Origin of the sequence: Enterobacter cloacae complex sp. 402C9 (assembly GCF_050030745.1) — a bacterium.
Classification (GTDB): Bacteria; Pseudomonadota; Gammaproteobacteria; order Enterobacterales; family Enterobacteriaceae; genus Enterobacter; species Enterobacter intestinihominis.
Genome location: NZ_JBLGUW010000001.1, coordinates 2463496 through 2577965, shown reverse-complemented (window position 1 = coordinate 2577965; position 114470 = coordinate 2463496). Strand labels below are relative to the sequence as shown.

Genomic DNA, 114470 nt, shown 5'->3' with positions numbered 1-114470 from the left:
TATTCAATCAGTTTCGTAAGATAATGCCCCTCGCTGACTTCAGCCACTGCCAAATGCCTTTCGGCGCCGTTGCAACCAACCTCAGTACGGGCAGGGAGTTATGGCTCACCGAAGGGGATATTCATCTCGCCGTTCGCGCATCCTGTAGCATGCCTGGGTTAATGGCGCCTGTGCCTCATAATGGCTACTGGCTCGTTGATGGTGGCGTGGTGAATCCTGTCCCCATCTCTCTGACGCGCGCCATGGGGGCAGATATCGTCATTGCAGTGGATTTACAGCACGACGCTCACCTTATGCAGCAGGATTTGATGCCGGTTAATCTTCAGAGCGATGATGCGGAAGAAGAGAAACTTGCCTGGCATGAGCGTTTACGCGGCAGAATAGGGCGCCTGACTGCCCGTCGCACGGTGACCGCGCCGAACGCCATTGAAATCATGACGACCTCCATTCAAATTCTTGAGAATCGCCTGAAGCGAAACCGTATGGCTGGCGATCCTCCGGATATTCTTATTCAGCCCTATTGTCCACAAATCTCTACCCTTGATTTCCACCGGGCTGAGGCCGCCATAGCAGCGGGCTCGTTAGCCGTCGAAAAGAAAATAGATGAACTGTTGCCTTTTGTGCGTACAGCACGTTAAGCACTTTTTTGATTACTTCAGCAAAATCTGACAGGCGATAGTACCAATAGCATGCCACTATTGAGTAACTGTCAGCCAGGGGAGGAACCATGACACAGCCATTGGCCGGAAAACATATTTTGATAGTAGAAGACGAGCCCGTTTTCCGATCGCTACTGGATTCGTGGTTATCCTCACTGGGTGCAACCACGTCCCTTGCCGAAGATGGCGTCGAGGCACTGGAAAAAATGGCCAGCATGGCGCCTGATCTGATGATCTGCGATCTCGAGATGCCGCGCATGGACGGATTAATGCTGGTGGAAAACCTGCGTAACGAAGGTTATCAGACACCGATACTGGTGATCTCGGCGACCGAAAATATGGCGGATATTGCTAAGGCGTTGCGTTTGGGTGTGCAGGATATCCTGCTCAAACCGGTTAAAGATTTAAACAGACTGCGTGAAACGGTGTTGGCCTGCCTGTATCCCAATATGTTTAATTCCCGGGTGGAAGAAGAAGAACGTCTTTTCCAGGACTGGGATGCTTTAGTCAGTAATCCGCTCGCGGCCGCGAAGCTGCTTCAGGAACTTCAGCCGCCGGTGCAGCAAAATATCTCTCATTGCAGAGTAAATTATCGCCAGCTGGTAGCGGCTGACCAGCCTGGACTGGTGCTGGATATTGCGCCGCTATCAGATTCCGACCTCGCTTTTTATTGCCTGGATGTTACCCGAGCGGGTGATAACGGCGTTCTGGCGGCCTTATTACTCCGTGCGCTGTTTAATGGATTGCTACAGGAACAATTATCCCATCAGGGGCAACGACTTCCTGAGTTAGGCAGTTTACTAAAACAGGTCAACCAACTTTTTCGCCAGGCCAATTTGCCGGGGCAGTTCCCGCTTCTGGTTGGCTATTATCACAGCGGGTTGAATAACCTTATTCTGGTCTCTGCTGGATTAAATGCCACGCTGAATACCGGCGAACACCATATACAGGTGAGTAACGGTGTGCCGTTGGGAACGTTGGGTAATACTTACCTTAATCAAATTAGCCATCGCTGCACCTCCTGGCAGTGCCAAATTTGGGGTGCCGGTGGGCGGTTACGCTTAATGTTGTCCACGGAGTAAGCAGTCAGGTTTTATTTTTCAGATTGCTTTACCTGTGTTTTTGCTGGCAGTGCTACTATCGCTGCAAGTTTCATGCGTATTTGTCTTAATTGATCGGCAACGCGTTCTTTTCAGACCCGTATTAGTGGCTGAGACTGTATACTCAACGCGTTATTCAATGCATAAAAGTTCAAAACTTGAACAGTTCAGGAGAATTTCAATGGCTGCCCTAAATTCGAAAGTCAGAAAGGCCGTTATCCCGGTGGCGGGATTGGGTACCAGGATGTTGCCAGCGACGAAGGCAATCCCAAAAGAGATGCTGCCTCTGGTTGATAAGCCATTAATCCAGTATGTCGTGAATGAGTGTATTGCGGCAGGTATCACCGAAATTGTACTGGTGACGCATTCATCTAAAAACTCTATCGAAAACCATTTCGATACCAGTTTCGAACTCGAAGCAATGCTGGAAAAACGCGTAAAGCGCCAGCTGCTGGAGGAAGTGCAGTCTATTTGCCCTCCACACGTTACCATTATGCAGGTTCGTCAGGGCCTGGCGAAGGGCCTGGGGCACGCAGTATTGTGTGCACATCCGGTAGTGGGTGATGAGCCGGTCGCGGTTATTCTGCCAGACGTGATCCTTGATGAGTATGAGTCCGATCTTTCCCAGGAAAACCTGGCGGAAATGATTAAACGCTTCGACGAAACCGGCAGCAGCCAGATTATGGTTGAGCCAGTCGACGATGTGACTGCTTACGGTGTGGTTGACTGCAAAGGTGTTGCCCTGCAACCTGGTGAAAGCGTACCAATGGTTGGCGTTGTTGAAAAACCTAAAGCGGACGTCGCGCCGTCTAACCTTGCTGTCGTTGGCCGTTACGTACTGAGTGCTGAAATCTGGGCGCTGCTGGCCAAAACGCCTCCGGGTGCGGGCGATGAAATCCAGCTGACGGATGCTATCGATATGCTGATCGAGAAAGAGACCGTGGAAGCCTACCATATGAAAGGTAAGAGCCATGACTGCGGTAATAAGCTCGGTTATATGCAGGCATTCGTCGAATATGGCATTCGCCATAACAGCCTGGGTGAAGAATTTAAAGCCTGGCTCAAAGGTAGCGTGGGTATTAAGTAATAAACTCACGGACCAGTGAACAAGACCGGTGTGGCGATGCCCACCGGTTTTTTTATGCCTGTCGATCCGTAATTGGCTGGAGATTGTCAAGGACGTTAAATAGTGAGCCAGGCAATATGACAGAATGTAAGGAGATGTTTGGGGAATATTATGGGCATAAAAAATCCCGCATTAAGCGGGATTTTTCAGAATCTTTCCAGATTAATCCTTGATCAGGAAGTCATCCAGTTGTTTACCTTGTTCGTCCATAGCTTTCTTGATTACAGCAGGAGTACGACCCTGGCCGGTCCAGGTTTTCTCTTCGCCGTTCTCGTCGATGTAGCTATATTTAGCAGGACGTGCTGCGCGTTTTGCTTTGGTACCGGTTTTAGCCGCAGCCATGCTGTTCAGCAATTCGTTTGGATCGATACCATCGGCAATCAGCATTTCGCGATACTGTTGCAGTTTACGTGTACGTTCTTCGATTTCAGCCGCTGCTGCGCTTTCTTCTTCACGACGTTCGTTAACGACAACTTCTAATTTTTCGAGCATCTCTTCAAGCGTTTCAAGGGTACATTCTCTTGCCTGCGCACGAAGAGTACGGATGTTGTTCAGAATTTTAAGTGCTTCGCTCATTGTAGTAATCTCAAACTTATAATGGGGGTGGGTTTGTTGTCCTAATAATAGAGCGTTAATTTCACTTGTGCAATAGGTTGGAATGTAAGGAATTCAAAAAATACAAAATTAATGACGCTATTATTAATTACGCTAACTTAAATTTCATTGTTTGCTGGGGCGATGAGATATCGTTTCAAACGGCAAAAGCGCGTCATTTGCATGTTTGTTTTGTGACTTTTACCTCAGGAATTATAGTTGCGGTTGATAAATATCAGCCTTTCGTATTACTCCGGCTAAGCGCAGCGAACAGAAGAATAGTTAATAAATAGTGAATTTTAAAGATTGCAGAAGCCACTATAAAAAGAAGTGTTATCTCCGGTGTCGAGCTCGCCTTATTGTCCGTGCTAAAAGCCTTTACTGTCTGTTTTAACGCATTATTTTGCGCTATCAACGAAGAGTTTATTGGTGCAGAACAGCCTGGAGCACGCAGCCCGCCGCTGATGACAATACAAAATATGGTACAATGATCCATCGGGAATATTACACATTGATTAGGGTTCTTCGGCCAATGGCACAACTTTATTTCTACTATTCGGCAATGAATGCAGGGAAATCGACGGCGTTACTGCAATCCTCATACAATTATCAGGAGCGGGGGATGCGTACCGTTGTTTATACCGCCGAAATCGACGATCGCTTTGGGGCAGGGAAGGTAAGCTCAAGAATAGGGCTCTCGTCGCCTGCAAGGCTGTTTAACCCTGAAACGGACCTGCTTGAGGACATTCGTGCCCAGCATGCCTCTAAGCCTGTCCATTGCGTGCTGGTAGATGAAAGCCAGTTCCTGACCCGCGAGCAGGTCCATGCGCTTTCAGAGGTCGTTGATGAGCTGGATATTCCCGTTCTTTGCTATGGATTACGCACTGACTTTCGCGGTGAGTTATTTGCCGGTAGCCAGTATCTGCTCGCCTGGTCGGATAAGCTGGTTGAGCTGAAAACTATCTGCTTTTGTGGCCGCAAGGCAAGTATGGTTCTTCGCCTGGACCAGTCGGGCAAGCCTTATGCTGATGGCGAGCAGGTGGTGATAGGGGGCAATGAACGTTATGTCTCGGTCTGCCGCAAGCATTATAAAGAGGCGCTGGCTGTAGGCTCGCTGACGGCGTTACAGGGCGACAATCGCAAATAAAAAAAATGTCTTACGGATCCTCAGATATAAAAAAACCCGCCAGCGGCGGGTTTTTTTTCACACTGTCAATCAAGCATTTTTCTTCGCTTTCTTGTCAGCCTTTACAACTGCGGGGATGTCAACTTTTACGGCAGCGACATCGCTTTCAGTGAAGTTACGACCGTAATAGGTATCCAGCAGGATCTGTTTCAGTTCGGAAATCAGTGGGTAGCGCGGGTTAGCACCAGTACACTGGTCATCGAATGCATCTTCAGACAGCTTATCTACGTGAGCGAGGAAGTCAGCTTCCTGAACGCCTGCTTCGCGGATAGATTTAGGAATACCCAGTTCAGCCTTCAGGCTTTCCAGCCATGCCAGCAGTTTCTCGATCTTCGCTGCAGTACGGTCGCCCGGTGCGCTCAGACCCAGGTGGTCTGCGATTTCAGCGTAGCGACGACGAGCTTGCGGACGGTCGTACTGGCTGAATGCAGTCTGCTTGGTTGGGTTGTCGTTGGCGTTATAGCGGATAACGTTGCTGATCAACAGGGCGTTCGCCAGACCGTGAGGAATGTGGAACTGTGAACCCAGCTTGTGCGCCATGGAGTGACAGACACCCAGGAAGGCGTTAGCAAATGCAATGCCCGCGATGGTTGCCGCACTGTGTACACGTTCACGAGCTACAGGGTTTTTCGAACCTTCGTTGTAAGAAGCTGGCAGGTTTTCTTTCAGCAGTTTCAGTGCCTGTAAAGCCTGACCGTCAGAGAACTCAGAAGCCAGTACGGAAACGTAAGCTTCCAGGGCGTGAGTTACCGCATCCAGACCACCGAACGCACACAGTGATTTCGGCATTTCCATGACCAGGTTGGCGTCAACGATAGCCATATCTGGAGTCAGTGCGTAGTCAGCCAGCGGATATTTCTGACCCGTTGCGTCATCAGTCACAACAGCAAATGGCGTCACTTCTGAACCGGTACCGGAAGTGGTGGTGACGGCGATCATTTTCGCTTTCACGCCCATTTTCGGGAACTTGTAGATACGTTTACGGATATCCATAAAGCGCAGCGCCAGTTCTTCGAAGTGGGTTTCCGGATGCTCGTACATGACCCACATAATTTTCGCGGCGTCCATTGGGGAACCGCCACCCAGTGCGATGATCACATCAGGTTTGAAGGAGTTAGCCAGTTCAGCGCCTTTACGTACAACGCTCAGGGTTGGGTCAGCTTCAACTTCAAAGAAGACTTCAGTTTCGACGCCAGACGCTTTCAGAACAGAGGTGATCTGGTCTGCATAGCCATTGTTGAACAGGAAACGGTCAGTCACGATGAGCGCACGTTTGTGGCCATCAGTAATCACTTCGTCCAGCGCGATTGGCAGAGAGCCGCGGCGGAAGTAGATAGATTTCGGAAGTTTGTGCCACAACATGTTTTCAGCTCGCTTAGCAACGGTTTTCTTGTTGATCAGGTGTTTTGGACCAACGTTTTCAGAGATGGAGTTACCACCCCAGGAACCACAACCCAGAGTCAGGGAAGGTGCGAGTTTGAAGTTATACAGGTCACCGATACCACCCTGAGAAGCAGGGGTGTTGATCAGGATACGTGCCGTCTTCATCTTCTGACCGAAGTAAGCAACACGCTCTGGCTGGTTATCCTGGTCGGTGTACAGGCAAGAGGTGTGGCCGATACCGCCCATCGCCACCAGCTTCTCTGCTTTTTCTACCGCGTCATCGAAATCTTTCGCACGGTACATTGCCAGTGTCGGGGATAGTTTTTCGTGAGCAAACGGCTCACTTTCATCAACGACTTTCACTTCACCAATCAGAATCTTGGTGGTAGCAGGGACGCTAAAGCCGGCGAGTTCAGCGATTTTATACGCCGGCTGACCTACGATAGCTGCGTTCAGTGCACCATTTTTCAGAATCACGTCCTGAACGGCTTTCAGTTCTTTACCTTGCAACAGGTAGCCGCCGTGGCTGGCGAAACGTTCACGAACGGCGTCGTATACCGAATCAACCACGACAACAGACTGTTCAGATGCACAGATAACGCCGTTATCGAAGGTTTTCGACATCAGCACAGAGGCAACTGCACGCTTGATATCTGCCGTTTCGTCGATCACAACAGGAGTATTACCTGCGCCTACGCCGATGGCTGGTTTACCGGAGCTGTATGCTGCTTTAACCATACCAGGACCGCCGGTCGCCAGGATTAGGTTAATGTCCGGGTGATGCATCAGGGCATTGGACAGTTCAACAGAAGGTTGGTCGATCCAACCGATCAGATCTTTTGGCGCACCCGCAGCAATGGCAGCCTGAAGCACGATATCCGCTGCTTTGTTGGTGGCGTCTTTCGCACGTGGATGCGGGGAGAAAATGATTGCATTACGTGTTTTCAGACTGATAAGAGATTTGAAGATGGCGGTAGAGGTTGGGTTAGTGGTTGGAACGATACCGCAAATAATGCCGATGGGTTCAGCGATAGTGATGGTGCCAAAAGTGTCGTCTTCTGACAGCACACCGCAGGTTTTCTCATCTTTATAGGCGTTGTAGATATACTCTGAAGCAAAGTGGTTTTTGATCACTTTATCTTCAACGATACCCATACCGGATTCGGCAACGGCCATTTTAGCGAGAGGGATTCGAGCATCTGCAGCAGCCAGAGCGGCCGCGCGGAAGATTTTATCAACCTGTTCTTGGGTGAAATTGGCATATTCACGCTGGGCTTTTTTCACGCGCTCGACGAGGGCGTTCAGTTCAGCGATATTGGTAACAGCCATAATGCTCTCCTGATAATGTTTAAACTCTTTTAGTAAACCAGCGCTCGATACGTCTGACAGTATAGTCAGAGCCGATCCCACTTGCGTAACACACAGTAAAACAAAGGATTACTCACTGCTTCCGCTCACTAATTTACTAAAAGAGCCTTACCTTAGCATCATACCTTTTTGATAGGTGATCTCCCTGGCGGCGTAACCAAGATTACTCACTTCTGAGTACGAAAATTATGATCAAGATCAATTTTGTCCTAAGCTGATACCTTTCAGCAGGGTTATTTTGTGCTAATTATTCCAGTGTTAAATAATTAAGTAACTATTGGAAGTGGCGCTATCATTGATTATACAAATGTTTAACATCATGAATTGATAACGTTTTAGAACAGATTTCTGGTGAAGTGTGCGGCTAAAAAGCGTATCTTCAGCGCGGATTTATCATTACACGCTGTCTCTCCCTGACCATGCTCAATTGCGGAGCTTAATGTGATTCAAACGCTCTTTGATTTCCCTACATATTTCAAGTTTTTTATTGGCTTGTTTGCCCTGGTCAACCCGGTAGGGATTATCCCTGTCTTCATCAGTATGACCAGTTATCAGACAGCCGCCGCGCGAAATAAAACCAACCTGACGGCAAACCTGTCGGTGGCGATTATCTTGCTTACGTCTCTTTATCTGGGGGACGCCATTCTTCAGGTCTTCGGCATCTCGATTGATTCGTTCCGAATAGCAGGCGGGATCCTGGTGGTGACGATTGCAATGTCGATGATCAGCGGCAAGCTGGGGGAGGATAAACAGAATAAGCAGGAAAAATCAGAGACAGCTATCCGCGAGAGCATCGGCGTGGTGCCACTGGCACTGCCGCTGATGGCGGGCCCGGGGGCAATCAGCTCTACCATTGTATGGGGAACACGCTATCACAGCCTGATGCACCTGATTGGCTTCTCTGTCGCCATTGCCCTGTTCGCACTTTGCTGCTGGGGCGTATTTCGTATGGCGCCATGGCTGGTTCGTTTGCTGGGACAAACGGGCATCAACGTGATTACCCGTATCATGGGTCTGTTGTTAATGGCGTTAGGCATCGAATTTATCGTTACCGGTATAAAAAGTATATTCCCCGGATTAGTACACTGACTTTCGTTTGAAAGAGCGGAGCCAGCGGCTCCGTTTTTTTACGTGAATATCAGCAAATCATATAAATAAAGTTGAAATACGCACCAGCCATAATAAGTTCTACTAATAACCCTCTTTTGTTGATTTTCAAGAGGTTGTTTATTTTCAGTTTGCTTCTCTGCCCATAAATCCTTCAAACGCTCTGTTATTTTACTCACATGATACTCTGGGGCTTGCTGACAGATAACCGAAATGATATTAGTAATTTCGACGCTGACCCAGACGAATGTGCTAAATAATAACCAGATGTTAAATTTTCGTGAAAAATCGTCCGAATTTGTCATGTCATCGCACCAGTCACGAGAGAACTCTACAACTGAATGTATTGTAAGGGTTTTACTTGTTTTTGGCGTGAAAGGTGGTCGGCGGCATAGCTACGCCTGACTCCGTAAAAGAGAAATGCTTAACAAATTTGCAAAATATATTGGCGAGAGTTGGCACCATTTGGTACTTTCCGACCTTATATTTTGCGGCATTAAACAAGTTGATGAGAACTATTTTCATATAGACCTCACTTAAGCTTTCCAGCACACCTCACTGACAGGGGAGAGGTGTAAAGAATCGACGCAAGATCGCCGTACGAGCGGTCAGTAATAATGAAGTCGATGATAGCAAGAAGTAAAAAAAGAACCTGACAGCAGCAAAAAAACTCCTGCGCTGTACAGGCCCCAACAGGGGATTACACAACTGGCGAAGGCCAGTCATAATAATGAGTGGAGTATCAACACAATGTCCATCATCACAAAAAAAAGTCTGGTAGCGGCGGGGATTTTAACTGCGCTAATCGCGGGCAACGCTGCAATGGCTGCGGACGTTCCTGCTGGTGTTCAGCTGGCTGAGAAGCAAACGCTGGTACGTAATAACGGTGCGGAAGTGCAGTCTCTTGATCCGCACAAAATTGAAGGTGTTCCAGAGTCTAACGTTAACCGCGATCTGTTTGAAGGTCTGCTGGTGACTGACGTAGACGGCCACCCGGCTCCGGGCGTGGCGGAAAAATGGGACAACAAAGATTTTAAAGTCTGGACCTTCCATCTGCGTAAAGATGCCAAATGGTCTGACGGTACGCCGGTTACCGCCGAAGATTTCGTCTATAGCTGGCAGCGTCTGGCGGATCCGAATACCGCCTCCCCGTACGCGAGTTACCTCCAGTATGGCCATATCGCCAATATTGATGACATCATCACGGGTAAAAAGCCAGTAACCGACCTGGGCGTAAAAGCCATCGATGCCAACACTTTTGAAGTGACGTTGAGCGAACCTGTTCCGTACTTCTATAAGTTGCTGGTTCACCCGTCCGTTTCTCCGGTACCAAAATCCGCGGTAGAAAAATTTGGTGAAAAATGGACGCAGCCTGCGAATATCGTGACCAACGGTGCATATAAGCTGAAGGACTGGGTCGTTAACGAGCGTATGGTGCTGGAGCGCAACCCGCAGTATTGGGATAATGCCAAGACGGTTATCAATCAGGTCACCTACCTGCCAATCTCTTCTGAGGTAACGGACGTAAACCGCTACCGCAGCGGCGAAATCGACATGACCTATAACAACATGCCGATTGAACTGTTCCAGAAGCTGAAAAAAGAGATCCCTAAAGAAGTTCACGTCGATCCGTATCTGTGCACCTACTATTATGAAATTAACAACCAGAAAGCACCGTTCACCGACGTACGTGTTCGTACCGCACTGAAGCTGGCTCTGGATCGCGACATTATCGTGAATAAAGTGAAGAATCAGGGCGACCTGCCGGCTTACAGCTACACCCCGCCTTACACCGACGGTATGAAGCTTGTTGAACCTGAATGGTTCAAATGGTCCCAGGAAAAACGTAACGAAGAAGCGAAAAAGCTGCTGGCTGAAGCGGGCTATACCGCCGACAAGCCGCTGACGTTTAGTCTGCTGTACAACACCTCCGATCTGCATAAAAAACTGGCTATTGCCGTCGCGTCAATCTGGAAGAAAAATCTCGGCGTGAACGTGAAGCTGGAAAATCAGGAATGGAAAACCTTCCTCGATACGCGCCATCAGGGAACCTTTGACGTGGCACGAGCAGGATGGTGTGCGGACTATAACGAACCGACCTCATTCCTGAACACCATGCTCAGCGACAGTTCGAACAATACCGCACACTATAAGAGCCCGGCGTTTGATAAGCTGATTGGCGATACCCTGAAAGTGGCAGATGACGCCCAGCGCGCCGATCTGTACGCGAAATCAGAACAACAGCTCGATAAAGACTCTGCGATCGTTCCGGTTTACTACTACGTTAACGCCCGCCTGGTGAAACCATGGGTAGGGGGTTATACCGGTAAAGACCCGTTGGATAATATTTCCGTTAAGAATCTTTATATTATCAAGCATTAATGGCAATACGTGGGGCGAGCGAGCTTGCCCCACTGTGTCTATTTTGTAACATTCATCAGGCACACGCCAGAAGGTACGGGCAATGTTGAAATTTATCCTGCGTCGCTGTCTTGAAGCGATTCCAACGTTATTTATTCTAATTACAATTTCCTTCTTTATGATGCGTCTTGCGCCGGGCAGTCCTTTTACCGGTGAACGCACGCTTCCGCCAGAAGTTATGGCCAACATCGAAGCGAAATACCATTTAAACGATCCTATCACCACGCAGTACTTCAACTATCTGAAGCAACTTGCACACGGTGATTTTGGTCCGTCATTCAAATATAAAGACTATTCCGTTAACGACCTGGTGGCGTCCAGCTTCCCGGTATCGGCTAAATTAGGGGCTGCTGCATTTATCCTGGCCGTTGTTCTCGGTGTCACTGCGGGCGTTATCGCCGCACTAAAACAAAATACCCGATGGGATTACGCCGTAATGGGGGTCGCAATGACCGGGGTGGTTATCCCCAGCTTCGTTGTCGCGCCGTTGCTGGTCATGATATTCGCGATAACCCTTAAATGGCTGCCCGGGGGCGGCTGGAATGGCGGGGCGCTGAAGTTCATGATATTGCCGATGGTGGCATTATCTCTGGCCTACATTGCCAGTATCGCCCGTATTACGCGTGGTTCAATGATTGAAGTCCTGCACTCGAACTTTATCCGTACCGCCCGAGCGAAAGGGTTGCCGATGCGCCGGATTATTTTCCGTCACGCTCTCAAGCCTGCACTGTTACCGGTGCTCTCCTATATGGGTCCTGCATTCGTCGGCATTATTACGGGTTCAATGGTGATTGAAACCATTTATGGCCTGCCGGGCATCGGGCAGTTGTTTGTTAACGGGGCGCTTAACCGTGACTATTCGCTGGTGCTGAGCCTGACGATCCTCGTGGGCGCGCTGACCATTCTGTTTAATGCCGTTGTCGATGTGCTGTATGCCGTTATCGATCCGAAAATCCGTTACTAACTGGAGCACGCCATGATGTTGAGTAAGAAAAACAGCGAGGCGCTGGAAAACTTCAGTGAAAAGCTGGAGGTCGAAGGTCGTAGCCTTTGGCAAGACGCCCGCCGTCGTTTTATGCATAACCGTGCCGCCGTTGCCAGCCTGGTCGTGCTGGTGCTTATCGCGCTGTTCGTAACCCTGGCACCAATGCTCTCTCAGTTCACCTATTTCGATACGGACTGGGGCATGATGTCCAGCGCGCCGGATATGGAATCCGGGCACTATTTCGGTACCGACTCCTCCGGGCGTGATTTGCTGGTGCGTGTGGCGATTGGCGGCCGTATCTCCCTGATGGTTGGCATCGCAGCGGCGCTGGTGGCGGTAATTGTCGGCACGCTTTACGGTTCGCTTTCCGGTTACCTCGGCGGGAAAGTGGACTCCGTGATGATGCGTATGCTTGAAATCCTGAACTCCTTCCCGTTCATGTTCTTCGTCATTCTGCTGGTGACCTTCTTTGGTCAAAATATCCTGCTGATCTTCGTGGCGATCGGGATGGTGTCCTGGCTGGATATGGCGCGTATTGTGCGCGGCCAGACGCTGAGCCTTAAACGTAAGGAGTTTATCGAAGCCGCACAGGTTGGTGGCGTTTCTACCGCCAATATTGTGGTGCGTCATATCGTTCCTAACGTGCTGGGCGTAGTGGTGGTATACGCCTCCCTGCTGGTGCCAAGTATGATCTTGTTTGAATCATTCCTGAGCTTCCTGGGATTAGGTACGCAAGAGCCGTTGAGTAGCTGGGGCGCTCTGTTAAGTGACGGCGCAAACTCCATGGAAGTGTCACCGTGGTTACTGCTGTATCCGGCGGGCTTCCTGGTTGTAACCCTGTTCTGTTTCAACTTTATCGGCGATGGCCTGCGTGATGCCCTCGACCCGAAAGACCGTTAAGGAGCGCCGTCATGACCATTATTGAAACGGCAACCGCGCCACAGGCGCAACAGCGGACCAGCGCACTGCTGGACGTTAAAGACCTCCGCGTGACGTTTAAAACCCCCGACGGTGACGTGACTGCCGTTAACGATCTCAACTTCGACCTGCGTGCCGGTGAAACGCTGGGCATTGTGGGCGAATCCGGTTCCGGTAAATCCCAGACCGCATTCGCGCTGATGGGCCTGCTGGCATCAAACGGCGTGATAGGGGGTTCGGCGACGTTTAACGGGAAAGAGATCCTGAATTTGCCGGAACATGAGCTGAACAAACTGCGCGCCGAGCAGATTTCAATGATTTTCCAGGATCCGATGACCTCCCTGAACCCCTATATGCGGGTGGGTGAACAGCTGATGGAAGTGCTGATGCTCCACAAGGGGCTGGGCAAAGCCGAAGCGTTTGAAGAGTCCGTCAAAATGCTGGATGCGGTGAAAATGCCTGAAGCACGCAAGCGCATGCGCATGTATCCGCACGAGTTCTCCGGCGGTATGCGTCAGCGCGTCATGATCGCGATGGCATTGCTTTGCCGGCCAAAACTGCTGATCGCTGATGAACCAACCACCGCTCTCGACGTGACCGTACAGGCGCAGATCATGACGCTGCTGAACGAGCTGAAGCGTGAGTTCAACACCGCCATCATCATGATCACCCACGATTTAGGCGTCGTTGCCGGGATCTGCGACAAAGTGTTAGTCATGTATGCAGGCCGCACGATGGAATACGGTAATGCCCGCGATGTGTTCTACCAGCCAGCCCACCCGTACTCTATCGGGCTGCTGAATGCCGTACCGCGCCTTGATGCGGAAGGGGAGTCGCTGCTGACTATCCCGGGCAACCCGCCAAACCTGCTGCGTTTGCCAAAAGGCTGCCCGTTCCAGCCACGCTGTCCGCATGCGATGGAAATCTGTAACAGCGCACCGCCGCTGGAAGCGTTTGCCCCAGGCCGTCTACGCGCCTGCTTTAAGCCGCTGGAGGAGCTGGTATGAACGCAATCGACGAAAAAAGAAATGTGCTGCTCGAAATCGCTGACCTGAAGGTCCATTTCGATATCAAAGACGGTAAACAGTGGTTCTGGCAGCCAGCCAAAACCCTGAAAGCGGTGGATGGCGTCACGCTACGCCTGTACGAAGGGGAGACCCTGGGCGTGGTGGGCGAATCCGGCTGCGGCAAGTCGACGTTTGCGCGTGCGATCATCGGCCTGGTGAAAGCCACCGACGGGAAAGTGGCCTGGCTTGGCAAAGATCTGCTGGGGATGAAGCCGGATGAATGGCGCAATGTGCGCAGTGATATCCAGATGATTTTCCAGGATCCTCTGGCGTCCCTGAACCCGCGTATGACCATTGGCGAAATCATTGCCGAGCCGCTGCGCACCTATCATCCGAAGATGCCGCGCCAGGAAGTTCGCGATCGGGTGAAAGCGATGATGCTGAAGGTGGGTCTGTTGCCTAACCTCATCAACCGCTACCCTCACGAGTTTTCCGGCGGTCAGTGCCAGCGTATCGGTATCGCACGCGCGTTGATCCTTGAACCGAAACTGATTATCTGTGATGAGCCGGTTTCGGCGCTGGACGTTTCCATCCAGGCCCAGGTGGTTAACCTGCTACAGAAACTGCAACGGGAAATGGGGCTGTCGCTGATCTTCATCGCCCACGATCTGGCGGTGGTAAAACACATTTCAGACCGTGTGCTGGTCATGTATCTGGGCCACGCCGTGGAACTGGGCACGTATGATGAGGTGTACCATAATCCGCTGCACCCTTATACCAAAGCGCTGATGTCTGCGGTTCCCGTTCCGGATCCCGATCTGGAAAAAAATAAAACCATTCAGCTTCTGGAAGGTGAACTGCCTTCGCCAATCAACCCGCCTTCAGGCTGCGTATTCCGTACGCGATGCCCAATAGCCGGGCCGGAATGTGCAAAAACACGGCCGGTTCTGGAGGGCAGTTTCCGACATGCGGTTTCCTGCCTGAAAGTAGACCCGTTATAATCGCAAGGGCTGACATGATGTCAGCCCTTATTTTTTAGAGGTTAATGTGTCGCGATTATTCACGTCGGCCCGTCAGCGGCTTTATCACCTTTTATTTGATCCAGAAACGGTTTCCGGTCGCCGTTTCGAGGGTCTGTGTGGCTTATTTGCGCTGATTAGCGTCATTATTATCTTTATCGAATCCGGTGCCGGAACGCAGTACCACATGACGTATGAGGAGTGGCACGTTTTTGTCTGGCTGGAATTGATCGTCACGCTGGTGTTTACCGCAGAGTATGTGCTGAGGGTCATTAGCTGGCCAAATCCGGCGAAATACGTTTTCAGCTTCTGGGGATTTATTGATTTAGCCACTATCCTGCCGCTGTATGTCATGTGGCTGTGGCCTGAGATCAGCCTGAATTATGTGTTTGCCTGGCGCGCAATGCGGGCGATTCGTGTGTTACGAATTCTGAAGCTGCTGCGCTTTATGCCGTCGCTGAGGGTTTTTTGGGTCGCCATTGTCAGCGCCCGCCACCAGCTTATTCTCTTCTATTCGTTTATTGCTATCGTGATGATCGTTTTTGGCTCCCTGATGTATTTAATCGAAGGGCCAAAATACGGGTTTACCACGCTTAATGCGTCGGTTTACTGGGCTATCGTCACGGTGACCACCGTGGGCTATGGCGATATTACACCGCATACGCCGCTCGGACGTATTGTGGCATCGGTTCTTATCCTGATCGGTTATTCGGTGATAGCGATACCGACGGGGCTAATTACCACCCATATGAGCAGCGCCTTCCAGAACAGCAAGCAGCAACGCAAATGTCCGAATTGTCAGCAGGGAAATCATGAACCCGGGGCGCGGTTTTGTCACCGCTGTGGAAATGCCTTGCCGGATTAAATAAAAAAGGCTGCGCGGGCAGCCTTTTTTATTATTCGCGCCAGAGAATATGGCACAGCTTATGGTCTTTCTCGCGGCACAGCAGGACGCGGGCAAAGATGTCGTTAATTTCTCCGCCGTCTTCATCTGCCAGGCCAATTACCACCTCAGCGAAGAAGTCCGGGTTGAGATCAAAATCGACGTGTTCGGCCCAGTCTTCAGACGGATCGAACAGCTCAGCACCGCCACGCTCTTCAAATTGCAGGTTGAAAAGAATGACGTCAGCAGGGTCGAGATTATCGACCGCCAGCTCGAGAAAAATATCGTAGGCCTGTTCGAGCGTTTCGTCTTCGGTCAGGCGATTGTTCAGATCCATTTCCATGATGACTACCTGTTAAACATCGTTGGGCACGTTTTACAGCAACGGACTAAAGAAGTAAAACAGTCGTTCGGCAATTCGCTGCCACAGCGGACGTTTCGCCCACAGTCTGGCGTCCAGCAGGCGTGAGCGGGAGATATAATCATCCTGAACCGCCGCCAGATCGCCGCCGAAACCGGCGTCATCAATGACCAGCGTTATTTCAAAATTCAGCCACAGACTGCGCATATCGAGGTTGACGGTACCCACCAGGCTCAGCTCTCCGTCTACCAGCACGCTCTTGGTGTGTAACAGACCGCCTTCGAACTGATAGATTTTAACGCCCGCGGCCAGCAGCTCACTAAAGAACGCGCGACTTGCCCACCCGACCAGCAGCGAATCGTTCTTGCGCGGCATAATAATGCTCACATCCACTCCGCGCTGTGCCGCTGTACAGATGGCGTGCAGAAGGTCGTCGCTGGGGACGAAATAGGGCGTGGTCATGATCAGATATTCCCGCGCTGAGTACGCGGCGGTAAGCAGTGCCTGATGGATCAGATCTTCCGGGAAGCCAGGACCGGAGGCGATAGTGTGGATAGTGTGCCCGCTGGCTTCCTCAAATGGCATGATATTGCCATCCGGCGGCGGGGGAAGAATGCGTTTACCGGTTTCAATTTCCCAGTCGCACGAATAGACGATGCCCATAGAGGTTGCCACCGGGCCTTCCATGCGAGCCATCAAATCGATCCATTGCCCCACGCCGGAATCCTGTTTAAAGAAGCGGGGGTCGACCATGTTCATGCTGCCGGTGTAGGCGATATAGTTATCGATCAGAACCATTTTCCGGTGCTGACGAAGATCCATGCGGCGCAGAAAGACGCGCATAAGATTCACTTTCAGCGCCTCGACCACCTCGATACCGGCGTTGCGCATCATGCCTGCCCACGGGCTACGGAAAAAGGCCACGCTGCCGGCGGAGTCCAGCATCAGGCGGCAGTGGATACCGCGACGTGCAGCGGCCATCAGCGATTCGGCGACCTGGTCCGCCATGCCGCCCGGCTGCCAGATATAAAACACCATCTCGATATTATGCCGGGCGAGCTGGATATCACGGATCAGCGCCTGCATCACGTCATCGGAAGAGGTCATCAGTTGCAGCTGATTGCCTTTTACCCCAGCAATGCCCTGGCGGCGTTCGCACAGCTTGAACAAAGATGCGGCCACGCTGCTGTTCTCTTCGGCGAAGATATGCTTGCAGGCTTTAAGGTCGGCAAGCCATTTTGCCGTGGAGGGCCACATGGCACGGGCGCGTTCGGCCCGGCGTTTACCCAGATGAAGTTCACCGAAAGAGAGATAGGCGATGATGCCCACCAGCGGCAGAATGTAGATAATCAGAAGCCAGGCCATGGCGGAAGGTACCGCTCTGCGTTTCATCAGAATGCGCAACGTCACCCCGGCAATTAATAGCCAGTATCCTAAAATGACCAGCCAACTCACCACGGTGTAGAAGGTTGTCATAAATAAAAAATCCTTTTGAAAGCGTATTGTTATGAGTTTACGCATCAGGATTCATCTGGCAAATAAAAACGGCAGATAAAAGCGCTGGTTTGCCGCCTGCTTAGGCATATAATGGCATCTCTGTTAGAGAAAGAGTTGTAGACATGAAGCGCAGTAGAACTGAAGTAGGGCGCTGGCGCATGTTGCGACAGGTGAGTCGTCGTAAGGCTCGTTGGCTGGAAGCACAATCCCGCCGCAATATGCGTATCCACGCCATCAGAAAATGTGGCCTGAACAGACACCGTAACGCGCTGCTGTTCGCGGTCCAGGATATCTGAAAAGCATGAGGGGCACCGTAAAGGTGCCCATTAAACATCCAGACTATCAATCTTTGCAGTCTCCTCCCGTCTGCTTTCCACGATATACTACGTCCCCATAACGTCATGATATTAAAAGATGAATCCTTATCTCTGGATTTTTATTGCACTTTTGGCGCTGGATGCGCTCAGGGAAGGTTTAGGACTTTCGTCATTTTCCTCATTGGCAGATTATGTTTTTGCGTGGGGAATACATTGGCTTTATTAAAGGAAAAAAGGATGAACGTAAAAGTGATGGCAGCACTCTTCGGGATTGCAGTATTAAGCGGTTGTGCCAGTAGCAAAACCTCACCCGAACGGCACGCGTTTTATTTCGTGTCGCATCAGTCCAGCTTTACTGGCGGCAATTACACCTCCAGCGTGCAGAAAAATTATCACCTGAACGTAGCGCAGTTCCGCGAGCTTTATGCCCGGGGCAAAGCTGACCGTGCGGAAGGGTGGACTCAGGCTGAAGCCAGTGAATACGCGCAAAGCATTCGCGATCAGCTGAAAGAAAATGCGAAGTCGCAGGAATTGTACGCAGGCAACGCGAAGGATAAATGGTCTTCGGACATGGACAGTAAAGACGCCATATTATTTGGTAACGAACTGGCCGCGACTTATCTTGATGGCTATAACGGCGTACAATAGCGCAACTGATTCAGGGGATACCGTTATTACCGGTATCCCCGCTGTTTTTGAGCAAAAGGAGTGAGACGTGTTTGCGGAGTTTGGTGTACTGAATTTCTGGACCTATGTTGTCGGCGCATTTTTTATCGTGCTGGTTCCAGGACCGAACACCTTGTTTGTGCTGAAAACAGGGATTGGCCACGGCGTTAAGAAAGGCTATCTGGCAGCCACCGGTGTGTTTATTGGTGATGCCGTGCTGATGTTTCTGGCCTGGGCGGGCGTTGCCGCGTTGATTCAGACCACTCCGGTATTATTTAATATTGTCCGCTATCTTGGGGCGTTTTATCTGCTGTGGCTCGGCGGAAAAATGCTCTGGTCCGTTATGACACGTCAAAAAAATGCGCACGAAAGTAGCGCCGAACCGGCAAGCGCGATCCTTAAGCGTTCGCTGGTGCTGAGCCTGACGAACCCGAAAGCGATTCTCTTTTACGTATCGTTCTTCGTGCAGTTCATTGATGTCAATGCGAAGAATACCGGCACGTCGTTCCTGATCCTCGCCACAACGCTTGAGCTGATCAGCTTCATGTACATGAGCTTCCTGATTTTCTCAGGCGCGTTTGTCACGCGTTACCTGAAAACCAAAAAGAAACTGGCGAAGCTAGGGAACGGGTTGATAGGCCTGCTGTTTGTTGGATTTGCGGCGAGGCTGGCGTCGCTGCACTGAATGAAGAAAAGGCTCCCGAGGGAGCCTTTTTAATGTCTGGCGTAGTTGGAAAGCCGCGCCAGACAAGGCTTCACGTTTTACTACTAGCAGTCAAAAGCCATAAAAAGCGGCTCTGACGCGCCCGGAGTCCTGTCAATAACTGTGGAAAGCTCACAGGCGGTGGCGATCCAGTTATGACCCCCACACCGTCCGAGCAAGCCGCAGCGGTGTTAAATCTGATTGAGCGCGGGGTTATCGGTTGGAATGAGCCAGACGTTGTGTAGGTGCTTAACGAGGCGTTAAAAGCTCGCGCACCGCGCAAACATCGGCATCAAAGAAGCAATGCGCCGCTCAAAACCAGCGAGCAAGCGCCATCAGCCCGGATGACAAAGTCCGAAAGGGATCGCGTCGCAAAAATTCGTTTCGATTTAGCTCAGGACGGCATTACCCCGGAACGGTGTGAGCTCGACGCGCTGGCGCGTGGGGCACGGTGATTTATGGCAAGAAAAGTTTCAAATATCCGGCTGCTGACGAGTGGCCTGGAAATTCAACTGAAATGGAGTGGACTTTATGAAAGATTATTTATTCAGATGGCTAATTATCGCAAGAGAAAATAACCGCAAATATAGCGAGATCAGCGATACGAAAATTGAGGGGTTTACACCGGTGATAGGTTCGATAATTCCGCCGCCACGTCGACGATAGCAACGCCGCCGGTGCTGAAACTCGCTTTCAGTGTCGGTGGTGTTGAACAACGAGCCCTGAGAGGCGTTAACTTCTAAGCCGATAAAATCAGAATCAGGAAAAGTAGATTGAAGTAAAAACGTCCTTTATGATGACTCAAAGGTTAGCCCAAAAGGAAATCATGACAATGAGCGTTGGATTAATTACAGACCAGCCAGGACGTTTCTACACCTTCCAGTCTACATTGCCAGCCGGTGAATATTTCGAATTTCGCCCACGCAATCCTCCACTGAACTCAAAACCCATCGTTGATGACGAAAGCGGGATGTGTATTGGTTATTCCGTCGCTCAGGCTCCCGGTTTATGGCAGATTTATGATGCAGACGGCATGTTTGTTAGGCTGGAAGAAGCGCCATTAGAAGCCCCCCTGATTGACCCAACAGACCTCGCTCTAATTGCTTTTGGTGCATTTCGTCTTTTACGGGCAGGTCAGTCGTTACTGAAAAGTGGTGTCAAAGCCGCCGTAACTGTGAGGCTCAGTGAGGCTACCATCAGTCTCTTGCGTGGCCGCCTTAAAATGGGCTTATCAGCTCGCGCGCTCAGGATGAGTGAGTCATCTGTAAAACACATGCTGACCCCAGGTCGTTATGTGCCTTTGCAGATTTAGGAAAAGGCCATTCGTTATGGCATAAGAACGCCGGATCCTCTCAAAAAGCCAGGGCTTTTCCGTTACGAGGCTCGTATGTATAAGCTTGTGGAAGACAGGCAAAATAAAGGCACTTATATTTACAAGTCTTACCGTCTTGAGGTTTTGGTCAGGGAAGCTGACTGGACTATCATGCATTTTCAGTACATGCCTTAAGGGGGGATCATGATAGATATCACAAGCGGTGACAGACACCTTAAATTAACACCTTATGAAAGGCTGGCTGAGCCCGAAGAGCCTGCTTATAGCCGTATTATGGTTTGGGTTGAATTCTCAATCCCAGCCTTAAAAACAGAATTTGCTGCAGAGTTTTTTGTCGGTCAGTTGGAGCAGTTCAGGTATGATACACATGATTTCCATCTGGCCTTAAAGACAGGGGCGAAATTTAAGGATATTAATTTAACCTCGGCATTCGAGCAGGTTGTGCTTAAGTTTCATCAGGCACATTTTGCCGGGGCTGTTGGCGTTAGCATGGTACTTAAGCCTGAAAACCATGCTGACAGTATTACCCTTGATGATTCCTTCGATATTGATGAAAGTTACTTTCCCGACCTGCTCTCTGGACTGGACGACATCATTTCATGGCAAAACTGATGCTTGCATCAAGCCACAAGACCGGCACTCAGAATGCCGGTCTTGTCATGCCATTTACTCGCGATTTTCTCGTATTTAAGCTCTACATGCATCAGGTGCATGAGTTTGCATCCGTTTTTTACTCCAGCATTTGCCAGTCAGCGTCAGCGCTGGCACAGCTTTCCGCAACCGCGTTGTCGTGGCAGTTACAGCGACGACTCATGCTGCCTTCCAGACCTTGTGATTTCAGGAACGACTGCCACTCATGGCTCGTGTACTGACTGCCCTGATCAGAGTGAACCGTACCTGCTTTTGAGGATTACGCCTCCACACCGCCATAAGTAATGCGTTCAGGACAATCTCTTTTGTCATGCGGGGTTGCATTGACCAGCCGATAACTTTGCGTGAGAACAGGTCAACCACCACGGCCAGATACAGCCAGCCTTCGTGGATTTCGGCCTGAGCATCTGACTGTTCATTATGAGTGGAAGAATCCGGACCGTACTTCTTTATCCAGGCGTAAAGACTGTGAGTGGTGATATCGAGACGTGTTGCAACACTGGAAACAGAATGACCGCGTTCAACAACCTGTTTGACTGCTTCAATTTTAAACTCTTCAGGATAACGCTTACCGCTCATGGGCACCTCTCTTTAAGTCATCTTAAATGACTCTGAGGTGTCTGTTAAACCCGTGGCGATTCAGAGCTAACAGTGGCATGTTCCTCTCAAGTCAAAATCTGAAATTTAAGTATGGGAACGTAATGCGTGAGCTTGTTAAGTAATCTTGCCGAGAAATCTTTTAAATAGAGAATGATTTAAATGAAACTTCCCGCATGGGCGGGAAGTAATGTGTCAATGTGGTCAATATGTGGACTCGGCCTGTAATAAATCATTTTATTTCATTGTGTTAAGGTGTTTAAAATGGCTCCCGAGGGAGCCTTTCATTTCAGAACACTTTTTTATACGGGCGAACAGTGACTTTCTCGTACACGCCGGCTGCGACGTACGGGTCTGCTTCTGCCCAGGCCTGCGCGGCTTCCAGAGATTCAAACTCGGCAATCACCGTGGAGCCAGTAAAACCCGCCGCGCCCGGATCGTTGCTGTCAACGGCAGGCATCGGGCCTGCGGTCAGCAACCGACCTTCATCCTGTAGCAGCTGTAAACGCGCCAGATGGGCAGGGCGAACGGAAACACGTTTTTCCAGAGAATCAGGTACATCTTCAGCGTAAATCACATAAAGCACGGCAAAGCTCCTTAACCGGTAAAAGTGACATTTACGTTATGTGAAAGCACAAATGACTGCAATGTAAAGATAATAACAATGTTAAAACCCTGATCTGGATGCCCCTTTTTTGCCCTCTTATACGCTTAAATTGCGCCAGGACAAAGTGTCTTATTGAATATGATTGCTATTTGCATTTAAAATCGAGGTTCGGTTTTTTAACGTTGATGATTATGACTTCGATGACCCTTGATTTACCTCGCCGCTTTCCATGGCCGACGCTGCTTTCCGTCGTTATTCACGGTGCTGTCGTGGCGGGTCTGCTCTATACCTCGGTTCATCAGGTTATTGAAATGCCAGCGCCAGCGCAGCCAATTTCTGTGACCATGGTATCGCCCGCGGATCTTGAACCGCCGCAGGTTGCGCCGCCGCCGCCACAGCCCGTTGTTGAACCCGAGCCGGAACCCGAGCCGATTCCTGAACCGCCAAAAGAAGCGCCGGTGGTGATCCATAAGCCAGAGCCGAAACCTAAGCCGAAGCCAAAACCCAAGCCGGTCAAAAAGGTGGAAGAGCGTCCGAAACGCGAAGTGCGTCCGGTTGAGCCACGCACCACGCAGCCGGTTGAAAATGCCGCCCCGTCACGTCCGCTGATGAGTAACACCACGACCGCGACAAAACCGACGGTAACGGCGCCAGCGGGCCCGCGCGCGCTGAGCCGTAACCAGCCGCAGTATCCGGCACGTGCTCAGGCGTTACGTATTGAAGGGCGTGTACGGGTGAAATTCGACGTTACGGCTGATGGACGTGTGGATAACGTGGAAATCCTGTCCGCACAGCCGGCGAATATGTTTGAACGCGAAGTTAAATCGGCCATGCGCAGGTGGCGTTATGAAGCCGGTAAACCCGGCAATGGGTTGATTGTAAATATTGTCTTCCGCCTGAACGGCGGGGCACAGATGGAATAAAAGAAGCCTCCGAAAGGAGGCTTTTTTTTACCTGAGGATCAGTTCCGTGGGAGCTGGCGGGGCTTACCGTCGCTATCCACTGCCACGTAGATGAACAGGGCCTCCGTCGCCTTATAGCGCTGACCAATCGGTTCAGAAGAGACTTTTTTCACCCATACTTCAATGTTAATGGAGATAGACGTATTGCCGCGTTTTACGCAGCGTGCGTAACAGCACACCACGTCCCCCACCGCGACGGGGCGCAGGAAGGTCATGCCATCGACCCGGACGGTTACCACGCGCCCGTGTGCAATCTCTTTTGCCAGGATTGCACCGCCCATATCCATCTGCGACATTAACCAGCCGCCAAAAATATCGCCATTGGCATTCGTATCCGCAGGCATTGCCAGTGTGCGTAAAACCAGTTCGCCCTGTGGGGCGTCATTTGTTGTCATTGTTTTTAAACTCGTAACTGAAGACTTCAGGCGGGATGCTACTATGATTTCTGGCTGGAGAGAATAGGGTTAGCGCCCGCAGCGCGGGCGCCTGAAGGTCAGAAGGACATGGTTACGCCAGCGTAATAGGCGCGGCCCGGTTCGTTATAGGTAGATGCACCGTCATTTTCACGGTAAATCTGCTTGTCAAAGAGGTTGCTGATGCCGGCATTCAGGCGCAGGTTTTTGGTCAGCTGATAGTTACTGCCGATACCCACGATGGAATACGCGCCGATCTCTCTGTTGGACATCGCATTTTCCTCTTTGCGGATTTCAGCGTTTTCTCTGGGCTTCTGGCGGCCGTACATCGTCCAGCTTACGTTGGCTGAAAGCTTGCTGTTAACCTCCCAGTCCAGCATGGTGTTGACGGTATATTTGGGGATAATCGACAACGGATTACCGGTGTCTTTACTTTCAGACTGAATCATATACGTCGCATTAGTACGCCAGGTTAGCGTGTCGCGAATAACAGGGACGGTGAGGTTGCCTTCCAGACCTTCAACAACGGCCTTACCGCCGTTCTCCCATTGCAGGATATTTGCGCCGCTGCTTGTCTGCCCCAGCACGTCCGTTCCTGAAACGATCTTGTTTTTGTAATCATTGCGGAACCAGGTAATTCCAGCCTCGTAGCCTTCCAGGGCAAAGGCCAGGCCGATCTCTTTGTTCACGCTGATTTCCGGATCCAGATCCGGGTTACCTAACAGATAACAGCTTCCTTCGGAAACGTTATTCGGGCAGCCATTACCGCGGGTGGAAAGCAGATAGCCTTCGCTGGATTGATACAAGTTTGGCGCTTTAAATACCCGAGCGATACCCGCTTTAACCTTGAACATGTCACCCAAATCCTGAGAGAGGTTCAGGCTCGGACTCCAGTTGCTGCCAAACTGATTGTGATAATCAAAGCGGAGCCCTGGGATCAGGTTGGTGCCCTGACGCGCTTCAATATTGTCCTCAAGATAGATGCCGGTGAGGTCAGCGCTGTTTTTGCTGTTGCGCTCAGAAGCCGTGCCGGGAACACCGTTAATCACTTCTCCCGACACATTTGTCGACTGCATTGAGGCCGGATCGTTCAGTTCATCACGGTTCCATTCTGCACCCACGGTTAGCGTCTGTTCGACTAGCCAGAAGAAAGGAATGTTCAGTTCACCCGTTGAACGGTATGACTCCAGCCGGCTGGTATCGTATTTATCGCTATTGATCATCCCTTCAACTTTGCCCGTAGAGCCTTCTTCCAGTCGGGTGTTGTTGGTCTTTTCATAATAAACCCCGAACTTTGACTGACCCCAGTCCCAGATGCCGTTGTGCGTAATGCCATAAGACTGGCGGTACATTCGGTTGGTTTCGTGTCCATACAGGGACGACACCAGACCGTCAGGGCTGACGTTGCTGTTGCTGTATTGAGTATCACCCGCGTAGATATTGCCCTGGCGGCTGTAGCTGTAGTCGAAATCGATAATCTGCTGTGGCGTGAGTTTCCAGGAGAGCAGGGCATTAATGTCCTTGTTACGTACGCCCTCTCGCCCGGCGGCGTAAGAGCCGTTTTGCGCGGTGTTGATGTCCTGAGCATCTGCGTCGGTTTTGTTGATGTTCCCGTACAGGCGCATCGTTAACGCATCGCCCGCGAGGGGGCCGCTCAGATCAAAATTAGCGCGTTTCGTCGCCCCCTCTTTATCATTTTCAGGCTGGTTAGTGTACAGGGAGAGGGAGCCGTGCCAGTCGTTGGACGGGCGTTTGGTAATGATGTTGACGACGCCGCCGGCAGCCCCCGAACCATAGCGGGCGGCAGCTGGTCCCCGGAGCACTTCAATACGCTCAACCATCTCTGGCGGAACCCAGTTTGTGTCCCCGCGGGTGTCGCGCTCCCCGCGCCAGCTGTAGCGCACCGAGTTACGTGACGTCACCGGCACACCGTCAATCAGAATCAGCGTGTTCTCTGGCCCCATACCACGGATGTCGATCTGACGGTTGTTACCACGACTGCCTGTCGCGCTGTTTCCGGTGAGGTTAACCCCGGGCATTTTGCGAATAATTTCCGAAAGATCGTTAACCGGTGGATCCTTTTCTATGTCCTTTGCCGTGATGATGGAAACCCCCGGCTGTTGCTTTAGGGCCTCTTCAGCGGTTGCCTGAACGACCATTGTTTCACCATCGGCGAGAGGATCTTCCGCTGCGTGCGCGCTCTGGTATAGCGTTGAAAAAATGGCGAGTGTAAGTGTAGCCGGGGCAAATCTTATTATGTTATTCATCAACTCATTTCCATTTGTTAAAAATGCGATGAAGAATATTAATGATAGTGATTATCATTACAATAAAGCGACAGCAATCTCCATAAAATCTTCATGATTCAGACATTTTCGCAGGAAGATTGTGGAGAAAAGAGAAGGCGGGAAAAGAGGCCAGACCGCGTGACGATCTGGCCAGAAGGATCAGTGCTTGTCATCCTGCGGCATGTGGCGATAAATATAAACGCCGCTGAGCAGGGTGAAGATAAGGGTCAGCGCCGTCAGGCCAAACACCTTGAAGTTGACCCAGATATTCTGCGGCAGCCAGAATGCGATATAGATATTCGCCAGACCACACAGAATAAAAAATAGCGCCCAGGCGATATTCAGACGCCCCCACACAGCCTGCGGCAGCGTCAGTTCTTTCCCCAGCATGCGCTGGATCAGCGGCTTCTTCATCACCCACTGGCTGATGAGCAGCGCGCCCGCAAACAGGCCGTAAATCACTGTGACCTTCCATTTGATAAATTCATCATTGTGGAAGAACAACGTCAGACCACCAAACACCGCCACCATCAGGAAAGTGATGAGCGCCATCTTTTCAACTTTGCGATAGCGAACCCAGCTGTAAATCAGCACCACAGCCGTTGCCACAATCAGCGCCAGCGTGCCGGCATAGATGTCGTACAGCTTATAAAAAGCGAAAAATACGATCAGCGGTAAAAAATCAAGAAACTGCTTCATTCTGCGATCCCGGTTACTGACGAATTAACATGTACAGGCGGAACAAATAGACCAGCAGTACAGCTGAAATCAGATTGCTCAGCGTATTGGCGACAACCGCGCCGACGTTTGGCGTTAATACCGCAAAATTCGGCGCAAACAGCAACAGTAGAGTCTTGGCCAGCAACCAGCTGATAACGGCCGGGGCGACCAGACGCATATTCGCCCACGCGAGCCTTATGCTGCTGCGCATGGCGGTGAAAATACCCATTTTGTCCTGCACAACCATTACTGGCGCAAATGAAAGCACGATAGCCAGCAGCACGCCCGGAACGACAACCAACATTATCCCCACCTGGACCAGCAGCGTGGTCAGGAAGATGAGGATAAACAGTTTCGGCAGCACCGGAGCACTGGCCCCGATGGCACGTAACGCGCTGACGCGTTGGCCGGCAGACACCAGCTGGATCATCAGCAACACGCCACCCGCCAGAATGGCGTTGCCGATCAGCCCCGAGAAGGTAGATGCCGCAGATGCACGCAGCAAGATTTGCTGTTGCTCTGGCGTCATATTCTGCACAAGGTCAAATAACCCTGCGCTGCCTGCAAGATGATCCCCCTGGCTCAGCGAGGCAATCTGTTCATCACTGGGTGAGAACGCATGACCCAGCACCACCGTAATAAAGGCGCACAACAACGCGATCAGTAAAAAAGTAACGAACTGATTGCGGAAAAAATTTCCCGTGTCACGGTAGACAGACTTCGCCGTGATAGACATGCACTCTCCTTGGGTATTGCAGGTGTTAATTAGCCGGCAATTGTACACCGGATAACACGCTGGTGGCAGCATCAAGGCTTGTATGGAAAAGCATATCTTTGTAAAGGGGCGGTAATCCATAGCGGGCGCGGGCGCGATTGCATGCCTCATTGACCTGCCCATCCACTCCCGACATCGCGAAAGTGCGACACGGGCTGGGGCGATCCGCGTAAATGGAACAGCGGGTGGATACCCCAGGTTCACCTTGCAGTGCCACACAGCGGCTCTGTTTTTGGTTGGTGCCGCGCATGCAACGCAGGAAAGGGGTCAAGGGTTCAGTGAGATCAACCGGAACGGTGCCGCCGCCATCGCTGGCTTCAGCCCAGTAGAAAGAGACTCGAAAATACGCACAACAGGCTCCGCACGTCATGCACGGGTTATGATCACTCATGGCACACCTGCAAAAGTAGAACGCATCAAATCAGATTGTGAGAGCGATAAATTATCCAGCCGCTACAGGAAGCGCAAGAGAGGAAAAACAGAAAATTTTTTAACTATGAAATGCCAAAAATTGACGCGGTAACAACTTATTGCTTTATGAGGCGTCACCAAAAATTAACCTAGATCAATGAATGTTAACTTACTGGTTTTAATGTGATCTGTGTTAGATCACTTATTACTCATTTGTGAGTATATTCTCCTCCGCAATTAAAACCACAACGATGGAGCGGATATGAAAAAATTAGCGGTGGCAGCCCTTATCTTAAGCAGTCTCTCTGGCGGCGCGTACGCGCATGAAGCAGGTGAATTCTTTATTCGTGCCGGTTCGGCAACGGTGCGTCCAACGGAAGGTTCCGACAATGTTCTGGGTATGGGCGGGTTTAGCGTCAGCAATAACACCCAGTTAGGCCTGACATTCACGTATATGGCTACGGATAACATTGGCGTTGAGCTTCTGGCCGCCACGCCATTCCGTCACCGCGTCGGTTTAGGGCCGACCGGGGACATTGCTACGGTGCACCATTTACCACCAACCCTGATGGCGCAGTGGTACTTCGGCGATTCCAGCAGCAAGTTACGCCCTTATATTGGTGCAGGCGTTAACTACACCACCTTCTTTGATGAGAAATTTAACGATACCGGTAAAGAGGCTGGGCTATCCGATCTCAGCCTGAAAGACTCATGGGGCATGGCGGGGCAGGTTGGTCTGGATTATCTGATTAACCGTGACTGGCTGATCAACGCCTCGGTCTGGTATATGGACATTGATACAGACGTGCGCTTTAAAGCTGGCGGTGAGCAGCAGAGTATCAGTACCCGTCTGGATCCATGGGTATTTATGTTCTCAGCAGGTTATCGTTTCTGACAGAAGATATATCCCCGGTCAGCCGGGGATTGCTGTATGGTGGTTGTTCCACATACCTGGCTGGAGGGGATATCCCCAACATTAAATTTGAGTGTCCGGTTTGTGCAGGTAAACAGTTTCAGTTCACGACGTTCAGCCCAGCACATAGCCTACCTCACGGTGCTATCTGTTCCGTTTGCGGAACACGTCTCACCACTCATTCATGCCTGCCGAAACTCAGACGACGACGGTGGCCAAAGCCAGTAAACTAGATAAGGCCTCTGAGAGGCCTTTTTCGATCGTGAAATCACTTCTGAATTAAATAACGAATGGTTGGTCCGTCCTGCTGGATATCCAGCACGGTATAGCCGTGATTTTTGGCATCAAGCGGAATGTTATTGATCGACTGGGGGCAATCGCTCACCACTTCCAGAATTTCACCTTTCTTTAGCTGCGGTAGCGCTTCAAGCGTGGCGACGGCCGGGTAAGGGCAAGGTTCACCCACCATATCGAGACGATAATCAGGCACGATCTCTTTCATGCGGCATTCTCCTGAGTTTCAGTTTTGACGGTGACGCGTCGGAAGAAGCGCTTCTCTTGTGCAACAACCAGTAAGAAGGCGATAAGCAGCAGGGCGTAGGTCACCAGGAGTCCCCCGAGTGGACCAAAGGTTTTCAGCAGGTTGACCTTGTCCCAGTTTGTTGCCAGCACCGGAGAGACGTCATCCCAGTAGCAGGCCAGAAGGGTAGAGCCAATCACGTTACCCAGACCCACCCACCAGTAATGCACCTGGCCTTCCACAGCGCGATACATCCAGCCGGTTTCACACCCGCCCGCCAGCACGATGCCAAAACCAAACAGCAGCCCGCCAATGACCGCATTTGGGCCCGCCCACATGATTTTCGGTTCCACGCCGAGCTGAACGTAGCTGAAGATGCCGATCGCGCTCACGGCCATACCGGCAATGATCGCGTTCGCCATCATGGTTCGTCCGGTGATCCACATATCGCGAAACGCGGAGGTAAAGCAGATCTGCGCGCGTTCAATCAGCAGACCAAAGCCGACGCCGAACAGCATGGCCAGACCGAGTTTGGGCTGATTCATCGCCGTGCAAATCGCCCAGGCAACCATAGCAAAAAAGACCAGCATACCGAGGTGGAAGCGACGACGCGCCTGATCGGGTTTTTGCGTTAACGGAGATGCAGCGCTAACTTTCGTCATTTTCACCGGAATGCGGAACAGTGGCAGCAGGGTGAACTTTGCACCGAAATATGAGCCAATGGCGGTGGCGACGGCAAAGAACCAGGCATGCAGCGAGAACTGCGGAATACCGGTAAAGAACGCGGCCAGATTACAGCCCATCGCGAGGCGGGCGCCAAACCCGGCAATGATACCGCCGACCACGGCCTGCATAATGCGGATGCGGCTTTTCGGCATGCGCAACTTAACGTTGTTGGCCCACAGCGCGGCCGCAAAACATCCGCCAAACATGCCAATGATCATCATCCCGTCGATGCGGGTCAGCGGTGTGCCCTCAAGATGGATCAGTTTGAAGTAACCCCACTCTTCGGCATGAACGCCTGCCAGCTGTAATAGCTGCCCACCCCAGCGGGTAAACTCGCCCGTAACAGCCCAGAAGGTGCCGGTAATACCGAAATAATAGGTAGAGAGAATGCCTGCCGCGATAACGGCCGGAACAGGTGACCAGAACTTAACCAGGTAAGTCTGTTTGAAGGAATGCCAGGACATGAATAACCTCTGAACTCAGAAGGGTAACGCTAAAAAGAGCCCAGATCATACGCTTACGCGAACGTTTGAAAAGTCATTCACACCGAAAATATCGACAGGATCAATTTTGACCTGCTTATTTCAGGAAGAGATAAGGGAAAACCGCCTGACGCCGGGGCCAGACGGTGTTAACGGTTACGCCTTGTGTGTGGCCGCTTTCATGGATGTGACGAATGCGTGTAACTCAGCCAGCATCTGCTCTGGCTTATCCACATTCTTCTCGATGATTTTCACGATAGCCGAACCGGAAATGGCCCCGGCGGCTTTCGCGTCAATCGCCGCAGTAACCTGATCCGGAGAGGAAATCCCAAAGCCCTGAAGCGGCGGTGCAGCATGGTATTCTGCCAGCTTCTCCACCAGATGATGCAGCGGAAGCGCGGCTTTGTTTTCCGCACCGGTGACGCCCGCACGGGAGAGCAGGTAAGTGTAACCCCGTCCGTAAGAGGCAATCTGGCGCAACAGATCGTCATCAGCATTCGGTGGACAGATGAAAATCGGCGCGACGTTGTGGCGCATCGCCGCCTGACGGAACGGCGCAGACTCTTCAACGGGCACGTCAGCCACCAGCACGGAGTCAACGCCCACGCGGGCGCACTCTGCGTAAAACGCATCAATACCGCGGCTGAACACCAGGTTGGCGTACATCAGCAGGCCGATCGGAATGGTCGGGTGCTTCTGGCGAATCGCCGCCAGCATTTCGAAGCACTGGCCCGGCGTCACGCCCGCAGCAAACGCGCGAAGCGTCGCGTTCTGGATGGTCGGGCCATCCGCCAGCGGATCGGAGAACGGAATCCCCAACTCCAGCGCGTCGGCACCGGCGTCAATCAGGGTATCGATAATCTTCAGCGACAGCTCCGGACCGGGGTCGCCCAGCGTCACGAAGGGAACGAAAGCGCCTTCCTGGCGGGCTTTCAGTTGTGCAAATGCGTTGTCGTAGCGTTCCATCAGATTTCCCCTCGTGCTTTCAGAATATCGTGAACGGTGAAAATATCTTTGTCACCGCGACCGGAAAGGTTTACCACCAGCAGTTGCTCTTTTTCCGGGTTTTCCTTCATCATTTTCAGCGCGTGTGCCAGCGCGTGGGAAGACTCCAGCGCCGGGATGATCCCTTCATTGCGACACAGCGTTTTGAAGGCCTCCAGCGCTTCGTCATCAGTGATGGAGACATAATCCGCGCGGCCGGTGCTGTTGAGGAACGCGTGCTGCGGCCCTACGGACGGGAAATCCAGCCCGGCTGAAATTGAGTAAGACTCCTCAATCTGCCCTTCATCGGTCTGCATCATCGGGGCCTTCATGCCGAAATAGATCCCCACGCGGCCATGCTTCAGCGGCGCACCGTGCTCACCCGTTTCAATGCCGTGGCCGGCAGGCTCAACGCCAATCAGCCCAACGCTGGTTTCGTCGATAAAATCGGCAAACATGCCGATGGCGTTAGATCCGCCGCCAACGCAGGCGATCACCGCATCCGGCAGGCGACCCTCTTTTTCGAGGATCTGCGCTTTAGTCTCTTCACCGATCATGCGCTGGAATTCACGCACGATGGTCGGGAACGGGTGCGGGCCTGCCGCGGTACCGAGCATGTAGTGGGCGGTTTCGTAGCTGCCAGACCAGTCGCGCAGCGCTTCATTACAGGCATCTTTCAGCGTGGCAGAACCGCTGTGTACAGGGATCACTTCCGCCCCCATCAGACGCATACGGAACACGTTAGGCGACTGGCGTTCAACGTCTTTCGCCCCCATATAGATGCGGCACTTCAGGCCGAGCAGGGCGCTGGCGAGGGCAGAGGCCACGCCGTGCTGGCCCGCGCCGGTTTCGGCGATAATTTCGGTTTTACCCATACGTTTGGCGAGCAGAGCCTGGCCAAGCACCTGATTAGTTTTATGCGCGCCGCCGTGCAGCAGATCTTCACGTTTAAGGTAGAGCGTGGTTCTGGTGCCTTCGGTCAGGTTGCGGCATTTGGTCAGTGCCGTCGGACGACCGGCGTAGTTTTTCAGCAGGTCAGTAAACTCCGCCTGAAACGCCGGATCTTTCTGCGCGCTCACGAACGCTTCTTCCAGCTGGCGCAGCGCGGGCATCAGGATTTGTGGGACGTACATCCCACCAAACTCACCAAAATACGGGTTAAGTAATGTCGTCATCTTCTCTTCCTTAATATGCACGCAGAGTTTTAAATACCGATGCCAGCTTGCTGGCGTCTTTTATGCCCGGTTGGGACTCTACGCCTGAATTGAAATCGAGGCCGCCGCAGCCGGTTTTGGCTGCTTCCACACAGTTATCGGGGCTTAATCCCCCCGCCAGCAGGACATTGTCCAGCACTTCGCCACGCAGCAGTGACCAGTCGAAACGCTGCCCCGTGCCGCCCTGGCCGTTGTCGAGCACGTATTTATCAACATGCGTAAGGTTACGCGCGGGCAGGATGGCGCCAACGCTTTGCGCTTTCCAGATCTGAACCTGAGGTGCCAGAACATGTCGCAGAGCATCGATGTATGTCTGATCTTCATCGCCATGTAGCTGAACCGCGCTCAGGGATAACGCGTCCGCTTTCGCCGCAACGTCGTTAATATCCGCATTGCGGAACACGCCCACGTAGCTCAGTGGCGCAGCCGCAATCACCTTGCGCGCCTGTTCTTCATTAACGGCGCGAGGAGAGGACTCAACAAAGATCAGACCACCATAGATTGCGCCCGCCTCATACGCCGCCTGCGCATCCTGTTCACGGGTCAGGCCGCAAACTTTGTTCTCACCCAGCAGCACGCGGCGCACGGCCGCATTAAGATCGTCGTGTTCCATCATCGCGGAACCGATCAGGAAACCGTTGGCAAAGTGGCTGAGTTCGCGCACCTGAGCGTAGCTGTTGATTCCGGATTCGCTGATCACCGTGACGCCCGCACCCAGACGCGGCGCAAGCTGGCGCGTACGGTTGAGGTCAATCGACAGGTCGCGCAGGTCGCGGTTGTTAATGCCGACCACTTTGGCTTCCAGCGCGATGGCGCGCTCCAGCTCCTCTTCGTTGCTCACTTCGGTAAGCACGCCCATATTCAGGCTGTGCGCGACGGCGGAGAGCTGGCGATACTGTTCGTCATCCAGCACGGAGAGCATCAGCAGGCAGGCATCGGCCTGGTAAAAGCGCGCCAGCCAGATCTGATACGGGTCGATAATAAAGTCTTTGCACAGAATCGGCTGCGGCGCGATGCCGCTGACTACGGGCAGAAAATCGAAGCTGCCCTGGAAATATTTCTCATCCGTCAGCACAGAAATGGCAGACGCATGATGCTTGTAGATACCGGCAATACGCGCCGGGTCGAAATCGTCACGGATCACGCCTTTGGACGGAGACGCTTTTTTACACTCCAGAATAAACGCGGTACGCGCGCCCTGGAGGGCATCATAGAAACGACGGCTGCTCGGAACGACGTCATTCTGAAAACTGGCGAGCGGCTGCTGTTGCTTACGGGCTTCCACCCAGATGGCCTTATCGGCGACGATTTTCGCTAAAACGGTCTGCATTATTTACCCTCTTGCCGCAAGTGCGGTAACGCGATCGTAAGCTGCACCGGAGCGCAGTACGTCCAGAACTTTTTGGGCGTTGGCTTTCAGATCTTCCTCGCCATGTAAACGCATCAGCATGGCTACGTTGGCCGCCACGGCGGCCTCATGGGCGGCCTCACCTTTACCTTGTAATAAGCGCGTGAGAATGTCACGGTTTTCTTCCGGCGTGCCGCCCGCCAGGGCGTCCTGATGGTACGGGGTCAACCCGAAATCAGCGGCCTCAAGCTGATAGTTCAGCACTTCGCCGTTATTCAGTTCGGCCACCAGCGTGGGCGCATGCAGGGAAACTTCATCCATCCCGCCGCTGTGTACCACGGCGGCGCGTTGGTAACCGAGGACGCGCAGCGTCTCCGCAATCGGCAGGACCAGCTCCGGACTGTAAACGCCAATCAGCGCCAGCGGCGGGTGCGCCGGGTTAATGAGTGGACCGAGCACATTAAACAGCGTCCGGGTTTTAAGCTGCTGGCGAACGGGCATCGCGTGGCGGAAACCGGTGTGATACTTCGGCGCAAACAGGAAACAGACGCCCAGGTCATCCAGCGCTTCACGGGAACGCTCGGCGTTCATGTCCAGGTTGATACCGAAAGCCGCCAGCAGGTCGGACGATCCGGAACGGCTGGACACGCTGCGGTTGCCGTGCTTCGCCACTTTCAGTCCGCATGCCGCCGCCACAAAGGCGCTGGCGGTCGAAATATTGATGCTGTTGCTGCCGTCGCCACCGGTCCCAACGATATCGGCAAACGGATAGTCCGGGCGCGGGAACGGGGCGGCATTTTCCAGCAGCGCGGTTGCCGCACCGGCGATCTCCTGCGGGCTTTCGCCGCGCACTTTCATGCTCACCAGCGCAGCGGCCAGCTGCTCAGGCTTCAGCTCGCCGCGCACTACGGCGGAGAAAAGCTGGTGGCTCTCCTGCTGGCTCAGGGTCTGGGCCTGATACAGTTTTTCCAGAATCGGTTGCAGGGTGTTGGTCTGCTCCAGCTTTTGCAGCGCCCAGTTGAGCGTTTGCTCCAGCAGGCGCGCGCCGTTAGACGTCAGGATAGATTCCGGGTGGAACTGCATCCCGCAGACGCGATCCGCATCGTGACGCACCGCCATCACCATCCCTTCAAACGAGGCGTTAATCGTCAGCCCGGCCGGAATATTGCTGCCGACCAGTGAGTGGTAACGCGCCACCGGAAGCGGGTTCGGCAGACCGGCAAACATCGCCTGACCGTCATGTTCAATGCTTGACGCTTTACCATGCAGGATCTCCCCCGCCTGACCCACGTAACCACCGTAGGCTTCGACAATTGCCTGGTGGCCGAGGCAGATGCCGATAATCGGCAGCTTGCCGCGCATACGGGTCAACAGCTCAGGCATACAGCCCGCTTCGCTCGGTGCGCCTGGCCCCGGGGAGAGCATCAGCACCGGGTTTTGCATGGTCGCCAGACGCTCAATCAGCGTCTGGGCCGGAACGTGGTTGCGATAGATAACGACGTTGTGCCCATTCGCACGCAGCTGATCTGCCAGGTTGTAGGTAAAGGAGTCGATATTATCGAGCAGCAGAATGTCAGCCATCAGAAAATCTCCTGTGCATGGTGTGCGGTAGCAATGGCGCGCAGTACCGCGCGCGCTTTACTGCGGGTTTCGTCGGCTTCCGACTGCGGAACAGAATCCAGCACAATCCCGGCCCCGGCCTGGACGGTAGCAATGCCGTCCTCAACGTAGGCGGAGCGAATCACGATGCAGGTATCGAGGTCACCGTGAGCGGTGAAATAGCCCACCGCGCCACCGTAGCTGCCGCGACGGCGGCCTTCAGCTTCGGCAATCAGCTGCATGGCGCGGACTTTCGGCGCGCCGCTCAACGTGCCCATGTTCATGCAGGCGCGGTAGGCGTGCAGGACGTCGAGGTCGTGGCGCAGCTCACCCACCACGCGGGATACCAGGTGCATGACGAAGGAGTAGCGGTCGACTTTGGTCAGGTCTGCCACATATCGGCTGCCCGGCGTACAAATACGCGCCAGGTCGTTACGCGCCAGGTCAACCAGCATCAGGTGTTCGGAGAGCTCTTTGTGGTCGGTACGCATTTCCAGTTCGATGCGGCTGTCGAGATCGCGGTCCAGGGAGCCATCGGCACGACGGCCGCGTGGACGGGTTCCCGCTATCGGGTAGATCTCAATCTGGCGGCTGGTGGCGTCGTACTTTAGGGAGCTTTCCGGTGACGCGCCGAACAGAGTGAAATCATTGTCCTGCATAAAGAACATGTACGGGCTTGGGTTGCTCTTTTTCAGCACATCGTAAGCCGCCAGCGGCGACGGGCAGGGCAGTGAAAAGCGACGGGACGGCACCACCTGGAAAATCTCCCCGGCACGAATCGCTTTTTGCATCTGACGCACCACCGCGCCGTACTGATCGTCGGTCTGACTCACCTCGCAGGTCATCTTTTCAACACGCTGCACCGGGAGCGCGGGCGGTGCTTCTGACATCTGCTGTTGCAGTTGGCCGATGCGCTGCGCGAGGCGATTTTTCTCAGACACAGATGGCGTGAACAGGCTTGCCTGAATGCGGGTGTATTTTTTCTGATGGTCGATCACCAGCAGGGTTTCGGCCAGGTAGAAGCAGTAGTCCGGGCAGCGGTTACCCTGCTCGGTTTCCGGTAAATCTTCAAAGCCAGCAACCAGGTCGTAAGCAAACAGCCCGCCAAAGAACATTGCTTCGCGCTCATCTTCCGGCACAATGACCAGATTTTGCAGCAGGCGGAAGGCGTCGAAAACGGAGAGTGAGCAGAGGCGGGCATCTTCATCCAGCAACTGGCTTACCGGCGGGAAATGCAGAATTCGCAGGTCCGGATGACCCTCATTTTCAATGCCTGAAGGCAGAGCCGCATCCAGCAGCGGCAGCAGCGACGCGCCATTCTCGGATAACGCCTTAATAGTGACAGTGTCACCCGATGCGGTGATGCGCAGCGCGCTGTCAACCAGCAGCAGGCTTTTGAGATCGTCCTTGCTGTCGATATCAGCAGATTCCAGCAGCAGCGTCGCAGGACGTGCACCGCACACCTGATGAAAGAGCGCGGTAGGGTTATGGCGATAGGCCGCCTCGCAGGTCAGCAGTTCGAGGTGGGGTTTGGCTGTTTGCATGTTGTTATTCTCATATTCTGTTCAAAAAAAAGCCCGCTTGGGAGCGGGCCGGGTATCTGTTTGCTTTTCGCAGACGCGTGACACTGCCCGAAGATCAGGAAGTACGCCACCAACCGTGCAGAGCGAAATGTGCTGTCATTTTCAGATACCTTTCTCGTGTGAACTTGCGTACTAGTTAACTAGTTCGATGGCGTGTTGTCAACCCCTGATTTCAGTATTTCGCGGTAAGTCGGTATCATAGGTGCTTCGGATGTCTCCAGACTGTTATGGGAAGTGCTTTGAGCGATACCACCTACGCCGTAATTTATGATTTACACAGCCATACGCAGGCTTCAGATGGCCTGCTGACGCCCGAAGCCCTGGTCCATCGCGCCGTTGAAATGCGTGTCGGCACGCTGGCAATAACCGATCACGACACAACAGACGCCATCCCCGCCGCGCGCGCCGAGATTGCCCGAAGCGGGCTGGCGCTAAATCTGGTGCCCGGGGTCGAGATCTCCACGCTCTGGGAAAACCACGAAATTCATATCGTTGGCCTGAATATTGATACAGAACATCCGGCAATGTGCGCATTTTTGCAAGAACAAAAAGCACGACGCAATCAACGCGCGGAGTTGATAGGCGAACGTCTTGAGAAGGCGCATATCCCCGGTGCGCTGGAAGGCGCGCGCAAGCTGGCGAACGGTGGGGCGGTCACGCGCGGCCATTTCGCCCGTTTTCTGGTTGACGCCGGTAAAGCGACGACCATGGCGAATGTGTTTAAAAAGTATCTGGCGCGCGGGAAAACCGGATACGTTCCTCCCCAGTGGTGTACAATAAAACAAGCTATTGATGTGATTCATCATTCTGGTGGTAAGGCCGTATTGGCCCATCCGGGGCGGTATAATCTTTCTGCTAAATGGCTGAAAAGGCTGCTGGCCCACTTTGCCGAATCCGGCGGTGAGGCGATGGAAGTTGCCCAGTGTCAGCAGGCACCCAATGAGCGTTCGCAGCTCGCGACCTACGCCCGTCAGTTTGGCCTGCTTGGGTCACAGGGTTCAGATTTCCATCAGCCCTGCGCGTGGATTGAACTGGGGCGCAAGCTCTGGTTACCCGCTGGCGTTGAGCCCGTCTGGCAGCTCTGGGAACAGCCACAGCAAATTGAAGAGAGGGAAGTATGAGTCAGTTTTTCTATATCCATCCGGATAACCCACAGCCACGTCTGATTAATCAGGCTGTGGAAATCGTCCGTAAAGGTGGCGTTATTGTCTACCCAACCGATTCTGGCTACGCGCTGGGCTGTAAAATCGAGGATAAAGGGGCGATGGAGCGCATCTGTCGCATCCGCCAGCTGCCGGACGGCCACAACTTTACCCTAATGTGTCGCGATCTCTCTGAGCTGTCGACCTATGCGTATGTCGACAACGTGGCCTTTCGCCTGATCAAAAACAACACGCCGGGAAACTACACCTTCATTCTGAAAGGGACAAAAGAGGTGCCGCGTCGTCTGTTGCAGGAAAAACGTAAAACCATCGGCATGCGCGTGCCGTCGAACCCGATTGCCCAGGCGCTGCTGGAAACCCTCGGCGAGCCGATGCTGTCTACCTCGCTGATGCTGCCGGGCAGTGAGTTTACCGAGTCCGACCCGGAAGAGATCAAAGATCGTCTGGAGAAAGTGGTGGAGCTGATTATTCATGGCGGCTATCTAGGCCAGCAACCGACCACCGTGGTGGATCTCACCGAAGACGCGCCAGAAGTGATTCGTGAAGGCGTGGGCGATGTTAAGCCTTTCTTGTAAGGGTGTAAGCAGATATACTACGCGGCCATCAAAGCAGGGCGTTGCCCTGTTTTTGACCTGATTCGACGCCTGTGAAGGCGACACCTGAGGAAGCTCAATGAGCGAGAAGTTACAGAAAGTGCTGGCGCGTGCCGGCCACGGTTCGCGCCGTGAAATCGAAGCCATTATTGAAGCAGGTCGCGTGAGTGTGGACGGTAAAATCGCCACACTCGGTGACCGCGTTGAAATCGTACCGGGGCTGAAGATCCGCATTGACGGCCATCTTATCTCCGTGAAAGAGTCCGCTGAACAGATCTGCCGCGTACTGGCTTACTACAAGCCGGAAGGCGAACTGTGTACCCGCAACGATCCGGAAGGCCGCCCGACGGTGTTCGACCGTCTGCCAAAACTGCGTGGCGCCCGCTGGATTGCCGTAGGGCGTCTGGACGTGAATACCTGTGGCCTGCTGCTGTTCACCACCGATGGTGAACTGGCAAACCGCCTGATGCACCCGAGTCGTGAAGTGGAGCGTGAATACGCCGTGCGCGTCTTCGGTCAGGTTGATGAGAACAAACTGCGCGATCTGTCGCGTGGCGTTCAGCTGGAAGACGGCCCAGCGGCGTTCAAAACCATCAAGTTTACCGGTGGTGAAGGCATTAACCAGTGGTACAACGTTACCCTGACAGAGGGACGTAACCGCGAGGTGCGTCGTCTGTGGGAAGCGGTCGGTGTCCAGGTAAGCCGTTTGATTCGTGTCCGCTATGGCGACATCCTGCTGCCGAAAGGCCTGCCACGTGGCGGCTATACCGAGCTGGATCTGACGCAAACCAACTACCTGCGCGATCTGGTTGGCCTGACGCCAGAAACCACATCGAAAGTGGCGGTAGAGAAAGATCGTCGTCGTATGAAGGCGAACCAGATCCGCCGTGCGGTTAAACGTCATAGCCAGGTTAGCAGCAATCGCCGCTCTGGCAGCCGAAATAACAACGGTTAATCTAAAAGCCCGGTGAATATTCCGGGCTTTTTTCTTCAGTAATCAATCCCTATTTGCGCTTTGATACCCGCATCGAACGCATGCTTAACCGGACGCAGCTCGCTGACGGTATCGGCCAGCTCCAGAATGTCCCGATGACACCCGCGCCCCGTGACGATCGCCGTCTGGTGTGCAGGGCGGTTCCTGAGGGCCTCCAGCACGGCTTCCAGCGGCAGGTAGTCATAGGCCACCATATACGTGATCTCATCCAGCAACACCATGTTCAGCGACGGGTCAGAGAGCATTCTTTTGGCATGCTCCCAGACGGCGAGGCAGGCTGCGGTATCTGTTTCCCGGTTCTGGGTATCCCAGGTAAAACCGGTCGCCATCACCTGAAACTCAACGCCATGCGGTTCGAGCAGATTACGCTCGCCGTTGGGCCATTCACCCTTGATAAACTGGATCACGCCCACTTTCTGACCGTGCCCGACTGCGCGGGTGGCGGTACCGAATGCGGCGGTGGTTTTGCCTTTGCCGTTGCCGGTGAACACGATGAGGATCCCGCGTTCGTCCTGGGCGGCTGCCACACGTGCATCAACCTGTTCTTTCAGACGCTGCTGGCGCTGCTGATGACGGTCTTCACTCATTGCGATATCCCCGGTTTGCGGCCTGGCTGAGCATCGAATGTAATTCCGGTTTTACGACGGCTGTCGTCACCCATCAGCCACAGATAAAGAGGCATAATATCGGTCGGGGTTTTAAGCTTTTGCGGATCTTCTGTCGGGAACGCGCTGGCACGCATTTTAGTGCGCGTACCGCCAGGGTTAATACAGTTAACCCGCAGATGGCGGTTTTGATACTCTTCGGCCAGCACCTGCATCATTCCTTCGGTGGCAAATTTTGAGGCGGCGTAAGCCCCCCAGTTCGCACGACCCTGACGCCCCACGCTGGAGGAGGTAAACACCAGCGAACCGGAATCTGAGTTAAGTAATAAAGGAAGCAAGGCCTGGGTCAGGAAAAACGTCCCGTTGACGTTAACCTGCATCACTTGCTGCCAAATCTCCGGATCCTGTTCATCCATCGGGCGCACTTCGCCCAGTAACCCCGCGTTGTGCAGTACGCCGTCCAGACGCGAATAATGCGTACTAATGCGCTGGGCAAGGGCCTGACATGACGCTGACGTACAGGTCAGCAGATCGAGCGTATACCAGGGCGTGGGGGTACCGCCGGCGTTTTCGATTTCACGGGCAACGGCTTTGAGCTTTTCTTCATTACGTCCCAGCAGAATAAGGCTCGCACCGTATTCAGAATAAGTCAGCGCCGCTTCGCGACCAATCCCGTCGCTGGCACCGGTAACCAGAATGATGCGGTTCTGTAGAAGGTTTTTTTGTGGCTGATAATGCACGGTGGCTCCTCAGGCGCATTGGGCGTGACTTGCACCTTTATTTATGACTTTTCGGCTTTATGCCCGAAACCGCGTCAGAATTCAATCAGTCTACAGGACAGAACGCTGGGAAATTAACAATTTGCAAAGATTTAAACCAGAAACGGGGGATTCCTGAAGCCGCCTCGCAGAGCTAATGTCCAGAGCGAGACGCCTGCGCAGGGCTGTTGTACACTGGCGTGAAAGATTCGTGGTTAAATCAAGGTGGAACGCGTGGAATTACTTTCTCAGTATGGGTTGTTTTTGGCCAAAATCGCGACGGTGGTTATTGCTGTCGCGGTGATTGCCGTCCTGATTGTCAACCTGACGCAGCGTAAGCGTCAGCGTGGTGAGTTACGCATTACCCGCCTGAGCGAGCAGTATAAAGAGATGCGGGAAGAGATGTCTCTGGCGCTGCTTGACGATCATCAACAGAAGCTGTGGCTAAAAGCCCAGAAGAAAAAACATAAGCAGGACGCCAAAGCCGCGAAGGCGAAAGCTAAGCTCGCCACGCCACAGGCTGACGCAAAACCGCGCGTCTATGTGCTCGATTTTAAAGGTAGCATGGATGCGCATGAAGTCTCCTCTCTGCGTGAGGAAGTGACCGCGGTGCTGGCCGTGGCGACAGCCCAGGATCAGGTGGTGGTACGCCTTGAAAGCCCGGGCGGCGTAGTGCATGGGTATGGACTGGCGGCTTCGCAGTTACAACGTCTGCGGGATAAACAGATCCCGCTCACCGTGGCGGTAGATAAGGTCGCGTCGAGTGGCGGCTATATGATGGCGTGCGTGGCGGATAAAATCGTCGCAGCACCGTTCTCCATTATCGGCTCGATTGGGGTGGTTGCGCAGATCCCTAACTTCAATCGTTTCCTGAAAAATAAAGAGATCGACATCGAATTGCATACGGCGGGTCAGTACAAACGTACGCTGACGCTGCTCGGCGAAAATACCGAAGAGGGACGGCAGAAGTTCCGGGAAGATCTGAACGAAACCCATCATTTGTTCAAAGATTTCGTGCACCGCATGCGCCCAACGCTGGACATTGAGCAGGTGGCTACCGGCGAACACTGGTACGGCACGCAGGCGCAGGAGAAAGGGCTGGTGGATGAAGTGGGTACCAGCGACGACCTCCTGCTCAACCTGATGGAAGGCCGTGAGCTGGTGGGGGTGCGCTTCACCCGACGTAAGCGCCTGCTTGACCGTTTTACCAATAGTGCGGCAGAAAGCGCGGATCGCCTGCTGCTACGCTGGTTGCAGCGCGGACAAAAGCCGCTGCTGTAAAGAAAAACGCGAGGCAGATGCCTCGCGTTTTCGTTTTAATCGACCAGGTGGTACTTCTCTGAGAGGGTATGCGCCAGGTATTTAAACATGTTAAACACGGCGGTGCTTTTCGGGGTTGGTAACCCTTGTTCATCAAGGAAGTATTCACCGCTGAACACCAGCACGCCATTACGTTGTTCCACGCCAGTCGCTTCAATCCCCGCCAGGGTGTCTTCATGGTCGCGAATGAGTTTGTTTGCTTCGATAAGCAGTGAAGCTCGGTCAATGGGTTGGGTCGTATTCTGCATATTCCACTCCTTAAACAGTGACAATAGTCTACGCCTGGGTCGCTTCGGGGGCAAATTTTCCCTGCTATCCACGGGTATAAGGAACAGGGGCTGGCTGGCGGGATTTGCTTTTGCATGCTAATAAAGTTGCGTAACGAATTTTATCAGGTACAGTGTGCGCTTTCGTCATTCTGGCAACAGAATTGCTTGACATTCGACCGGGAATTCGTCACGAATGAACTTTGATGTGAGAAAAATACCCGAAAACTCAATGACCTGGATGTCGCCATACTGACGTTCGGTAAGACAAAGGGGTTGATATCCCCTGACGACGTCGCAATATCAATGGCTCGTCGTCAGCGGAAGGGAAATCAACGTGCGGCGTATTCCTGGAAGAATTAAATTAGGTAAAGGTGAATATGGGTAAAGCTCTCGTCATCGTTGAGTCCCCGGCAAAAGCCAAAACGATCAATAAATATCTGGGCAATGACTACGTGGTTAAGTCCAGCGTTGGTCACATTCGCGATTTGCCGACAAGTGGCTCAGCCAGCAAAAAGAGCGCAGACTCTACCTCCACCAAAGGGGCTAAAAAGCCTAAAAAGGATGAACGTAGCGCGCTTGTCAACCGCATGGGTGTTAACCCATGGCACAACTGGGATGCACAATACGAAGTGCTGCCAGGCAAAGAAAAAGTCGTTAACGAGCTGAAACAGCTTGCTGAAAAAGCAGACCACATTTATCTCGCAACCGACCTTGACCGCGAAGGGGAGGCCATCGCATGGCACCTGCGGGAAGTGATTGGGGGTGATGACAAACGCTACAGCCGTGTAGTGTTTAACGAAATTACAAAGAATGCGATTCGTCAGGCGTTTGAAAAGCCGGGTGAACTGAATATCGACCGTGTTAACGCTCAGCAGGCGCGTCGCTTTATGGACCGCGTTGTAGGCTACATGGTTTCGCCGTTGCTGTGGAAAAAGGTCGCTCGCGGCCTGTCTGCGGGACGTGTGCAGTCTGTGGCTGTTCGTCTTGTTGTCGAACGTGAACGCGAGATCAAAGCGTTTGTCCCGGAAGAGTTCTGGGAAGTGGATGCGAATGTCACCACGCCGGGCGGCGATGCGCTGCCGTTGCAGGTGAGCCACCACAACGACAAACCGTTCCGTCCTGAAAATCGCGATCAGACCATGGCCGCCGTAGCGCTGCTGGAAAAAGCGCGTTATCAGGTGCTGGATCGTGAAGACAAACCGACCAGCAGCAAGCCTGGCGCACCGTTTATCACGTCAACGCTTCAGCAGGCGGCAAGTACGCGTCTGGGTTACGGCGTGAAGAAAACCATGATGATGGCCCAGCGTTTGTATGAAGCGGGTTACATCACCTACATGCGTACTGACTCCACCAACCTGAGCCAGGACGCTGTCAGCATGGTGCGTGGCTATATCGAGGACAACTTCGGTAAGAAATACCTGCCGGACAGCCCTAATCAGTACGCCAGTAAAGAGAATTCTCAGGAAGCGCACGAAGCGATCCGTCCTTCTGACGTTTCCGTTCTGGCGGAATCTCTTAAAGATATGGAAGCGGACGCCCAGAAGCTGTATCAGCTGATCTGGCGCCAGTTCGTGGCCTGCCAGATGACGCCAGCGAAATACGACTCCACTACGCTGACCGTTGGCGCGGGTGATTTCCGCCTGAAAGCGCGCGGCCGCATTCTGCGTTTCGACGGCTGGACAAAAGTGATGCCTGCGCTGCGTAAAGGTGATGAAGACAGAACTCTGCCTTCCGTCAACAAAGGCGACGAGCTGTCGCTGGTTGATCTGGTACCGGCCCAGCACTTCACCAAGCCGCCTGCGCGTTTCAGCGAAGCGTCGCTGGTAAAAGAGCTGGAAAAACGCGGCATCGGTCGCCCGTCTACCTATGCGTCGATCATTTCGACCATTCAGGATCGTGGATACGTTCGCGTTGAGAACCGTCGTTTCTATGCTGAAAAAATGGGTGAGATTGTTACCGACCGTCTGGAAGCTAACTTCCGTGAGTTGATGAACTATGACTTCACCGCGCAGATGGAGGACAGTCTCGATGAGGTTGCCAGCCATAAGGCCGAGTGGAAGAAAGTTCTCGACAGCTTCTTCAGCGATTTTACCAACCAGCTTGAGAAAGCTGAGAAAGATCCTGAAGAAGGCGGCATGCTGCCTAACCAGATGGTACTGACCAGCATCGACTGCCCAACCTGTGGCCGTAAAATGGGGATCCGTACCGCAACCACGGGCGTGTTCCTCGGCTGTTCTGGTTATGCGCTTTCGCCGAAAGAGCGTTGCAAAACCACTATCAACCTCGTGCCGGAGAACGAAGTTCTCAACGTGCTGGAAGGTGACGATGCGGAGACCAACGCGCTGCGCGCCAAGCGCCGCTGTAAGAAATGCGGCACGGCGATGGACAGCTACCTGATCGATCCAAAACGTAAACTGCACGTTTGCGGTAATAACCCAACCTGCGACGGTTATGAGATCGAAGAAGGTGAGTTCCGCATTAAGGGCTATGACGGTCCGATCGTTGAGTGTGAGAAATGTGGTTCCGAAATGCACCTGAAAATGGGACGCTTCGGTAAGTACATGGCATGTACCAACGACGACTGTAAAAACACGCGTAAGATCCTGCGTAACGGTGAAGTTGCGCCGCCGAAGGAAGATCCGGTTCCGCTTCCTGAGCTGCCGTGCGAGAAGTCAGATGCGTATTTCGTGCTGCGTGACGGCGCTGCCGGGGTATTTCTGGCGGCCAACACCTTCCCGAAATCGCGCGAAACCCGTGCGCCGCTGGTAGAAGAGCTGTACCGCTTCCGTGACCGCCTGCCGGAGAAACTGCGTTACCTGGCCGATGCGCCACAGCAGGATCCGGAAGGCAACAAAACCGTGGTGCGCTTCAGCCGTAAAACGAAGCAGCAGTACGTGGCGGCAGAGAAAGAGGGTAAAGCGACCGGTTGGTCAGCCTTCTTTGTCGACGGGAAATGGGTTGAAGGTAAAAAATAATCTTCACTTACCGTAACTTACCTTTGAAAGGGCCGGACTTCCGGCCCTTTTTTTATTACGTTGTTATTATTTTTTGTTCCGTACTATACAGCCTGGCTATAAATGATATAGTGGTTATAGTTAACCCGTTTCTTATTATCAAATCGTATTAAGCGATTGACGCATGCGCTAAATCGGATGGTCTGGCATGAAATTACAGCAGCTTCGCTATATCGTTGAGGTCGTCAATCATAACCTCAATGTTTCTTCCACCGCAGAAGGTCTTTATACCTCTCAGCCTGGCATCAGTAAGCAGGTGCGTATGCTGGAGGATGAATTAGGTATTCAGATATTTGCCCGCAGCGGTAAGCACCTGACTCAGGTCACGCCGGCAGGGCAGGAAATCATTCGCATCGCACGAGAAGTGCTTTCCAAAGTCGACGCCATTAAATCCGTCGCCGGGGAACATACCTGGCCGGATAAAGGCTCCCTTTATATTGCCACCACGCACACGCAGGCGCGTTATGCGCTTCCCGGGGTGATCAAAGGCTTCATAGAACGCTATCCCCGCGTTTCCCTGCATATGCATCAGGGCTCACCGACGCAAATCGCAGAGGCCGTGTCTAAAGGCAATGCAGACTTCGCTATCGCGACGGAAGCGCTCCATCTGTACGATGATCTGGTCATGCTCCCGTGCTACCACTGGAACCGCTCTATTGTCGTGACCCCCGATCATCCGCTGGCGGGGAAGGGCGAAGTGACAATCGAAGAGCTGGCGCAATACCCGCTGGTTACCTATACGTTCGGATTTACGGGCCGTTCTGAGCTAGACACCGCCTTTAACCGCGCCGGATTAACGCCACGGATCGTCTTCACTGCAACGGATGCGGACGTCATTAAAACGTACGTGCGTCTGGGTCTGGGCGTAGGCGTTATTGCCAGCATGGCGGTGGATCCTGTATCAGACCCGGATCTGGTGCGTCTGGACGCGCATGATATCTTCAGCCACAGCACCACCAAGATAGGTTTTCGTCGCAGCACGTTCCTTCGCAGCTATATGTATGATTTTATTCAGCGCTTCGCACCGCATTTAACGCGTGACGTGGTCGACACGGCCGTGGCGTTACGCTCCAATGAAGACATCGAAGAGATGTTTAAAGACATCAAACTTCCTGCCAAATAATTACACCCGGTATCTTTCTCTTCTGGAAAGATACCGGTTTCCCCCTTTAAATCTAAATTAGAATTAACCTCATCTGCGCCTACTGTCATATATCGTCATAACCCATTTGATGAATAGGGTTTTACTGTCGCAAATTTGCGACAAAAGTAGAAACTAATTTACAGGTGTGCAAATTATTCTTTTCAATTATTTATTTCTGGTCAAAAGATTGAATTTTCCCAGGCTCAGATTCGTAAATTCACTGGCTTTTCGGCTAAAGTTTCTTTAGGATTTATCTCATCAGATGATTACTTGTGCCAATTGTTTGGTCTCTAAATGATAAGCGATATCGATTGTATGAGGTTAGCAATGCCGTCAGGAAGTGAAGAACCGCAAAGGGATCCCGCGCTTAAGCGTAAAGCCTGGCTGGCGGTCTTTCTCGGCTCTGCCCTGTTCTGGGTGGTTGTTGCTCTTCTCGTCTGGAAATATTGGGGTTGAATATGGTCATGACGGTGCGTACTGACGCGAGAAAAGAGATGTGTCAGCTTCGTGACAATGCTCACAAAGCGCGTAAGGCGCCAGCAACCAGCGTGCCAGCCTCCTGGCAACTGACGCCACAGCAGCAGGCCTTTATTGATGTGTTCGCAGAAGACGAACCCAAAAAACAATAATTTTGATTTTTGCGTAATGATGCAAATAGTCTGAATAAAGACTGTGCACTTTTGTACTCCTTAATAAATACACATCAGCAATATAGAACGAGGGCAGACCTCGCATCCTTAAATAATTAAAGTCTGGTGTCCCTATGATGAATAACATGACAACCGTAAAATACTGGTCATGGCTCGGCGTATTCTCAGCGTCGATCCTCTTCTGGTGTCAGCTCCTCTGGCTGGCCTTACACTAAATCGTAAAACCTCGCCACGGCGGGGTTTTTTGTTTAATCCCTCGCGTTGGACCATTCCTAAATTTATCAATTTGGGTTGTTATCAAAACGTTACGACATCTTTGTGTTATCTTTAATTACAGCCCTGATGATTGTCAGGACATCCCTGTTTTTAAGGAGGAGCTTATGTCGTTAACCCTACGCGAAGCCAGTAAGGACACATTACAGGCGGAAAATAAAACCTGGCGCTACTACAGCTTACCGCTGGCTGCCAGGACGCTTGGGGACATTTCGCGGTTACCCAAGTCGTTGAAAGTACTACTGGAAAACCTCTTGCGCTGGCAAGATGGCGACTCGGTTACCGAGGAGGATATCCAGGCTCTGGCAGGGTGGCTGAAAAATGCTCATGCAGACAAAGAAATTGCCTACCGCCCGGCCAGGGTATTGATGCAGGATTTCACCGGCGTGCCGGCGGTTGTGGACTTGGCCGCCATGCGTGAAGCTGTTAAGCGTCTCGGGGGCGATACGGCTAAGGTGAACCCGCTCTCACCGGTAGACCTCGTCATCGACCACTCCGTCACCGTCGATCACTTTGGTGACGACGATGCTTTCGGTGAAAACGTCCGTCTGGAGATGGAACGTAACCATGAACGCTATGTCTTCCTCAAATGGGGTCAGCAGGCGTTCAGCCGCTTCAGCGTTGTTCCACCAGGCACCGGCATTTGTCACCAGGTCAACCTGGAATATCTCGGCAAAGCCGTCTGGAGTGAATTGCAGGATAAAGAGTGGGTGGCTTACCCGGATACGCTGGTGGGCACCGATTCACACACGACCATGATTAACGGCCTTGGCGTTCTGGGCTGGGGCGTCGGTGGTATTGAAGCGGAAGCGGCCATGCTCGGCCAGCCGGTATCGATGCTCATTCCCGATGTGGTGGGCTTTAAGTTGACCGGTAAATTGTCCGAAGGCATTACCGCCACGGATCTGGTTCTGACGGTCACCCAGATGCTGCGTAAGCATGGCGTGGTGGGTAAATTCGTTGAATTTTATGGTGATGGTCTGGATTCACTGCCGCTGGCGGACCGGGCCACCATCGCCAACATGGCGCCGGAATATGGTGCGACCTGCGGCTTTTTCCCGATTGATAGCGTTACGCTTGAGTATATGCGCCTCAGTGGTCGCAGCGAGGAGCAGGTGGCGCTCGTAGAGGCCTACACCAAAGCGCAGGGCATGTGGCGTAACCCGGGTGACGAGCCGGTATTTACCAGCACGCTGGAACTGGATATGGGCACCGTTGAGGCAAGCCTCGCAGGGCCGAAACGACCGCAGGACCGCGTCGCCCTGAGCAACGTTCCGAAAGCCTTTGCCGCCAGCAATGAGCTGGAGGTTAACGCCGCGCAAAAAGATCACCGTCCTGTGGACTATGTTCTGAACGGGCATCAGTATCAGCTCCCTGACGGCGCCGTGGTAATCGCCGCTATCACTTCCTGTACCAACACGTCCAACCCGAGTGTGTTAATGGCTGCCGGGCTGCTGGCAAAAAAAGCGGTAGAACTGGGACTCAAGCCACAGCCGTGGGTTAAGGCGTCCCTGGCGCCTGGTTCGAAAGTGGTTTCCGATTACCTGGCGCAGGCCAGACTCACGCCGTACCTCGACGAGTTGGGCTTTAATCTGGTGGGTTACGGCTGTACGACCTGCATCGGTAACTCTGGTCCACTGCCTGAGCCTATTGAAGTGGCGATCAAGCAGGGTGATTTGACCGTTGGCGCGGTACTTTCCGGTAACCGAAACTTTGAGGGGCGTATTCATCCGCTGGTGAAAACCAACTGGCTGGCCTCGCCGCCGCTGGTTGTAGCCTATGCTCTGGCCGGAAACATGAACATTAACCTGGCGACCGATCCGATTGGTCACGATCGCAAAAATGAACCTGTCTATCTGAAAGACATCTGGCCATCATCGCGTGAAATTGTGCGCGCGGTAGAGAAAGTTTCCACCGAGATGTTCCGCAAAGAGTATGCGGAAGTGTTCGAAGGTACAGCGGAATGGAAAGCGATCGACGTGGTGGGTTCCGATACCTATGACTGGCAGGATGATTCCACCTATATTCGCCTGTCGCCCTTCTTCGATGAGATGCTGGCGGAGCCGGCACCGCTGAAAGATATTCACGGCGCGCGCATTCTGGCGATGCTGGGCGATTCCGTCACCACTGACCATATCTCACCAGCGGGGAGCATCAAAGCGGACAGTCCGGCAGGTCGGTATCTGCAAAGCCGTGGCGTGGAACGTCGCGATTTTAACTCCTACGGTTCGCGCCGCGGTAACCACGAAGTGATGATGCGCGGGACATTTGCCAACATCCGCATTCGTAATGAAATGGTCCCGGGCGTGGAAGGGGGCATGACGCGCCACCTGCCAGATACAGAGGTCATTTCAATTTATGACGCAGCCATGAAGTATCAGCAGGAGGGTACGCCGCTGGCCGTTATTGCCGGTAAAGAGTACGGCTCTGGTTCCAGTCGCGACTGGGCGGCTAAAGGTCCACGTCTGCTCGGGGTTCGCGTGGTGATTGCCGAATCCTTTGAACGTATCCACCGCTCAAACCTGATCGGGATGGGGATCCTGCCGCTGGAGTTCCCGCAGGGCATAACGCGTAAAACGCTGGGTCTGACCGGGGAAGAGCAGATTGATATCAGCGGTCTGCAAAATCTGCAACCGGGTAAAACCGTTCCGGTGAAGTTAACGCGGGCAGATGGTACAACAGAAGTGCTGGATTGTCGGTGTCGTATTGATACGGCAACAGAGCTAACCTATTACCAGAATGACGGCATTTTACATTATGTGATTCGTAAAATGCTGGACTGATAAATCTCGCCCGGCAGAAGTGCCGGGCGTTTTGCGTTTACTCGCTCAGCAGGTGCCCCATCTTTGCAGCTTTGGTATCGAGGTAGTGCGCGTTTTTCGGATTGCGGCCAACAATCAGCGGCACGCGTTCAACGATATTGATGCCCGCTTCAGTGAGGATCTCCACTTTTTTCGGGTTATTGGTCAACAGACGCACTTCGTCCACGCCCAGCAGCTTGAACATATCTGCGCAGAGGGTGAAATCGCGCTCGTCAGCAGCAAAGCCGAGCTGATGGTTGGCTTCGACGGTATCATAGCCCTGATCCTGCAACGCGTAGGCGCGGATTTTATTCAGCAGACCGATATTGCGTCCTTCCTGGCGGTGATACAGCAGCACGCCACGTCCTTCCTCTGCGATATGAGAAAGAGCGGCTTCGAGCTGGAAACCGCAGTCACAGCGCAGGCTGAAGAGCGCGTCACCGGTCAGACACTCAGAATGAACGCGGGACAGTACCGGCGTCTGCCCCGAAATGTCACCGTATACCAGGGCGACGTGATCTTGTCCGGTTGCCAGTTCTTCAAAACCCACCATCAGGAAATCGCCCCATGGGGTTGGCAGTTTGGCTTCTGCCACACGTTTAAGCTGCATGTGATTCTCCATACCAGGCTGACACGTTTCGTGCCTTTGCCCCATTTTGCTTTCTGTATTGGACTATTTTGCCACAAGCCCGTCTACTTCACCTAATCACCACCACGCTATACGGACGTTAAACGCACGATCCGACATATCCACCAGGAGGTGGAAATTCAGTTATGATTGTGGTGCTTAGTGAAAAAGGAGAGGACATGCTTTCAATTGCCAGACGCACGGCCGCAGGCGCCGCCGTATTGCTTGTTATACCCCTGATCGTTTGGTTCTCCGGCTGGATGTGGAAGCCCGGACAAAACGAGACGTGGCTGAAAGCCTTATACTGGATAACTGAGACGGTCACCCAGCCCTGGGGGATTATTACGCACGTGCTGCTCTGTGCCTGGTTCCTGTGGTGCCTGCGCTTTCGTCTTCGCGCGGCGCTGGTATTATTTGCCATTCTCGGAGGCGCCATTCTTGTCGGGCAGGGGGTGAAGTCGTGGGTGAAAGATCGCGTGCAGGAACCCCGTCCCTTTGTTATCTGGCTGGAAAAAACGCACCATATTCCGGTAGATGAGTTCTACACTTTAAAGCGTAAGGATCGCGGGGCGTTGGTGAAAGAACAGCTTGCGGAACAGCAGGATATCCCGACATTTTTACGCAAACACTGGCAAAAAGAGACCGGCTTTGCGTTTCCTTCCGGACATACGATGTTTGCTGCCAGCTGGGCGCTACTCGGCGTGGGGCTGCTTTGGCCACGTCGACGTACCCTCACGATTGCGATTTTGCTGGTCTGGGCGACAGGCGTAATGGGCAGCCGGATGCTGCTGGGGATGCACTGGCCGCGTGATTTGGTGGTGGCTACGCTGATTTCGTGGGTACTGGTGACGCTGGCGACCTGGCTTGCACAACGTTTCTGTGGGCCTCTGACGCCACCGCAGGAAGAGAAGGAAGAAATAGCCGAAAGGGAGTCAGGCGGAACCTGAAGCTTGATATTCCGCATTTTGACCATAAATCCATGAAGGGCGCATTACTTTTTCCGTTTCGCGCCCGCCACTAAAATGGTAGCTTATAAGGCTGATTGCAGTGAGTTGAACACGCTTTATACGCTCGAACCACATAACGGGAAGTCATGTGAAATATTTACTCATTTTCTTACTGGTGTTGGCGATTTTTGTCATTTCAGTCACATTGGGCGCGCAAAACGATCAACAGGTAAGTTTCAACTATCTGCTGGCGCAGGGCGAGTACCGGGTGTCGAGCCTGCTGGCTGTGTTATTCGCAGCGGGTTTTGTCATCGGCTGGCTTGTATGTGGCCTGTTCTGGCTTAAGGTTCGTGTTTCCCTTGTTCGCGCTGAACGTAAAATTAAACGACTTGAACATCAACTTACGCCTGCGACTGACATTCCGGCGAGCTCTGGTGTGCCGGTAGTCAAGGAATAATCGAATATGCTGGAGTTGTTGTTTCTGCTTTTGCCTGTCGCCGCAGCCTATGGCTGGTATATGGGCCGCAGAAGCGCGCAACAAACAAAACAGGATGAAGCAAACCGACTCTCCCGTGACTACGTTGCGGGGGTGAACTTCCTGCTGAGCAATCAGCAGGATAAAGCGGTCGATCTGTTCCTCGACATGCTCAAAGAGGATACCGGCACCGTAGAGGCGCATCTCACCCTGGGAAACCTGTTCCGCTCGCGCGGAGAGGTTGACCGTGCCATCCGTATCCACCAGACCCTGATGGAAAGCGCATCGTTGACCTATGAGCAACGGTTGCTGGCCGTGCAACAGTTGGGCAGAGATTACATGGCGGCGGGCCTGTACGATCGCGCAGAAGATATGTTCTCTCAGCTGGTGGATGAGACCGATTTCCGTATCGGTGCGCTTCAGCAACTTCTGCAAATCTACCAGGCAACCAGCGACTGGCAAAAAGCGATTGATACCGCCGAACGGCTGGTCAAACTCGGCAAAGACAAACAGCGCGTCGAAATTGCCCATTTTTACTGCGAGCTGGCCCTTCAGCAAATGGGTAGCGATGACATGGATAAGGCCATGGCATTGCTAAAAAAAGGCGCCGCGGCCGATCGCAACAGCGCCCGCATCTCGATAATGATGGGGCGGGTCTTTATGGCTAATGGTGATTACGCCAAAGCCGTGGAAAGCCTGCTTCGCGTTATCGATCAGGACAAAGAGCTGGTCAGCGAAACGCTGGAAATGCTGCAAACCTGCTATCAGCAGTTAGGTAAGCAGGACGAGTGGGTTGCATTCCTGCGCCGCTGTGTTGAAGAAAACACCGGTGCCACAGCCGAGCTGATGCTGTCGGATGTCGTCGAAGAGCACGAAGGGAGTGATACCGCCCAGGTATACATTACCCGTCAGTTGCAGCGCCATCCGACGATGCGCGTCTTCCACAAGCTGATGGATTATCATCTTAACGATGCAGAAGAAGGGCGCGCTAAAGAGAGCCTGATGGTGCTGCGAGACATGGTCGGTGAACAGGTGCGGAGCAAGCCGCGCTATCGCTGCCAGAAATGCGGCTTCACCGCCTATTCGCTCTACTGGCATTGCCCTTCCTGCCGGGCCTGGTCTACCATCAAGCCAATTCGTGGTCTGGACGGGCAGTGATTTTTTAAAACACTCCATTTTAGTTACAACATACTAAAGAGTGCATTATTTCTTTCAGCACCGTGCGGTCTGTGGTTCAGCAGGAAAAGCATTCGATTCTGTTCATTTACCCCGAGGGCAGGTAGAATGCACGCCGTTTATCTGTTCCGCGCCGCTGCGCGCCCATAGACGAAAAGGGCTGGTCATGACGTCTGTTACTTCCTCCACTTCCCGCGTAGTTACCGATTCTCCTGTAGTTGTTGCTCTGGATTACAATAACCGTGACGCCGCACTGGCCTTTGTTGATGGTATTGATCCCCGGGATTGCCGTCTTAAAGTAGGCAAAGAGATGTTTACGCTGTTCGGTCCGCAAATCGTCCGCGATCTGCACCAGCGTGGTTTCGACGTTTTCCTCGACCTGAAATTCCACGATATTCCGAATACCACTGCCCACGCCGTTTCTGCGGCGGCTGAACTGGGTGTGTGGATGGTTAACGTTCATGCCTCCGGTGGGGCACGTATGATGACGGCTGCGCGCGAAGCGCTGGTTCCGTTTGGCAATGACGCTCCGCTTCTTATCGCCGTCACCGTGCTGACCAGTATGGATGAATCTGACCTTCGTGACCTGGGTGTGACGTTGTCACCTGCCGAACATGCGGAGCGTCTGGCGCGCCTCACGAAACAGTGTGGGCTTGATGGCGTGGTCTGTTCAGCTCAGGAGGCGGTTCGCTTCAAATCTGAGTTAGGCCGCGAATTTAAACTGGTGACGCCAGGTATCCGTCCGGCAGGCAGCGAGTCAGGGGATCAGCGACGCATCATGACGCCAGAGCAGGCGCTGAGCGCGGGGGTAGACTATATGGTAATTGGTCGCCCGGTGACGCAATCCGCTCATCCGGCAGAGACTCTGAAAGCGATTAATGCATCACTGAAAAAGGGGGCATAATGCGTGATGCCAACACTCGTCTGGTCTATTCAACAGATACCGGGCGCATTGAAGAGCCAAAAGAGAAAGCTGAACGTCCGAAAGGCGATGGAATCGTGCGTATTCAGCGCCAGACCAGTGGCAGAAAAGGGAAAGGCGTTTGCCTTGTCACCGGCATTGATCTGGATGATGCAGAGCTGGTAAAGCTCGCCGCTGAGCTTAAAAAGAAGTGCGGATGCGGTGGGGCACTAAAAGACGGCATAATTGAGATTCAGGGCGATAAGCGGGATTTAATTAAAACGCTGCTGGAAGCCAAAGGTATGAAAGTCAAACTGGCGGGCGGTTAAAATAAATGAGCCACGGACATTGCCGTGGCTCTTTTTTTTACGTGCGTAAGTCAGACCTGAAAATACAAAATATATTATTATACCGGTGAGAGCCGTTATGGTGATTATTTGCCCACCTGGTGACCGATAATACCACCTACGGCAGCACCACCTAATGTACCCAGCGTACTACCATCCGTTAATACTGCACCACCAAGCGCACCAGCACCGGCACCAATCGCGGTGTTACGGTCACGTTTAGACCAGTTAGAGCAAGCGCTCAGAGACATTGCTACAGTGATTGCCAGAACAGCGGCGGCTAATTTTTTGCTGGTAAAGGTCATAATACTTTCTCCTGAATTATCGATTCACGGAAAGGAATGCACTTTAAGTATAGACAATATCCATACTTAAATTCTGTTCCCGTGAAAGCTGGTCGCGCAGGCGTTACATCATCACGCAGGTGATAGTCACTTCCTGTTATATCGCTAATATTAATTTTACGTGTTTAGAACAGTTTCAACAGGTAAAAACTCTTAAAGGAAGGGTCGGAATACTCTCAGAGAAAGGTTTAAGTGCGCCCATTATTCGGGCGCAGCAGGATAATCAGGCCGTTTTTTTTACAATATCGACAGTCAGGCCGTCTTGTTCTAATTGCTGGCGATATTCATCGCGTAAACGCTCATCCGTGATCACACGGCTGAAGCGCGAAGCCGGACCCATCGTATAAGGGTGTACGGCGCCAAACTTAGAGCTATCGGTCAGCACAATCGCTTCACACTCTTTGGCGAGTACGGCGTTCACCACGTCTGAACGCATCATGTCGCGACCGGTAAAGCCGGTGTCGGGCTGCCAGCCGTCAATGCCAATGAATGCCTTACTGAAGTGAACCTGCTGAACATATTGACGCGTTAATGGCCCCACCATGCTTTCGCTTTTCTTTTGGTAAATGCCGCCCAGCAGAATGACCTCGCAGCGAGTTTCCTTCAACAGATGGGCGATATAGCTGCTTACGGTAATGATGGTAACGTCTTTTTGATCGGCAAGCGTGCGCGCCAGAAGGGCGTTACTGCTGCCATTTTCAATAAAGACGGTCTCACCGTTATTCACTAAGGATGCAGCAAACTCCGCCAGTTCCCGCTTGAGCGCAAAATTGTTCATCATGCGGGTTTCAACGTCGTCGCTGTCCAGTGGAACGGCATATCCGTGCGCACGCCGCAGGTAGCTCTGTTTTTCCAGAAGATTCAGATCCTGACGAATGGTGACTTCAGAAACGCCGGTAGCTTTAGCGAGATCGACTACGCTTACGCGTCCCTGATCGATCACCATCTGCAAAATGATTTGTTGTCGGGAATTCATAGCATCCATTTAAAAGGCAAGGGCGAAAACGACGTGGTTACACTTCCCACGGGGCTTTTGGTTGAGTGGATTCTGATGCGTTATCAGTGCCGTTCTCAGCCAGCAGTTCAGACTTGAGGATCTCAAGATTACGGATAGCAGAGTGATAATCGCCCGCGACAAGAATATCCAGCACAGTATCAATACGCTGTGCCACGGCTGTTGCATCAATGTTAGACATAAGCTCACCCTGAAGCGAAAAGTTAATATTATCAATGATGCAGAAAATTGATTCAAAAGAGAAGGTAAAAAATGCAATAACCAAAGTTCATAAATGAAAGTGACAAATTTAACCCCCGTATGCTGCGGGTTGTAGGGGTGGATTAGTCTAAAACTGCGCGCAACGCGCTTTTTTATAAGAGGAATTCGACTATGACAGTTATCAACCAGACAACCTGCACATTGTTTACTGATGCTGAACGATTCACTCAACTGGCGGCTTATTATGAGGCCGAACGGCGCACGGTGTGGATGATGTTACGTGCCACGCCACGGCCTTGCTTCAATCATGCGCTGATCGAGGAGATCATGAATCTCTCCTGGCTGGTTCGCCAGTCCGGATATGTCGTTGATTTTTGGGTCACCGGATCGCTGGTCCCTGACATCTACAATACCGGCGGTGATTTACAATTCTTCGTTGAGTGCATCAAAAACAACCGACGCGAAGCGTTACGCGCCTATGCCCGGGCCTGTGTGGACTGCGTTCATGCCGCCTCACGAGGGTTCGATACCGGTGCTGTCACGCTGGCGATGGTGGAAGGAAGCGCGTTAGGGGGCGGGTTTGAAGCCGCGCTCGCGCATCATTTCATTCTGGCCCAGCGCGATGCCCGATTAGGCTTTCCGGAAATCGCGTTCAATCTGTTCCCGGGCATGGGCGGTTATTCACTGGTGGCGCGTCGTGCCGGCATGAAAATGGCAGAGGCGCTGATCTATAAAGGTGAGTCGCATACGGCGGAATGGTATGAACAGCACGGTCTTGTGGATCTCTTATTCGAGCCGTTACAGAGCTATGTTTCGGTACGGACGTTTATCGACACGCTACAGCCGAAGCTGAACGGCGTAAGGGCCATGCTGCGCGCGCGTACGCGTGTTCTGCCACTTCCGCGAAGCGAGTTGATGGACATTACCGAGGATTGGGTGGATGCCGCCTACTGCCTTGAACCGAAGGATATCGCCTACATGGAGCGGCTGGTTATGCTGCAAAATCGCCATCAGGCGACGGGCTTACGCAAAGCCAGCTAACGGACATTCCTGGCCTGATAGCGCTTTAGCCATCGCTCGAATGCGGCTGCGGGCATGGGCTTAGCAAAAAGAAAACCCTGCCGTTCGTTGACGCCATTCTTCGTCAGAAAGGCGTCTTCTTTTGCACTCTCCACCCCTTCAGCAATGACCTGCAGATTCAACGCCTGTGCCACGGCGACTATCGCGCGCACCAGCGACTGTGAAATGGACTGCTTATGGATATCCCGGACGAAGGACTGGTCAAGCTTGATGGCGTCGATAGGGAAGCGCGCCAGCTGCGACAGGGAAGAGTACCCCGTACCAAAGTCATCAAGGTGAATTTGCGCCCCCAGGCGGCTAAATTGCTGGATCACTGACAGGGCCAGCTCTTCATTTTCGATGAGACAGCTTTCGGTCAATTCCACGTCAATCGGGCAGTATTCAAAATTCAGGTCTTTCAGCGCCTGCTTCAGGTCACTGAAGATGGTCTGGTCCGCCAACTGACGGGCGGAAACGTTGACCGCGACGCGCAGGCTGATCCCTTTGTCGCGCCATTTTGCCACCTGGCGCACCACATCGAGCATAACCCAGCGGCCAAGGGGCACTATCAGCCCTGACTCTTCCGCATAGGAGATAAATTCCATCGGCGGGATCAGGCCACGCTCTGGTGACTGCCAGCGCACCAGCGCCTCCAGACTTCTGACTTCGCCGCGCCAGGTCATTTTTGGCTGGTAGTGAATTAACAGCTGATCGTTATCCAGCGCTTTACGCAGGTTGGTATCCAGCCACAGATATTCAAATACGCGCTGGTTCATCTCTGGCGAGAAGACGCAGAATTTACCCCGGCCATTTTCCTTGGCGGTGTACATGGCGGTGTCGGCATTGCGAATGACGCTTTCCCGATCGTTACCGTGCTGGGGCGCAAGCGCGATACCAAGCGAGCAGCCGGTGTAAACCTCAATCAGCCCGATGCGGAAAGGCTGCCGCAGTCGGGTCAGAATGCGCGACGCCATAGCTTCCAGCGCGCCCTGCGAGGTATCGGTGGCCATCACGATAAACTCATCCCCACCCAGGCGCGCCAGGGTTTGTCCGTCGTCCAGGCAACTCAGGATCGCCAGCGCAACGGCCTGTAGCAGCTGGTCGCCAAACATATGCCCATAGGCATCGTTCACTTTTTTAAAGTTATCCAGATCGAGATAAACCACGCCCACCTGCGTTTCACCCCGGGAGGTGATGGCGTCGGAGATCAGCTCATGAATGGCATTTCGGTTAGGCAAACCGGTAATCGTATCCGTATTGGCGAGAACGCGCAGGCGCTCCTGGGCCCGGCGCTCTTCCGTGATGTCGGTACCTGAACAGATGAGGAAAATTTCATTTTTCCCGCTGCCGCTGTGAACGAATTTATTTCTGAAGAGAAACAGGCGTTGCCCCTTGCGGGTCTTGATCCAGCGTTCGACTTCGTAGGAGCTGCCGTTACGAAAAAAACCGGTGATGTTGCGTTTTGAGGCCGCGGCTTCGCTGCGGCTCATGAACAGTTTAAACACGTTTTGCCCGATGACTTCCTGTTCCTTCAGGCCCGTATATTCTTCACTTAAACGGTTGAAGCGCTGAATATTCCCGTTCTGGTCGAGGATGACAATTACGGAGTTAGCTTCGGACACCACCTGTTCGGCGAAGGAGAGTCCCTGCGCCAGATCGCGCGCCACGGAAGGCGTGTCGTTCCATGCTGATGCCGTTCCTGCCCACTCATTTTTGTTAATTTTACGACCGACAAGATGGACGGGAACGTCCAAACCATACAAGGGAAGGGTCATGGCAATGCTGGCGGTGATAACGGTGAGCTGGCGAATCAGAGCGGCCTGCTCATCGTCCAGCGCAACCACCTGAACGATGTCAGCGCTTTCACTGGCAGCAAGATGCAGAGCATTGCTGTCTGCTGTTAGTCGCCACCAGGGGCTATGCGTACCCATGTAACGAAACAGCAAATTCTGCTCCAGATCGTCCATCCCGTTTTCTCCCGCGGCTGCTGAGTAGCGCACAAATTATTCATTTGCAGTCGACTATGACGGCTCTTTTTACTGTAGATAATTCTGGCGAAATGTGGCGGCAGGAAACAGAAAAGTGTGAGAAAAAACGATGATTTTGCGAGAGATAATACTGGGGAGAACTCCCGGCCATCCCTGAACGGAACGGCCGGGAGTCTACGCGGTTATCAGGCGACAGGGCGCGCGATAATGCTGCGGGTTTCCATGCGGACTTCAGCGATGTTTACATCAATCACGTCAGTGACTTTGTAAACCGTTTCGCCTTTAATTTGCACGGTCCCGTTTTCCTGGCTACAAACCAGTTCGTCGCGAACGGCATGCAGGAACGGGGCAGGAATAAAGGCAACGGCGCCATTATCCACCAGACGCACGCGCATACCGCCGCGGCTGATGTCAATGATTTCAGCCGGGAAACGGGTGTCAGTCCCTGCCTTATCATTCAGGAAACGCGCGTACAACCAGTCGCCTACATCACGCTCCGCCATACGGTTCAGACGGCGACGCTCTGCCATCTGCAACGTAGTCTCATCCTGTGGCCGGGCAACAGATTCCCCTTTGATGATCGCTTTCAGCAGACGATGGTTAACCATGTCGCCGTACTTACGGATCGGGGAGGTCCAGGTGGCGTAAGCCTCAAGACCGAGACCGAAGTGCGGGCCTGGCTCCGTGCTGATTTCCGCAAAGGACTGGAAGCGGCGAATGCGGCTGTCAAGGAAACCTGACGGCTGTGCGTCCAGCTCGCGGCGCAGCTTGCAGAAGCCTGGCAGGGTCAGCACCTCTTCCGGATCGACGTGGACGTCATGGGTTTTGAGCAGGGCGGCCAGCGCTTCGGTGTTAGCCGGGTCAAAGCCGGTGTGCACGTTGTAAATGCCAAAGCCTAACTTGTCGCGCAGCACGCGTGCGGCGCAAATGTTGGCGGAGATCATCGCTTCTTCAACGATACGGTTGGCAATACGGCGTGGCTCGGCGACGATGTTGAGCACTTCGCCTTTTTCCCCCAGCACAAAGCGGTAGTCCGGGCGGTCCTTAAATACCAGGGCGTGGGTCTGGCGCCACTCACTGCGGCTCTGGCAGACGCGATGCAGCAGACGAATTTGCGCAGCGATATTATCGGATTCAGGCTTCCAGCTGCCGGTATTTTCCAGCCAGTCGGACACGTTGTCATAAGCCAGTTTAGCTTTGGATTCGATGGTGGCGGCGAAGAATTCGATATCTTCTTCAATGGTACCGTCAGCCGCGATGGTCATGCGGCAGGCCAGTACCGGACGCACTTCATGGGGACGCAGGGAGCAGAGATCGTCGGAAAGCTCGCGCGGCAGCATCGGGATGTTGAAGCCCGGCAGGTAGTTGGTGAACGAACGCACTTTGGCCATTTCGTCCAGCTTGCTGCCTTCGACAATCCATGCGGTAGGGTCGGCGATGGCAACGGTCAGATGCATTTTGCCATCCGCTGCCTCTTCGGCATACAGCGCATCGTCCATATCCTCGGTGCTGGCGCTGTCGATGGTGACAAAGTCCAGCGCTGTCAGATCGCGACGCTCAAGACCTTCGTCCTGCATTTTGGTCGCTACGCCATCCGGCGCTTCTTTTTCGAGGTTGTGGCGCGCCAGCGTCACCCACCATGGGACGAAATGGTCGTCGCCAAAGGTGATGAACTGGGTCAGCTCGGCGTAGAAACCGCGATCGCCTTTTAAAGGATGACGGCGCATTTCGGCAACCGCCCAGTCACCCTCGATAAAGTCATGCTCAACGCCACGCGCAGCGCGGCAAGGGATGGCATCTTTCAGGAGAGGATGATCCGGTACGATAGAAAGACGATCGTCTTTTTTATGCACTTTCCCGACAAAGCGGGTCAGGAAAGGTTCGATCAGTGCTTCCGGCTCGGCAGACTCTCGTTCCTTTTCGGTATGAATAACGGCCGAAATGCGGTCGCCATGCATCACTTTCTTCATCTGAGGAGGCGGAATGAAGTAGCTCTTCTGTCCGTCAACTTCAAGAAAGCCAAAGCCCTTTTCCGTGGCTTTTACGACCCCTTCTGCACGCGGCGTCTGGGAATGCAGTTGCTGTTTAAGCTGCGCTAGCAGCGGGTTGTCCTGAAACATAATGTTCTATTTTCGTAGCCATTGAGCGGCTGACAGTTTTACGCGATTCTCACTGCTACAGCAAGCGCTCTTTAGGTAAAGCGTGTGGTTATTCCTCTTTGCCAAGCGCCACGCGAAGACGGTCCAGCCAGCCATTAAAAGCGCCGTGGGTTAACAGGTTAATTGCCTTGCCCGGCGGGATACCGGCCTCCGTGAGAGGCGTTAACTGGGCGGCGCTAAAACGATCGGGAGACGTAAGCAGCAGCGTATGGGCGGCTGAGAGCGATGCAGATGGTTGGGCTTCGCTTTGTGGGTGGTTAACCAGTATCTCGCCCGTCAGATTCAGCAGCATCGGCTCATGGCAGAGAACCGGCGTGAGCGCTGAAAGCGCAGGTTCGGCCTGCCAGCGTGAGAGCGCCTCAAGTTGAACCGCACTGGCATATTTTAGTTCGACTACGGGCTGGGTGGCTGTCCATCGGGTAAAGCTCAGCGGTAGTGTATGGGGCTGAATGTGGTGTCCCGGTAGCCAGCGTACCGGATGGCCAAGCAGCGCCTGAAACACTGCAACCGCCCGCGCCTGAAAACCAGTAAAGCCGATGATCTGGTTGATAAGCACAATGTCATACGTTGTCAGTCCCACCTCATCAAGCTGGGTTTGCGCTTTATCGTCAATGACGTCCGGGGAGCTCGCCAGCTGGCGGGCATACTGAGTGATTTCTGCAAGGCGTCGATTGCTTTCCCGGGAAGAGTCGGGGCCCGGAAGGGGGGCGAGGAGCGCCGCGTAGTGGTTACAGAGCCGCTGGACGCCACACGCCTGGGAAACCGTCAACGCCGTGCTCAGTCTGTCGTAGGCGCTAAGCGTGTGCAGACGGTTTACGGGAGTATCGAGCGGGAATAAGAGGCGGCACAAGGTTCGGGCTGGCGTAAGCCACCCACAACAGCTTGCGGCAATGTCGTCAGGCAGGGCTAAATCGAGCAAAAAACGATCGTCGACGTTAGCGGCTTCAGGCACCAGCGGCAGAACGTCCGTCTGCGAATGATTCGACTGGGTTTCGTGATACCAGTGGCCTTTGCCGGAAAAACGGCGTTGTTCCATGGGCGTTCCTTGATCTCAAAATGGCGATCAATATCCTGGCGTAAGGCGGATGAGGGGAAAAATATTGTTAGGTGATAACAAATAGCAGAACGGAATATCGAAGTGCGGGGGAGGGGAGAAAACTCTCTTCCCAGGCGGGAAGAGAGTAACAGACTTATTTGATTTCCAGCTCGTTCATGGCAGCGATGTTGAAGCCGCCGTCCACGTGAACCACTTCGCCGGAGATACCTGCGGAAAGGTCAGAGCACAGGAATGCCGCAGAGTTACCCACATCTTCGATGGTAACGGTACGACGAATCGGGGTAACCGCTTCGCAATGTGCCAGCATTTTACGGAAATCTTTGATCCCGGAAGCGGCCAGAGTACGGATTGGACCCGCAGAAATTGCGTTAACACGCACGCCTTCAGGACCCATTGCGTTCGCCATATAGCGCACGTTGGCTTCCAGAGATGCTTTCGCCAGACCCATAACGTTGTAGTTAGGGATAGCGCGTTCTGCGCCCAGGTAGGACAGGGTCAGCAGGGCTGCGCCCGGGTTCAGCATCGCGCGGCAGGATTTTGCCATCGCAACGAAGCTGTAGGAGCTGATGTCATGGGCGATTTTGAAGCCATCACGGGTAACCGCGTTCACGTAGTCGCCGTCCAGCTGATCGCCCGGAGCGAAGCCGATGGAGTGAACGAAACCGTCGAATTTCGGCCATGCTTTAGCCAGTTCAGCAAACATGCCATCAATGCTTTCGTCTTGTGCAACGTCACATTCCAGAACAATGCTGGAACCCAGCTGCGCGGCAAATTCTTCAACACGGCCTTTCAGCTTGTCGTTCTGGTAGGTGAACGCCAGCTCAGCGCCTTCGCGATGCATAGCCTGTGCGATGCCGTATGCGATGGACAGTTTGCTGGCAACGCCAGTTACCAGAATGCGCTTACCGGAAAGAAAACCCATAGCTTTAATCCTTATATTCATTGCTTATTTTGCCTTGTAATTCATAGCGTTACAGGCAGTATTTCAAAATCATTCGAAATTAGCTCGAAATTATAGCCCACTCACAGCCCCTTGTGTCACGATATTTCTCGCTCACGTGCCGTGACTGCGCGCACGAAAGACGTTGAACTGACTCTTTATCAGGCTATTTCGTGTGTATTCCAGCAGTATATCACCGGGGGCTGGGTTCGCCTCATCCAACCAGAGGTTGGCCAGAAGCTTCACGCTAAGACGGCCGGATATTAATTCGCTGGCGAGGGGATTCGGGCAATAACCTTAATTTCAAAATCAAATCCGGCCAGCCAGTTAACGCCGATAGCCGTCCAGTTTGGGTAAGGTGGCTGCGGAAACGCCAGTTTTTTCACCTCCATGATGACAGGGAACTGGTTTTCTGGATCGGTATGAAACGTCGTGACATCAATCAGATCGTCAAAAGTGCATCCTGCGGCGGCCAAAGTCGCGTGTAAATTATCGAATGCCAACTGCACCTGAGCGGCGAAATCAGGTTCAGGCGTGCCATCGCTGCGGCTGCCGACCTGACCGGAAACAAATAACAGATCGCCAGAGCGAATAGCAGCCGAATAGCCATGCTCCTCATAAAGGGCATGTCGATTGGCAGGGAAGACAGGATTACGTGGATGCATGGCATTTCCTTTTCTGTCAGAGGCGTTGTTGTGGTTACTTAAGAGAAGTAACATACGCAATGTATGTGAAAAAAAATGTAATTCACATACGCCTCGTATGTCAAATTAAAAATATCGCTTTTATAGGAAGTTCTATGGCTACAAAACGTCGTGCTGAAACAGCTCAGGAAAATCGCGAAAAATTGATTCATGCGGCGCGAAAGGCGTTTGCTGAGAAAGGCTTTGCTGCAGCGTCGATGGATGAACTGACGGCAAGCGTGGGGTTAACGCGCGGTGCGCTGTATCATAATTTCAGAGATAAGAAAGGGTTACTGGCGGCGGTGGTCGCGCAGATAGACAGCGAAATGGCGGGCAACGCGAAAGCCGTTGCCGCGGCCACAGACGATGATTGGGAGAGACTGCTGGCGGAAGGCATCGCCTACATCAACATGGCGCTCGTTCCGGAAGTTCAGCGTATCGTGCTTCTTGACGGTCCGGCCGTTCTGGGCGATCCGGCGCAATGGCCCAGCCAGAACAGCTGTCTTGAGTCGACCCGCCAGACCATCGAAAAATTAATCGAACGCAACGTGCTTAAAAAAATGGATGCGAAAGTCGCAGCCCATCTGTTGAACGGCGTTGCGCTGAATGCTGCCTTGATGATTGCCGCGAGTGACGAGCCGCAGAAGACGCTGCCGCATGCCATCGAGGTGTTTACTCTGCTGGCAAGCGGGTTACGCAACGGCTAACGATCTTTCCGCCACGCATCGGCCGTCAATGCTTCACCAAAGTGTCCGGCAATCAGGCGTTTTGTCAGGTCGTGGAGCGGGGAGGCCAGCACATCAGCGGTACTGCCGCGCTCAACGACTTCACCCTGGTGCATCACCAGCACCTGATCGCTGATGTGCTTCATCATGCCCAGGTGCTGAGTCACGTAGATATACGATATCCCCTGCTTTTCCTGTAGCTCCAGCATCAGGTTGATGAGTTGCGAACGCATCGACATGTCCAGCGACGCCAGCGCTTCGTCGGCGATAATGACCTTCGGGCGCAGGATCAGCGCGCGGGCCAGTCCGAGACGCTGTTTTTGGCCAGGGGCCAGCATGTGGGGGTAATAGCTGACATGGTCGGGCAGGAGACCTACCAGACGCAGGGTTTCGACAATCCGTTTGCGACGCGCTTCCGGCTCCAGGTCGGTATTCAACCGCAGCGGGAAATCCAGGATCTGCGAAATACGCTGGCGCGGGTTGAGGGACGTTGACGGATCCTGAAAAATCATCCGAATGCGCTGGCTGCGGAAAGAGTAATCACCAAATTCCAGAGGATGATCGTCAATCAGTATTTCACCGCCGCTTGGCTCAACCATACCCGCGAGCATTTTTGCCAGGGTCGATTTGCCCGAGCCGTTTTCACCGATAATCGCCAGCGTCTGCTTTTCGCGCAGCGTAAAGCTCAGCGGTTTAACCGCCTCGACGGTCTGACGGTGAAACAGGCCGGTGCGATAGCGAAAGGTCTTACTCAGGTTACGCACTTCCAGTAAGGTTTCGACCATTTCACTCTCTCTCCATGTTCAGCGGGAAATGACAGGCAAACAGATGATTTTTCGGCCCTGTCAGGCGCGGTGTTTCAATGCATTTACGCTGAGCATACGGGCAACGCGGACCCAGACGGCAGCCAATGGGCAGCGATTCCAGCAGCGGTATCGCGCCAGGCAGAGTATTCAGACGGCTCTTGTGTGGCATTGCGCTGCCAAAATCAGGGATCGCCCTGATCAGCGCCTGCGTGTAGGGATGATGCGGCGTCGTCACCAGGTCTTCACTTGGCGCGGTTTCTACCGTTTGTCCGCAATACATCACGTCAATTTTATCCGCCCACTTGCTCAACATTTGCAGGTCATGGCTGATCAGCAAAATGGTGGTGTTGTTATTCTGGTTCAGACGCGTGAGCAGGCGGAAAATCTGCGCCTGAGTCGTTGGCTCCATCGCGTTCGTCGGTTCGTCCGCAATCAGCAGACGCGGCTGATTGGCCAGGGCGATAGCAATCATCACTTTCTGGCATTCACCGTCGGTCAGTTCGTAGGGGAAACTGCGCATCGCGTCTTTATGGTCTTTGATCCCCACACGGTGCAATAGCTCAATGGCACGGCGTTTACGCCAGCCGAAACGCTGCCACCAGCGGCCTTTATAGGTCCAGCCGGGGATATTCTGCATCAGCTGTTTCCCGACGCGCTCGGACGGATCGAGACAGGATTGCGGCTCCTGAAAAATCATCGAGACGTTATGGCCCACCAGTTTACGGCGTTCGCGCGGGGAGAGACGCAACAGATCGATGTCGTCGAAACGCATACGGTCGGCGGTCACCCGCCAGTTGTCCTTTGCCACGCCGCAAATGGCTTTGGCGATTAGACTCTTACCGGAACCCGATTCGCCCACCAGCCCGCGTATTTCGCCCTCTGCGAGCGTAATACTGATGCGATCCACCGCTTTAACCCAGCCTTCGCCCGTTTTAATTTCGATCGTGAGGTTGCGGATATCAAGTAACGGCATTATTGCACCCCCGCATTGATGGCGCGGCGGATCCCGTCGCCAAGCAGGTTAACGAGCAGAACGCTCACCATGATGGCCGCGCCCGGCAGCATGACCGTCCACGGCGCAACGTAAATCAGCTCCAGCGCATCGCCGAGCATTGCGCCCCATTCCGGGGAGGGGAGCTGCGCGCCCAGGTCCAGGAAGCCCAGCGCTGCGATATCCAGAATCGCCATCGACAGGGCGCGGGTGATCTCCGTCACCAGCCCGGCGGCAATGTTAGGCAGCACGGCAAACCACAAAATATTAAACGTGGTGGCACCGTCCAGACGGGCGGCGACGACATACTCTTTCTCCAGTTCGTCGTGAACCAGGCTGTAAACCGATCGCACCATGCGGGGCAGAATGGCCAGCCAGACGGCGAACATCGCATGTGTGAGGTGCGGCCCCGCGAAGGCCACGACGATAATCGCCAGCAACAGCGAAGGAATCGAGAGCAAGGTATCAAGAATATGATTAAGCACGGCAGACCGCAGCCCATGGGTAGAGCCGGCAAAAATGCCCAGTGCAAGGCCGCATATCGCGGCGGCCAGGGTGACCACGAACGCGCCGCCTACCGTAGGTGCGGCGCCGCTCAGTAAACGACTTAGCACGTCGCGTCCGAGATCATCAGTCCCCAGGAAGAACGAAACCTCCCCGTAACGCGACCACGATGGCGGTAAAAGCTGATAACCAAGGAACTGCTGATCGATGCCATACGGGGCAAACCACGAACCAAAAACACACAGCAACACGAGGCCAATGCAGCCGTAAAAGCCGATCATCGCCGTGGTGTCGCCGTAGAAATTACGCCACACGGTGCGTAGCGCACCAGGCGTGCGCTTTTCGCTGTAGACGTTATCGTAAGGCATACCATTCCTTATGCTTCAACGGGTTGGCCATGGCACCCAAAATATCGGAAACAACGTTAACAATAATAACCAGCGAGCCAATCACCATCACTCCGGCGGAGATCGCAGCGTAATCCTGTTGGCGAATGGCGTTGATCATCCAGCGTCCAAGGCCCGGCCAGCTGAAAACCATCTCGGTGATCATCGCCAGCGTCAGCATGGTTGAGAATTGCAGCCCAAGCCGTGGGATTACCGGCGGCAACGCATTGTGCAGCACATGGCGACGTAGAATCGTCAGGCGAGACAGTCCGCGTGTGGCGGCGGCTTTCACATAGTTTTGATCGAAGACTTCGATAGTGCTGATGCGCATCAGGCGGATCACTTCGGTCGTCGGTGCGACGGCCAGCGTGAGCACTGGCAGCACCATATGGCGCAGGGCGCTCACGATCATTTCGTCGCGCCAGACTGAATCGGAAAGCCAGGCGTCAACGATGGCGAAGCCGCTCACCGTTTGCACGTTATATAGCAGGTCGAAACGGCCAGACACCGGAAGCCAGCCTAACGTCAGTGAGAAGAAAAGGGTAAGCAGCAGCGCCAGCCAGAAAACAGGGATGGAAAAGCCAATTAAGGCAAGCGCGCTGATGAATTTATCCTGCCATTTATTGCGATAAATTCCCGCCAGCATCCCCACCGGGATCCCCACCATGAGTGCAAAGCCAAAGGCGAGTATACACAGCTCCATGGTGGCCGGGAAAACCATCTTCAGCTGCTCAGAGATGAGCTGTCCGTTGATGCTGGACACGCCAAAATCCCAGTGCAACAGGCCGTTAAACCAGAACAGCCAGGCGTCCCAGAGGGATGAGCCCTGAAGCGGGGCGTGCGGCGTAAAGTAGCTAAGGCTAAAGCCGACAAAGGTCAGGAAGAACAGGGTGACCAGCAGTAACAGCAGCCGCCGCAAGGTAAATATAATCATGGTTTTTTCACCTCTTGTTCTTTCTCACGAGTCACGCCCGCGAAGGAGGCGTTACCAAACGGGCTGAGTACCAGCCCTTTTATATCGTAACGGTAGGCCTGAAGGCGCAGGGAAGAGGCAAGCGGCAACACGGGAAGCTCTCTGGCCAGAATATTTTGCGCTTCATCGTAGGCCTCAATGCGTGAAGCAAGCTGTTGAGATGAGAGGGCTTTTTGCAGCACAGCATCAAATTCCCGGTTACACCAGTGCGCGTAGTTGGTCTGGGAGTTGATCGCCGCACAGCTCAGCAGCGGACGGAAGAAGCTGTCCGGGTCGTTACTGTCGGTAGACCAGCCAGCCAGCGTTAAGTCGTGATTCATGTCCATCAGACGCGCCTCCTGGAAACGGCCTTCGACAGGAACGATGATCACCTTCACGCCCACCTGGGCCATATCTGCCTGCAACAGTTCGGCGGTTTTCAGCGGGCTAGGGTTCCACGCCTGAGAGCTGGTGGGTACCCACAGCTGAAGCGTCAGGTTTTCTGCCCCCAGTGCTTTAAGCTGTTCGCGCGCTTTCGCCGGATTATATTCCGTGATCTTCGCCTCGCCGTCATAGGCCCAGGAGGCGCGGGGCAGAATAGAGGCGGCGGTTTCCGCGGTGCCGTAATAAATCGACTGCATCAGACGCTGATTGTTGATCGCTAACGCCAGCGCATGGCGCACGGCCGGATTATTCAGCGGTGGCTTATCGGTGTTAAACGCCAGATAGGCGATGTTCATTCCCGGGCGTAGGGTCAGGCGCAGGCGGGGGTCGTCGCGCAAAATAGTCAACTGGCTGGCCGCAGGCCACGCAAGAACGTCGCACTCACCGGTCAGCAGTTTGGAGAGGCGACCTGTTCCACCTGAACCCAGATCGACAATAACCTGCGGCATCAGCGGTTTGCCGCGCCAGAAATGATCGTGTCGTTGCAGGCGAATGTATTGTCCGGCGCGGTACTCAGCTAACTGGAAGGGTCCTGTGCCCACAGGCTCACGATCGAGACGTTCCTGACGATCCTTTATCGTCAGCTGATCCGCGTATTCGGCTGACATGACGGACGCGTAGTGCGTCGCCAGGTGCCAGAGGAATGAGGCGTCCGGGCGCGTCAGGCGAAACTCAACCGTGCGGTTATCCAGCTTACGAACGCTTTTGACCGTGTCCGCGAATTGCAGACTGTCGAAGTAGGGGAAGTTTCCGCCGTTGACGTTATGCCACGGATGGTTGCGGTTAAAGATGCGCTGGAAGGTGAAAACCACGTCATCCGCGTTGAGCTTTCGGGTTGGGGTAAACCACGGGGTGTGCTGAAAAGCCACATCATCGCGTAGACGGAAGCGGTACGTGGCGCCGTTATCAAGCACTTCCCAACTTTCAGCAAGCTCTGGAACCAGCCGATAGGTATAAGGATCGACGTCGAGCAGGCGATCGTAAATCTGTGCGGCCAGCGTATCAACAATCACGCCGCTCCCCGCCTTTTGCGGGTTAAAGGTATCAACTTGCCCGCTGACGCAATAGACGAAACCACTATCACGAATATCAGGAGGCGCAGTACGATCGGGCGCAGCAAAGGCCAGATTGCTGAACAGACCGAGTGCAAACAGGGATGATAAAACCAGGCGCATAGTTTTTAAGGTTTTTAGATTCGATCTGCAAAGTGTATCGCACTTACGCCTGCTTCGTAAAAATGTCTGGGGGTAAGTGCTGATAATGTCAGCGCATTTGATGTTTTTTGAGCAATGCCCTTAACTGATGGTAGGTCAGACCCAGCAGTTCAGCTGCCCGTTTCTGGTTATATTTCGCCTCTTTCAGGCTCCGTTCCAGCAGTTGCTGCTCCTGCTGATGCTGGAACTGGCGTAAATCGAGCGGCAACGCCGGATCATGCTGGCGCGCCGCCGGAGCAAGGGGCTGTTTAACCTCGCGCCGAAACGGATCGAGAATAATGTTGTCCAGTTCGGTCTCGCTGCTGCCATGACGGTAAACAGACCGTTCCACCACGTTTTTCAGTTCACGGATATTCCCCGGCCAGTGGTAACCGAGCAGGGTCTCGGTGGCCTGTTCGCTGAAGCCCGGAAAGAGCGGCAGGCCCAGTTCCCGGCACATCTGAATGGCAAATTGATCGGCCAGCAGCATGATATCGCTGCGTCGCTCACGCAGCGGCGGCAACTGGACGACATCGAAAGCCAGCCGGTCCAGCAGGTCGGCGCGGAATTTATCTTCTGCCACCATCGCGGGCAGATCGGCGTTAGTGGCGCACACCAGGCGAACGTTTACCTGAAGCGGCTGACTTCCGCCAACGCGTTCCAGTTCGCCATACTCAATGACGCGCAGCAGCTTTTCCTGCACCAGCATTGGCGCGGTCGCCAGCTCGTCGAGAAAGAGCGTTCCGCCGTCGGCACGTTCAAAACGACCGGGGTGCCGTTTTTGTGCGCCAGTAAACGCGCCGGCTTCATGACCGAAAAGCTCCGTGTCGAGCAGATTTTCATTCAGCGCCGCGCAGTTAAGCGAAATAAAAGGCCCGTCCCAGCGGCCAGACAGAAAGTGCAGACGGTTAGCGATAAGTTCTTTACCCGTTCCGCGCTCACCGATAATGAGCACCGGTTTATTCAGCGGCGCCAGGCGCGATACCTGCTCAAGCACTTCCAGGAAGCTGTTTGCCTCGCCAAGCAAATTGTCTTTATATTCAGCCATGATGAAATTAACCACTCCTTAGTGATATTCACCAGGTGAGAATAGCCGCTGGATGGATAAATATCAATCACACCCAGTAAAATCAATAAGATAAAAAGTTGGCATGGGATTTGTATTAACTACTCAGCAGGGCATCGCCCGATAACAGAACTATGAGGATTGAATTATGGGTATTTTTTCTCGTTTTGCCGACATCGTGAACGCCAACATCAACTCGCTGCTGGAGAAAGCAGAAGATCCGCAGAAGCTGGTGCGCCTGATGATTCAGGAGATGGAAGACACGCTGGTTGAAGTACGCTCCACCTCCGCCCGCGCGCTGGCAGAGAAGAAGCAGTTAACGCGTCGTATCGAGCAGGCGACTGCCCAGCTTAACGAGTGGCAGGAAAAAGCTGAACTGGCGCTGCGCAAAGATAAAGAAGATCTGGCCCGCGCTGCGCTGATTGAGAAGCAGAAGCTGACCGACATGGTGGCCACGCTGGAACATGAAGTGACGCTGGTGGATGATACTCTGACGCGTATGAAGAAAGAGATTGGTGAGCTTGAAAATAAACTCAGCGAAACCCGTGCACGTCAACAGGCGCTGGCGCTGCGCCACCAGGCTGCAAGTTCGTCCCGCGACGTGCGTCGCCAGCTGGACAGCGGCAAACTGGATGAAGCGATGGCGCGTTTCGAATCGTTCGAACGTCGTATCGACCACATGGAAGCGGAAGCCGAAAGCCACAGCATCGGTAAGCAGAAAACCCTGGATCAGCAGTTTGCTGACCTGAAAGCCGATGATGAAATTAGCGAGCAGCTGGCGGCGCTGAAAGCCAAAATGAAGCAAGACAACCAATAATAAATCCTGCGGCACCTGAGCGTGCCGCATCGCAAGACAAGGAGTACACATGAGCGCGCTTTTTCTGGCAATACCCCTGACAATTTTCGTGCTGTTTGTTCTGCCCATCTGGTTATGGCTGCACTACAGCAACCGCTCTTCTCGCGGGGAGCTGTCGCAAAGCGAGCAACAGCGGCTGGCGCAGCTCTCTTCTGAGGCAAACAAAATGCGCGAACGTATTCAGGCGCTGGAAGCCATCCTGGATGCGGAACACCCGAACTGGAGGGAGCGTTAATGGCTGGACTAAATCTGAATAAAAAACTGTGGCGCATCCCGCAGCAGGGCATGGTTCGGGGCGTTTGCGCCGGGCTGGCACACTATCTGGATGTCCCGGTAAAACTGGTACGTGTGGTCACCGTATTGTCGATTTTCTTTGGCCTGGCCTTTATTACACTGGTGGCTTACATCATTCTGTCGTTTGTACTTGATCCGATGCCGGAAGGTGAACTGGATGCGGAAAACACGCCAACCAGCAGCGATCTTCTTAACGCGGTGGATGAACAGCTGAGCGCAGGGGAGAAGCGATTGCGCGAGATGGAACGTTATGTCACCTCCGATACCTTTACGCTGAGAAGTCGTTTCCGTCAGCTTTAAGAGAGAACTTACATGAAACAAAACTGGCAACAGGCCGGTCAGAAGGTAAAACCCGGCCTGAAAATCGCAGGTAAACTGGTTCTGATGACGGCGTTACGTTATGGTCCGGCTGGTGTGGCGGGCTGGGCGATCAAGTCTGTTGCCCGTAAGCCGGTCAGAATGTTGCTGGCGGTCGCCCTGGAGCCGCTGTTACAAAAACTGGCAAAACGCGTTTCACGTCGCTACTTTTCACGCTAATCCCGCTCATATAAGCCCTTTCTCGCGCTGAGAGAGGGCATGAATTCCCCCTCTGCTTTTTCTCTTTCTTTGCGGCAGCTCACATTACTGCGTTGCGCTGCTTTGAGAATGCCTTTTTCAGCCCCCAGGTCCGTTGACAGATATTTTTCATGGGAGTAGATTGCCACTCCGTGGGACCGCTACCATGGAAAATAATGTGAACGCAAAAATTAAATACCTTATCAATCATATTTACGGTGAATCATTTTCAGATGCACACCTTGACGTGTTATTAACTAAGCTTCAACAGGCGGCGGTTAATATTACGGAGAAGCGTAAGTCAGGCTGGGATGAAAAAGATGTTGTTCTGATTACCTATGCCGATCAGATCTCCGCGAAAGGGGAGAAAGCATTGCCGGTATTTACCCGGTTCTATAATGAGTGGCTTTCTCGTACTTTTTCTCATGTCCATCTTTTACCTTTCTATCCGTGGTCATCAGATGATGGTTTTTCCGTTATTGATTATCATACCGTTGCACCTGAAACGGGAAACTGGCGCGATGTCGCGGAATTAAAACAGTCAGCCAGCTTAATGTTTGATTTCGTTTGCAATCATATGTCAGCGAAAAGCGAATGGTTTGCGAATTATCTTGCGCAGAAGCCTGGTTATGAAGATTTCTTTATTTCTGTCGATCCGGAAACCGATTTATCCGCGGTGACGCGCCCACGCGCTTTACCGCTGTTGACGCCGTTTACGCTTAATGATGGCAGCGTTCGTCATTTATGGACTACATTCAGCGATGACCAGATCGATCTCAATTTCGCCTCGCCGCAGGTGCTGATTGCAATGGTTGACGTTCTGCTCCATTACCTCATGGAAGGGGCGCGTTATATCCGTCTGGATGCGGTCGGGTTTATGTGGAAAATCCCGGGAACAACCTGCATCCATCTGGAACAAACCCATTGCCTTATTCAGCTGTTCCGCGCCATTACGGACGCCGTGGCACCTGGAACGGTGATCATTACTGAGACAAATGTTCCGCACAAAGACAACATCTCTTACTTCGGTGATGGTGAAAACGAAGCCCAGATGGTCTATCAGTTTTCCTTACCTCCGCTGGTGCTGCATGCCGTTCATCGTCAGGATGTGAAAGCACTTTGCCAATGGGCGGGGTCGCTGGCACTGCCTTCTTCACACACTACATGGTTTAATTTCCTGGCCTCGCATGATGGTATCGGTTTGAATCCGCTGCGCGGCATTCTTCCGGAATCAGAGATCCTCTCGTTGGTCGAAAATCTTCAGCAGGAAGGCGCGTTGGTCAACTGGAAAAATAATCCTGACGGAACGCGAAGCCCTTATGAAATTAATGTCACCTATCTTGATGCGTTAAGTTTACAAGACAGTTCAGATGAGGAACGTATTGCACGGTTCCTCCTCGCGCATGCTGTGTTGTTAAGTTTCCCAGGCGTCCCGGCTGTTTATATTCAGAGCATTCTTGGTTCGCGGAACGATTATGAAGGCGTCGAACGCCTCGGATATAACCGCGCGATTAACCGGAAAAAATACACGGCGGGGCAGCTTGATAGCGAACTGAATAATAAGAAGAGTATTCGTTATCAAATTTATTCTCGTTTGAGTGAGTTTATCGCTATTCGTCGCGGCGAGAGGGCGTTCCATCCGGATAGTCAGGCTGCTTTCGACGCAGTGGGTAAACAAATTCTTAAAATTATTCGTGTTGCTGAAAATGGCGAGCGAATTACAGCATTATTTAATTTTAGCAATAAAATGCAGACCGTTTATGAACAAACGCTTTCTGGTAAGGAATTATTATCAGGACAGGATATTAGCGGTACGGAGCTGATCCTCAATCCATGGCAGGTAATGTGGATTAAAGAAAACTAAAAAGGACCCTAAAATGAAAATGCCAAAAATTGTGCTGTTATCAGCACTGGTTTCGTGCGCCCTGTTATCAGGCTGTAAGGACGATAAAGCATCTCAGGTCACCATTGAGTTTATGCACTCGTCGGTAGAACAGGAGCGTCAGGCCGTTATCACCAAATTGATTGAAAAATTCGAAAAAGAGAACCCGACTATAACGGTGAAACAGGTACCCGTTGAGGAAGATGCCTATAACACCAAGGTTATTACTCTGGCCCGTACCGGTGCGCTACCGGAGGTGATAGAGATCAGTCATGACTACGCCAAAGTCATGGATAAAGAGCAGTTGCTGGATCGTGACGCCATCGGCCGCGCCGTCAAGGCGGTGGGCGAGGAGACATTTTACGACGGCATTTTACGCGTGGTTCGCACGGAAGATGGCAACGCATGGACGGGGGTGCCGGTTAGCGCCTGGCTGTCCGGCATCTGGTATCACAAAGATGCGCTCGGGGCAGCGGGTATTGAAGAGCCGCACAACTGGGAGCAACTGCTGAAAGCCAGTCAGGCGCTCAACGATCCGGCTAAAAAACATTACGGTATCGCGCTTCCAACCGCAGAAAGCGTTATGACTGAGCAGGCTTTCTCGCAATTTGCTTTGTCAGGAGGGGCCAACGTCTTTGATGCAAACGGCAGCGTGAAAATCGATACCCCTGAGATGTCGAAAGCGCTGGAGTTTTATAGGGCACTGGCCGCGAACACCATGCCGGGCTCGAACGATGTCATGGAGATCAAAGACGCCTTCATGAACGGTTCTGCGCCTATGGCCGTTTACTCTACCTATATCCTGCCCGCGGTCTTCAAAGATGGCAATCCGGCCAACCTGGGGTTCGTGGTCCCGACGGAAAAATCATCAGCCGTGTACGGCATGATCACTTCGTTGACGATCACTACCGGCCAGACCGAAGAGGAAACGCAGGCCGCCGAGCAATTTGTCACCTGGATGGAGCAGGCTCAGAACGCCTCTGATTGGGTCATGATGTCTCCGGGCGCCGCGCTACCGGTCAATAAACTCGTGGTGGGCACAGATTCCTGGAAAAACAACGACGTTATCAAGGCCTTTGGTCAACTGCCTTACGAGCTGATTGCGCAGTTCCCGAACGTCCAGGTGTTTGGTGCCGTGGGCGACAAGAACTTTACCCGCATGGGAGATGTTACCGGGTCCGGCATTATCAGTTCCATGGTGCATAACGTGACGGTGGGACAAAAAGATCTCAGTGCGACGTTAAGCAACAGCCAGAAGAAACTGACTGACCTGATATCACAACGATAGGAGCGCTTTGCGAAGGGAATTATGAAGACGTTGTTTTCTGGTCGTTCAGATATGCCTTTCGCCATGCTGCTGTTGGCCCCCAGCCTGATTTTGCTGGGGGGCCTGGTGGCCTGGCCAATGATTTCTAACATTGAAATCAGTTTTTTACGTTTACCGCTGAATCCGCGTATTGATGCGGTGTTCGTCGGTCTGGATAACTACATTCGCATCCTGGGCGATGCTGCGTTCTGGCACTCCCTGTGGATGACGTTCTGGTATACGGCGCTGGTGGTGATCGGCAGCACCGGACTGGGGCTGGCCGTAGCGATCTTCTTTAACCGTGAATTCCGCATGCGGAAAACGGCACGTTCACTGGTGATACTGTCCTATGTGACGCCGTCTATTTCATTGGTATTTGCCTGGAAATACATGTTCAACAACGGCTACGGAATTGTGAACTATCTTGGCGTTGATCTGCTGCATCTCTACGATCAGGCGCCGCTGTGGTTCGATAACCCTGGCAGCAGTTTTGTCCTGGTCGTGCTGTTCGCCATCTGGCGTTACTTCCCGTATGCCTTTATCTCGTTCCTCGCGATTCTACAGACCATTGATAAATCCTTGTACGAAGCGGCAGAGATGGACGGGGCGAATGCCTGGCAGCGTTTTCGTATCGTGACGTTGCCCGCCATCATGCCGGTGCTGGCCACGGTGGTCACGCTGCGCACCATCTGGATGTTCTACATGTTTGCGGATGTTTATCTGCTCACCACCAAGGTCGACATTCTGGGCGTATATCTCTACAAAACCGCCTTTGCGTTCAATGACCTGGGTAAAGCAGCCGCCATTTCCGTTGTGCTGTTTGTGATCATCTTCGCTGTCATTCTGCTGACCAGAAAAAGGGTAAACCTCAATGGCAACAAATAAACGCGTTCTAGGCCGTATCGGTTTTTATCTGGGACTGGCGGTATTCCTGATTATCACGCTGTTTCCGTTTTTTGTGATGCTGATGACATCGTTCAAAAGCGCGAAAGAGGCGATCTCACTGCACCCGACTATCCTGCCGCAGGAGTGGACGTTACAGCACTACATCGACATCTTTAACCCGCTGATTTTCCCGTTTGTGGATTATTTCCGTAACAGCATGGTGGTGTCGCTGACCTCCTCGGTCATTGCGGTGTTTCTCGGTACGCTGGGCGCTTATGCGTTATCTAAACTGCGCTTTAAAGGGCGCACGACGATCAATGCGAGCTTCTACACCGTCTATATGTTCTCCGGGATCCTGCTGGTAGTGCCGCTGTTCAAAATCATCACCGCGCTCGGCATTTATGACACCGAGCTGGCGCTGATCATCACCATGGTGACGCAGACGTTGCCGACTGCGGTCTTTATGCTGCGCAGCTATTTCGACACTATCCCGGATGAGATAGAAGAAGCCGCGATGATGGACGGCCTGAACCGCCTGCAAATCATCTTCCGCATCACCGTGCCGCTGGCGATCTCGGGTCTGGTGTCAGTCTTCGTTTACTGCTTCATGGTGGCGTGGAATGACTACCTGTTCGCCTCCATTTTCCTGTCCAGCGCCAGCAACTTCACGTTGCCGGTGGGGCTGAACACGCTCTTCAGTACGCCAGATTACATCTGGGGTCGCATGATGGCGGCATCGCTGGTGACGGCACTGCCCGTTGTCATTATGTATGCCCTGTCTGAACGTTTTATTAAAAGTGGTTTGACCGCCGGCGGCGTAAAGGGCTGAGGCGGCCGATTTTAACAAGGAGTGAGTCATGAAAAAATTAGTTGCGACAGCGCCTCGTGTAGCGGCGCTGGTGGAATACGAAGATCGTCCTGTTGCAGCACATGAAGTGAAGATTCGTGCCCGTTATGGCGCCCCGAAACACGGCACCGAAGTTGTGGATTTCCGCGCGGCAAGCCCGTTCATTGATGAAGAGTTTAACGCCGAGTGGCAGATGTTTACCCCACGTGAAGAGGGGGCAGCACGCGGCATCGAATTTGGTAAATTCCAGCTGGGAAACATGATCGTCGGCGACATCATCGAATGTGGTGCGGACGTAACGGAATACCAGATCGGCGACAGCGTTTGCTGCTACGGTCCATTGCAGGAAACGGTCATCGTCAACGCGGTGAACAACTATAAGCTGCGCAAAATGCCGCAGGGCGCATCCTGGAAAAACGCTGTTTGTTACGATCCGGCTCAGTTCGCCATGAGCGGCGTGCGTGATGCTAACGTCCGCGTAGGGGATTTCGTTGTAGTTGTCGGGCTGGGCGCTATTGGCCAGATTGCGATTCAGCTGGCGAAAAAAGCTGGCGCGTCAGTGGTTATTGGTGTCGATCCTATTGAACATCGCTGTGAGATCGCCCGCCGTCACGGTGCAGACCACTGCCTGAACCCAATCGGTACCGATGTCGGTCTTGAAATTAAGAAACTGACCGGCAAGCAGGGCGCGGATGTGATCATCGAAACCAGCGGCTTTGCAGATGCGCTGCAATCTGCGCTGCGCGGACTCGCCTACGGCGGCACGATCTCTTACGTGGCTTTCGCCAAACCTTTTGCGGCAGGCTTCAACCTGGGCCGCGAAGCACACTTCAACAACGCGAAGATTGTCTTCTCCCGCGCATGCAGTGAACCCAACCCGGATTATCCACGCTGGAGTCGCAAGCGTATAGAAGAGACCTGCTGGGAATTGCTGATGAACGGTTATCTCAATTGTGAAGATCTGATCGACCCGGTCGTCACCTTCACCACCAGCCCGGAAAGCTACATGAAGTATGTCGATCAGCACCCGGAACTCAGTATCAAAATGGGCGTTACTTTTTAAGCTAAGGACAGCAAATCATGAAAATCGCAACACAAAACCAGGCCTTTTTCCCGACCACTATCATGGAAAAATTCAAATACATCAAAGCGATGGGATTTGATGGCTACGAAATAGATGGCCGGCTGCTGGTTGAACATCTCGACGAAGTGAAAGCCGCTATCAAAGCCACCGGTCTGCCGGTTACGACGGCGTGTGGCGGATACGATGGCTGGATCGGGGATTTCATCGAAGAACGCCGCCTGAACGGTCTCCAGCAGATTGAACGCATTCTGGAAGCGCTGGCAGAAGTGGGCGGCAAAGGGATTATCGTCCCGGCTGCCTGGGGGATGTTTACCTTCCGTCTGCCGCCAATGACTTCGCCACGTAGCCTGGATGGCGATCGCAAAGCGGTCAGCGCTTCCCTGCGCTGGCTGGATGAGGTAGCAGCGCGCACCGGTACTACCGTCTACCTGGAGCCGCTGAACCGCTATCAGGATCATATGATCAACACCCTGGCCGACGCGCGTCGTTACATCGAAGAGAACGGCCTGAAGCACGTGCAGATCATCGGTGATTTCTACCACATGAACATTGAAGAAGACTCACTGACGGAAGCGCTACATCACAACCGCGATCTGCTGGGTCATGTGCATATTGCTGATAACCACCGCTATCAGCCGGGCAGCGGCAGCCTTGATTTCGCCAGCCTGTTCGGTCAGCTGCGTGCTGATAACTATCAGGGTTATGTGGTGTACGAGTGCCGGGTTCGTGCCGACGATCCGGCTCAAGCCTATCAGGACTCACTCAATTACCTGCGTGAATGCTAAGGATGACGAGCGTGATGAGTGCTTCTACACCTTTGCCTCTGCGCGTCGCCATCATTGGCGCCGGGCAGGTTGCAGACAAAGTGCATGCCTCGTATTACGCCACGCGCAGTGATGTTCAAATGGTGGCTGTCATGGACAGCCGCCTTGAGCAGGCACAGGCGTTCGCGGAACGTTATGCCATTCCAACGGCATGGCAGGACGCTCACGAGATGTTGCAGAAAGTAAAACCGGATGTGGTGAGCGTCTGTTCGCCTAACCGATTCCATTTTGAACATGTGATGGCGGCTCTCGAAGCGGGTTGCCATGTGATGTGTGAAAAGCCGCCGGCAATGACGCCGGAACAGGCCGACCAGATGCGCATCGCGGCGCGCAAGGCAGGAAAAGTCCTTGCGTATGATTTTCATCATCGCTTTGCCCTGGACACCCAGCTCCTGCGCGATGCGGTAATGAACGGCACACTCGGTGAAATTTACTTCACTTCCGCGCAGGCGCTGCGTCGCTGCGGTGTGCCGGGGTGGGGCGTTTTCACCAATAAATCGCTCCAGGGTGGCGGGCCGCTTATCGATATCGGCATTCATATGCTGGATGCTGCGATGTACGTGTTGGGCTTCCCGGCTGTGAAGCGGGTAACCGCGCACAGCTTCCAGAGACTGGGGAACCGGAAACACAACGGTCAGTTTGGCGAATGGGATCCTACGCAGTTTACCGTGGAAGATGCCCTGTTTGGCACGATTGAATTCTGCAACGGCGGCGTTCTGCGTCTGGACACCTCCTTTGCGCTTAACATCCGCGAGCAGTCCATCATGAACGTCTCTTTCTGCGGTGAAAAGGCAGGCGCAACGCTGTTCCCGGCGCATATCTATAACGACGAAGCCGGTGTTTTAGAAACCCTTTTCCATCGTGAAGAGGCGGACGATCAGCGCCATCTGCGCAGTATGGATGCCTTCGTGCGTCATGTGCTGGGAGAGCACGTTATGATCGCTGACGCAGAACAGGGTCTGGTTATTCAACAGCTTGTTGCCGCGCTTTATGAATCAGCAGAAACAGGGGAAAGCGTGACATTATGCTGAACGTGTCTGTATTAAACGATCCGGGCTTTTGTCCTCACAGCCTGAACAAATATGCCTCTGTCATGTCATGCGGGAATGGCTACATGGGCATTCGCGCTACGCATGAAGAAGATTACACCCAGCAGATCAGAGGCATGTATCTCGCGGGGCTTTATCATTGCGCGGGTCGCAACGAGACTACTGAGCTGGTCAATCTGCCGGATATCACCGGTATTGATGTTGAGCTTGATGGCGTCAATTTCACGCTTCTGTCAGGCGAAATTCTTGAATGGCAGCGCGAGCTGGCTTTTGCTAACGGCGAACTGCATCGCAACGTTGTCTGGCGTGCACCCGACGGGAAACGTTATCGGCTGGAGAGCCGTCGTTTTGTTTCGCTGGACCAGTTGCCCTTAGTGGCAATGCAGTTCTCGATCACACCGCTTGATGGCGACGCTCAGGCCGTGCTGAAAACCGGCATAGATGCGACACAAACGAACAGCGGCAGACAGCATCTGGATGAAATCTCGGTCAGGATCTTTGACCAGCACTACATGCAGGGCGTGTATGAAACGCAGGACCGTGCATCTGAGGTTGTGGTTTCGGCGTATTGCCAGCTCTCGACGAAAAGCGACAGCTGTTTCACCGCCAAAAACCGCCGTCTCAGCGTGCATCATTCGCTGACGATTGCTCGGGGTGACACTGTCACGCTTGAGAAGATCGTCTGGGTGGCTCATCGTAGCGAGAAAGCGCTGTCGCAGGAGTCATTCGCGCGCAACGCGCTGGCCGATCTTAAAGTCTGTGCGGCAAGAGGTTATGAGGCGTTGCTTGAAAGCTCAGCGTATGCCTGGAAAGATGTCTGGCGCGACGCACGTGTGGAAGTGACTTCCACAGAGCAACAGGATCAGCTGGCGCTGGATTACGCCGTCTGGCATCTGACGACAATGACGCCTGCTCATGATGAGCGAAGCAGTATTGCGGCGAAAGGGCTGACGGGTGAGGGGTACAAGGGGCACGTCTTCTGGGATACCGAAATTTTCCTGCTGCCGTTCCATCTGTTTACCCGCCCGCAGATTGCCCGCAGCCTGCTACGCTATCGTTGGCTTAATCTGGCAGGCGCACGGGAAAAAGCGCGCCGTAACGGTTGGCCGGGTGCATTGTTCCCGTGGGAAAGTGCGGCCAGCGGACAGGAAGAGACGCCAGAATTCGCGGCAATCAACATCCGCACCGGGGTTCGCCAGAAGGTGGCTTCCGCACTCGCTGAACATCACATCGTGGCTGATATCGCCTGGGCCGTGGTCGCTTACTGGCAGGCAACACACGACGATGCCTTTATGCGGAATGAGGGTCTGACGCTACTGATGGAAACCGCTTCGTTCTGGATGGGACGCGCGACGGAAATCAATGGTCGTCTTGAGATCCATGACGTGATCGGACCGGATGAATACACCGAGCATGTCAACAACAACGCCTACACCAACTATCTGGCCTGGCACAACGTTGCCTGCGCGCGTCAGTTTATGGCGATGTTTGGCCGTGAAGATGCGCGTTTTACGGAGAATGCCGGGAAGTTCCTGGCGCGCCTGTGGCTGCCAGAGGCCGACGCAGACGGTGTGATCCCGCAGGATGATACCTTCATGGCAAAACCTGCCATCGATCTGAGCCGCTATAAAGCCAAAGCGGGTAAGCAAACCATTCTGCTTGATTACTCTCGCGCGGAAGTGAACGAGATGCAGATCCTGAAGCAGGCCGATGTGGTGATGCTTAACTACCTGCTGCCGGAACGGTTTACGCCGCAGCAATGTGCCGCCAATCTTGCGTTCTATGAGCCACGCACGATTCATGATTCATCCCTGAGTAAAGCCATTCACGGCATTGTGCTCGCACGCTGCGGTGACACCGAGGGGGCGTATGCCTTCTGGCGTGACGGTATCGCCATCGACCTGGGGGACGACCCACACAGCAGTGATGACGGTATTCATGCCGCCGCCACCGGTGCGATCTGGTTGGGCGCTATTCAGGGGTTTGCTGGCCTGCACATTAGCGAAGGGGAGCTGCATCTTGCACCGAAACTGCCTGTTCACTGGCAGAAACTCGCCTTCCCGCTGCGGTGGCGGGACGCAACAATGCACATTACCTGTGAAAATGACCAATTAACCATTGAGACTACCGCACCTGTCACGTTGACGCTGTGGGGTAAAACGCTGCACGTATCAGGGCGAAAAGTCTGCGCGCATAAGGACTTTCTTGCACCTGTTAATGGGACCGCTACCACGGAGGGGCGCCATGACGCTTAACGCTGTTGTATTCGATCTGGACGGGGTGATCACCGATACCGCGCATCTTCACTTTCTGGCCTGGCGCGCCGTGGCGGAGGAGATTGGTATTACCTTCGATGAAGTATTTAACGAACAGCTGAAGGGAATAAGCCGTATGGACTCCCTCCAGCGCATTCTGAAACATGGCGGGAAAGAGGGGATGTTCAGTGACGAGCAGCGCCTGGCGCTGGCAACGAAAAAAAACGCGCTTTACGTCCAGTCGCTGGCATCACTGACGCAGGATTCGCTGCTCCCGGGTATTCGCGATGTGCTGGCGGATATTCGCGCCGCGAAGGTCAAAATTGGGCTGGCATCCGTATCGCTTAATGCCCCTGGGATTTTGCACGCGTTGGGTATTCATCAGGCTTTCGATTTTTGCGCCGATGCTTCGCGCATTTGCCGCTCAAAGCCGGACCCGGAGATCTTCCTTGCAGCCTGTAAAGGACTGAACGTGCGTCCTGAAGAGGCCATTGGTATCGAAGATGCCGCCGCAGGGGTAGATGCGATCAACGCCGCAGGAATGCTGTCGGTCGGAATTGGGCCTGGCCTGAACCATGCGGGATTACAACTTCATTCAACGCAGGAACTGACCTGGGAACGCCTGACGGCGTTCTGGGCATCCCGGGCGTATTGATAAGGAATTAATAATGGCTCAACTGTCTCTGAAACACATTCAGAAAATCTATGATAACCAGGTCCACGTGGTTAAGGATTTCAATCTCGAGATTGAAGATAAAGAATTTATCGTCTTCGTCGGTCCATCGGGCTGTGGGAAATCCACGACGCTGCGAATGATTGCCGGCCTTGAGGAGATCAGCGCAGGTGAACTGATTATTGACGGGGTTTGTATGAATGAAGTTCCCGCCAAGTCCCGTGATATCGCAATGGTCTTCCAGAACTATGCGCTCTATCCGCATATGACGGTCTACGACAACATGGCGTTTGGCCTGAAGATGCAAAAAATAGCACCTTCCATCATCGAAGAACGTGTTAGCTGGGCGGCCCAGATCCTGGGTTTACGCGACTATCTCCAGCGTAAACCTGGCGCATTGTCAGGTGGTCAGCGTCAGCGCGTGGCGTTAGGCAGGGCGATAGTGCGTGAAGCAGGGGTCTTCCTGATGGATGAACCGCTGTCAAACCTCGATGCCAAGCTTCGTGTACAGATGCGCGCTGAAATCAGCAAGCTGCACCAGAAGCTCAACACCACCATGATTTACGTGACGCACGATCAGACGGAAGCCATGACGATGGCGACCCGTATTGTGATTTTAAAAGACGGCATCATTCAGCAGGTGGGCGCGCCGAAGCAGGTTTACAACGAGCCGGCGAATATGTTCGTTGCAGGCTTTATTGGTTCACCTGCGATGAACTTCATTCGTGGCGCGATCGACGACCGATACTTCGTGACGGAAACGCTGCGTCTGGAGATCCCGGAGGAGAAGCTGGCCGTACTGAATGCGCAAGGTTACCAGCGCAAAGCGGTCGTCTTTGGGATCCGTCCGGAAGACATTCTCACGCTACAGCGCAGCGGTGAAAACATCGCGGCGAAGATCAGCGTCGCTGAGCTGACTGGGGCAGAATTTATGCTTTATGCCAACGTGGGCGGGCATGAACTGGTTGTCCGTGCGGGAGCGGCGGATGATTACGTTGCAGGAGATAATATCGGCATCCAGTTCGATATGAGTAAGTGCCATTTCTTCGATGCTGATACTGAAGCAGCTATTAGATAAGAAAGGTATTCGCCGGAAATGAAAGTTTCCGGTTTTTTTGTATGTTAATTATAAAGGAATATTTTAATGAGTACTCTACTAAGAAGTGCTGCGCTCGTTCTGTGCGCAGGGGTAAGCTGCGCGCAAGCAACAGAGTCAACCAAACAGTGGGAATTTAATATTGGTGCCATGTATGAAATTGAAAACGTCGAAGGTCAGGGCGACGATAAAGATGGATTATATGAACCTTCCGTGTGGTTTAACGCCACATATGATGCGTGGACAATTTCACTGGCGATGTATCAGGAAGGCCCGGTTGATTACAGCAGCATGACGCGCGGCACCTATTTCGATCGTCCTGAATTTGAATTACGGTATCGCTTCATTGGCACAGAGGATTTTACGCTGGGTCTTACGGGCGGTTTCCGTAATTATGGATATCATTTTAAAGATGAGCACGGTGCGAAAGACGGTAGTGCTAATATGCAGCGCTATAAAATTCAGCCTGACTGGGATGTGAAATTAACAGATGACTGGCGTTTTGGCGGTTGGTTTGCCATGTACCAGTTTGCGAATGACCTGGGAAAAACCGGTTATTCTGACAGCCGCGTCGAAACGGAAACCGGATTTACCTGGACAATAAACGAAACCGTCTCTGCAAAAGTTAACTACTATTTAGAGCGTGGCTTCAATATGGACAGTTCACGTAATAACGGTGAATTCTCCACCCAGGAGATTCGTGCCTACCTGCCTGTTTCATTAGGCCAGACAACGCTTACACCTTACACCCGTCTGGGGCTCGATCGCTGGTCAAACTGGGACTGGCAGGACGATCCAACTCGTGAAGGGCATGACTTCAATCGACTGGGTCTGCTCTATGCTTATGACTTTGCGAATGGCCTTTCCATGACGCTTGAGTATGCCTACGAATGGGAAAATCATGACGAAGGCGAGAGCGACCGCTTCCACTATGCGGGTGTCGGCGTGAATTACGCGTTCTGATGACGTGATACCAGGGGCGTTTGCCCCTGGTTTTTAGCGTAACGAAGCTGCATCTGAAAAATGTGTTTCAACCAATACCTTATGCGGCGCAGGTTTATCCGCAATGCACCTGAACAACAAATCGCAGCTCTCTTCGCCCAGCTTTTTCGTGGGGATATCAAAGCCGCCTGGTGCAGGGGTTAAAATGAGAGATAGCATCGGGTCGCTGTATCCTGCCATTGCGACCTGTTCCGGGATCGCCAGATTTAGCGCATCCGCGGCACGATAAAGACTCAGCAATTTCATGCTGTCAGTCGCAAAAACCGCATCGGGCGGGTTGTCTGAGGAGAGTAGCTGGCAGGCCGCCTGAAGCGCGCTTTCATGGGTATAGCCGCCATCGATAACCCAGGTCGGGTTAATTTCGATACCGTGTTTCTCAAGGCTGAATTTATAACCCGCCAGGCGATCGATAGAGACGTGATAATCGAGCGGGGCATGCAGGCAGGCAATTTTGGTGCGGCCATGCGTGATAAACGAGTCTGTTAATATGGCGCTGTCGCGGAAATTATCCGTGTCGACAGAATAGATATTCTGGTAATTTCCTTCCACTTTACCAATGACGACCACGGGCACACCGTATTCATCCAGCGTCGAGAAAAACGACTCGTTCGCCGGCGAGCTTAGCATGATGATGCCTTTGATCATCTTCTGCTTTATTTTACCCACGCATTTTTGCAGATCATCTTCACTGCTTTTGGACGTTTGTAAAATAACATCAAAACCTTCTTCTTCTGCTTTTGCCGTTATGGCATGCAGTACATCTGAGAAAAAGGGATTTCCTGCAGTGGTCTTGGTTGAGCGGGTCGAAATAACCATAATGGCGTCGAAGCCAGAAGAGGTGAGTGCGCGGGCAAGTTTATTAGGTTGGTAATTTAACTCATCTATCGCCTTCAACACCTTTTCACGCGCTTCAGGAGAAATATTCGTTTGTTTATTCAGAACGCGTGACACGGTTGATTTCGAAACGCCAGCAACGCGGGCAATATCATAGATGGTGGGTGACATACACCTTACTCACTCCAGACGGACAGCAATTGCGTCCATCTTACTGGAGAGAAAACGGCAATAGCAATAATTAAGAATTGATAATCAACCATCTGCCCCAATTTACTGTATTCTGAAGTGACTTTGTTCAGGGTTCCAGACAATGAAGGACGGCGATGAAGCGACTTAAAAACGAATTCAATTCTCTGGTGAACCGTGGCGTTGATCGCCATCTGCGTCTTGCCGTTACCGGGCTGAGCCGCAGCGGTAAGACGGCATTCATTACGGCGATGGTCAATCAGCTGTTGAACCTGCATGCTGGGGCGCGCCTGCCACTGCTTAGCGCGGTGCGCGAGGAGCGATTGTTAGGCGTAAAACGCGTACCGCAACGTGATTTTGGCATCCCCCGTTTCACCTATGATGAAGGTCTGGCACAGTTATACGGGGAGCCTCCCGCCTGGCCCACCCCGACGCGTGGCGTGAGCGAAATTCGCCTTGCGCTTCGTTTTCGCTCGAATGAATCCCTGATGCGTCACTTCAAAGAAACGTCCACGCTGTATCTCGAAATTGTGGATTATCCGGGAGAATGGCTGCTCGATTTACCGATGCTGGCGCAGGATTACCTGAGCTGGTCCCGGCAGATGACCGGTCTGTTGCAGGGGCAGCGGGCAGAGTGGTCGACCAAATGGCGCCAGCTTTGCGAAGGGCTGGATCCGCTGGCGCCGGCGGATGAAAACCGTCTGGCCGTCATAGCCCAGGCCTGGACGGATTACCTGCATCAGTGCAAGCAGGAAGGGCTGCATTTTATTCAGCCTGGCCGTTTTGTTCTGCCGGGAGATCTAGCCGGTGCTCCCGCACTACAGTTTTTCCCGTGGCCGGACGTTGACCGCATCGGCGAATCGAAGCTGGCACAGGCAGACAAGACCACTAACGCCGGTATGCTCCGCGAGCGATACAATTATTACTGTGAGAAGGTGGTTAAGGGTTTTTATAAAAATCATTTTTTACGCTTTGACCGCCAGATCGTGCTGGTGGACTGCCTGCAACCCCTCAACAGCGGGCCGCAGGCGTTCAATGATATGCGGCTGGCGCTGACGCAGCTGATGCAAAGTTTTCATTATGGCCAGCGTACGCTGTTTCGCCGTTTATTCTCGCCGGTCATCGACAAGCTGCTGTTTGCCGCCACAAAAGCTGATCATGTGACGGTCGATCAGCACGCCAACATGGTATCCCTGCTGCAACAGCTGGTGCAGGATGCCTGGCAGAACGCGGCGTTCGAAGGGATTAGTATGGATTGTCTGGGTCTGGCGTCCGTACAGGCTACACAGAGTGGGTTGATTGACGTGAATGGCGAGAAAATTCCGGCCCTGCGGGGCAACCGACTCAGCGACGGTGAGCCGCTCACGGTCTATCCGGGCGAAGTTCCCCCGCGTTTGCCGGGCCAGGCTTTCTGGCAAAGCCAGGGTTTTCAGTTCGAAGACTTCCGTCCGCAGAGCATGAACGTTGACCAGCCATTGCCGCATATTCGTCTGGATGCCGCGCTGGAGTTTTTAATTGGAGATAAATTGCGATGACGGAACCGTTAAAACCCCGCATTGATTTTACCGGCCAGCTTGAGCAGTCCCCGCATGAGGCGTTTAAAACAGCGCAAACCTTCAGCGGTCCGCAGGCCGACAACTTTGCTCCCGTGCTGGCAGAGGAGCCGTTGGTTGAAGAGGGGCAGGCGGAAGCGGTCGTTGATGCGGCACTGCGCCCGAAACGCAGCCTGTGGCGTAAGATGGTGACCGCCGGGTTAGCCCTTTTTGGCGTGAGCGTAATTGGTCAGGGCGTGCAGTGGGGCGTCAATGCCTGGCAAACCCAGGACTGGGTAGCGCTGGGGGGATGCGCCGCTGGGGCGTTGATCGTTGGTGCGGGCGTCGGCTCGGTCGTGACCGAGTGGCGTCGCCTCTGGCGTCTGCGTCAGCGTGCGCACGAACGCGATGAAGCGCGGGATCTGCTGCACAGTCACGGCACCGGAAAAGGGCGTGCTTTTTGTGAAAAACTTGCGGCTCAGGCCGGGATAGATCACTCTCACCCGGCGCTTCAGCGCTGGTATGCGGCGATCCACGAAACCCAGAATGACCAGGAAGTGGTCACGCTCTATGCGCACATTGTTCAGCCGGTACTGGATGCGCAGGCTCGTCGTGAGATAAGCCGCTCGGCGGCGGAATCCACCCTGATGATTGCCGTCAGTCCGCTGGCGATGGTGGACATGGCCTTTATCGCCTGGCGCAACCTGCGCCTGATCAACCGCATCGCCAGACTGTATGGCATTGAGCTTGGCTATTACAGCCGACTGCGCCTGTTCAAACTGGTGTTGCTGAATATCGCCTTCGCCGGGGCAAGCGAACTGGTGCGGGAGGTCGGGATGGACTGGATGTCGCAGGATCTTGCGGCGCGTCTCTCTGCCCGGGCGGCGCAGGGGATTGGTGCCGGTCTGCTGACGGCACGCTTAGGAATCAAAGCGATGGAGGTTTGTCGTCCACTCCCCTGGATCGATGGCGATAAGCCGCGGCTGGGGGATTTCCGTCGCGAATTGATTGGTCAGCTTAAAGAGACGCTCAATAAAAAACCTGCTCAGTGAGGTTTCGTTTACTAATCGTGCGGGCTGTCAATATTTGTTGACAGCCACCTTCCCGAATACCGTGATCTGACATATCATTTTACTGTTATTGGCTTAAACGGTGAATTTCCCATGCGTCTGGAAGTCTTTTGTGAGGACCGTCTCGGTCTGACCCGCGAGTTACTCGATCTTCTTGTTTTACGTAGCATTGATTTACGTGGCATAGAGATCGACCCTGTCGGGCGAATTTACCTCAATTTTGCCGAAATTGAATTTAATACCTTCAGTAGCCTGATGGCCGAAATCCGCCGTATCGCTGGCGTTACGGATGTACGCACCATCCCTTGGATGCCATCCGAGCGGGAACACCTTGCGCTGAGCGCACTGCTGGAAGCAATGCCGGAGCCGTTTCTCTCTCTCGATCTGAAAAACAAAGTCGAGCGCGTTAACCAGGCCAGTTGCCAGCTGTTTGCGCAGACTCAGGAAAAGCTTATCGGTCATCACGCCACGCAATTGATCCCAGGTTTTAATTTCCAGCGCTGGCTGGACAGCAACCCGCAAAATACCCATAGCGAGCACGTCGTCATCAATGGACAGAATTTCCTGATGGAGATCACTCCGGTCTACCTGAAAGGGGAAAATGCCGCGCGGGTGCTCACCGGCGCGGTAATCATGCTGCGCTCCACGGTGCGCATGGGACGCCAGTTACAGAACCTTTCCAGCCAGGACGTCGGCGCATTCAGCCAGATTATTGCGGTGAGCCCGAAGATGCGTCACGTGCTCGACCAGGCGCGCAAGCTGGCAAATCTTACGGCACCGCTGCTGATTACCGGGGATACCGGTACGGGGAAAGATCTGCTGGCGCATGCTGTGCATATGGCCAGCCCGCGTGCGGCAAAACCGTATCTGGCGCTGAACTGCGCGTCTATTCCTGAAGATGCGGTGGAAAGTGAACTGTTCGGGCATGCGCCGGAAGGCAAAAAAGGCTTCTTTGAACAGGCGAATGGCGGCTCGGTGTTGCTGGACGAGATTGGTGAAATGTCGCCACGCATGCAGGCGAAACTGCTGCGTTTTCTCAATGACGGTACGTTCCGCCGCGTGGGGGAAGATCATGAAGTGCACGTGGATGTACGCGTCATCTGCGCCACCCAGAAAAACCTGGTGGAGCTGGTGCAGAAAGGGGTATTCCGCGAAGATCTCTACTATCGTCTCAACGTTCTGACGCTCAATATTCCGCCGCTGCGCGATTGCCCGCAGGACATCATGCCGTTGACGGAACTGTTCGTCGCCCGTTTTGCCGACGAGCAGGGCGTGCCGCGTCCGAAGCTCTCTGCCGACCTGGGTACCGTGCTGACGCGTTACGGCTGGCCGGGCAATATTCGTCAGCTAAAAAATGCGGTCTATCGCGCATTAACTCAGCTTGAAGGGTATGAACTGCGTCCTCAGGATATTCTCTTGCCGGATTACGATGCCGGGACGGTCTCGGTAGGCGAAGAGGCAATGGAAGGCTCGCTGGATGACATCACCAGCCGTTTCGAGCGTTCGGTGTTAACGCAGCTTTATCGCAGCTATCCGAGCACGCGCAAGCTGGCTAAACGTCTTGGGGTGTCACATACCGCGATTGCGAATAAGCTGCGCGAGTATGGGTTAAATCAGAAGAAGGGTGACGAATAAATAAAAAAGCCTCTTTGCAGAGGCTTTTTTACGTTTAGGCTTTAAGCGCCTCAAGTGCAGCGGTGTAATCCGGTTCGGTAGTGATTTCGTTAACCAGCTCACTGAAAACAACGTTGTCGTTTTCATCGATCACCAGCACCGCACGAGCAGCCAGACCTTTCAGCGCGCCTTCGGAAATGGCAACACCGTATTTTTCCAGGAAATCCGGGCTGCGCAGAGTGGAAAGGGTGATGACGTTGCTCAGGCCTTCAGCGCCGCAGAAACGAGACTGGGCAAACGGCAGGTCAGCAGAAATGCACAGCACCACGGTGTTGTCCATTTCGGTCGCCAGCTGGTTGAATTTCCGCACTGATGCAGCACAAACGCCCGTATCGATGCTTGGGAAAATGTTCAGGACTTTACGTTTGCCAGCAAACTGGCTCAGCGTGACGTCAGACAGATCTTTAGCCACCAGAGTAAAAGGCTGTGCTTTGCTGCCAGACTGTGGGATGGAACCTGCAACAGCAACCGGGTTGCCCTGGAAATGAACGAGTTGTGACATAGATATCTTCCTGTTTACAAATAGTTAACGTCGTGGCTAGTGTATGTCATCCACAGTTAGCACGGCAAACCAATTTTCTGCCTTTCCGGCCTGCAAGGAGTCAGTGATGAGAAGCGTTAAGGTCTATGAAGAAGCCTGGCCATTGCACACCCCGTTTGTGATCTCGCGCGGTAGCCGTAATGAGGCCTGCGTGGTCGTGGTTGAATGTGAAGAGGACGGCGTAAAAGGCGTCGGGGAATGTACCCCTTATCCTCGCTACGGAGAAAGCCTGGCGTCAGTCATGGCGCAAATTATGACGGTGGTGCCCGAGTTGCAGGCGGGCCTGACGCGTGAGGCTCTTCAGCAGAGGTTGCCGGCCGGCGCGGCACGTAACGCGATTGACTGCGCACTCTGGAGTCTGGAAGCGGCGAAACAACAAAAACTGCTACCTTCGCTGCTGGACGTTACGCTGCCGCAATCGATCGTCACCGCGCAAACGGTGGTCATTGGTGAACCAGAGCAAATGGCCGCCAGCGCTCAGGCGTTGTATGCCACCGGTGCAACCTTATTAAAGGTGAAGCTCGACGATCGTCTGATTAGCGAACGCATGGTCGCCATTCGTGCGGCGGTACCTGATGCCACCCTTATCGTCGATGCGAACGAATCATGGCACAGCGAAGGGCTGGCAGCCCGTTGTCAGCTGCTTGCCGATCTGGGCGTTGCCATGCTGGAGCAGCCCCTCCCGGCAGAAGACGATGCCGCGCTGGCGAATTTTATTCATCCGCTTCCCGTCTGTGCAGACGAAAGCTGTCATACCCGTGAGAGCCTGTCAGCCCTCAAGGGCCGCTACGAGATGGTGAACATCAAGCTGGATAAAACGGGTGGGTTAACCGAGGCCCTGTCACTGGCAAAGGATGCGCAGGCGCAAGGCTTTTCCCTGATGCTGGGCTGTATGTTGTGCACGTCCAGAGCGATCGGTGCTGCACTCCCGCTGGTGAACAGCGTGCGTTTTGCCGATCTGGATGGCCCAACCTGGCTGGCGGTTGACGTTTCACCCGCCCTGAGTTTTACCTCCGGCGTACTTCATCTTTGAGGCTGCCAGCGCAGAAGATCTGTCATCGCTCTGAGGTATTTTTCACTCGCTTCATCCGAGGAAATAGGCGGAAACTCTGCGGTGATACAGTGAAGACTGAGGTCCGCGCACCAGCTGCCAAACGACCCGGGCGTTTCATACCCGACGCTGGTTACCAGAGGTAGAGCAAACGCATCCGCCAGCCACTGCCCGAGCGCTGTATGACGAGGATCTTCAATACAGGCGAGGGGATCGTGGAAAGAGACAACCCAGGCCGGGTGGATCTTATGAATAAGCTGACACAGCGCCTGGGTTTCGGGCTCGGAACCCGGTTTTTCTCCCGTAAGCAGGACCACATCTCGTTCCTGCGCCGAACTGTTCCAGCGATACACCGTTTCACCGGCACGCCAGTTTGCTGCCGGAAAGTTCCTGTTAAGGTCAACGCCTCGTGCATTCGCCCGTAATCCAAGCTGGCATCCGTCCGGGTTGACGGTCAAAATCACATGATGTCGTCGTAAATCGGGGGCCAGCGTACGTAGCGCGCACGAAAGCGTCACGATGGACGAGTTTTCATCGCCATGTGTGCCCGCAATGATTAAGCCGCTAGTGCGATCGGGCTCGGGAGCCGGAAACCAGATCAGTGGGGCGCCTAAAAATGAGCGGCCATAATGTTCAGTCCCGGGCGGGAAGGCGCCGCGTTCCGTTCTTGGTCGGGTGGTTGCCATAATAAACCCTGATGATGAAGTCGCTTCTGGCAGTGTTGTGCAAAACCCGCGCTTAATCAAATAGTTTCCGTCTGTGTGTAAAATTGCCTGACATCAACTTTCCTGAGGAAGCATTTGCATTTCTCCGTTTCGAAACAAATAATTACGCATCTGCCTGTTACCTGACATCATTAAGGGGATCGTATGAAGCATCCTGTTTCGCTTCTTTGTACTGCGCTGTGGCTGTGCGGGTTTTCTTCACTTTCATATGCCGCGGAGGTTCCCAGGGGAACGGTGCTGGCGCAAAAGCAGGAGCTGGTTCGACACATTAAAGATGAACCCGCCTCGCTCGATCCGGCAAAAGCGGTGGGTTTACCCGAGATACAGGTGATCCGCGACCTTTATGAAGGGCTGGTGAATCAGAACGAAAAAGGGGAGCTGGTTCCCGGCGTGGCGACGCGCTGGCAGAGCAACGATAACCGTGTCTGGACGTTTACGTTGCGGGATAACGCGAAGTGGTCTGACGGTACCCCGGTGACGGCACAAGATTTTGTCTACAGCTGGCGTCGTCTGGTTGATCCTAAAACTACGTCACCTTTCGCCTGGTTTGCAGCGCTGGCGGGTATTAATAATGCGCAGGCCATTATCGATGGTAAAGCTGCACCGGAAACGCTCGGCGTGACGGCAGTCGATGCTAAAACGCTGCGCGTGCAGCTGGATAAACCGCTGCCATGGTTCAGCAACCTCACGGCTAGCTTTGCGTTCTATCCTGTTCAAAAGGCAAACGTGGAAAGCGGTAAAGAATGGACGCGCCCTGGCGCGCTCATCGGCAACGGTGCGTATGTGCTGAAAGATCGCGTGGTGAATGAAAAACTGGTGGTTGAGCCGAATACTCACTACTGGGATAACGCCAACACGGTGCTTAAAAAAGTCACCTTTGTGCCAATCAACCAGGAGTCCTCAGCGACCAAACGCTACCTGGCGGGCGATATCGATATTACAGAATCGTTTCCGAAAAACATGTACCAGAAGCTGCTTAAAGATATTCCGGGACAGGTTTATACACCGCCACAGCTTGGGACCTATTACTACGCCTTTAACACACAAAAAGGCCCAACTGCGGATGCCCGCGTACGTCTGGCGCTCAGCATGACTATCGACAGACGTATTATGGCTGAAAAAGTACTGGGAACCGGTGAGAAACCGGCCTGGCATTTCACTCCCGATGTCACTGCCGGTTTTACACCGGAAATCTCGCCATTTGAGCAGATGTCGCAGCAGGAGCTAAATGCTCAGGCGAAAACGTTATTACAGGCGGCAGGCTATGGTCCCCAGCGCCCGCTGAAATTAACGCTGCTGTACAACACGTCTGAAAACCACCAGAAAATCGCCATTGCCGTCGCATCTATGTGGAAGAAAAATCTGGGTGTTGACGTTAAGTTGCAGAATCAGGAATGGAAGACCTACATCGACAGCCGCAATACCGGGAATTTCGACGTGATCCGTGCGTCGTGGGTAGGGGATTACAATGAGCCGTCGACATTCCTGTCGCTGCTGACGTCCTCTCACACCGGCAACATCTCACGGTTCAACGACCCTGCTTACGATAAGATTATTCATCAGGCGACGCTCGAAACCACTGAAAAAGCGCGTAATGCAGACTACAACATGGCCGAGAAGATCCTCGCCGAGAAAGCGCCGATAGCCCCTATTTATCAATACACCAATGGCCGCCTCATTAAGCCCTGGGTTAAAGGGTATCCGATAAATAACCCAGAGGATGTTGCGTACAGTCGTACAATGTATATTGAAAAGCATTAAAAAAACAGGAAAGACGCTTAAGTGGTTTTGGCAAATAGCTATACATCGCTTAAGCGCCTGAACACACGGTTCATGGTACCTACAGGCTAGTTATTATCAAAATTCCTTTCATAAAAAATCATTTATTCTTTTGATGAATGCTTCGAGCGACATCTCCTTTCCAGTTTATTGAAAAGCGTGCAAGCATTTATACATCCTCCATGTAATAGCTTAATTCCTGCTATTTAAAACCTGACTTTTGTCCGATTTAGGATTTTTCCATATTCAGGAGGTTTATTGAATAAGATGATATGTCTCTGCGATTTTGCAGCTGATGCTTAGATCAGCATTGATATAAATCAATTATTCAACGACAGGTGGCAATGAATTCAATATTCTCTATCAAGGCAGACGTTCCTGCTAATCTATTGTGAATAAATGGTTAATACTTTCTGCGTGCCACTTATATCTGGAATTTATAAACACTAGTGATTAGTGGAAAATTCTTAAGAAAAATCCATATGCAGATCTTTGATCTGAAAAGTTGATCATGAATGGGCTTTTGCTCTAATATGGTTTTGTAAAGACCCGTCACTCACTTAACTCGTATTTCTTGCAAAGAAAGGGACTGCTATGGCCGATTCATTTCAGAATGAGGTGCCCAAGGCACGCATAAATTTAAAACTGGCGCTGCATACAGGCGGCGCGCAGAAGAAAGTCGAACTGCCGCTTAAACTTCTCACTGTCGGTGATTTCAGTAATGGAAAAGAGAATCGTCCATTGTCCGAAAGGAAGAAAATCAACGTCAACAAAAATAACTTTAATAGCGTACTTTCGGAATTTAACCCGGAGGTTAATCTGACGGTGCCTAACACCATGGCTGTCGATGGTTCGGAGGAAAGTATAAAACTGAATTTCTCCGATATTAAGGATTTCGAACCTGAACAGGTTGCCCGCCAGATCCCCCAGCTCCGCGCCATGCTGGCCATGCGTAATTTATTACGCGACCTCAAATCCAATCTTCTTGATAACGCCACTTTCAGAAAAGAACTCGAGAAAATTCTTAAGGACCCGGCGCTGTCTCAGGAATTACGCGACGAAATGAGTGCACTGGCCCCGAAATAAGCGGCATGTGTAATTTGATGGATTAACCGGGAATATGCTGATGTCTGTGAATAGTGAAACCGCCTCCGCGCAGGGGCAGACCATCGTACTGGAAAAAGAGGGCGTTTACGCCTCCCTGTTTGAAAAAATCAACCTGACTCCGGCCTCGAGCCTGGGTGATATCAATGCGTTTCTGGATGATGCCGCGCTTTCTGACGCGCCGGCGGGTGAACGCCTGACGGCGGCGATGCAGGTGTTTATGGACTGCATCCGCAAATCCGGTCAGCCCGTGGAGAAGCTCGACAAAACGCTGATTGACCACCATATCGCCGAACTGGATTTCCAGATCAGCCGTCAGCTGGATGCCGTAATGCATCACCAGGCGTTCCAGAAGGTGGAGTCCCTGTGGCGCGGCCTGAAGCAGCTGGTGGACAACACCGACTACCGCCAGAATGTGAAAACCGAAATTCTGGACGTCTCCAAGGATGACCTGCGCCAGGATTTTGAGGATGCACCGGAACTGATCCAGAGCGGCCTCTACTGGCACACCTATACCGCCGAATACGACACCCCGGGCGGCGAGCCGATTGGCTCAGTGATTTCATCCTATGAATTTGACGCCAGTCCCCAGGATGTGGCGCTGCTGCGCAACATCTCGAAAGTGTCTGCCGCCGCACACATGCCGTTTATTGGCTCTGTCGGCCCGAAATTCTTCCTGAAAGACTCGATGGAAGAGGTTGCTGCGATTAAGGATATCGGCAACTACTTCGACCGCGCTGAATACATCAAGTGGAAATCCTTCCGCGATACTGACGACGCCCGCTACATCGGCCTCGTGATGCCGCGCGTGCTGGGGCGTCTGCCGTATGGCCCGGACACCGTACCGGTGCGCAGCTTTAACTACGTTGAGCAGGTGAAAGGCCCGGATCATGAGAAATACCTGTGGACCAGCGCGTCGTTCTCCTTCGCGTCAAACATGGTGAAGAGCTTCATCAATAACGGCTGGTGCGTGCAGATCCGTGGCCCGCAGGCGGGCGGGGCGGTGAAAGATCTGCCTATTCATCTGTACGATTTGGGTACCGGCAACCAGGTGAAAATCCCGTCTGAGGTGATGATCCCGGAGACCCGCGAGTTTGAGTTTGCCAACCTCGGCTTTATTCCGCTCCCCGCAGCATCAGGCACGCGGTGTCGTCGTCCGGCTCGTCAACTTTCACCATCTGGAAACGACGCTCCAGCGCGGCGTCGCGCTCAAAGTACTGCTTGTATTCGCTCCAGGTGGTGGCGGCGATGGTTCTGAGCTCACCGCGGGCGAGCGCCGGTTTCAGCAGGTTGGCCGCATCGGCGCCCCCCGCCTGGTTGCCCGCACCGATAATGGTGTGCGCCTCGTCAATGAAGAGCAGAACCGGCAGGGGTGACTGCTGCACCGCGTCGATGATGTTTTTCAGGCGCTGTTCAAACTCACCCTTCACGCCTGCACCCGCCTGTAACAGGCCGAGGTCAAGGGTGCGTACCGAGACCGGCTTCAGCGCGTCCGGCACATTGCCTTCGGCGATGCGCAGCGCCAGTCCTTCCACGAGCGCGGTCTTGCCGACTCCCGGTTCGCCCACCAGAATCGGGTTGTTCTTGCGGCGCCGGGAAAGAATGTCCACCATCTGGCGGATTTCATTGTCGCGGCCATAGACCGGGTCGATTCTGCCCTCACGGGCGCGGGCGGTGACGTCGAGGGTGAACCTGTCCAGCGCATTCTGTAACGCCGGGTTCAGCTCTCCTTTTATATCCGCATTCACCGGACGGCCGACAAACTCCACCTCATCGCCCTGCGTAAGCTCCGCTTCCTGCTGCACCTCCGGGCGTTCATCCGACTGCGCATCCAGAAGCCCCCGCAGGCGCTCAAGCTGGCTCTGCGCCAGCGTCAGCAGCGGCCACAGGCCGTCGCAGCGCACCAGTTTCGGTTTGTCCACCAGGGCCACCGGGGCTCGCAATGTTGACAGCCTGCTGAACCAGCAGATTTTGCCGGTCCTGAGCCAGCAGCTGCTGAGCCAGATGGCTGCGGGGCATAAGCCGCATACCCTGACGCTTGGCTGGGATGAGGAAGAGGGCATAGTGCTCGAGTTTGACCGGACAGAAGGTGAGCATGCATGAGCAGTAATCTTCCCTTACGATTCAGCCACAGCCATCACCTGCTTTCGGTGAAGGGCTGCGATGCAGGGCTTGATGTGCTGGCATTTGAGGGCGATGAAGCCCTGAGCACGCCGTTCAGCTACCGTACTGAATTCACCAGCGCGGACCATGCCATCAGCAAAGAGATGATGCTGATGAAAGCGGCTTCCCTGACGCTTCAGGCCCCGGTAGACCAGGGTTACGGTATCAAAATACAGCAGCCGGTACGGGTGATTCAGGGCGTGGTGACCGGTTTTGAACGCCTCAGCACGTCAAAAGATGAAACCCGCTACGCCCTGACGCTTGAGCCGCGTCTGGCGCTGCTCGACCGCTCGCACCAGAACGCGATTTACCAGGACATGTCGGTTCCGCAAATCGTGGAAAAAATCCTGCGCGAACGTCACGGCATGCGCGGCCAGGACTTCCTGTTCTCACTGAGTAAAGAGTATCCACGCCGTGAGCAGGTGATGCAGTACGCTGAGGACGACCTGCACTTTATTACCCGCCTGCTGGGTGAGGTCGGTATCTGGTTCCGCTTCACCACCGACACGCGCCTCAACATTGACGTGGTGGAGTTTTACGACAGCCAGCAGGGGTATGAGAAAGGCCTGACGCTGCCGTCGGTACCGCCGTCAGGGCAGCACTCGCAGGGTGTGGACGCGGTGTGGGATATGGAGAGCCGTCATAAGGTGGTCCAGAAGGAGGTCAGCACCCGGGATTACAACTACCGTCAGGCCACGCAGGACATGAACAACCGGGTTGACGCGACCGGCGGGGATACCACCACGTACGGTGATGCCTACCACTGGGCGGATAACTACCTGACGCCGGGCAGCGCGTATGACCGCAACCCGGCAGCGGAGTCCGGGGCGTTTTACGCCCGCATCCGTCACGAACGCTACCTGAATGGCCAGACGCAGACCGTTGCCTTCACCAGCTGCCCGGCCCTTTCACCGGGTATGCGGCTGAAAGTCACCGGCGGGTACGAAGTGGCGGAGGTGTTTACCCAGGGCGTGGTGGTCACGGCGATGCACAGCCATGCCCGGCGTGATGCAGACTTTTGCGTCAGGTTTGACGGCATCCCGGACAGCGCGGATTTTTGCTTCCGCCCGGCGCCAGGCCGCCGCCCGGTGATGGCCGGCACCTTACCGGCCCGCGTCACCAGCACCACCGAAAATGACACCTACGGGCATATCGACAAGGACGGTCGCTACCGCGTCAATATGCTGTTTGACCGTGAGAACTGGGAGACGGGGTTCGAGAGCCTGTGGGTCCGTCAGTCCCGCCCGTATGCGGGGGACACCTACGGCCTGCACCTGCCGCTGCTGGCAGGCACCGAGGTGGCGATTGGTTTTGAGGACGGCAACCCGGACCGGCCGTACATTGCCGGTGTGCTGCACGACTCGGCGCACGGCGACCACGTTACCATCCGGAACTACAAACGCAACGTCCTGCGGACCCCGGCGAACAACAAAATCCGCCTCGACGACGAGCGCGGAAAAGAGCACATCAAGGTCAGCACGGAGTACGGCGGCAAGAGCCAGCTGAACCTCGGCCACCTGGTCGACAGCGAGAAACAGCAGCGCGGTGAGGGATTTGAGCTCAGGACGGACAGCTGGGGTGTGATACGGGCGCAGAAAGGGATATTTATCAGTGCCGACGGCCAGGCCAGGGCGCAGGGGCAGGTGCTGGAAATGCAGGCGGCGATGAGCCAGCTGGAGCAGGCGCGGTCACTGGCTGAAGCGTTACGCAGCGCGGCAGAGGCGGCGAGGGCTGAGCTGGCAGATGTGCAGACGCAGAAGGTGCTGCTGTCAGAGGCGCTGAGGGATTTAAAGAAAGCGGCGTTGCTGGTCTCAGCCCCGGAAGGGATAGCGCAGGTGACAGGGAAAAGCCTGCAGCAGTCGGCGGGAGACAACATCATCAGCACCAGCGGCGGGCACACAGATTTCAGCGCACTGAAAAGATTCACCGTGGCGGCAGGGGAGCGGGTAAGTCTGTATGCGCAAAAGCTGGGCATCAAAATGTTTGCCGGCAAAGGAAAGGTGGAGATCCAGGCGCAGGGAGATGAGATGACGCTGGATGCGCTGAAGGATATCCGCATCAGCAGCAGTGAGGGAAAACTCATCATCAGCGCGAAGCAGGAAATCATTCTGACGAGCGGCGGGGGATATATCCGGATAGCGGACGGAACGGTGGAGTGTGCGGCGCCGGACAAAATCATCGAGCGCGGGGCGGTGTGGCAGAAGTTTGGTGGACAGAGTATAAGCCAGGCAATGCAGAGCTGGGAAAACGCCGAATTTGCCATAACGCCTGAAGTCAGGCGGTTATCGGATGACTCGCCGGTGGCTGGCCTGACTCTGGGTTTAACAGGCGGGGATGGCACGCAGCAAAGTTTAGCAACCTCCGCTTCAGGGGCCACTGCGGTGCAGAATAATATTAATATCGATTCTCTCAATGCCTCTTTGCTGGATAAAACATAAGGCGTTGCGTTATTTCGAAGTACATCTTCGGAGAAAGCACCGTATTGATTGTCAAGAAGGTCTTTCTGTAGATTATTTTCCTGAACGGAAAAAGGACGGAATTCATGACGGAAGAAAATACGACAGGTAATGAGAGCAGTCCCTCGACGATCTACATAAAACCAGAATGGGATGACAATGGAAAGGTCTACTGGCCTGGCATACAGAATCAGAAAAAATCAGAGAATGCTAAAGCTGTTTTGCTGCAGCCGCCTGTCAAAGCGATCCCCGTTATCTTCCTTCCTGGAGTGATGGGGACCAATTTGATGGCAAACAAAGCTTCACAAACCGAAGATATTTGGCGTGGCGATAGTTTGGGAGGCGTATTTCTTAAATGGGCGGGAGTTGACGGAAAGCGCAGAAGAAAATTACTTAATCCCGACACCACAAAGGTGGACAATCGTGGGGATATTAACCAGACCCTCTATTCTCCGCTTTCCGATGACGGAAAATTATTTACAACCCGCCGGGAGCGGGGCTGGGGAGAGGTTTTATCCTTCAGCTACGGTAAATTTATAAGCGTTTTCCAGGGAGCGCTGTTGGATGACTGGCAGCAGGATCTTGTTCACTATGGTAAATCAACGTCGGAGAAAAACGGGGTATTAAGTCAGCTGGTCGGCAAATCGCTGTCTGAAGAGAAAGATACTGAAATTACCGGCGAATCCATCCTGACTCAGCAGGAACTGAACCATTTCAAGAACTTTTTATTCCCGGTTCACGTCTATGGCTATAACTGGCTTGAGGATAATAAAACCTCGGCGCAAGGACTGGTTGCCTTTATCGACAGGACTATCAGCCTCTACAAAAATGAGCGCGGCCACGGCATGCCCTTTCCCGCCGGGCAGGAAAAAGTCATTATCGTTACCCATTCCATGGGCGGGCTGGTAGCGCGTTACGCGTCCCAGGTGTTGGGCGCAAAAGATAAGATTCTGGGGATAGTGCATGGGGTGATCCCCGATCTTGGCTCACCGGCAGCGTACCGCCGCATGAAGGTTGGCGCAAGACAGGAAGGCATGGCCGGAGCCGTGCTGGGTAATACCGCAGAAGAGCTGATGCCGGTCCTGGCCAGGGCTCCCGCGCCGCTTCAGCTCTTACCTTCGGCGAAATACCTTTCCGGAGCGCCCTGGCTGAGCGTGGAAGGCGCTGGCGAAGACGGCAGCGATGTAAAACTACCGCAAGCCGGGGATCCTTTCGGGGAGATTTACCTTAACAAGACGCTGTGGTATCGCCTGTATGAGTCCGACATTATCGATAAGGACGAGGCGGTGAGTCAGAGTAACTGGATTGAGTACAACGATCTCATTGATAAAAATGTCCAACCATATATTGAAAGTTTGGATAATCTTTATCATCCGAATACTTATGCCTTTTATGGTAATAAAATCGATTCAGACGGTACTCTTATGTGGAGGAAAACCTCCATTACCTACCCGAAAAAAAGGCATGAAAGTGACAGAAAGCTGCCCAACAACTACCGGGAGATCCCCCTGCCTTTTAATCGTTCTCAGATGTATGTGATCACCTCATCAAATACGGCAGGCGATGGCACGGTGCCGGTGGAATCGCTGAACGCGATTTGCCGTAACAGCGAAATCAAAAGCGTTCTGGCTATCGGCGTGGACCACCAGGGAGCCTATGACGTCAGTAGCATGAAGGATATACAGGCCAGGCCAGCCCTGCAGTTTACTCTCAGAGCCATTGTGAAAATGGTCCAGGAGATCCCGAAACCATGAAAACCATTAGACAGCTCACAGCATTATCCCTTATGGCGGGCAGCATGCTTTTTATTGCCCAGACTACGGCATCCACGCCAGTGCAGAAGGACAGTCCAGTGATAAATAGTTTGTTTGCGCAGACCAAACCGCAGTGCATCGGGCGCTATGTGATTGACGTTCCCGAGTCATTCAACAATCAACTTCACGATATGATTTTTATTGATGATTTTAAAATTGAAAGCAAACCTCTCTATCCACCCGCATTTAAACAGCGGGTGCAGTTAAGAGAGCAGGCTCTGCGCGATGCTATTAATAAACCAGGTAACAAACCTGAAAATGCCCCGTTTTTAAAAGAGGTTATTCAACTTCCTGATGGCAAAGGCACTATTTTCGATCGCAATGAATCGGGCACTCCGGATATATACAGAAAGCTGGAAGCCCATGTTTATTCAGGCATGACAGCCTTTGTAATTACTACGGATATTCGTGACTTTTCAGATAAAAAGCACAGTGAAAAAAAATCAAAATATTTAGCAAGAGGTTTTACTGAGGCCGATGCAAATACCAAGCCAGTTAAGCTGGCTGCCCTGCAGTCTCTGATATCACGGCTTAGCGGCAGAAAAGATGAGGATGTTCCGACGGTTAAAGGTGTGTGTATTCCAAATGGGTTTATCCGGGATGATGGCGAAAACCATAAGGAAAGCCTCACATTCCGGTATGAAAATGATGATTTTGTTTTTGGTGTCGATATGGATAACACAATTAAGGGTTCAGAAGACACGCTGTTTAACCGTAGTGTGCAAATTAATGAGGCGCTTAAAACATCAAACCAGTACACTATTAAGAAAGTAGTACTCTCACCGAACGGTATTCCGGCTGAGTCATGGTTGTTTGGTGGTACACAGGTCATCAGAAATACGGCAACGGGAAAGGATGAAAAGAACACATTCTATAATTTTATGCTTTATGCTAATGAGCGTAATGCGACACCGGATAAGCCGAATCTTAACATTGGGTTCGGCAGTGAGTACAAAAAAACGCGCTACAGCGAAGCACAGATGATAGAAATCTGGGACCGGTTGGTGAATTCCCTGCGCTATAAATGAAGAAAAAAGCTGGGTGCCTGGAATGGTTTTTCGTTTCTGCCGGGGAGCCTGCCTGCCATGCTGAGTTGGAGTTGTCACCATGCAATGCATCTGTAAATATATGGCCTTATCATCACTGGCTGCTGGTTTGCTTTTTATTGCCCAGGCTGCGGCATCCACGCCAGTACAGAAGGACAGTCCAGTGATAAATACTTTGTTTGCGCAGACCAAACCGCAGTGCATCGGGCGCTATGTGATTGACGTTCCCGAGTCATTCAACAATCAACTTCACGATATTATTTTTATTGATGATTTTAAAATTGAAAGAAACCTTTCTATCCACCCGCATTTAAACAGCGGGTGCAGTTAAGAGAGCAGGCTCTGCGCGATGCTATTAATAAACCAGATAACTTATAAAGGAAGTATTTTAGATATGGGACTTCTTGGACGGAGATGGTCTTGTATAAATGCAGAAACATATCCTTTACCGAAGTCAAAAATGTTTTTTTATTGATTAAAGTTCTCCGAAGAAAAGTGTTCATTCTATTTGAGATGGGGTGTATTAATTTTAATAAGAATAGCTTCGCTTGAGTAAATGTACCATTCTCTGATGTTGGGAAAAACGAAAATATCATGGCGTAAGAAATATTTTTGGATATTATATAAAAGTAATGATATTTACTCCACTGTGGAAGATGTCTACAGTAAAGTACTGTGCTCATTAAATCATTAATAGTATAAATTCAGTCTCTATTAAATTGTTTATTGTTAATCTGTGTCGTAATTAACAGTAAATTACATTCGTTTAATTTGATCATTTGAAGGGATTCTAATGACTACAAACCCTGCTACGTTGTTATTCAACCATAACCATAACCTGCTCGTGGTGAAAGGCTGTGACTCCGCGCTCGACGTGCTGGCTTTTGAGGGCAATGAAGCCCTGAGCACGCCGTTCAGCTACCGTACTGAATTCACCAGCGCGGATCATGCCATCAGCAAAGAGATGATGCTGATGAAAGCGGCTTCCCTGACGCTTCAGGCCCCGGTAGACCAGGGTTACGGTATCAAAATACAGCAGCCGGTACGGGTGATTCAGGGCGTGGTGACCGGTTTTGAACGCCTCAGCACGTCAAAAGATGAAACCCGCTACGCCCTGACGCTTGAGCCGCGTCTGGCGCTGCTCGACCGCTCGCACCAGAACGCGATTTACCAGGACATGTCGGTTCCGCAAATCGTGGAAAAAAATCCTGCGCGAACGTCACGGCATGCGCGGTCAGGATTTTCTGTTCTCACTGTCAAAAGAGTACCCGCGTCGTGAACAGGTGATGCAGTACGCTGAGGACGACCTGCACTTCATCACCCGCCTGCTGGGCGAGGTTGGTATATGGTTCCGCTTCCTCATGGGGCGTCTTCGCGAGAAGCTTGACGACGACCTGCCTGAACTGACCGAAGGGCTGGTCAGTCTGCTGTGGCCGCATTACCTGCGCACCATTCCCTCGATGTCGGTGGTGGAGTTCACTCATGTCTGGCGTGAGATGAAAGAACCGATGCGTATTGCCAGAGGTTTCGAGGTCAATTCGCGGCCGATCGGTGAAAAAGGCACGCGTTGTCGCTACACCACAACTAAAGAGATAACCCTTCAGCCACTGGCGTTGGAGCATGCCCGCCTGTCGACTGATCCTGACGGGCGCTCTGTCATCAGCCTGCGCTTCAGTTGTAGCCATCTTGCTGACTGGAGCCGTGTCGATCTCAGCCAGATCCCGTTCTATTTCAATGCTGACGCACCGCTGGCCTGCGCTATGCATGAAGCTTTTACCATGAATACGGCGCGTCTGTGGCTGCGCATGCCAGGTGACGTAGACAGAAGGCTGATGGACGGGTATTTCACCGCACTGGGGTTTGGTGATGATGACAGGCTGTGGCCGAAGGGGGACAGATCAGCTTTCTTCACGCAGCGCGCAGCTTTCCGTTAAAACAGAACAGCAGTCAGCTTCGCTGGTGCAAACGGCAGCCAGCATGGAAGAGATGGCTGCAAGTACAAAAAATAATGCCGACAATACCCGTTTAGCCAGCGAACAGGCGAATATCGCGACGTTGCAGGCGCGTAAAGGCGGAGAGTTAATGGGGCAGGTCGCGAACAATATGCAATCAATTACCGACTGCGCCCAGCAAATGACAGAGATTATCTCGCTGATTGACGGTATCGCTTTCCAAACCAATATACTGGCGCTTAATGCTGCCGTTGAAGCGGCAAGAGCGGGCGACCATGGTAAAGGATTTTCAGTAGTCGCCGGTGAGGTCAGAAGCCTGGCGCATCGTAGCGCCGAAGCGGCAAAAAATATTAAGTCATTGATTGAAGTCACCAGCCATAACGTGACGCAGGGCGTTAACGTAGTCTCTGAAGCTGAAAAAAACATGCACGACATCGTTACCGGCTCGGGCAACGTGAGCCGATTGATGGATGAAATTTCCGCCTCAACATCGGAACAAGAAAAAGGGATTTCACAAATCACGCTGGCATTGTCAGAGCTGGAACGCGTAACACAGAGCAATGTGTCGATGGTTGAAGAACTGAACGGTTCGTCAGATGTGTTGCGCAATCAGGTGATTGAACTTCAGACACGAACACGTAATTTCCGTCTGAAGAACGAGTACCAGGCTGATAATGCGTTAATACGCCGCGAATGGGTGGTGAATTCCTGAGCATATTCAGGATGATGCCTCACATAATTATTGCTTAACCCTCGACGAAAGCTAGACTGACACCGAAAGAGATAAATCGGTGGAGGCGCTGTGGAGAGCATTAAAGGGTCTGAAGTTAACGTACCTGACGCGGTTTTTGCATGGGTACTTGATGGGCGCGGGGGCGCAAGGCCGCTTGAAGATCAGGATCACATCGACAACGAACACCCATGCTGGCTGCACCTCAACTACACGCACCCGGACAGCGCCGAGTGGCTCGCGTCCACGCCGCTATTGCCCAACAACGTTCGGGATGCGCTGGCGGGAGAAAGTCTCAGACCTCGCGTCAGCCGGATGGGTGAGGGGACGTTAATAACACTGCGTTGCATAAACGGCAGTACGGATGAGCGTCCGGATCAGCTGGTGGCAATGCGTGTCTACATGAATGAACGATTGATTGTTTCCACCCGTCAGCGAAAAGTGCTGGCGCTGGATGACGTCATTAACGATCTGAAAGAGGGCACGGGGCCTACGAATTGCGGAAGCTGGCTGGTGGATGTATGTGATGCGCTGACCGATCATGCCAGCGAGTTTATTGAAGAACTCCACGATAAAATCATCGATCTGGAAGACAACCTGCTCGATCAGCAAATTCCCCCACGTGGTTTTCTGGCGTTGTTGCGAAAACAGCTTATTGTTATGCGCCGCTATATGACCCCGCAGCGCGACGTCTATGCGAGACTGGCCAGCGAACGCATGATCTGGATGAATGACGATCAGCGTCGCAGAATGCAGGATATTGCTGACCGGCTGGGACGTGGTCTGGACGAAATTGATTCGTGTATCGCCAGAACGGCGGTCATGGCGGATGAGATAGCACAGGTAATGCAGGAGTCATTAGCCAGGAGAACCTATACCATGTCGCTGATGGCGATGGTTTTTTTGCCAAGTACGTTCTTAACCGGGTTGTTTGGCGTCAATCTTGGGGGGATCCCCGGCGGTGAATATCACTATGGCTTCACCACGTTTTGCGTCATGTTAGTGGTTTTGATTGGGGGTGTTGCATGGTGGTTGCATCGTAGTAAATGGCTGTAAATTTACGCATTTTCTAATGCTGCGACTGCTTCAAAACGACATTTTAATTGAGCGAAGTCAATAAACTTACACCATGTTAGGTGCAATATTACTCCCGCAGGTGAATGCAACGTCAAGCGATGGGCGTTGCGCTCCATATTGTCTTACTTCCTTTTTTTGAATTACTGCATAGCACAATTGATTCGTACGACGCCGACTTCATAGTCGGCTTTTTTTTGCCTCCTTTTTATCTGCGTCTACCCTTTAGGGGTAAGCACCCAAATCTGGAGGAAAAGATGAGTATGCTACTTGCCCTGCAACGCCTGAACACATGGCAGTCCGATCCGGTGCCCACCGATCCGACCCCAATTCCCGATCCCATCCCGCGTCCGCAGCCGATGCCGGATCCGCCACCGGACGAAGAACCGATTAAATTGTCGCATCGCTAGCGGAGATCTGCGAGGATACGCGCCATCTGACTGCAATCATTACCATGAGAGTATATTGTGACCGCTTTTTCCACGCTCAACGTTCTGCCTGAAGCCCAACTGACTAACCTGAATGAGTTGGGTTACCTCACTATGACCCCTGTCCAGGCCGCCGCGCTGCCAGCTATCCTTGAAGGCCGGGACGTGCGCGTGCAGGCGAAAACCGGTAGTGGAAAAACGGCTGCATTTGGACTCGGCCTGTTGCAGCATATTGATGCAACCCTGTTTCAGACCCAGTCCCTGATACTCTGCCCGACGCGCGAGCTGGCCGACCAGGTCGCGGGTGAGCTGCGTCGTCTGGCGCGTTTTTTGCCTAACACTAAAATTTTAACGCTCTGCGGCGGACAACCGTTCGGTGCGCAGCGCGATTCCCTTCAACACGCGCCGCATATCATTGTGGCAACGCCGGGCCGTCTGCTTGATCACCTGCAAAAAGGCACCGTTTCACTCGATGCACTGCAAACGCTGGTGATGGATGAAGCTGACCGCATGCTGGATATGGGCTTCAGCGATGCGATTGACGAAGTGATCCGCTTTGCGCCAGCCACGCGTCAGACGCTGCTTTTTTCTGCCACCTGGCCAGAGGCGATTGCGGCGATCAGCGGGCGCGTGCAGAAGAACCCGCTGACCATTGAAATCGATACTGTCGATGCATTGCCAGCGATTGAGCAGCAGTTCTTCGAGACGTCGCAGCAGGGCAAAATTCCACTGCTGCAAAAATTGCTTAGCCAACACCAGCCAGCGTCCTGCGTGGTGTTCTGTAATACCAAAAAAGATTGTCAGGCGGTGTGCGATGCCCTGAATGATGCCGGACAGAGCGCATTATCGCTGCATGGCGATCTGGAGCAGCGCGATCGCGATCAGACGCTGGTGCGTTTCGCTAACGGCAGCGCTCGCGTGCTGGTTGCAACGGATGTGGCGGCTCGTGGCCTGGATATTAAATCGCTTGAACTGGTGGTGAATTTCGAACTGGCATGGGATCCGGAAGTGCATGTCCACCGCATCGGGCGTACCGCGCGTGCGGGTAACAGCGGTCTCGCGATCAGCTTCTGCGCGCCTGAAGAGGCGCAGCGCGCTAATATTCTTGCGGAAATGCTGCAACTGAAACTCAACTGGGTGAATGCCCCCGGTAATATCTGCATCGCTCCGCTGGCGGCGGAAATGGCCACCCTGTGCATCGACGGCGGAAAAAAAGCCAAAATGCGACCCGGTGACGTTCTGGGGGCGTTAACAGGGGATATCGGTCTCGACGGGGCAGATATTGGCAAGATCACGGTCCATCCTGCACATGTCTATGTAGCGGTTCGCCAGTCGGTTGCGCATAAAGCCTGGAAACAGTTGCAGGGCGGGAAGATTAAAGGGAAAACCTGCCGCGTTCGGCTGCTGAAGTAAGGGAAAAAAGCGTCTCAGAAGCACTGTCTGAGACGCAGTCAGGTTATTTCACTTCCACCACGTTCAGGCGCAGTTCATCGAATTGCGCATCCTCTTCCTCTGGCTGCCAGCCAGCAGGCTGCATCGGGATCTCTTCGCGGTCAAACGCCAGATCCCCGCCGTTCACCACCTCTGAACCGTGGTTAATCCCTTTGAAATCGAACAGTTCAACATCGGCGAGGTGCGAAGGCACCACGTTCTGCATGGCGCTGAACATGGTTTCAATGCGACCCGGATAGCGTTTATCCCAGTCACGCAGCATGTCGCCAATGACCTGACGTTGCAGGTTCGGCTGTGAACCGCACAGATTGCACGGAATGATAGGGAAGGCTTTGGCCTGAGAGAAACGCTCAATGTCTTTCTCGCGACAGTAGGCGAGTGGGCGGATCACGATGTGTTTGCCGTCGTCACTCATCAGCTTCGGTGGCATTCCCTTCATTTTGCCGCCGTAAAACATATTCAGAAACAGTGTTTGAAGAATGTCGTCCCGGTGATGACCAAGCGCAATCTTAGTGGCGCCCAGTTCGGTTGCGGTGCGGTACAGAATGCCGCGACGCAAACGTGAGCAAAGCGAGCAGGTCGTTTTGCCCTCCGGGATCTTCTCTTTAACAATGCCGTAGGTATTCTCTTCTACGATTTTGTACTCAACGCCCAGGTTCTCAAGGTACTCCGGCAGGATATGCTCCGGGAATCCTGGCTGTTTCTGATCGAGGTTAACCGCGACCAGGGAAAAGTTCACCGGTGCGCTTTGCTGTAGATTGCGCAGGATCTCCAGCATGGTGTAGCTGTCTTTACCGCCCGACAGGCAGACCATGATGCGATCGCCTTCTTCAATCATGTTGAAGTCTGCAATGGCTTCGCCCACGTTACGGCGCAGTCGCTTTTGCAGTTTATTCAGGTTGTACTGTTCTTTCTTGTTAATCTCTTGATTTTGTTGCATCTATTCGTTACTCAGATCTCAAATGGGGCACAGGGTGAGAAAACGATTTCAAAGCGTCAGCTTCGTGTTCATCTCTTCTATCCATGTAGCATAGATTTCATACACCATCTGCGCATTTACGTGCCCCATCTGGTTAGCGATAAAAGACGGGTTTGCGGCTACCGGTAAAAACCAGCATGCGAAAGTGTGTCGTGTATGGTACGGATTGCAGCGCCGAATGCCAGCACGATTTACAAATGAGCCCCTCAAAGAAGTTTGGTTAAGACTAACGGGTTGTCTACACTTACAGCTTACGCAGTAAAAACGGAGGTGAAAATGTCTGACCGTCCCGTTAATGGTGACCATCCTGATTATAATCCCAGCCCGGATAACCCGGAAAAGGATGGAAGAAAACCGAAAGATGATCCTGGCTCAGCGCCTGAATCAGGCGATAAAGATCCAGAGTAATGACCAGCCGCCTTTACGAAGGCGGTTTTAAAACCCATTACGGCCTCGCTATGCGCAACGCTATTCACGATATTCCGATACCCGCTCAGAACCCCCTGTTTTGCCGGACGAGAAGGTGAGATAAAGCACCGATCTCATCCCCGCGTTCCAGCACGTTTTACAGTTCTCCTGCTACGCTTTTGAGGGGGACAAGGGAGCGCTTCTATGAAAAATAAAGACGAACAGACAGGATTAGTTGGGCTGGCGATTGGTGCCGCCGTTATCGGGCTGGTTTCAGCGCAGAAGATCATCAACCGTGAAAGTATTGTCGATGAGCTGGTGAGGCTCGGCAGGCAGAAGGGGGATGGTGTCGAAGATGAGGTCTTTTTAAAAGCGGCTGAGTTAGTGAGAAAAGGGGTATAAGCGATGGCTGAAATTCGTCATGCACAGTGTCATTGTGGGGCGGTGAAATTTACTGTTGAGCTGACGGACGGCCTGAATACCGCACGGCGATGTAGCTGCTCGTTTTGCAGGATGCGCGGGGCAGTAGTGGTTTCCGCGCCGTTGACGGGTATTAAGGTGACGCAGGGCGCGGACACGCTCACAGAGTACCGTTTCAACACCGGCACGGCGCGCCATTTCTTCTGCTCGGTTTGCGGTATTTACACGTTCCATCAACGACGTTCCAATCCCAATGAATATGGTGTGAATGTCGCCTGTCTGGAAAATGTTACGCCATTCGACTTCCCGGAAGTGGCGGTAATGGATGGGATAAATCACCCTATGGATGGCGACAGCGGGGTAATTGGCTATCTCTCTTTTCGCAAAGAACAGGCGAAACAGAGATAAAATTAGCCCGCAGATCGCTGCGGGCTAACGGGATTAGAACTGGTAAACCAGACCTAACGCTACGATGTCATCCGTACCGATGCCATTGTTTTTGTAGAATGAATCATCTTCATCCAGCAGGTTGATTTTATAATCAACATAGGTGGACATGTTTTTGTTGAAATAGTAGGTAGCACCGACGTCAGCGTATTTCACCAGGTCTTTATCGTCCTGACCATTGCCCAGATCTTTACCTTTGGACTGTAAATAGGAAACAGCCGGACGCAGGCCGAAGTCAAACTGATATTGTGCGGTCACTTCAAAGTTCTGGGTTTTATTTGCAACCGCATCTGCATTGTCGCCGTACGGCGTCATATTACGGGTTTCGGAATACATTGCAGCCAGGTAAATGTTGTTGGCATCGTATTTGAGGCCTGCGGTCCATGCATCCGCAGTATCACCTCCCGCAGTAGTGTAATTTACCTGATCGTTAGTACGGTCAGATGAAGCATATGCCGCGCCTGCGCTGAAGCCCATGCCGAAATCATAGGTTGCGGAGATACCGTAACCGTCACCATTTTCATGACGTGTATCACGACCGTTGTTGGTCCCTTCATTGGTAGAGCAGAAATTCTCATCGCAGTTATTACCTTCATTATTACCCTGATACTGCACCGCGAAGTTCAGACCCTGCACCAGACCAAAGAAGTCGGTGTTACGGTAGGTCGCCACGCCGTTTGCACGACCGGTCATAAAGTTATCGGCATAAGTATAAGAGTCGCCACCAAATTCTGGCAGCATATCGGTCCAGCCTTCTACGTCGTACAGGACGCCATAGTTACGGCCGTAATCGAAGGATCCGTAGTCGCCCACCTTCACACCCGCGAAGGCCAGACGCGTCCAGGACTGATTGTCAGAGCCTTCGGTGTTGTTTGCCTGAATGTTGTATTCCCACTGCGCGTAACCGGTCATCATGTCGTTGATTTGGGTTTCACCTTTGAAACCCAGACGCATATAGGTTTGGTCGCCATCTTTTGACGCATCGTCAGAGAAATAATGCAGACCATCTACTTTGCCATACAGATCCAGTTTATTGCCGTCTTTATTATAAATTTCAGCTGCGTGAGCGGCTCCAGCCATTAACAAAGCGGGGATCATCAGTGCCAGTACTTTTCTTTGCATTTTGATTATTCCTTTGCAGTTATTTTTTTATTGCTTAGTGAACTTTCCGGGCTGGAAAGCTGTCCCATGCTAAATCACACAGAGGGCTGATGAATAAAATATAATTGTTACGGGTTGAGTAAAATCTAAAGCAAATGATGCGTTTGAAATAACAATTGATGCCGTGAATTAATCGTTATAATCGATACAAAATAAAAATTATTAATTAAGTGGTAAAGCAGGTATTCTCCATGGCGTTATATGCCTTTAAGATTTTTTCATCCATAATTCACGTGAATATTGTTCAGAACATTGAGGCAATTTTCACCGAACTTCTGGATTAGCCCGGTGCACGTGCATCGGGCTTTTTTATGGCAAAAAAATGCCCGGACAAGCCGGGCATAATGGTTATTCGCTGGTTGATTTTTCTGCTTTCCCCGCCAGCTGAGCAAGGAAGTCATAACGCTTCTGAAGATCCGCTGCCGCGTCCCTCCATAGCTGCTCTGCTACTTCTGGTTGTTGAGCGTTCAGCCTGCGGAAACGCTGCTCCTGAAGTAAGGTTTCGGCAAGGGCGTCTGAAGGCGGACGGGAATCCAGCGCCAGCGGTAATTTTCCTTCATCGGCACGGCGCGGGTCAAAGCGGTACAGCGGCCAGAAGCCGGTTGCGGTAAGCTGACGCATCTGGTCGTGGCTAAGCGCCAGATCGTAGCCATGCTCCTCACACGGGCTATAGGCGATGATCAGCGACGGGCCAGGATACGCTTCCGCTTCCTGAATGGCTTTCACCGTCTGGTTAAGCTGCGCGCCCAGCGAAATCTGAGCGACGTAGACGTGTCCATACATCATCATGCTGACGCCCAAATCTTTACGCGCCTTACGTTTGCCATGCTCACCAA

Annotated in this window: 108 protein-coding genes, 10 pseudogenes and 1 other annotated feature (2 of these 119 only partly in view); of the genes and pseudogenes, 72 read left to right on the top strand and 46 right to left on the bottom strand. The window is 53.1% G+C overall.

Annotation, left to right across the window (positions count from 1 at the left end):
* The 3 genes from rssA to galU all read left to right on the top strand — a co-directional run.
* Positions 1-638, top strand: the 3' portion of a protein-coding gene (gene rssA, locus ACQG1K_RS12335; RefSeq protein ID WP_228338640.1) for a patatin-like phospholipase RssA. The gene continues 265 nt to the left of window position 1, outside the view; 638 of the gene's 903 nt are visible here — the last part of the coding sequence; the start codon falls outside the window, past its left edge; its stop codon occupies positions 636-638.
* 89 nt (positions 639-727) lie between these two features.
* Positions 728-1741: a two-component system response regulator RssB gene (gene rssB / locus ACQG1K_RS12330; RefSeq protein ID WP_003856721.1), complete on the top strand. Its 1014-nt coding sequence runs from the start codon at positions 728-730 to the stop codon at positions 1739-1741.
* 199 nt (positions 1742-1940) lie between these two features.
* Positions 1941-2846, top strand: a complete 906-nt coding sequence (galU, locus tag ACQG1K_RS12325; protein ID WP_022648355.1) for a UTP--glucose-1-phosphate uridylyltransferase GalU — start codon at positions 1941-1943, stop codon at positions 2844-2846.
* A gap of 201 nt (positions 2847-3047) precedes the next feature.
* On the opposite strand, the gene hns is transcribed toward galU, so the two are convergent.
* A complete protein-coding gene (gene hns, locus ACQG1K_RS12320) occupies positions 3048-3461 on the bottom strand; it encodes a histone-like nucleoid-structuring protein H-NS (protein ID WP_003856724.1) in 414 nt (137 codons plus the stop codon).
* 550 nt (positions 3462-4011) lie between these two features.
* On the opposite strand from hns, the gene tdk reads away from it, so the two are divergent.
* The gene (gene tdk / locus ACQG1K_RS12315) at positions 4012-4626 is read left to right on the top strand and encodes a thymidine kinase (RefSeq protein ID WP_032622434.1); all 615 of its coding nucleotides are present in this window, start codon (positions 4012-4014) and stop codon (positions 4624-4626) included.
* Between the two features lie 69 nt (positions 4627-4695).
* Here tdk and adhE read toward each other — a convergent pair whose 3' ends face one another.
* Positions 4696-7377 (bottom strand): bifunctional acetaldehyde-CoA/alcohol dehydrogenase, encoded by a 2682-nt coding sequence (adhE, locus tag ACQG1K_RS12310; RefSeq protein ID WP_032624107.1) that lies wholly within the window; start codon positions 7375-7377, stop codon positions 4696-4698.
* 480 nt (positions 7378-7857) lie between these two features.
* On the opposite strand from adhE, the gene ACQG1K_RS12305 reads away from it, so the two are divergent.
* From ACQG1K_RS12305 to ACQG1K_RS12275, 7 genes and pseudogenes are all read left to right on the top strand, one after another.
* Entirely contained in the window at positions 7858-8505 is a 648-nt protein-coding gene (locus tag ACQG1K_RS12305) for a YchE family NAAT transporter (RefSeq protein ID WP_017384236.1), read from the top strand.
* Between the two features lie 768 nt (positions 8506-9273).
* Entirely contained in the window at positions 9274-10905 is a 1632-nt protein-coding gene (gene oppA / locus ACQG1K_RS12300; RefSeq protein WP_023300277.1) for an oligopeptide ABC transporter substrate-binding protein OppA, read from the top strand.
* A gap of 82 nt (positions 10906-10987) precedes the next feature.
* Positions 10988-11908 (top strand): oligopeptide ABC transporter permease OppB, encoded by a 921-nt coding sequence (oppB, locus tag ACQG1K_RS12295; RefSeq protein ID WP_003856738.1) that lies wholly within the window; start codon positions 10988-10990, stop codon positions 11906-11908.
* Positions 11909-11920: 12 nt separating this feature from the next.
* Positions 11921-12829 carry an oligopeptide ABC transporter permease OppC gene (gene oppC, locus ACQG1K_RS12290; protein ID WP_015570372.1) on the top strand — a complete coding sequence of 303 codons (909 nt, stop codon included), beginning with the start codon at positions 11921-11923 and terminating at the stop codon, positions 12827-12829.
* 11 nt (positions 12830-12840) lie between these two features.
* Complete coding sequence (locus ACQG1K_RS12285) at positions 12841-13854, top strand: ABC transporter ATP-binding protein (protein WP_017384234.1); 1014 nt, start codon at positions 12841-12843, stop codon at positions 13852-13854.
* Positions 13851-14855, top strand: a complete 1005-nt coding sequence (oppF, locus tag ACQG1K_RS12280; protein WP_022648351.1) for a murein tripeptide/oligopeptide ABC transporter ATP-binding protein OppF — start codon at positions 13851-13853, stop codon at positions 14853-14855. Before ACQG1K_RS12285 ends, oppF begins: the two co-directional genes overlap by 4 nt.
* A gap of 14 nt (positions 14856-14869) precedes the next feature.
* A pseudogene (locus tag ACQG1K_RS12275) lies at positions 14870-15738 on the top strand (ion transporter).
* Positions 15739-15769: 31 nt separating this feature from the next.
* Here ACQG1K_RS12275 and ACQG1K_RS12270 read toward each other — a convergent pair.
* Positions 15770-16099, bottom strand: coding sequence for an HI1450 family dsDNA-mimic protein (locus ACQG1K_RS12270; RefSeq protein WP_006810881.1), 330 nt, complete (start codon positions 16097-16099; stop codon positions 15770-15772).
* Between the two features lie 33 nt (positions 16100-16132).
* The gene (gene cls / locus ACQG1K_RS12265) at positions 16133-17593 is read right to left on the bottom strand and encodes a cardiolipin synthase (protein ID WP_022648349.1); all 1461 of its coding nucleotides are present in this window, start codon (positions 17591-17593) and stop codon (positions 16133-16135) included.
* 143 nt (positions 17594-17736) lie between these two features.
* Between cls and ACQG1K_RS12260 the strand changes: the two genes are divergently transcribed.
* The 7 genes and pseudogenes from ACQG1K_RS12260 to ACQG1K_RS12230 all read left to right on the top strand — a co-directional run bounded on the left by ACQG1K_RS12260 (position 17737) and on the right by ACQG1K_RS12230 (position 21245).
* Entirely contained in the window at positions 17737-17910 is a 174-nt protein-coding gene (locus ACQG1K_RS12260) for a YciY family protein (RefSeq protein ID WP_017384232.1), read from the top strand.
* A 118-nt stretch (positions 17911-18028) separates the two neighbouring features.
* A complete protein-coding gene (locus ACQG1K_RS12255; RefSeq protein WP_209662595.1) occupies positions 18029-18157 on the top strand; it encodes a KPN_01571 family protein in 129 nt (42 codons plus the stop codon).
* An 11-nt stretch (positions 18158-18168) separates the two neighbouring features.
* Positions 18169-18579, top strand: a complete 411-nt coding sequence (locus ACQG1K_RS12250) for an Exc2 family lipoprotein (protein WP_192970027.1) — start codon at positions 18169-18171, stop codon at positions 18577-18579.
* A 67-nt stretch (positions 18580-18646) separates the two neighbouring features.
* Complete coding sequence (gene leuE, locus ACQG1K_RS12245) at positions 18647-19282, top strand: leucine efflux protein LeuE (protein WP_006810877.1); 636 nt, start codon at positions 18647-18649, stop codon at positions 19280-19282.
* Between the two features lie 122 nt (positions 19283-19404).
* Positions 19405-19835: pseudogene (locus ACQG1K_RS12240) on the top strand (replication endonuclease); the annotation flags it as partial.
* 297 nt (positions 19836-20132) lie between these two features.
* Positions 20133-20612 (top strand): hypothetical protein, encoded by a 480-nt coding sequence (locus ACQG1K_RS12235; protein ID WP_239992664.1) that lies wholly within the window; start codon positions 20133-20135, stop codon positions 20610-20612.
* A gap of 204 nt (positions 20613-20816) precedes the next feature.
* The gene (locus ACQG1K_RS12230; protein ID WP_239992666.1) at positions 20817-21245 is read left to right on the top strand and encodes a hypothetical protein; all 429 of its coding nucleotides are present in this window, start codon (positions 20817-20819) and stop codon (positions 21243-21245) included.
* A 157-nt stretch (positions 21246-21402) separates the two neighbouring features.
* Here ACQG1K_RS12230 and ACQG1K_RS12225 read toward each other — a convergent pair.
* The 3 genes and pseudogenes from ACQG1K_RS12225 to ACQG1K_RS12215 form a co-directional block, all read right to left on the bottom strand.
* Positions 21403-21674 (bottom strand): annotated as a pseudogene (locus ACQG1K_RS12225) (DDE-type integrase/transposase/recombinase); the annotation flags it as partial.
* Positions 21675-21731: 57 nt separating this feature from the next.
* Positions 21732-21863 (bottom strand): annotated as a pseudogene (locus ACQG1K_RS12220) (transposase); the annotation flags it as partial.
* 307 nt (positions 21864-22170) lie between these two features.
* Positions 22171-22467 carry a YciI family protein gene (locus ACQG1K_RS12215; RefSeq protein WP_063849113.1) on the bottom strand — a complete coding sequence of 99 codons (297 nt, stop codon included), beginning with the start codon at positions 22465-22467 and terminating at the stop codon, positions 22171-22173.
* 221 nt (positions 22468-22688) lie between these two features.
* On the opposite strand from ACQG1K_RS12215, the gene tonB reads away from it, so the two are divergent.
* On the top strand, positions 22689-23411 hold the full coding sequence (tonB, locus tag ACQG1K_RS12210) for a TonB system transport protein TonB (protein WP_032622462.1): 723 nt from the start codon (positions 22689-22691) through the stop codon (positions 23409-23411).
* A gap of 38 nt (positions 23412-23449) precedes the next feature.
* Here tonB and yciA read toward each other — a convergent pair whose 3' ends face one another.
* From yciA to ACQG1K_RS12185, 5 genes are all read right to left on the bottom strand, one after another.
* Positions 23450-23845 (bottom strand): acyl-CoA thioester hydrolase YciA, encoded by a 396-nt coding sequence (gene yciA, locus ACQG1K_RS12205; RefSeq protein WP_032624113.1) that lies wholly within the window; start codon positions 23843-23845, stop codon positions 23450-23452.
* Positions 23846-23943: 98 nt separating this feature from the next.
* Positions 23944-26130 carry a TonB-dependent siderophore receptor gene (locus tag ACQG1K_RS12200; protein WP_108367643.1) on the bottom strand — a complete coding sequence of 729 codons (2187 nt, stop codon included), beginning with the start codon at positions 26128-26130 and terminating at the stop codon, positions 23944-23946.
* Between the two features lie 180 nt (positions 26131-26310).
* Entirely contained in the window at positions 26311-26850 is a 540-nt protein-coding gene (locus ACQG1K_RS12195; protein ID WP_003856762.1) for a septation protein A, read from the bottom strand.
* A 13-nt stretch (positions 26851-26863) separates the two neighbouring features.
* Positions 26864-27607: a YciC family protein gene (locus ACQG1K_RS12190; protein WP_367074398.1), complete on the bottom strand. Its 744-nt coding sequence runs from the start codon at positions 27605-27607 to the stop codon at positions 26864-26866.
* 25 nt (positions 27608-27632) lie between these two features.
* Complete coding sequence (locus tag ACQG1K_RS12185; protein ID WP_045621607.1) at positions 27633-28037, bottom strand: YkgJ family cysteine cluster protein; 405 nt, start codon at positions 28035-28037, stop codon at positions 27633-27635.
* Between the two features lie 282 nt (positions 28038-28319).
* On the opposite strand from ACQG1K_RS12185, the gene ompW reads away from it, so the two are divergent.
* Positions 28320-28952, top strand: coding sequence for an outer membrane protein OmpW (ompW, locus tag ACQG1K_RS12180; protein ID WP_063150506.1), 633 nt, complete (start codon positions 28320-28322; stop codon positions 28950-28952).
* Positions 28953-29238: 286 nt separating this feature from the next.
* On the opposite strand, the gene yedF is transcribed toward ompW, so the two are convergent.
* The 8 genes from yedF to trpL form a co-directional block, all read right to left on the bottom strand.
* Positions 29239-29472: a sulfurtransferase-like selenium metabolism protein YedF gene (gene yedF, locus ACQG1K_RS12175; RefSeq protein ID WP_003856774.1), complete on the bottom strand. Its 234-nt coding sequence runs from the start codon at positions 29470-29472 to the stop codon at positions 29239-29241.
* Complete coding sequence (yedE, locus tag ACQG1K_RS12170) at positions 29469-30680, bottom strand: selenium metabolism membrane protein YedE/FdhT (RefSeq protein ID WP_367074400.1); 1212 nt, start codon at positions 30678-30680, stop codon at positions 29469-29471. The genes yedF and yedE overlap by 4 nt, the downstream gene beginning before the upstream one ends.
* A 174-nt stretch (positions 30681-30854) precedes the next feature.
* Positions 30855-31664, bottom strand: a complete 810-nt coding sequence (gene trpA, locus ACQG1K_RS12165) for a tryptophan synthase subunit alpha (protein WP_022648335.1) — start codon at positions 31662-31664, stop codon at positions 30855-30857.
* On the bottom strand, positions 31664-32857 hold the full coding sequence (gene trpB, locus ACQG1K_RS12160) for a tryptophan synthase subunit beta (RefSeq protein WP_022648334.1): 1194 nt from the start codon (positions 32855-32857) through the stop codon (positions 31664-31666). The genes trpA and trpB overlap by 1 nt, the downstream gene beginning before the upstream one ends.
* Positions 32858-32867: 10 nt before the next feature.
* The gene (gene trpCF / locus ACQG1K_RS12155) at positions 32868-34226 is read right to left on the bottom strand and encodes a bifunctional indole-3-glycerol-phosphate synthase TrpC/phosphoribosylanthranilate isomerase TrpF (RefSeq protein WP_063149419.1); all 1359 of its coding nucleotides are present in this window, start codon (positions 34224-34226) and stop codon (positions 32868-32870) included.
* A 3-nt stretch (positions 34227-34229) separates the two neighbouring features.
* On the bottom strand, positions 34230-35825 hold the full coding sequence (trpD, locus tag ACQG1K_RS12150; RefSeq protein ID WP_367074403.1) for a bifunctional anthranilate synthase glutamate amidotransferase component TrpG/anthranilate phosphoribosyltransferase TrpD: 1596 nt from the start codon (positions 35823-35825) through the stop codon (positions 34230-34232).
* On the bottom strand, positions 35825-37387 hold the full coding sequence (locus ACQG1K_RS12145) for an anthranilate synthase component 1 (RefSeq protein ID WP_063849110.1): 1563 nt from the start codon (positions 37385-37387) through the stop codon (positions 35825-35827). Before ACQG1K_RS12145 ends, trpD begins: the two co-directional genes overlap by 1 nt.
* A 23-nt stretch (positions 37388-37410) precedes the next feature.
* Positions 37411-37505, bottom strand: a sequence feature (Trp leader region).
* Positions 37482-37526, bottom strand: coding sequence for a trp operon leader peptide (gene trpL, locus ACQG1K_RS12140; protein WP_071524153.1), 45 nt, complete (start codon positions 37524-37526; stop codon positions 37482-37484). It overlaps the preceding feature by 24 nt.
* Before the next feature lie 139 nt (positions 37527-37665).
* Here trpL and rnm point away from each other — a divergent pair, with 139 nt between their 5' ends.
* From rnm to rluB, 3 genes are all read left to right on the top strand, one after another.
* Positions 37666-38547: an RNase RNM gene (gene rnm / locus ACQG1K_RS12135; RefSeq protein WP_032622438.1), complete on the top strand. Its 882-nt coding sequence runs from the start codon at positions 37666-37668 to the stop codon at positions 38545-38547.
* On the top strand, positions 38544-39164 hold the full coding sequence (locus ACQG1K_RS12130; protein ID WP_003856793.1) for an L-threonylcarbamoyladenylate synthase: 621 nt from the start codon (positions 38544-38546) through the stop codon (positions 39162-39164). The genes rnm and ACQG1K_RS12130 overlap by 4 nt, the downstream gene beginning before the upstream one ends.
* 97 nt (positions 39165-39261) lie before the next feature.
* A complete protein-coding gene (gene rluB / locus ACQG1K_RS12125) occupies positions 39262-40137 on the top strand; it encodes a 23S rRNA pseudouridine(2605) synthase RluB (RefSeq protein WP_003856794.1) in 876 nt (291 codons plus the stop codon).
* Positions 40138-40172: 35 nt separating this feature from the next.
* Here rluB and cobO read toward each other — a convergent pair whose 3' ends face one another.
* Both cobO and ACQG1K_RS12115 read right to left on the bottom strand, forming a co-directional pair.
* A complete protein-coding gene (gene cobO / locus ACQG1K_RS12120) occupies positions 40173-40763 on the bottom strand; it encodes a cob(I)yrinic acid a,c-diamide adenosyltransferase (protein ID WP_046619712.1) in 591 nt (196 codons plus the stop codon).
* A complete protein-coding gene (locus ACQG1K_RS12115) occupies positions 40760-41521 on the bottom strand; it encodes a YciK family oxidoreductase (protein WP_367074406.1) in 762 nt (253 codons plus the stop codon). Before ACQG1K_RS12115 ends, cobO begins: the two co-directional genes overlap by 4 nt.
* A gap of 252 nt (positions 41522-41773) precedes the next feature.
* Here ACQG1K_RS12115 and sohB point away from each other — a divergent pair, with 252 nt between their 5' ends.
* On the top strand, positions 41774-42820 hold the full coding sequence (gene sohB / locus ACQG1K_RS12110; RefSeq protein ID WP_426720849.1) for a protease SohB: 1047 nt from the start codon (positions 41774-41776) through the stop codon (positions 42818-42820).
* A gap of 35 nt (positions 42821-42855) precedes the next feature.
* Here the strand turns inward: sohB and ACQG1K_RS12105 are convergent, their stop codons facing one another.
* Entirely contained in the window at positions 42856-43107 is a 252-nt protein-coding gene (locus tag ACQG1K_RS12105; RefSeq protein WP_003856804.1) for a YciN family protein, read from the bottom strand.
* 398 nt (positions 43108-43505) lie between these two features.
* Between ACQG1K_RS12105 and topA the strand changes: the two genes are divergently transcribed.
* The 6 genes from topA to acnA all read left to right on the top strand — a co-directional run bounded on the left by topA (position 43506) and on the right by acnA (position 50992).
* Positions 43506-46103, top strand: a complete 2598-nt coding sequence (topA, locus tag ACQG1K_RS12100) for a type I DNA topoisomerase (RefSeq protein ID WP_022648322.1) — start codon at positions 43506-43508, stop codon at positions 46101-46103.
* Positions 46104-46290: 187 nt separating this feature from the next.
* Complete coding sequence (gene cysB / locus ACQG1K_RS12095; RefSeq protein WP_006810844.1) at positions 46291-47265, top strand: HTH-type transcriptional regulator CysB; 975 nt, start codon at positions 46291-46293, stop codon at positions 47263-47265.
* A 336-nt stretch (positions 47266-47601) separates the two neighbouring features.
* Entirely contained in the window at positions 47602-47742 is a 141-nt protein-coding gene (locus ACQG1K_RS12090; RefSeq protein WP_096168876.1) for a YmiA family putative membrane protein, read from the top strand.
* Positions 47743-47750: 8 nt separating this feature from the next.
* Positions 47751-47915, top strand: coding sequence for a hypothetical protein (locus ACQG1K_RS12085; protein ID WP_162181317.1), 165 nt, complete (start codon positions 47751-47753; stop codon positions 47913-47915).
* Positions 47916-48052: 137 nt separating this feature from the next.
* Positions 48053-48151, top strand: coding sequence for a small membrane protein YmiC (gene ymiC / locus ACQG1K_RS12080; RefSeq protein ID WP_032103392.1), 99 nt, complete (start codon positions 48053-48055; stop codon positions 48149-48151).
* A 165-nt stretch (positions 48152-48316) separates the two neighbouring features.
* Positions 48317-50992 (top strand): aconitate hydratase AcnA, encoded by a 2676-nt coding sequence (acnA, locus tag ACQG1K_RS12075; RefSeq protein WP_426720850.1) that lies wholly within the window; start codon positions 48317-48319, stop codon positions 50990-50992.
* A gap of 37 nt (positions 50993-51029) precedes the next feature.
* On the opposite strand, the gene ribA is transcribed toward acnA, so the two are convergent.
* Complete coding sequence (gene ribA / locus ACQG1K_RS12070) at positions 51030-51620, bottom strand: GTP cyclohydrolase II (protein ID WP_013096372.1); 591 nt, start codon at positions 51618-51620, stop codon at positions 51030-51032.
* A gap of 197 nt (positions 51621-51817) precedes the next feature.
* Here ribA and pgpB point away from each other — a divergent pair, with 197 nt between their 5' ends.
* From pgpB to yciH, 5 genes are all read left to right on the top strand, one after another.
* Positions 51818-52585, top strand: a complete 768-nt coding sequence (gene pgpB / locus ACQG1K_RS12065; RefSeq protein ID WP_032622464.1) for a phosphatidylglycerophosphatase B — start codon at positions 51818-51820, stop codon at positions 52583-52585.
* Positions 52586-52733: 148 nt separating this feature from the next.
* The gene (locus tag ACQG1K_RS12060; protein ID WP_006810839.1) at positions 52734-53042 is read left to right on the top strand and encodes a LapA family protein; all 309 of its coding nucleotides are present in this window, start codon (positions 52734-52736) and stop codon (positions 53040-53042) included.
* Positions 53043-53048: 6 nt separating this feature from the next.
* Positions 53049-54218 carry a lipopolysaccharide assembly protein LapB gene (lapB, locus tag ACQG1K_RS12055; protein WP_003856819.1) on the top strand — a complete coding sequence of 390 codons (1170 nt, stop codon included), beginning with the start codon at positions 53049-53051 and terminating at the stop codon, positions 54216-54218.
* 184 nt (positions 54219-54402) lie between these two features.
* Positions 54403-55140: an orotidine-5'-phosphate decarboxylase gene (gene pyrF / locus ACQG1K_RS12050; protein WP_367074409.1), complete on the top strand. Its 738-nt coding sequence runs from the start codon at positions 54403-54405 to the stop codon at positions 55138-55140.
* Positions 55140-55466, top strand: coding sequence for a stress response translation initiation inhibitor YciH (gene yciH, locus ACQG1K_RS12045; protein WP_038416160.1), 327 nt, complete (start codon positions 55140-55142; stop codon positions 55464-55466). Before pyrF ends, yciH begins: the two co-directional genes overlap by 1 nt.
* A 104-nt stretch (positions 55467-55570) precedes the next feature.
* On the opposite strand, the gene osmB is transcribed toward yciH, so the two are convergent.
* The 3 genes from osmB to ACQG1K_RS12030 all read right to left on the bottom strand — a co-directional run bounded on the left by osmB (position 55571) and on the right by ACQG1K_RS12030 (position 57024).
* Entirely contained in the window at positions 55571-55789 is a 219-nt protein-coding gene (osmB, locus tag ACQG1K_RS12040; protein ID WP_003856823.1) for an osmotically-inducible lipoprotein OsmB, read from the bottom strand.
* Between the two features lie 262 nt (positions 55790-56051).
* Positions 56052-56804: a DNA-binding transcriptional regulator YciT gene (locus ACQG1K_RS12035; RefSeq protein ID WP_022648316.1), complete on the bottom strand. Its 753-nt coding sequence runs from the start codon at positions 56802-56804 to the stop codon at positions 56052-56054.
* A gap of 37 nt (positions 56805-56841) precedes the next feature.
* Complete coding sequence (locus ACQG1K_RS12030) at positions 56842-57024, bottom strand: hypothetical protein (protein ID WP_022648315.1); 183 nt, start codon at positions 57022-57024, stop codon at positions 56842-56844.
* A gap of 191 nt (positions 57025-57215) precedes the next feature.
* Between ACQG1K_RS12030 and ACQG1K_RS12025 the strand changes: the two genes are divergently transcribed.
* Positions 57216-58085: a crotonase/enoyl-CoA hydratase family protein gene (locus ACQG1K_RS12025; protein ID WP_367074412.1), complete on the top strand. Its 870-nt coding sequence runs from the start codon at positions 57216-57218 to the stop codon at positions 58083-58085.
* Here ACQG1K_RS12025 and pdeR read toward each other — a convergent pair.
* The 5 genes from pdeR to ACQG1K_RS12000 form a co-directional block, all read right to left on the bottom strand.
* Positions 58082-60070 carry a cyclic di-GMP phosphodiesterase gene (gene pdeR, locus ACQG1K_RS12020; RefSeq protein ID WP_367074639.1) on the bottom strand — a complete coding sequence of 663 codons (1989 nt, stop codon included), beginning with the start codon at positions 60068-60070 and terminating at the stop codon, positions 58082-58084. The genes ACQG1K_RS12025 and pdeR overlap by 4 nt on opposite strands.
* Positions 60071-60276: 206 nt before the next feature.
* On the bottom strand, positions 60277-62211 hold the full coding sequence (locus ACQG1K_RS12015; RefSeq protein ID WP_108367632.1) for an exoribonuclease II: 1935 nt from the start codon (positions 62209-62211) through the stop codon (positions 60277-60279).
* 88 nt (positions 62212-62299) lie between these two features.
* Positions 62300-63286, bottom strand: coding sequence for an oxidoreductase (locus tag ACQG1K_RS12010; protein WP_023300250.1), 987 nt, complete (start codon positions 63284-63286; stop codon positions 62300-62302).
* A 154-nt stretch (positions 63287-63440) separates the two neighbouring features.
* Entirely contained in the window at positions 63441-64229 is a 789-nt protein-coding gene (gene fabI, locus ACQG1K_RS12005) for an enoyl-ACP reductase FabI (RefSeq protein ID WP_003856831.1), read from the bottom strand.
* A gap of 281 nt (positions 64230-64510) precedes the next feature.
* Positions 64511-64912, bottom strand: coding sequence for a RidA family protein (locus tag ACQG1K_RS12000; RefSeq protein ID WP_063152571.1), 402 nt, complete (start codon positions 64910-64912; stop codon positions 64511-64513).
* A 134-nt stretch (positions 64913-65046) separates the two neighbouring features.
* Between ACQG1K_RS12000 and ACQG1K_RS11995 the strand changes: the two genes are divergently transcribed.
* Positions 65047-65637, top strand: a complete 591-nt coding sequence (locus tag ACQG1K_RS11995) for a TetR/AcrR family transcriptional regulator (RefSeq protein WP_022648309.1) — start codon at positions 65047-65049, stop codon at positions 65635-65637.
* Here the strand turns inward: ACQG1K_RS11995 and sapF are convergent.
* The 6 genes from sapF to pspF all read right to left on the bottom strand — a co-directional run bounded on the left by sapF (position 65634) and on the right by pspF (position 71994).
* A complete protein-coding gene (gene sapF / locus ACQG1K_RS11990; protein WP_003856838.1) occupies positions 65634-66440 on the bottom strand; it encodes a putrescine export ABC transporter ATP-binding protein SapF in 807 nt (268 codons plus the stop codon). The genes ACQG1K_RS11995 and sapF overlap by 4 nt on opposite strands.
* 1 nt (position 66441) lies before the next feature.
* Positions 66442-67434 (bottom strand): putrescine export ABC transporter ATP-binding protein SapD, encoded by a 993-nt coding sequence (gene sapD, locus ACQG1K_RS11985; protein WP_003856840.1) that lies wholly within the window; start codon positions 67432-67434, stop codon positions 66442-66444.
* The gene (sapC, locus tag ACQG1K_RS11980) at positions 67434-68324 is read right to left on the bottom strand and encodes a putrescine export ABC transporter permease SapC (RefSeq protein WP_006810824.1); all 891 of its coding nucleotides are present in this window, start codon (positions 68322-68324) and stop codon (positions 67434-67436) included. The genes sapD and sapC overlap by 1 nt, the downstream gene beginning before the upstream one ends.
* Positions 68311-69276 (bottom strand): putrescine export ABC transporter permease SapB, encoded by a 966-nt coding sequence (gene sapB, locus ACQG1K_RS11975; protein ID WP_022648308.1) that lies wholly within the window; start codon positions 69274-69276, stop codon positions 68311-68313. The genes sapC and sapB overlap by 14 nt, the downstream gene beginning before the upstream one ends.
* Positions 69273-70913, bottom strand: coding sequence for an ABC transporter substrate-binding protein SapA (gene sapA / locus ACQG1K_RS11970; RefSeq protein WP_126502865.1), 1641 nt, complete (start codon positions 70911-70913; stop codon positions 69273-69275). Before sapA ends, sapB begins: the two co-directional genes overlap by 4 nt.
* 88 nt (positions 70914-71001) lie before the next feature.
* Complete coding sequence (gene pspF, locus ACQG1K_RS11965) at positions 71002-71994, bottom strand: phage shock protein operon transcriptional activator (RefSeq protein WP_162882544.1); 993 nt, start codon at positions 71992-71994, stop codon at positions 71002-71004.
* A 151-nt stretch (positions 71995-72145) separates the two neighbouring features.
* Between pspF and pspA the strand changes: the two genes are divergently transcribed.
* The 15 genes from pspA (at position 72146) to ACQG1K_RS11890 (ending at position 86566) form a co-directional block, all read left to right on the top strand.
* Positions 72146-72814 carry a phage shock protein PspA gene (pspA, locus tag ACQG1K_RS11960; protein WP_022651342.1) on the top strand — a complete coding sequence of 223 codons (669 nt, stop codon included), beginning with the start codon at positions 72146-72148 and terminating at the stop codon, positions 72812-72814.
* Positions 72815-72863: 49 nt separating this feature from the next.
* A complete protein-coding gene (gene pspB, locus ACQG1K_RS11955) occupies positions 72864-73088 on the top strand; it encodes an envelope stress response membrane protein PspB (RefSeq protein ID WP_022648304.1) in 225 nt (74 codons plus the stop codon).
* Positions 73088-73447 (top strand): envelope stress response membrane protein PspC, encoded by a 360-nt coding sequence (gene pspC, locus ACQG1K_RS11950; RefSeq protein ID WP_006810819.1) that lies wholly within the window; start codon positions 73088-73090, stop codon positions 73445-73447. Before pspB ends, pspC begins: the two co-directional genes overlap by 1 nt.
* A 12-nt stretch (positions 73448-73459) precedes the next feature.
* A complete protein-coding gene (gene pspD / locus ACQG1K_RS11945; protein ID WP_006810818.1) occupies positions 73460-73684 on the top strand; it encodes a phage shock protein PspD in 225 nt (74 codons plus the stop codon).
* 184 nt (positions 73685-73868) lie between these two features.
* The gene (locus tag ACQG1K_RS11940; RefSeq protein WP_045308902.1) at positions 73869-75566 is read left to right on the top strand and encodes a sugar phosphorylase; all 1698 of its coding nucleotides are present in this window, start codon (positions 73869-73871) and stop codon (positions 75564-75566) included.
* 13 nt (positions 75567-75579) lie between these two features.
* Positions 75580-76872 carry an ABC transporter substrate-binding protein gene (locus tag ACQG1K_RS11935; RefSeq protein WP_367074420.1) on the top strand — a complete coding sequence of 431 codons (1293 nt, stop codon included), beginning with the start codon at positions 75580-75582 and terminating at the stop codon, positions 76870-76872.
* 21 nt (positions 76873-76893) lie between these two features.
* On the top strand, positions 76894-77775 hold the full coding sequence (locus ACQG1K_RS11930; RefSeq protein WP_022648300.1) for a carbohydrate ABC transporter permease: 882 nt from the start codon (positions 76894-76896) through the stop codon (positions 77773-77775).
* Positions 77762-78604: a carbohydrate ABC transporter permease gene (locus ACQG1K_RS11925; protein WP_003856865.1), complete on the top strand. Its 843-nt coding sequence runs from the start codon at positions 77762-77764 to the stop codon at positions 78602-78604. Before ACQG1K_RS11930 ends, ACQG1K_RS11925 begins: the two co-directional genes overlap by 14 nt.
* 28 nt (positions 78605-78632) lie before the next feature.
* Positions 78633-79685 (top strand): zinc-dependent alcohol dehydrogenase, encoded by a 1053-nt coding sequence (locus ACQG1K_RS11920; RefSeq protein ID WP_015570403.1) that lies wholly within the window; start codon positions 78633-78635, stop codon positions 79683-79685.
* A gap of 17 nt (positions 79686-79702) precedes the next feature.
* Positions 79703-80491 (top strand): sugar phosphate isomerase/epimerase family protein, encoded by a 789-nt coding sequence (locus ACQG1K_RS11915; protein WP_023300245.1) that lies wholly within the window; start codon positions 79703-79705, stop codon positions 80489-80491.
* A gap of 11 nt (positions 80492-80502) precedes the next feature.
* Positions 80503-81561 (top strand): Gfo/Idh/MocA family protein, encoded by a 1059-nt coding sequence (locus ACQG1K_RS11910; protein WP_058677198.1) that lies wholly within the window; start codon positions 80503-80505, stop codon positions 81559-81561.
* The gene (locus ACQG1K_RS11905; RefSeq protein ID WP_367074422.1) at positions 81555-83834 is read left to right on the top strand and encodes a glycoside hydrolase family 65 protein; all 2280 of its coding nucleotides are present in this window, start codon (positions 81555-81557) and stop codon (positions 83832-83834) included. The genes ACQG1K_RS11910 and ACQG1K_RS11905 overlap by 7 nt, the downstream gene beginning before the upstream one ends.
* Complete coding sequence (pgmB, locus tag ACQG1K_RS11900) at positions 83824-84489, top strand: beta-phosphoglucomutase (RefSeq protein ID WP_022648295.1); 666 nt, start codon at positions 83824-83826, stop codon at positions 84487-84489. Before ACQG1K_RS11905 ends, pgmB begins: the two co-directional genes overlap by 11 nt.
* Positions 84490-84502: 13 nt before the next feature.
* On the top strand, positions 84503-85585 hold the full coding sequence (locus tag ACQG1K_RS11895) for an ABC transporter ATP-binding protein (protein WP_058677136.1): 1083 nt from the start codon (positions 84503-84505) through the stop codon (positions 85583-85585).
* 66 nt (positions 85586-85651) lie between these two features.
* Positions 85652-86566 carry an OmpG family monomeric porin gene (locus ACQG1K_RS11890; protein WP_023300241.1) on the top strand — a complete coding sequence of 305 codons (915 nt, stop codon included), beginning with the start codon at positions 85652-85654 and terminating at the stop codon, positions 86564-86566.
* Positions 86567-86599: 33 nt separating this feature from the next.
* Here the strand turns inward: ACQG1K_RS11890 and ACQG1K_RS11885 are convergent, their stop codons facing one another.
* A complete protein-coding gene (locus ACQG1K_RS11885; RefSeq protein ID WP_022648292.1) occupies positions 86600-87610 on the bottom strand; it encodes a LacI family DNA-binding transcriptional regulator in 1011 nt (336 codons plus the stop codon).
* Between the two features lie 155 nt (positions 87611-87765).
* On the opposite strand from ACQG1K_RS11885, the gene ACQG1K_RS11880 reads away from it, so the two are divergent.
* From ACQG1K_RS11880 to tyrR, 3 genes are all read left to right on the top strand, one after another.
* Entirely contained in the window at positions 87766-89163 is a 1398-nt protein-coding gene (locus ACQG1K_RS11880) for a YcjX family protein (protein WP_022648291.1), read from the top strand.
* On the top strand, positions 89160-90212 hold the full coding sequence (locus ACQG1K_RS11875) for a YcjF family protein (protein WP_023306373.1): 1053 nt from the start codon (positions 89160-89162) through the stop codon (positions 90210-90212). Before ACQG1K_RS11880 ends, ACQG1K_RS11875 begins: the two co-directional genes overlap by 4 nt.
* Before the next feature lie 111 nt (positions 90213-90323).
* Positions 90324-91865, top strand: a complete 1542-nt coding sequence (gene tyrR / locus ACQG1K_RS11870; RefSeq protein WP_023300239.1) for a transcriptional regulator TyrR — start codon at positions 90324-90326, stop codon at positions 91863-91865.
* 34 nt (positions 91866-91899) lie between these two features.
* Here the strand turns inward: tyrR and tpx are convergent, their stop codons facing one another.
* Entirely contained in the window at positions 91900-92406 is a 507-nt protein-coding gene (gene tpx / locus ACQG1K_RS11865; protein ID WP_003856889.1) for a thiol peroxidase, read from the bottom strand.
* A 106-nt stretch (positions 92407-92512) separates the two neighbouring features.
* On the opposite strand from tpx, the gene ycjG reads away from it, so the two are divergent.
* Entirely contained in the window at positions 92513-93478 is a 966-nt protein-coding gene (gene ycjG, locus ACQG1K_RS11860; protein WP_367074426.1) for an L-Ala-D/L-Glu epimerase, read from the top strand.
* Here the strand turns inward: ycjG and mpaA are convergent.
* Positions 93469-94182, bottom strand: a complete 714-nt coding sequence (gene mpaA / locus ACQG1K_RS11855; protein ID WP_022648287.1) for a murein tripeptide amidase MpaA — start codon at positions 94180-94182, stop codon at positions 93469-93471. The two genes, ycjG and mpaA, sit on opposite strands and share 10 nt — an antisense overlap.
* 183 nt (positions 94183-94365) lie before the next feature.
* Between mpaA and ACQG1K_RS11850 the strand changes: the two genes are divergently transcribed.
* The 3 genes and pseudogenes from ACQG1K_RS11850 to tssC form a co-directional block, all read left to right on the top strand.
* The gene (locus tag ACQG1K_RS11850) at positions 94366-95982 is read left to right on the top strand and encodes a peptide ABC transporter substrate-binding protein (protein ID WP_023300237.1); all 1617 of its coding nucleotides are present in this window, start codon (positions 94366-94368) and stop codon (positions 95980-95982) included.
* Positions 95983-96594: 612 nt separating this feature from the next.
* Positions 96595-97086 (top strand): type VI secretion system contractile sheath small subunit, encoded by a 492-nt coding sequence (tssB, locus tag ACQG1K_RS11845; protein WP_023300236.1) that lies wholly within the window; start codon positions 96595-96597, stop codon positions 97084-97086.
* A 34-nt stretch (positions 97087-97120) separates the two neighbouring features.
* Positions 97121-98230 (top strand): annotated as a pseudogene (gene tssC, locus ACQG1K_RS11840) (type VI secretion system contractile sheath large subunit); the annotation flags it as partial.
* On the opposite strand, the pseudogene ACQG1K_RS11835 reads toward tssC, so the two are convergent.
* Positions 98229-99035 (bottom strand): annotated as a pseudogene (locus ACQG1K_RS11835) (AAA family ATPase); the annotation flags it as partial. The pseudogenes tssC and ACQG1K_RS11835 overlap by 2 nt on opposite strands.
* On the opposite strand from ACQG1K_RS11835, the gene ACQG1K_RS11830 reads away from it, so the two are divergent.
* The 10 genes and pseudogenes from ACQG1K_RS11830 to dbpA all read left to right on the top strand — a co-directional run bounded on the left by ACQG1K_RS11830 (position 99019) and on the right by dbpA (position 110180).
* Positions 99019-99207, top strand: a complete 189-nt coding sequence (locus tag ACQG1K_RS11830) for a hypothetical protein (protein ID WP_367074646.1) — start codon at positions 99019-99021, stop codon at positions 99205-99207. The pseudogene ACQG1K_RS11835 and the gene ACQG1K_RS11830 overlap by 17 nt on opposite strands.
* Complete coding sequence (locus ACQG1K_RS11825; RefSeq protein WP_367074428.1) at positions 99204-101705, top strand: type VI secretion system Vgr family protein; 2502 nt, start codon at positions 99204-99206, stop codon at positions 101703-101705. Before ACQG1K_RS11830 ends, ACQG1K_RS11825 begins: the two co-directional genes overlap by 4 nt.
* A gap of 104 nt (positions 101706-101809) precedes the next feature.
* Positions 101810-103477 carry an acetyltransferase gene (locus tag ACQG1K_RS11820; protein WP_193131941.1) on the top strand — a complete coding sequence of 556 codons (1668 nt, stop codon included), beginning with the start codon at positions 101810-101812 and terminating at the stop codon, positions 103475-103477.
* Complete coding sequence (locus tag ACQG1K_RS11815) at positions 103474-104565, top strand: T6SS immunity protein Tli4 family protein (protein WP_367074430.1); 1092 nt, start codon at positions 103474-103476, stop codon at positions 104563-104565. Before ACQG1K_RS11820 ends, ACQG1K_RS11815 begins: the two co-directional genes overlap by 4 nt.
* Before the next feature lie 100 nt (positions 104566-104665).
* Positions 104666-104955: pseudogene (locus ACQG1K_RS11810) on the top strand (T6SS immunity protein Tli4 family protein); the annotation flags it as partial.
* A gap of 421 nt (positions 104956-105376) precedes the next feature.
* Positions 105377-106484: pseudogene (vgrG, locus tag ACQG1K_RS11805) on the top strand (type VI secretion system tip protein VgrG); the annotation flags it as partial.
* Positions 106477-107247 (top strand): annotated as a pseudogene (locus ACQG1K_RS11800) (methyl-accepting chemotaxis protein); the annotation flags it as partial. The pseudogenes vgrG and ACQG1K_RS11800, both read left to right, overlap by 8 nt.
* Positions 107248-107337: 90 nt before the next feature.
* Positions 107338-108321 carry a zinc transporter ZntB gene (gene zntB / locus ACQG1K_RS11795; protein WP_280004571.1) on the top strand — a complete coding sequence of 328 codons (984 nt, stop codon included), beginning with the start codon at positions 107338-107340 and terminating at the stop codon, positions 108319-108321.
* 281 nt (positions 108322-108602) lie between these two features.
* Complete coding sequence (locus ACQG1K_RS11790) at positions 108603-108749, top strand: hypothetical protein (RefSeq protein ID WP_369702450.1); 147 nt, start codon at positions 108603-108605, stop codon at positions 108747-108749.
* 57 nt (positions 108750-108806) lie between these two features.
* Complete coding sequence (gene dbpA, locus ACQG1K_RS11785) at positions 108807-110180, top strand: ATP-dependent RNA helicase DbpA (RefSeq protein WP_426720851.1); 1374 nt, start codon at positions 108807-108809, stop codon at positions 110178-110180.
* Positions 110181-110223: 43 nt separating this feature from the next.
* On the opposite strand, the gene ttcA is transcribed toward dbpA, so the two are convergent.
* Together ttcA and ACQG1K_RS11775 are read right to left on the bottom strand one after the other, a co-directional pair.
* Positions 110224-111159, bottom strand: coding sequence for a tRNA 2-thiocytidine(32) synthetase TtcA (ttcA, locus tag ACQG1K_RS11780; RefSeq protein WP_001186974.1), 936 nt, complete (start codon positions 111157-111159; stop codon positions 110224-110226).
* Positions 111160-111207: 48 nt separating this feature from the next.
* A pseudogene (locus tag ACQG1K_RS11775) lies at positions 111208-111393 on the bottom strand (tyrosine-type recombinase/integrase); the annotation flags it as partial.
* Between the two features lie 81 nt (positions 111394-111474).
* Here ACQG1K_RS11775 and ACQG1K_RS11770 point away from each other — a divergent pair.
* The 3 genes from ACQG1K_RS11770 to ACQG1K_RS11760 all read left to right on the top strand — a co-directional run bounded on the left by ACQG1K_RS11770 (position 111475) and on the right by ACQG1K_RS11760 (position 112434).
* A complete protein-coding gene (locus ACQG1K_RS11770; RefSeq protein ID WP_255248590.1) occupies positions 111475-111606 on the top strand; it encodes a hypothetical protein in 132 nt (43 codons plus the stop codon).
* Between the two features lie 204 nt (positions 111607-111810).
* A complete protein-coding gene (locus tag ACQG1K_RS11765; RefSeq protein WP_022648260.1) occupies positions 111811-112008 on the top strand; it encodes a hypothetical protein in 198 nt (65 codons plus the stop codon).
* 3 nt (positions 112009-112011) lie between these two features.
* On the top strand, positions 112012-112434 hold the full coding sequence (locus tag ACQG1K_RS11760) for a GFA family protein (protein WP_023300213.1): 423 nt from the start codon (positions 112012-112014) through the stop codon (positions 112432-112434).
* 33 nt (positions 112435-112467) lie between these two features.
* On the opposite strand, the gene ompC is transcribed toward ACQG1K_RS11760, so the two are convergent.
* Both ompC and nifJ read right to left on the bottom strand, forming a co-directional pair.
* Positions 112468-113595 carry a porin OmpC gene (gene ompC / locus ACQG1K_RS11755; RefSeq protein ID WP_022648258.1) on the bottom strand — a complete coding sequence of 376 codons (1128 nt, stop codon included), beginning with the start codon at positions 113593-113595 and terminating at the stop codon, positions 112468-112470.
* Between the two features lie 387 nt (positions 113596-113982).
* A protein-coding gene (gene nifJ, locus ACQG1K_RS11750; RefSeq protein ID WP_155024810.1) for a pyruvate:ferredoxin (flavodoxin) oxidoreductase crosses the window boundary here: on the bottom strand, positions 113983-114470 show its 3' end. 3037 nt of this gene lie beyond the right edge of the window; the window shows 488 of its 3525 coding nt (coding positions 3038-3525); its start codon lies beyond the right edge, outside the window; it ends in the stop codon at positions 113983-113985.

Coding starts and splice junctions, on each gene's coding strand:
- rssB (WP_003856721.1), top strand. CDS start 728: ATGACACAGCCATTGGCCGGAAAACATATTTTGATAGTAGAAGACGAG.
- galU (WP_022648355.1), top strand. CDS start 1,941: ATGGCTGCCCTAAATTCGAAAGTCAGAAAGGCCGTTATCCCGGTGGCG.
- hns (WP_003856724.1), bottom strand. CDS start 3,461: ATGAGCGAAGCACTTAAAATTCTGAACAACATCCGTACTCTTCGTGCG.
- tdk (WP_032622434.1), top strand. CDS start 4,012: ATGGCACAACTTTATTTCTACTATTCGGCAATGAATGCAGGGAAATCG.
- adhE (WP_032624107.1), bottom strand. CDS start 7,377: ATGGCTGTTACCAATATCGCTGAACTGAACGCCCTCGTCGAGCGCGTG.
- oppA (WP_023300277.1), top strand. CDS start 9,274: ATGTCCATCATCACAAAAAAAAGTCTGGTAGCGGCGGGGATTTTAACT.
- oppB (WP_003856738.1), top strand. CDS start 10,988: ATGTTGAAATTTATCCTGCGTCGCTGTCTTGAAGCGATTCCAACGTTA.
- oppC (WP_015570372.1), top strand. CDS start 11,921: ATGATGTTGAGTAAGAAAAACAGCGAGGCGCTGGAAAACTTCAGTGAA.
- ACQG1K_RS12285 (WP_017384234.1), top strand. CDS start 12,841: ATGACCATTATTGAAACGGCAACCGCGCCACAGGCGCAACAGCGGACC.
- oppF (WP_022648351.1), top strand. CDS start 13,851: ATGAACGCAATCGACGAAAAAAGAAATGTGCTGCTCGAAATCGCTGAC.
- ACQG1K_RS12270 (WP_006810881.1), bottom strand. CDS start 16,099: ATGGAAATGGATCTGAACAATCGCCTGACCGAAGACGAAACGCTCGAA.
- cls (WP_022648349.1), bottom strand. CDS start 17,593: ATGACAACCTTCTACACCGTGGTGAGTTGGCTGGTCATTTTAGGATAC.
- ACQG1K_RS12260 (WP_017384232.1), top strand. CDS start 17,737: ATGAAGCGCAGTAGAACTGAAGTAGGGCGCTGGCGCATGTTGCGACAG.
- ACQG1K_RS12255 (WP_209662595.1), top strand. CDS start 18,029: ATGAATCCTTATCTCTGGATTTTTATTGCACTTTTGGCGCTGGATGCG.
- ACQG1K_RS12250 (WP_192970027.1), top strand. CDS start 18,169: ATGAACGTAAAAGTGATGGCAGCACTCTTCGGGATTGCAGTATTAAGC.
- ACQG1K_RS12235 (WP_239992664.1), top strand. CDS start 20,133: ATGAGCGTTGGATTAATTACAGACCAGCCAGGACGTTTCTACACCTTC.
- ACQG1K_RS12230 (WP_239992666.1), top strand. CDS start 20,817: ATGATAGATATCACAAGCGGTGACAGACACCTTAAATTAACACCTTAT.
- tonB (WP_032622462.1), top strand. CDS start 22,689: ATGACCCTTGATTTACCTCGCCGCTTTCCATGGCCGACGCTGCTTTCC.
- yciA (WP_032624113.1), bottom strand. CDS start 23,845: ATGACAACAAATGACGCCCCACAGGGCGAACTGGTTTTACGCACACTG.
- ACQG1K_RS12200 (WP_108367643.1), bottom strand. CDS start 26,130: ATGAATAACATAATAAGATTTGCCCCGGCTACACTTACACTCGCCATT.
- ACQG1K_RS12195 (WP_003856762.1), bottom strand. CDS start 26,850: ATGAAGCAGTTTCTTGATTTTTTACCGCTGATCGTATTTTTCGCTTTT.
- ACQG1K_RS12190 (WP_367074398.1), bottom strand. CDS start 27,607: ATGTCTATCACGGCGAAGTCTGTCTACCGTGACACGGGAAATTTTTTC.
- ACQG1K_RS12185 (WP_045621607.1), bottom strand. CDS start 28,037: ATGAGTGATCATAACCCGTGCATGACGTGCGGAGCCTGTTGTGCGTAT.
- ompW (WP_063150506.1), top strand. CDS start 28,320: ATGAAAAAATTAGCGGTGGCAGCCCTTATCTTAAGCAGTCTCTCTGGC.
- yedF (WP_003856774.1), bottom strand. CDS start 29,472: ATGAAAGAGATCGTGCCTGATTATCGTCTCGATATGGTGGGTGAACCT.
- yedE (WP_367074400.1), bottom strand. CDS start 30,680: ATGTCCTGGCATTCCTTCAAACAGACTTACCTGGTTAAGTTCTGGTCA.
- trpA (WP_022648335.1), bottom strand. CDS start 31,664: ATGGAACGCTACGACAACGCATTTGCACAACTGAAAGCCCGCCAGGAA.
- trpB (WP_022648334.1), bottom strand. CDS start 32,857: ATGACGACATTACTTAACCCGTATTTTGGTGAGTTTGGTGGGATGTAC.
- trpCF (WP_063149419.1), bottom strand. CDS start 34,226: ATGCAGACCGTTTTAGCGAAAATCGTCGCCGATAAGGCCATCTGGGTG.
- trpD (WP_367074403.1), bottom strand. CDS start 35,825: ATGGCTGACATTCTGCTGCTCGATAATATCGACTCCTTTACCTACAAC.
- ACQG1K_RS12145 (WP_063849110.1), bottom strand. CDS start 37,387: ATGCAAACAGCCAAACCCCACCTCGAACTGCTGACCTGCGAGGCGGCC.
- ACQG1K_RS12130 (WP_003856793.1), top strand. CDS start 38,544: ATGAGTCAGTTTTTCTATATCCATCCGGATAACCCACAGCCACGTCTG.
- rluB (WP_003856794.1), top strand. CDS start 39,262: ATGAGCGAGAAGTTACAGAAAGTGCTGGCGCGTGCCGGCCACGGTTCG.
- cobO (WP_046619712.1), bottom strand. CDS start 40,763: ATGAGTGAAGACCGTCATCAGCAGCGCCAGCAGCGTCTGAAAGAACAG.
- ACQG1K_RS12105 (WP_003856804.1), bottom strand. CDS start 43,107: ATGCAGAATACGACCCAACCCATTGACCGAGCTTCACTGCTTATCGAA.
- topA (WP_022648322.1), top strand. CDS start 43,506: ATGGGTAAAGCTCTCGTCATCGTTGAGTCCCCGGCAAAAGCCAAAACG.
- cysB (WP_006810844.1), top strand. CDS start 46,291: ATGAAATTACAGCAGCTTCGCTATATCGTTGAGGTCGTCAATCATAAC.
- ACQG1K_RS12090 (WP_096168876.1), top strand. CDS start 47,602: ATGAGGTTAGCAATGCCGTCAGGAAGTGAAGAACCGCAAAGGGATCCC.
- ACQG1K_RS12085 (WP_162181317.1), top strand. CDS start 47,751: ATGACGGTGCGTACTGACGCGAGAAAAGAGATGTGTCAGCTTCGTGAC.
- ymiC (WP_032103392.1), top strand. CDS start 48,053: ATGAATAACATGACAACCGTAAAATACTGGTCATGGCTCGGCGTATTC.
- acnA (WP_426720850.1), top strand. CDS start 48,317: ATGTCGTTAACCCTACGCGAAGCCAGTAAGGACACATTACAGGCGGAA.
- ribA (WP_013096372.1), bottom strand. CDS start 51,620: ATGCAGCTTAAACGTGTGGCAGAAGCCAAACTGCCAACCCCATGGGGC.
- pgpB (WP_032622464.1), top strand. CDS start 51,818: ATGCTTTCAATTGCCAGACGCACGGCCGCAGGCGCCGCCGTATTGCTT.
- lapB (WP_003856819.1), top strand. CDS start 53,049: ATGCTGGAGTTGTTGTTTCTGCTTTTGCCTGTCGCCGCAGCCTATGGC.
- pyrF (WP_367074409.1), top strand. CDS start 54,403: ATGACGTCTGTTACTTCCTCCACTTCCCGCGTAGTTACCGATTCTCCT.
- yciH (WP_038416160.1), top strand. CDS start 55,140: ATGCGTGATGCCAACACTCGTCTGGTCTATTCAACAGATACCGGGCGC.
- osmB (WP_003856823.1), bottom strand. CDS start 55,789: ATGACCTTTACCAGCAAAAAATTAGCCGCCGCTGTTCTGGCAATCACT.
- ACQG1K_RS12035 (WP_022648316.1), bottom strand. CDS start 56,804: ATGAATTCCCGACAACAAATCATTTTGCAGATGGTGATCGATCAGGGA.
- ACQG1K_RS12030 (WP_022648315.1), bottom strand. CDS start 57,024: ATGTCTAACATTGATGCAACAGCCGTGGCACAGCGTATTGATACTGTG.
- ACQG1K_RS12025 (WP_367074412.1), top strand. CDS start 57,216: ATGACAGTTATCAACCAGACAACCTGCACATTGTTTACTGATGCTGAA.
- pdeR (WP_367074639.1), bottom strand. CDS start 60,070: ATGGACGATCTGGAGCAGAATTTGCTGTTTCGTTACATGGGTACGCAT.
- ACQG1K_RS12015 (WP_108367632.1), bottom strand. CDS start 62,211: ATGTTTCAGGACAACCCGCTGCTAGCGCAGCTTAAACAGCAACTGCAT.
- ACQG1K_RS12010 (WP_023300250.1), bottom strand. CDS start 63,286: ATGGAACAACGCCGTTTTTCCGGCAAAGGCCACTGGTATCACGAAACC.
- fabI (WP_003856831.1), bottom strand. CDS start 64,229: ATGGGTTTTCTTTCCGGTAAGCGCATTCTGGTAACTGGCGTTGCCAGC.
- ACQG1K_RS12000 (WP_063152571.1), bottom strand. CDS start 64,912: ATGCATCCACGTAATCCTGTCTTCCCTGCCAATCGACATGCCCTTTAT.
- ACQG1K_RS11995 (WP_022648309.1), top strand. CDS start 65,047: ATGGCTACAAAACGTCGTGCTGAAACAGCTCAGGAAAATCGCGAAAAA.
- sapF (WP_003856838.1), bottom strand. CDS start 66,440: ATGGTCGAAACCTTACTGGAAGTGCGTAACCTGAGTAAGACCTTTCGC.
- sapD (WP_003856840.1), bottom strand. CDS start 67,434: ATGCCGTTACTTGATATCCGCAACCTCACGATCGAAATTAAAACGGGC.
- sapC (WP_006810824.1), bottom strand. CDS start 68,324: ATGCCTTACGATAACGTCTACAGCGAAAAGCGCACGCCTGGTGCGCTA.
- sapB (WP_022648308.1), bottom strand. CDS start 69,276: ATGATTATATTTACCTTGCGGCGGCTGCTGTTACTGCTGGTCACCCTG.
- sapA (WP_126502865.1), bottom strand. CDS start 70,913: ATGCGCCTGGTTTTATCATCCCTGTTTGCACTCGGTCTGTTCAGCAAT.
- pspA (WP_022651342.1), top strand. CDS start 72,146: ATGGGTATTTTTTCTCGTTTTGCCGACATCGTGAACGCCAACATCAAC.
- pspB (WP_022648304.1), top strand. CDS start 72,864: ATGAGCGCGCTTTTTCTGGCAATACCCCTGACAATTTTCGTGCTGTTT.
- pspC (WP_006810819.1), top strand. CDS start 73,088: ATGGCTGGACTAAATCTGAATAAAAAACTGTGGCGCATCCCGCAGCAG.
- pspD (WP_006810818.1), top strand. CDS start 73,460: ATGAAACAAAACTGGCAACAGGCCGGTCAGAAGGTAAAACCCGGCCTG.
- ACQG1K_RS11940 (WP_045308902.1), top strand. CDS start 73,869: ATGGAAAATAATGTGAACGCAAAAATTAAATACCTTATCAATCATATT.
- ACQG1K_RS11935 (WP_367074420.1), top strand. CDS start 75,580: ATGAAAATGCCAAAAATTGTGCTGTTATCAGCACTGGTTTCGTGCGCC.
- ACQG1K_RS11930 (WP_022648300.1), top strand. CDS start 76,894: ATGAAGACGTTGTTTTCTGGTCGTTCAGATATGCCTTTCGCCATGCTG.
- ACQG1K_RS11925 (WP_003856865.1), top strand. CDS start 77,762: ATGGCAACAAATAAACGCGTTCTAGGCCGTATCGGTTTTTATCTGGGA.
- ACQG1K_RS11920 (WP_015570403.1), top strand. CDS start 78,633: ATGAAAAAATTAGTTGCGACAGCGCCTCGTGTAGCGGCGCTGGTGGAA.
- ACQG1K_RS11915 (WP_023300245.1), top strand. CDS start 79,703: ATGAAAATCGCAACACAAAACCAGGCCTTTTTCCCGACCACTATCATG.
- ACQG1K_RS11905 (WP_367074422.1), top strand. CDS start 81,555: ATGCTGAACGTGTCTGTATTAAACGATCCGGGCTTTTGTCCTCACAGC.
- pgmB (WP_022648295.1), top strand. CDS start 83,824: ATGACGCTTAACGCTGTTGTATTCGATCTGGACGGGGTGATCACCGAT.
- ACQG1K_RS11895 (WP_058677136.1), top strand. CDS start 84,503: ATGGCTCAACTGTCTCTGAAACACATTCAGAAAATCTATGATAACCAG.
- ACQG1K_RS11890 (WP_023300241.1), top strand. CDS start 85,652: ATGAGTACTCTACTAAGAAGTGCTGCGCTCGTTCTGTGCGCAGGGGTA.
- ACQG1K_RS11885 (WP_022648292.1), bottom strand. CDS start 87,610: ATGTCACCCACCATCTATGATATTGCCCGCGTTGCTGGCGTTTCGAAA.
- ACQG1K_RS11880 (WP_022648291.1), top strand. CDS start 87,766: ATGAAGCGACTTAAAAACGAATTCAATTCTCTGGTGAACCGTGGCGTT.
- ACQG1K_RS11875 (WP_023306373.1), top strand. CDS start 89,160: ATGACGGAACCGTTAAAACCCCGCATTGATTTTACCGGCCAGCTTGAG.
- tyrR (WP_023300239.1), top strand. CDS start 90,324: ATGCGTCTGGAAGTCTTTTGTGAGGACCGTCTCGGTCTGACCCGCGAG.
- tpx (WP_003856889.1), bottom strand. CDS start 92,406: ATGTCACAACTCGTTCATTTCCAGGGCAACCCGGTTGCTGTTGCAGGT.
- ycjG (WP_367074426.1), top strand. CDS start 92,513: ATGAGAAGCGTTAAGGTCTATGAAGAAGCCTGGCCATTGCACACCCCG.
- mpaA (WP_022648287.1), bottom strand. CDS start 94,182: ATGGCAACCACCCGACCAAGAACGGAACGCGGCGCCTTCCCGCCCGGG.
- ACQG1K_RS11850 (WP_023300237.1), top strand. CDS start 94,366: ATGAAGCATCCTGTTTCGCTTCTTTGTACTGCGCTGTGGCTGTGCGGG.
- tssB (WP_023300236.1), top strand. CDS start 96,595: ATGGCCGATTCATTTCAGAATGAGGTGCCCAAGGCACGCATAAATTTA.
- ACQG1K_RS11825 (WP_367074428.1), top strand. CDS start 99,204: ATGAGCAGTAATCTTCCCTTACGATTCAGCCACAGCCATCACCTGCTT.
- ACQG1K_RS11820 (WP_193131941.1), top strand. CDS start 101,810: ATGACGGAAGAAAATACGACAGGTAATGAGAGCAGTCCCTCGACGATC.
- ACQG1K_RS11815 (WP_367074430.1), top strand. CDS start 103,474: ATGAAAACCATTAGACAGCTCACAGCATTATCCCTTATGGCGGGCAGC.
- ACQG1K_RS11790 (WP_369702450.1), top strand. CDS start 108,603: ATGCTACTTGCCCTGCAACGCCTGAACACATGGCAGTCCGATCCGGTG.
- ttcA (WP_001186974.1), bottom strand. CDS start 111,159: ATGCAACAAAATCAAGAGATTAACAAGAAAGAACAGTACAACCTGAAT.
- ACQG1K_RS11770 (WP_255248590.1), top strand. CDS start 111,475: ATGTCTGACCGTCCCGTTAATGGTGACCATCCTGATTATAATCCCAGC.
- ACQG1K_RS11765 (WP_022648260.1), top strand. CDS start 111,811: ATGAAAAATAAAGACGAACAGACAGGATTAGTTGGGCTGGCGATTGGT.
- ACQG1K_RS11760 (WP_023300213.1), top strand. CDS start 112,012: ATGGCTGAAATTCGTCATGCACAGTGTCATTGTGGGGCGGTGAAATTT.
- ompC (WP_022648258.1), bottom strand. CDS start 113,595: ATGCAAAGAAAAGTACTGGCACTGATGATCCCCGCTTTGTTAATGGCT.